The following is a 113,173-nucleotide window of genomic DNA, read 5'->3' as shown; positions in this document are numbered from 1 at the left end:
TGCCAGCCATGGATGGTGGCGTAGCTGACCGGCCACTGCGACAGGCGCTTGATCACCGCCGCAGCCGTGGCCGGGATGTCGAAGAACTTCAGGTCGACGAACACGCGCTTGTCGCGGCGGGCCAGCTCATCGAGCACCTGGAAGTACTCGCCGGAGGCGAGCAGTTCCATGCCGATCTTGTAGAACGCCACGCTGTCGCCCAGGCGGTCGACCCACGCCAGCGCCTGCGCGCGGTCAGGCACGTCCAGCGCGAAGATCAGGCGCTCGTCATCGCGCAGCGGCAGCGGTGCGCGGCTCATGGTGCGTAGTCCAGCGCGGCGCGCTTGGCGTCGTGGCGGGCCTGGCGCGACTGGCTGTAATCGTTGTTGAACTGCGCCGGCTCGAAGCCGCCGTAGGTCGGGTTCGGCAGCATCCACCAGCGCTCGCCGAACCAGTCGTGGTACTGCTGCAGCAGGGCGTCACGGCCTTCGTTGGTGTTGGCGGTCACTTCCACGAAGTCACCCAGCTGGTCGCCGAACTGCATCAGCACGCGGTACTTCTGCCCGGCCAGGCGGCGGCGGCAGTTCTTCTCGCTGCCAGCCTGCTCGCAGCCTTCGACCACGGTGCCCAGGCCCAGGAACACGCTGTCATCGGCCACCGGCAGGCCCTGCTCGCGCAGGTTGGCCAGGGTCGCGTCCTTCAGGTGCACGGCACGGTTGGAGATGTACAGCAGGGTCACGCCCTTGGCGTTGGCCGCCTTGGCGAAATCAACCACGCCCGGGATCGCCTTGGCCTTCTTTTCGGCCACCCACTGGTCCCAGCTCAGCTCGTCGTATTCCTTGCCGTCGCGCACCAGGCGCGCCTGGTAGGGCGAGTTGTCCAGCACGGTCTCGTCCACGTCCAGCACCACGGCCGGCTTCAGGCCCTTGGCCTCGTTGCCGCGTTCTTCCGGCACCAGAGCATCCCAATGGGCTTCCTTCAGCGCCACGTCCAGGTGGTCGGCGGCGGCGCGGTAGGTCTGCTCGGTGATCGCCCTGTACTCCTGCGCACGCTGCATCCACAGCACGGCGTTGAGGTTGTCGTTGGCGGTGGCATCACGCGCGCCATCGGCCTTGGCGGCGGACGCCGGGGCCTGCGGCGCCGCGGCTTCAGCGGCAGGCGCGTCCACGCGCTTGCAGGCGGACAGGCCCAGCGCCGCGGTGGCGAGCAGGGTCAGGGACAGGGAAACAGGACGACGCATGGATTCACCGGCAATCAGATATACCGGTGCATTTTACCGGCAAAGCCGGCCCTGGGACGGCTATGCTTGGCGGTTGACCCGTTGCTCTTCCGGAGGCCGCCATGACCGATTCCACCCAGACCCCCGACGTCCCCCTGCTCGATGCGGTGCAGGCCCGCCTGCTGGGCTGCCTGGTGGAGAAGGAGGCGACCACCCCGGACACCTACCCGTTGACCGTCAATGCCGCCCAATCGGCGGCCAACCAGAAGACCGCCCGCGAGCCGGTGATGAACGTGGACGCCGGCAGCGTGCAGCACGCGCTGCGCCAGCTGGAAGCACTGGGCCTGGCCCGCCAGCACTTCTCCTCGCGCGCCGACCGCTACGAGCACCGCCTGCAGGCCGCGCTGGACCTGACCCGGCAACAGACCGTGCTGCTGGCGCTGCTGCTGCTGCGCGGCCCACAGACCCTGGGCGAGCTGGTGTCGCGCAGCGAGCGTCTGTACCGGTTTGCGGATATCGACGAAGCCCGCCACGCCGTCGAGCGCCTGCAGCAGCGCGCGCTGCTGGTGGTGCTGCCGCGCGCCAGCGGCCAGCGCGAAGACCGCTACATGCACCTGCTGTGCGGTGAAGTGGATGGTGCCGCGCTGGCGGCCAAGTACGCCAGCAGTGGCGGGGGCAGCAGCGATGCGGCCGATCCGGGCCTGGCCGAGCGCGTGGCCCAGCTGGAAGCGGCCGTGGCCGAGCTGCAGGCGCAGCTGGCAGAACTGCGCGGCTGACGCAGCCTGCCGGGGTCGGATCCCGCAGCGCGGGCTCCGACCCCGTCCGCATCAGGTAGTGCCGACCCCTGGCCGGTCACCCCGCACCGATCGGCGCAGGATCGATCCGTGGATCAGCACCCTCCGACCCTGAGAATTCCGTCGCAGTTGGACAGGGCGCGTACCCCCCATTCCTCCATCGTGTACTGATTCACCAGTTTGCTGCCGTTGTTGCGCACGCAGCTGACATTGATGAAGCACTGCGTGCCGGGCCGCCCTTCAATGCGGTTGACATGGCAACTGCGGCTGGCAGACGACGCATTCCATGCGTTCTGACACGCCTGTGTACTGGAACGTGGCGAAAGAGCGCCCATCTGGGGAAGCGTGAATGCAGATGCGGATGCAGACGCCATGCTCAACAACATCGTCACGGCCAAGGTCATGGGCTTCATGAGAACTCCTGGAGTTTCCGGGTTTGGGTAATGACCACAGCGCTGTCCAATGCGGCGCGTCGGTCACCCTCATCAAAGCCGGAAGCATCGGCGGTGAACCGGACGACATGCCGGTTTATCGCCAAATACAAGAGTTCTCATTCGATTCGTGCAGATTGCGTCATGAGCGCGGGGCTGAGACCGCCACCGCCCCCGGTGTCGCGTACAACCGGCTGGGTGAATCCACTCCTGGCAACTGGATCACTCCGCGCTCCTGCATGCCCAGGCCCAGCAGGATCTTCCCGGACACCACGTTGTCCAGATCGGTAATGCCATACAGATCCCGCAAGCCCAGCGCTCCGCGTGCATGCGCGAACACCGCACGCGCCGCCTCACCGGCGTAGCCCTGCCCGGCAAATTCCGAGAGCACCGCATAGCCGATGTCCGGCCCCGGCAGGCCATCACGCCGCACCAGCCCGGCATTGCCCAGCCACGCGCCATCGGACAAGCGCTCGATGGCATACATGCCGAACCCGTTCAACGCATAGCTGTGCAGCACCCGCAGCGCGATGTACTCCCGCGCCTGCTCCTCGCTGCGTACGTTGCGGTCACCAATGAATCGCACGAAGCCCGAATCGTTCAACAGTGCCAACATCGGCACCGCATCGCGGTCGGGCTCGATCGCACGCAGACGCAGGCGTTCGCTTTCAATCGGATGCACGCGCAGACCTCCAGCCGAAACCCCGATTCTGCCTCAACCCCCAGCTGTTGAATCTGATTTTCTTTGCATTGCCGTGGAAGGACACGCCCGGCGGTCACTTCAGGGACGGGTTCACGGCGTCCCCCGCGAACCCACCCCGACCGGCCAGCCACCGAACCAACGCGTGCTCCACCACGGAGGGGCGGCGCCGTTGGAGCGCCTTAGTCGAACAACGCCTCGATCGCCGCCAACCCCGCGCTCGCCCGTTCCTTCTTCCGCGCCGCATCCGCCACCGGGTCCGCGCCATCGCGCTGGATCTCCTCGGCCGGGATCTCATCGAAGAACCGGCTCGGCTTCAGCCGCACATGCTCGCCGAACTTGCGCGTGAGCTTGCTGTAGCTCATCCACAGCTGGATCTTGGCGCGGGTGATGCCCACGTACAGCAGGCGACGTTCTTCCTGCAGGTTGCCCTCATCCAGGCTGACCTGGTGCGGCAACACGCCGTCCTCGCAGCCGACGATGAACACGTACGGGAACTCCAGGCCCTTGGAAGCGTGCAGGGTCATCATGCGCACCTGGTTGCCGCCCTCGTCCTTGTCGCTGCGCGAGAGCAGCGCCAGCTGGCCGGCCAGGTCGGCGGCGGTGGCACCGCGCGGGCCGCCCTCGAACCACTGCGCCAGTTCCTCGATGTTGTTCGCCCGGCGCTGGTAGCTGGCCTCTTCCTTGGCCTGCTGGCGCAGCTCGCTCAGCAACCCCGATTCCTTGGCCACCTTGCGGATCATGTCGCCGGACGTCACCTGGCGCATCTGCGCCCGCAGGTCGCGCAGGATGTCGGTGAAGCGCGCCAGGCTGTTGGCCGCGCGCGGTGGCAACTGCTGCAGGGCGCCGATGGTCTCGGCCACATGCGCCATCGGCATGTCCTTTTCCTGCGCCAGCTCGGCCAGCCTGGCCAGCGTACCGGCACCCACGTCGCGCTTGGGCGACTGCACCGCGCGCATGAACGCGGTGTCATCGTCCGGGTTCACCAGCAGCCGCAGCCAGGCCAGCGTGTCCTTCACTTCCTGGCGTTCCAGGAACATCGTGCCGCCGGTCAGGTGGTAGGGGATGCGCAGCAGCTGCATCGCCTTTTCCAGCGGCCGCGACTGGAAGTTGCCGCGGAACAGGATGCAGAAGTCACTCCACGGCACGTTGCGCGACTGCGCCACGAAGGCGATCTCGGCGGCCACCTTTTCCGCCTCGTGTTCGCTGTTGCGGCATTCCCACACCCGGATGCGCTCACCGTCGGCCTGGTCGCTCCACAGCTTCTTCAGGTGCTCGTGCGGGTTGTTGGCGATCAGCGCATTGGCTGCGCGCAGCACGCGGTTGGAGCAGCGGTAGTTCTGCTCCAGCTTGATGATTTCCAGCGTGGGGTAGTCACGCCCCATCTGCTGCAGGTTCTCCGGGTTGGCGCCACGCCAGGCGTAGATCGACTGGTCATCGTCGCCCACGCAGGTGAAATTGCCCTTCTCACCAGCCAGCTGCTTGAGCAGGCGGTATTGCGCGTCGTTGGTGTCCTGGCATTCGTCCACCAGCAGGTAGCCGATGCGCTCGCGCCAGGCCAGGGCGATCTCGGGGTTCTCTTCCAGGATCTGCACCGGCAGGCGGATCAGGTCATCGAAATCGACTGCATTGAACGCGGTCAGCCGCAGCTGGTAGCGCTCGTAGACGCTGGCCGCTTCCTTCTCGCGGTTGCTGCGTGCGGCGGCCATCGCCTGCTCGGGCGACAGCCCGGCGTTCTTCGCGCGCGACACCAGGTTCTTCATGTCCTCGATGTCATCGGGCTTGGCGCCGTGCATCAGGTCCTTGATCTGCGCGGCGGCATCATCGGCATCGAAGATGGAGAAGCCGCGCTTCAGGCCCACGGCGGCATGTTCGATCTGCAGGAACTTCAGGCCCAGCGCATGGAAGGTGCAGATGGTCACCTCGTCGGCGTCCTGCTCGCGCAGGCGCTTGGCCACGCGCTCGCGCATTTCCTTGGCCGATTTGTTGGTGAAGGTGATCGCCGCGATGCGGCGCGCCGGATAGCGGCCACTGCCGATCAGGTGGGCGATCTTCTCCACGATCACCCGCGTCTTGCCGCTGCCGGCGCCGGCGAGCACCAGCAAGGGGCCTTCGATGTGCAGGACGGCGGCGGCTTGGGGGGGATTGAGACCGTGCATGGGGACAGGATTGTAGCGGGGTGCCGGCGGGCCGACCTGACTTGCATGACGCCTGGCCCTAAGGTATTGAGTCGACTCCGGAACACAGGAGCGTGGTCCATGTCCTTGAACATCATCGCCCGCCCGCTGGTGGCTACCCTGCTGGGCCTGCTGGCCGTGCCTGCGGCCGGGTCCAGCCCGGCACCGCCTGCCGACGCCTATGAAACCATCGTGCTGCAGTCGCACGAGTTCCTCGTCTACCATCCGGACCTGCGCTTCCGTGGGCTCGGCATGCAGGCCCGCGAGCGGGGCCGCCACGAAGAAGCCCGCAACGACTTCCGCAATGCCGCGCGCTACGGCGACAAGCTCTCACAGGCAGCGCTGGCCGACATGCTCTGGAACGGGCAAGGCGGTCCGGCCGACCGCGCCCTGGGCTATGCATGGATGGACCTGGCGGCCGAGCGCGGCACCGAGTGGCTGGTGGTACAGCGCGAACGCTTCTGGGAGGCGCTGTCCGCCGACGAGCGCGAGCGCGCGGTGCGCGAGGGCCGCGCGCTGTATGCCGAGTTCGGCGACCCGGCCGCGACGCCGCGGCTGCAACGTGAACTGCGGGCCGGCAGCATGCAGCAGACCGGCAGCCGCGCCGGCTGGAACGGCGCCATGCGCAGCCAGGGCCGTGGCGATGCGGGGGCCCGTGTGCTGCAACCGGAAAAGCACCAGTTGGCGCGCTACTGGGACCCGGTGGCCTACCGGCAATGGCAGGACGAGGAGTTGGCCAGATCAGGGCGATGAGCCACGCCTGCCAGGCCATCGTTGCCTCGGCGCTGCTGGCACCGGGGTACGCGACAGCCGGCACGTGATCGCCCGGCCACGGCCGATCCGCGACGGCGGGCCGGGTGGCGACTAGAATTGGCCGATGGCCAAGCTCTACTTCTACTACTCGGCGATGAACGCCGGCAAGACAACCACCCTGCTGCAGAGCGCGCACAACTACCGCGAACGCGGCATGCGGGTGGCGATCCTGACCCCACGCCTGGACGATCGTGCCGGCGCCGGCGTGGTGGCCTCGCGGATCGGCCTGCGCGCTGACGGCATGGCCTTCGACCGCGATACCGACCTGCAGCGCTGGGTGGAGCAGGATCTGGCAGCCAACGGCCCGATGGGCTGCGTGCTGGTGGACGAGGCGCAGTTCCTGACCCGCGCCCAGGTCTGGCAGCTCAGTGAGGTGGTCGACCAGCTGCGCATTCCGGTGCTGTGCTACGGCCTTCGTACCGACTTCCGCGGCGAGCTGTTCGAAGGCAGCCAGTACCTGCTGGCCTGGGCCGACGAGATGCAGGAGATCAAGACCATCTGCCACAGCGGCAAGAAGGCGACGATGACCGTGCGCGTGGACGAGCATGGCCACGCCGTGCAGGACGGCCCGCAGGTGGAGATCGGTGGCAACGAGCGCTACGTGTCGGTCAGCCGTGCCGAGTTCAAGAAGATCACCCGCGGCGAAGGCCGGATCGATCCGGCGCAGGCGCCCCTGCCGCTGTAAGGGGTGTTCTTTTGCAGGGCTTGCAGCCCTGCACCTGCTTCAAGCCGAAACAACGGCAACAGCGGGCATTCCGTGGAATGGCGGGGCGGTGTCGGAGTGCGGGGACGCTGCAAGTACGTCCCTGTAAGCTTGGCAGCCGCATCCATGCGGCTGACACCCCGCACTCCGACACCGCCCCACCTCTGACACAATCCCGCAGCTGTTGGTGGGTGTCGACCTTGGTCGACACATCTGTCAGATATCGAATGAAATTCCGGGGTCAGATCCGTTTTCCTTCGGAAAACGGATCTGACCCCCAAGAGCGATTCCAACAGATCGCGCAAATCTGTCGAAGGCGGGGTGGGTCCGGTTGAGGGGCGTGAGCCGCATGGATGCGGCGACCGAGCTTACATGGGTGAGGGCGCTTTGCTTGCGAAGCACTGCTTCGCAAGCGCCCGAACGCACAGCCGCCAGCGGCTGGGCCGGGCCCCGGAGGGGTACTTGCAGCGTCCCCCTCAACCGGGCCCACCCCGCCTCCCCGCAGGAAACCAGCTTCTGCCGTTGCTTCGGCTCTGGCCTCTGCAGGTGCAGGGCTGCAAGCCCTGCAAACCCAACCCCCTCTTAGTACAGCGTGCGCTCCGGCGCACCGGCCGGCGGCGGGGTGTACTGGTACAGCCAGGTCTCGGTGAGGGTCTTGCCACCACTGCGCAGGAACAGGCGGATGTCGATCTGCTCGGTACTGCCTTCCGGCGGCACCAGGTCGAACATCGCGCGATAGCCGTTGATCTCGCGCAGCGGGCGCGCCGACACGATCTCGACCCGGCCACGGCTGGCTTCCACCACCGCTTCGACCTCGGCCTTGTCGATCAGCCTGGCCAGTTCGCCACCTTCGAAGTCCACCGCGAAGCGCCAGCTGAAGTACTCACGCTTCTTGCCGACCACACCGCCCAGGCCGGTGCGGCTGGCCACGCAGTGCGCCAGCGGCGGGCGCGCCGGCGGTTCGGCGCCCCAGTACAAGCGGTAGCCGACCAGCAGCTCCTGGCCCGGCTGCGGCTTTTCCTTCGGGTTCCAGAACGCCACGATGTTGTCGAACGTCTCGTCCACGGTGGGAATCTCCACCAGCTGCACCGAGCCTTCGCCCCATTCGCCCTTCGGCTCCACCCACAGGCACGGGCGCTTCTCGTAGAACACGCCGTCGTCCTGGTAATGGTCGAAATTGCGGTCGCGCTGCAGCAGGCCGAAGCCGCGCGGGTTGCGGTCCACGAACATGTTGAAACGCAGGTTGCGCGGGTTCAGCAGCGGCCGCCAGATCCACTCGCCGGCACCGGTCCACAGCGACAGGCCATCGGTATCGTGGATCTCCGGGCGCCAGTCCCAGCCCATCCGGCGGTCGTTCTCGCCCACCTGGTACATGCTGGTGCACGGGGCGATGCCCAACCGCTCGATCGCCTTGCGCGGGTACAGCGCGCTGTCGATGTCCATCAGCAGCACGTCACCGTTGGTGATCGCGAAGCGATAGGCTCCGGCCACGCTGGGCGAATCCAGCAGGCCGTAGACCACGATCGTGTCCGAATCAGCCGACGGCTGTTCCAGGTAGTAGGCGATGAAATCCGGGAATTCCTCCGGCTTGCCCATGCCGGTGTCGATCGCCAGGCCACGCGCGGACTGCCCGTACTGGCCCTCCTTGCCGACTGCGCGGAAGTAGCTGGCGCCAAGGAAGGCGGCGAAGTCGCGGTCGGTGTCCTTGCGGGTGTTCAGGCGGAACCCGGCGAAGCCCAGATCGGCCGGCAGCTCGCCATCCTTGATGCCGCTCTTGCCGTAGTTGAACGCCGCGCCGTCATACGCCAGTTCCTGCGCCTTGCCGTCGACCACGTCGAACATGCGCACCGGCGAATGGAAGTACAGGCCCAGGTGGAAGAACTTGGCCTGGAACTTGCCGGGCTGGTCGGCCCACAGCGCATGGTCCTGGCGGTAGCCGATCGACTGGTACTGGTCCCAGTCCAGGCCTTCCAGGCGGCCCGGCAGCACCCGCTTGTGGCTCTTGTAGGGTGCCTGTGCAAGCGCGCGCGCCTGGCCCTTCAGGGTGGCGAAGTCGAACGGCTGCGGTTGGCCGAGGCGGCGCAGGCCCATCTGGCCGCTCCTGCTGGCCGCGCACGCGGGCAGGGACGGCAGGCCGAATGCAGCCAGGGCGAGGGAGGCATTGCGGATGAAGTCGCGTCGTTGCATGCAGGCGCGTCAGGCACAGGGAGGAAGGTCGGCCATCATAGGCAGACAAACGTTAACGGGCAGCGGAGACGCGCCCTGCCCGTTCAGCTGCCGCTGGTCGCCGGCTCAGCGCTGGCAGTGGCTGCACCAGACGCTGGTGCGCTGGCCGATGGTGGCGTGCTTCAGCGCGCGCCCGCAGTTCGGGCACGGCAGCCCGTCGCGGCCGTACACCAGCAGCTCCTGCTCGAAGTAGCCCGGCGCACCGTCGGGGCTGATGAAATCGCGCAGGGTGGTGCCGCCGCGGGTGATGGCGTAGCCCAGGATCTCCTTCACCGCGTCGGCCAGCCGCTGGTAGCGTGCTCGCGAGATCTTTCCTGCCTCGCGCAACGGACTGATGCCGGCCTTGAACAGGCTCTCGGCGGCGTAGATGTTGCCCACGCCCACCACCACCGCCTGGTCCATCAGGAAGGTCTTCACCGGCGCGCTGCGGCCCCGGCTGCGGGCGAACAGGTAGTCGCCGTCGAACGCCTCGTCCAGTGGCTCCGGGCCCAGCCCCTGCAGCAGCGGGTGGATCTCGCCAGCCGGCTGCCAGAGCAGGCTGCCGAAGCGACGCGGGTCGTTGAAGCGCAGCAGGCGGCCATTGTCCAGGCTGATGTCGACGTGGTCATGCGCCCGCAGCGGGGTATCACCGGGCAGCACGCGCAGGCTGCCGGACATGCCCAGGTGCAGCACGGCGCTGCCGATGGCGGTATCCAGCAGCAGGTACTTGGCTCGCCGGCGGATGTCCTCGATGCGCTGACCCGGCAGCAGCTCGGCCACTTCCGGTGGAATCGGCCAGCGCAGGTCGGCACGGCGCAGGATCACGCCATGCACGCGGCGGCCCTGCAGGTGCGGCGCCAGGCCGCGGCGGGTGGTTTCGACTTCGGGCAGTTCAGGCATGGGGCGATTCTACGCCCGCTCAACGCGGCGGCGCGGACAGCTCGCGGGCATCCAGGAAGCCATCACCGTTGGCATCCTGCTTGTGGAAGCGCTGCACGATCACCTGCCGCTGCTGCTCGCGGCTGATTGCCCTGCCCTTGCCGCCGGGCAGCTCGTCGGCGCTCAGCACGCCATCACCGTTGCGGTCCATGCGATCGAAGGCATACAGCATCCACTGTACGTACTCGGCCTCGCTGACCCTGCCGTCGCCATCGCTGTCCATCCGCTGCAGATAGCTGGCGGTGTCGGTGACCTGGGCCAGCGCCGCACCCGGCAGCAGCGCCGCCAGCAGAAGCCCGTACCCTGCCCTCACGCGCCCACCAGGCTGTAGCCCTTCAGCCGTGCGGCGTAGGCCTGCAACGCCGCGATGCCGCTTTCCTCGGCCTCGCGGCACCACGCCTGCAGCTGATGCAGGCGCTCAGCGGCGTCGTGGCCACGGGCTTCCAGCAGCGCAGCCAATCGCCCGCGGTACTCGACCAGGGTGCGGATGCGCGGCCGCTGCGCCACCCATGCGCTGAGCTGGGCGCGGCTGTCCGGCTTCAGCCAGCGGCCATCGTTGACCAGGCCACGGCGCAACCGGCGTGGCAGCAGGCGGCGCAGCTTGGCCCCGGCCTGCGCGGCCTCCTCGCGCAGGGCCGGCATGAACACGTTGCGCTGGTAATCGGTCATTGCCTGGAAGCGATGCGACAGCAGCGCCTTCAGGGTTTCGGCATCGGGCACGGCGATGTTCGGGCGCACGTCCATGGCCGGCGCCACCCGCAGCACCCTGGCCAGTCGCAGCGCCTGCAGCAGGCGGATCGCACTCCAGCCGATGTCGAACTCCCAGCGCCGCATCGCGAAGCGCGCCGAACTGGGGAAGGCATGGTGGTTGTTGTGCAGCTCCTCGCCACCGATCCAGAACCCCCACGGCGTGAGATTGGTGGAGGTATCGGCCGACTCGTAGTTGCGGTACCCCCACCAGTGGCCCAGGCCATTGACCACGCCCGCCGCCCAGAATGGGATCCATGCCATCTGGATCGCCCACAGCGCCACACCGGGCAGGCCGAACAGCACGCCGTTGATCGCCAGCAGCAATACCGGCCCCAGCGTGGCGTGCGGGGTATACAGGTGGCGCTCGATCGCGTCGTCCGGCGTGCCGCGCCCGTACTGCTCGATGTCCGCGCGCATGCCGCGCGCTTCGCGGTACAGCTCCACGCCATGCCAGAACACCTTGCCGATGCCGCGGGTGACCGGGCTGTGCGGATCGTCCTCGGTCTCCACCTTGGCGTGGTGCTTGCGATGGATGGCCACCCACTCGCGGGTGATCATCGACGTGGTCAGCCACAGCCAGAAACGGAACACGTGGGCCAGCGCCGGGTGGAAATCGACCCCGCGATGGGCCTGGCTGCGGTGCAGGTACAGGGTCACCGAGAAGATGGTGATCTGGGTGAAGACCAGCAGCACGCCCAACATGGCCCACCCGCCGAGGCCGAGCACACCACCGGTCAGCAGGGACATCAGGGCATCGGGCATGACAGCTCTCCGTATCGACGCGGGGATGGCAGACATGATGGGCGCTTGCGTTGCAAACTGCATCCCTGCGGCGGTGATTGCCACCGTCATCCGTGGCACCGTTCACAGTTGGGGACCTGAGTTGTCGAGCCTTGATCCACGCGCCAGCACCATGACTGCCGCCCCGCCCGTTGCGGAGCTGCCCCCCTTGATCGAACTGGACCGCGCCACCGTGGTGCGCGGTCAGGTGAAGGTGCTGCACGGGCTCAGCCTGCGCATCGCGCAGGGCCAGCACACCGCCCTGCTCGGCCCCAACGGCTGCGGCAAGTCGACCTTCATCAAGCTGATCACCCGCGAGCTGTACCCGCTGGCGCAGGTCGACGGCTCCGTGGCGGTAAGGGTGCTGGGGCAGAACCGCTGGCAGGTGGACCGGCTGCGATCGCAGCTAGGCATCGTCACCGGCGATCTCAGCAGCAATCTGGCCGACATGCCGGGCCTGACCGTGGAACAGGCAGTGCTGTCCGGCTTCTTCGCCAGCTACGTCGTGCCGGCCTTCCGCGAAGTGACCGCCGATATGCGCGCACGTGTGGGCGAGACACTGGCGATGACCGGCGCCCTGTCCCTGCGCGACCGCGCCTACGCCGAGTTGTCCGCTGGCGAGACCCGCCGCGTGCTGATCGCCCGCGCGCTGGTCAACCGGCCGCAGGCACTGCTGCTGGACGAACCCTCCACCGGGCTGGACCTGGTCGCCCGCGAGCAGCTGGTGGCGACCATGCGGGTGCTGGCGCAGCAGGGCATCACCCTGGTGCTGGTGACCCACCACATCGAAGAGATCATTCCCGAGATCGAGCGGGTGGTGCTGCTGCGCGATGGCCGCGTGCTGGCCGACGGCACCCGCGCCGAGCTGCTGCGCAACGAACCGCTGTCGGCGGTGTTCGGCGGCGCGATCACCGTCTGCGAGCAGGAAGGCCGGCTGACCGCATACGCGGGGTAGTCGGCATGCCTTTGTAGAGCCGAGCCCACGCTCGGCTGCTCCTGATCACGGCAAACGGCAGCCGAGCATGGGCTCGGCTCTACACAAGAAGGTGCAGCGGGCCGGACCCCGGCCCGCTGCACGCAACCTCAGAACCGCAACGCCAGCGCGCGCGACTCGATCGGTGCCATCCGGCTCTGGTCCTGCAGCTGCAGGTCGCGCAGCTCATACGGCGCACCGAAGCCGGCCGGCAACGCAGCCTCGCCGAACGGCAGCACCAGCTGGCCAGCGCCTGGGCCATCGAACCACGCGGCTGCATGTGCCTGCGCGACCGGCTTCATCCGGCCATCGCGGGCCGTGGCATACAGCGTGCCACGTGCCTCGTAGCGGCCTGCCGCAGCCACCTGCAGCGGCAGCGCCACCTGGCGGCTGGAAGGGTCCGGTGCTGCCTGGCCACTGAAACGCGCGGTCGGCCGTGCCACCGCGAAGGCCACCTTGCCATCGCGCAGCACGCCATCGGCCTGGGCGAACACCTGCAGCTCCCACAGCCCCTGCACGGTGCCGATGTCGGTCGGGATCCGCACCTGCGCGCGCAGGCTGCCATCGGTGGTGCGCAGCAGGCGCTGCGGCCAGCTGCGGCCATCCGGTGCGACCAGCAGGGCTTCCCCCCCCAGGCCGCCACGACGCGATGCCAGCTGCGCGGTGGTGGCACCGTCTTCCAGCAGGCGTGCCTGCAGCTGCACGTTGCCACCGGCCAGCACCTGCGCCTGGTTGGCCTGCACTTCCAACCGCAGCGGGCTGTTGGGCTCCAGCACCTGCACCACATAGCGGCCCTGCGCCTGCGTGCTCTGCAGGGTGTACGCACCGGCGGCACTGGTCGCGCCGGTGCGCAGCATGCTGCTGCCATCACTCACCGGCATGCCGGCATCCTGCAGCGCGCGCGCATCGACACTGCGGGCCACGCTGCTGCGGCCAGCCGGGTCGCGCACCTGCAGGGTGTTGGCCGGCAGCGCGCGGGCTCCTGCGGCCGGACTCAGCTGGATCACCGCATCGGGCGCCGTCAGCGGCAGGTCCAGGCCGCGCTGCAGCTGCGTGCCATCGACCTGCTGCCAGTAACTGCGGCTGACCGAGGCATATGGCGTGGCCGCCTGCAGCGGCTGTGCCGGGTCCAGCGCCCAGGCAAACGACAACGGCGCGTGTTCGCTTTCATCGGCAGGCAGCGGCGCGGCCACCAATGCGGCAGGCACCTGATCGCCCGCGCGGGCCGCCTGCAGAGGGTGCGCGGCCTGCGCGGCGGAAAGGGACAGTACTGCCAGCACCGCACTGGCCAGCAGGGTGGAATGGGTCGTCATGGTCATCTCCCTCACTGGGTCAGGTCGTTGCGCAGCAGGGTGCCGAGGCCGAAGCACTCGCGCCGGCTCTGGTTGTGGCTGAGCGGTTCTGCGCCCTGGGTGCGCGCTTTGTCGGTGAACCAGGTGGTGCCGGCCGCCTTCTGGCTGCTGCACTCCAGGAAGCCATCGGAGCAGGACGACAACCAGTTCTGGGTGAACTCCAGGCCAACGTTGGCGGCATAGCCACCGCAGTAGCTGTTGCTGTCCCACACCGCCGATTCCACGTCACTGCCGACCACCGCGCGGAACGGCCTGGGCAACGCCGGGCGACCGGCCGTGCCGTACAGGTTCTGCGCGTTGTAGGTGGCCATGCTGGCCACCTGCTGCTGGCGTACCGCGTCGTTCTTGTAGCCCAGCAGCCAGCCCAGTGACGTTTCGAAGGTATTGCCGTTGAGCACCGCATCGGCCAGTGGCGTGCCCGCCGAAGACGGTGCCAGTGCGTTGACCTTGCGCACCGTGCGGATGATCTTCGGATAGCGGCTGTCGTACGTCGGATTGGACAGGATCCAGCGCATCACGTTGCCGCCGTTGGAATGGGTGATCACCACCAGCTGGGTGATGCCACGGCTGTCGATGAAACGGGTCAGCTGGTTGGCCAGGCAGCCGGCGGCCTCCGGTTTCCACATGTACTGGGTGAAGTCACAGTTGATGACCACATAGTTGCTGCTGTTCGGCAGGCCCTGGCGCACGGTGTCGATGATCGCCGGCTGCCAGTAGTCCTGGGTGGCATTGGTCTGCGCGCCGGTGCCATGCACGAAGGCCACGCCGACCACGTCGGCGGCCTGCGCCGGTGCTGCTGCCAGCCCCAGAAGCAGGGCCAGGACGGTACTTCCTGTTGCGGTGCTGCGCATCGCTTCTCTCCCTCTGTCTTCGGATCCCCCCGACCCGGCTGGAACTGGACGGCCCCTGGTGACTGCCGATGTGCCGATGCTCACGGTGCGGCCGCGTGAAAGTCCGTGCGCTGCGCCCGGATTCAGCAGACTGGCACGCTTCGATGACGTTCTTCATCTCCTGTGATGACCATGCCGGGTCTGGCCGTATGACCGATGGCCACTGCGGTGCCGCATACGGGCTGCGATCATGATGCGGTGTTTTTCCTCCGGAGCCCGTCCATGTCGCTGATTTCCCACCCCGCCCGCCCGCTGCTCGGCCTCGCCGTTGCCGTGGCCCTGGCCGGCTGTGCTGCCACGGCCACCAAACCGACCGCCGTCGAAGCCAACATCACCACCAAGGCCGTGGGCTATCTGGACAAGAGCGCTGTTCCGGCCAGCCTCGATCTGGTGCCGGCACCGCCGGTGGCCGGTTCGGCCGCCCTCGCCCTGGACGAACAGGTCAGCCGTGAAGCCCGCGCGCTGCGTGGCAGCCCGCGCTTCGCCCAGGCCGGCATCGATGCGGAACTCGGCTTCCCCGAAGGTGCAAACCACTTCTCCTGCGCCGCCGACATCGACGTCGATGCGGTGAAGACTCCGGCGCTGTATCGACTGCTGGAGCGCAGCCGGATCGACGCCAGCGCCGCTACCAAGGCAGCCAAGAACCACTACCAGCGCCCGCGCCCGTTCATGGTCAACGGTGAGCCGACCTGCTCGCCGAAGGACGAGGATGGCCTGCGCAAGAATGGTTCCTATCCATCCGGCCACACCTCGATCGGCTGGGCCTGGGCACTGATCCTGTCGGAGATCGTGCCGGACCGCGCCGATGCCATCCAGGCCCGCGGCCGCAACTACGGCGAGAGCCGCCTGGTGTGCAACGTGCACTGGCAGAGCGACATCCTCGAAGGCCGCTTCATGGGTGCCGCCGCCGTGGCCCGCCTGCACGACAACGCCGCGTTCAACAAGGACCTGCTGGCCGCACGCAAGGAGATCGCTGCCGCGCGCAAGGCCGGCCTGCACTCCAGCCGCGACTGCACCACCGAGAACGCGGTACTGAAGGTGCGCCCGCAGAGCGCGCTGTAAGCCATGCCTCTGTAGAGCCGAGCCATGCTCGGCTCATGGCAGTCGAGCATGGCTCGACTCTACAGAAAGCAGGAAACAGAAGGGCCGGCATTGCGCCGGCCCTTCTTCATTGCACTACCGCAGCGACCGCATCAGAACTTCGCGGTGAACTCCACGCCCCAGGTGCGCGGCTCGTTGAGGAAGCCGGTCAGGTTGTTGAAGTCGATCGCACCGACCACGCGGGTCTGGTTGGTCAGGTTGCGGCCGAACACCGCCACGTCGTACTGGCCATACTCCCAGTTGTAGCCCAGGCGCAGGCCGCCTTCCAGCGAACTACGGCCGCGGAACTCCGGCGACTCGTAGATGAAGAAGTTCACCGCGCTGCGGTAGGCCCAGTCGGTGTAGGCGTACAGCTCGCTGCCATCGCTGAGCGGGAAGCCCACGCGCAGGGTCGCGTTGTGGATCCACTTCGGCGCCTGCGGCAGCGGGTTGCCGTTCACCAGCGCGTAGGTCTGGCCGTTGATCACCGTGGTCGGGTCGGTGATGGTGCAGCCGCCGCCGCAGATCGCCACCGCCAGGTTCTTGTCCTTGATCTCGGTGTCGTTGTAGCTGCTGCCAAAGGTCAGCAGGACGTTGTCGGCCAGGTAGGCCTCCAGGTCCAGCTCGACGCCCTGGCCGATGGTCTTGTCGGCGTTGAGCAGGGTGGCGGTGTTGTTGGAGCCGCCCACGGCGATCAGCTGCTGGCCATCGACGTCGTAGCGGAACACGCTCAGGCCCAGGCGCGCGCGGCGCTCGAACAGGTCGGCCTTGATGCCGGCCTCGTACGAGATGACCTTCTCCGAATCGGCCTGCGACAGACCCGGCGCAAAGGCCAGGCGGCCCTGGATCGACGGCGCGCGGAAGCCCTTGGCCACGCGGGCGTAGGCGTTGATGTCGTCGGTGAGCTTGTAGACGCCGCTCAGGTCCCAGCTGACGTCGTTGACGTCGGTGTTGGCCAGGTACGGGCCACTGACCGGGGTGCCGAACGGAACCGCCTGCAGCACGCTGGCGCTGAAGTCCTTCTTGTCCTGGGTGTAGCGCACGCCGGCACGCAGCTTGAAGCGGTCGGTGACGTCGAAGTCACCCGAGGCGAACACTGCCCAGGCCTTGTTGCGCTGGTTCTGCACCACGTGGCCGGTCTGCGGATTGCCCGGGGCCAGCGAGTCGTAGTTGAAGTTGTTGATGGTCACGTCTTCATCGAAGTAGAAGACGCCGGCCTGCCAGTCGAAGCGGCCCCACTCGTTGGACTCGACGCGGAATTCCTGCGTCCACTGGCGATGGTGCGGCAGGCCATCAGCCGACTCCGAGGAGAACGGAATCAGGCCCGGGCCGTAGTTGCCGGCACCGAGGAAGGCCGCACCGTAGCCACCGTCGATGTCACCGCGGTTGAGCGATTCGGCGGTCTCGTAGCCGGTGATCGAGTGCAGGGTCACCGAGCCGAGGTTCCACTGCAGGCGCGCGCTGCCACCCCAGGTCTCCAGGTCGGAGAAGTTGACGCCGTCGTTGGCCACCTTGTCGCGGTCGAAGTTCTCGACCAGCGAATTGCCACCCTTCTGGATGATGTTGGCGCGGAACAGGCGGGCGGTGCCGTTGAGCTTGCGCTTGTGCAGGTTGAACAGCGCTTCGAAGTCATCGCCTTCGTACAGGAACTGCACGCGGCCTGCCGCTTCGTCATACCCTTCGAAGCCGCTGTTGGGCGCGCCCACACGGGTGTTGTCGACCCAGTCGTCACGACGCTGGTAGATCGCCGAGACGCGCGCCGACCAGCGGTCGGTCAGCGGGCCGCCGTAGGCGCCCTGCACGTTCCAGCTGTTGTAGCTGCCGTAGCCGACGCGGATATAGCCGTCGGCATCCTGCGACGGGCGGGCCGAATCGAACTTGACCACGCCGGCCGGCGTGTTGCGGCCGAACAGGGTGCCCTGCGGGCCACGCAGCACTTCCACGTTGGCCAGGTCGAACAGCGGGAAGCCCTTCAGCAGCGGGCTTTCCTGCACGACGTCGTCGTATACCAGCGACACCGGCTGCGAGGCATTGAGATCGAAATCGGTGTTGCCCAGGCCGCGGATGTAGAAGCGCGGGAAGGCACGACCGTAGGACGACTCGATGTTGAGGCTGGGCACGCGTGCGGCCAGGAAGCGGATGTCATCGCCGGCCGAACCGAGCACATCCAGCTTCTCGCCCTGGATCGCGCTGACTGCGACCGGTACGTCCTTGGCGTTCTCGACACGGCGCTGCGCGGTTACCTGCAGGGTGTCGAGGGCAACCGGATCCTTGGCGGCAGGGGTTTCCTGGGCGGCTGCTACCAGCGGCAGCAGGGCGGAAAGAGCGGCAACGAGAGGGCGCGCGACCGGAAGGCGGCCACGGGAAGTGCGGGTCGGGGACATGGCGGTAGGCTGTGTTTGGAGGGGTGGTAAAACGGCGCTACCAGATAATTGTTGCAATACAGCACCTGCCCCGCAAATGCCGGCCGTTCATGGCCCCGTCGCCCTGCCCCCGGGGCGCTCGCTAGACTCGGGGTTTTCCAGCGCCGCGGAGCCGCCGCAATGACCCAGTGGTACTTCCATGCCTCGGCCCAGGCCGACCGAATCGGACCGCTCGATGACCCGGCCGCGCGCCGTTACGCGCAGGCCAACCCGCGCGCGCTGGCCTGGTGCCAGGGCATGAGCGGATGGACCTCGATTGCCGAAGTGCCCGAACTGCAATCCGCGGCCCCCCACACCCCACCCCCGGTCCCCGCCGCCGCCAGCGGCCGCGCCGACGACATCGAATTCCGCATCGTCGGCCATGAAATGCAGTTCGTGGAAATCGAGCTTGATCCCGGCGAGAGCGCCATTGCCGAGGCCGGCGCGCTGATGTTCAAGGACGCCACGGTGCAGATGGATACCGTGTTCGGCGCCGCCAATGGCGACCAGGGCGGCGGCTTCATGGGCAAGGTGATGGCTGCCGGCAAGCGCGTACTGACCGGCGAAAGCCTGTTCGCCACCGTCTACACCCAGAGCGGCCATGGCAAGGGCAAGGTCGCCTTCGCTGCGCCCTACCCTGGGACGGTGCTGGCGATGAAACTGGACCAGCACGGCGGCCGCCTGATCTGCCAGAAGGACAGTTTCCTGGCCGGCGCGCGCGGCGTGCAGATCGGCGTGCAGTTCCAGCGCAAGATCATGACCGGCCTGTTCGGGGGCGAGGGTTTCATCATGCAGAAACTGGAGGGCGACGGCTGGGTGTTCATCCACGCCGGCGGCTGCGTGGTGGAGCGCGAGCTGGCCGCCGGCGAACGCCTGGACGTGGATACCGGCTGCGTGGTGGCCTACCACCCGACGGTGGACATGGACGTGCGTCGGGTGGCCGGCATCAAGAGCATGCTGTTCGGCGGCGAAGGGGTGTTCCTGGCCACGTTGACCGGCCCCGGCAAGGTCTGGCTGCAGTCACTGCCGTTCTCACGCCTGGCCGGCCGCATGTGGATGGCCGCACCGCAGGGCGGCGGCCAGAGCCGCGGCGAAGGCTCGGTGCTGGGCGGGCTGGGCCGGATGCTGGACGGTGACAACCGGTTCTGACCCACGCGCGGTAGTGCCGGCCGCTGGCCGGCAACCTCATGGACCTTGGCACTACCTTTATGAATGGGCGATATTTCCCACCCTGCCCGCCCCGCCGCGGCTTCGGTATGCTGGCGCCCTTTCCTGAATCCGGCGCCGCGCGCGCACTGCCGATGAGCCTGTTCCGCCCCCGCATGCTGCTGTCCGTCGCCCTGATCGGCCTGCTGGCCGGCTGCGGTGGCGATCCGGTCCGCCCCACGCCACCGCCTGCGCCGACCGTGGTCCCGCAGGCCAAGCCGGTGAAGATCGGCATCGCCCTGGGCGGCGGCGCGGCCAAAGGCTTTGCCCATATCGGCGTGATCAAGATGCTGGAGGCCAACGGCTTCGAGCCGGCCGTGGTCGCCGGCACCAGCGCCGGCAGCGTGGTCGGCGCCCTGTATGCCAGCGGCATGGATGCCTTCCAGATGCAGAGCAAGGCCGTCGCGCTGGACGAAGCCAGCATCCGCGATGTGCGCCTGTTCTCCGGTGGCCTGGTGCAGGGCCAGAAGCTGCAGGACTACGTCAACGAGCAGGTCGCCAACCGTCCCGCCGAGCGCCTGAAGAAGCCGTTCGCCGCTGTCGCCACCCAGCTCGAAACCGGCGAGCGCGCAATCTTCGTGCGCGGCAACGTCGGCCAGGCAGTGCGCGCGTCGAGCAGCATTCCCGGTGTGTTCGAGCCGGTGAAGATCGGCGGCCGCAACTACATCGATGGTGGCGTGGTCAGCCCGGTGCCGGTGGATGCCGCACGCCAGCTCGGCGCCGACTTCGTGATCGCCGTGGACATCTCCAGCAAGGCCAGCGGCAAGGCGCCGACCGACATGCTGGGCATCGTCAACCAGTCCATCTCGATCATGGGCCAGCGCCTGGGCGAGCAGGAACTGGCGCGCGCCGACATCGTCATCCGCCCGAAGGTACTGGACATCGGTGCCGCCGATTTCAGCCAGCGTGGCACCGCGATCCTGGAAGGCGAAAAGGCTGCGATGGCAGCGATGCCGCAGATCCGCGCCAGGATCCAGCAGCTGCAGCGCGCGCGCGCCGCAGCAGCCGCACCGGCACCGGTGGCCGCGCCGAAGTGCGAGGAAGCCTCGCGCCTGGGCAAGCTGATGGGCCGCAAGGACAAGTGCTGATCCATTGAAGCCAGGCCACCGGGCCCGCCCGGTGGTTGCTCAGGACTCCAGCTGCGACAGCGGCAACGCCTGGAAGCCCTTCACCGTGCGCAGCACGAAGCTGGAATTGGCATCGGCCACGCCACCGGCATTGAGCAGCCGGTCCAGCAGGAAGCGCGAGAAGTGCTCCAGGTCGCGCACGTAGACGTGCAGCAGGTAGTCCATGTCACCCGTCAGCGCGTGGCAGGCCACCACCTCGTCCCACGCCTGCACGCTGTCCACGAAGTGGCCGATGGCGGCCTGGTCGTGCTTTTCCAGCTGCACGCGCACGAAGGCCTGCAGGCCCAGCCGCAGCTGCCGTGGCTCCAGCCGCGCGCCATAGCCGACGATCACGCCCTCGCTTTCCAGCCGCTGCAACCGCCGCAGGCAGGCCGAAGGAGAGAGATTCACCCGCGCCGCCAGCTCGGCGTTGGTGGCGCGCCCATCCCGCTGGATTTCGGCCAGCAGGCGTATATCCGTGCGATCGAACTGGACTTCTCCGGCCATTGTTGCCCCGCAACATGGTGAGTACGCAAGGATATTGCGCCAACAAGGCCAATCGGCGCAACTTTTGCAACCCTGTTGCGCGTCCCCTGCCCTAGCATCTTGGGTATCCCATCCAGGAGTGCCGCATGGACCTCGCCCAGCCCCGCCGCGTCGAACACCAGCAGACCGACAAGGGCTACGTGCCGGTGTATACCACCGCGCTCGTCGAGCAGCCATGGGACACTTACAGCGCCGACGACCACGCGACCTGGAGCACGCTTTACCAGCGCCAGCGCGAGCTGCTGGTCGGCCGTGCCTGCCAGGAGTTCCTGGATGCGCAGGACGAGATGGGCATGAGCGCACACATGATTCCGCGCTTCGACCAGCTCAACGAAGTGCTCGGCGCCGCCACCGGCTGGACCCTGGTCGGCGTTGAAGGCTTGTTGCCGGAACTGGATTTCTTCGACCATCTGGCCAACCGCCGTTTCCCGGTGACCTGGTGGATCCGTCGCCCGGACCAGATCGACTACATCGCCGAGCCGGACCTGTTCCACGATCTGTTCGGCCACGTACCGCTGCTGATGAACCCGGTGTTCGCCGACTACATGGAGGCATACGGCCGTGGCGGCGTCAAAGCCCACGCGATCGGCCCGGATGCGCTGCAGAACCTGACCCGCCTGTACTGGTACACGGTGGAGTTCGGCCTGATCGATACGCCCGAGGGCCTGCGCATCTACGGTGCCGGCATCGTGTCGTCGAAGGGCGAGTCGCTGTACTCGCTGGAATCGGCCGCGCCCAACCGCATCGGCTTCGACCTGCAGCGGATCATGCGCACGAAGTACCGCATCGATACCTTCCAGAAGACCTACTTCGTCATCGACAGCTTCGAACAGCTCATGCAGGCGACCTCGCCGGACTTCACCCCGATCTACGCGGCACTGGCCAACCAGGCGCATCTGCCGGCCGGTGAAGTGCAGGGCGACGACCGCGTGTTCCAGAAGGGCACCGGCGAAGGCTGGGCCGACGGCGGCGACGTGTAAGCACACAACGCGCACGGCTTTGCACTGAAAACGGCGCACATGGGTGCGCCGTTTTCGTTGTTGCCTGCCTGCGCCACTGCAGCGACGCAGGCGAGGGCAGGGCACTCAGGCGTCCACGGCCCGGCAGGACCCGCGCACCATCAACTGCGGATGCACGCTGGCCGCGGTCGGCGCGTCGGGAACGTCGGCCTGGACAAGCATGGCGGCGGCGGTGCGGCCGATATCGGAGACGTGGCGACGCACCGACGTCAGCGGCGGCCACAGCCGCGATGCCAACGGGCTGTCGTCGTAGCTGACGATCGACAGCTGCTGCGGCACCGCGATGCCTGCACGCAATGCCACCTGGTACACGCCTGCGGCGATTTCGTCGTTGCCGGCGAAAATCGCACTGGGGCGTTGCTCGCCCATCAGCAGCCGTTCGGCGGCATGCACGCCGGACTCGAAGGTGTCGCCCGCTTCCAGCACGCGCTCGCCGGGCAGGGTCAGGCCGACCTGCGCCAGCCGATCAAGGAAACCATGCGTCCGTTCGCGCGCGGCACGCCGGTCACCCGGTCCGGTGATCACCGCGATGTCGCGGTGGCCAAGCGAAAGCAGGTAGCCCGCCGCAGCGGCAGCACCATCGCGGTCATGGGTGACCACGGCATGGTTCTCATCCTCCGAGGCATGCGCGTTGATGCGCACGTAGCGGCAGTCGATGTCATCGAGCATCTGCGCCAGCGCAGCCGATTCGGACGCACGCGGCCCCAGGATCACGCCGTGCAGCTTCTGCTGCTGCACGAAACGGCGCACGCCCTGCGGGCATTCCGGATCCTGGCTGTCGCAGGGGTGCACCACCAGCTCATAGCCAGTGCCGCGCAGCGCGTCCAGCGCGCCGTGCTGCAGGTCGACGATGCATTGGGCACCCGGATCGTCATACACCAGGCCGATCAGGAAGGAGCGGCGGAATGCCAGCCCGCGCGCGAGAGGATCGGGCACGTAACCGACCTCGCGCATCAACGCCTCGACCTTGTCGCGGGTGTCCTTGCGCACCAGCGGCGAGTTGTTGATGATTCTTGAAACCGTTTTCTTGGAAACTCCCGACAGTCGTGCGATGTCGTTGATCGTGGCAGCCTTGCCCTTCGATGCCGGCAACGCGGCATCGCTAATAGTTCGCACTGACATGTATAGAACCAGGTAAGTCGGAGAATTCTAGCCTTGCGCCCGTCGGGCGCGAAGTTGCGGAATGTCGCAGCGGATCTGAATCGTGTCGTGTTCGACAGGCTCTGCTGCGCAAGGTTCCATTGTGATCGCTCTACTGCTTCTGCATCTGAACCGTTCTTCCGCGCGTATTCACCCTGGATGTGGACGCGACGCGCGCGAACGCCAACATTCCCTTAACCATGCTCCGCTACATTCGAGGCATGGACCTGCAGACTTCTCCGTTTCCGCCGTTCCGCGGCCGCGACCGGTTGATCGCCGCAGTCGACGCGGCGATGAGCTCCGGTGATCCCGAGCGCATCACGGCCGACCTGCAGCTGGCGCTGCAGGAAGCCATAACCGACAGCCGCATCGAGTTGCCCGAATGCGTGCATCGGCCGGTCAGTGATCATTACGCGCGACGTCCGCTGTACCACAGCCGCGAACACGGCTACAGCGTGATTGCCATGAGCTGGGGCCCAGGGCAGGGCACGCCGCTGCACGACCACGATGCCATGTGGTGTGTGGAGGGCGTGTGGTTGGGCGAGCTGGAGATCACCCGTTACGAGCTGCTGGAGTGCGCCGGCGAGCGCTGGCGCTTCCGCCGCCACGCCGCGCTGCGCGGGGGCTGCGGCAGTGCCGGCAGCCTGATCCCCCCGCATGAGTACCACACCCTGCGCAATGCCAGCGATGAGGCCCTGGCGATCTCGGTACACGTGTACGAGGCGCAGATGGAGCGCTCGGCGGTGTTCGATCCGCTCGGTGGCGATTGGTACCAGCGCCGCATCCAGGCGCTGCAGGCCGACCCGGCCTGAATCCGGCGCGGTGCGGAGCAGGGCACCATCGCGGTCCGCATGGCATCATGCGCCGCTGCGCTGCCGGTACCGGCAGCATCCGCGATGCCCTGGCGGGCAAGGAGCAAGACGATGTCCAGCGCTGATCCGCGCCTGCGCGCGCTGTTGAAGCTGGCACCGGTGATCCCGGTGTACACCCCCGAAGATGTGAATGAAGCGGTCGAAGTAGCCCAGGCACTGTTCCGTGGTGGGCTGCCGGTGATCGAGGTGACCCTGCGCACGCCGCAGGCGCTGGATGCGATCAAGGCCATGGTCGAGGCCGTGCCGGACGCGGTGATCGGTGCCGGCACCGTACTCAACGCCGCGCAGATGCAGGCGGCGAAGCAGGCCGGTGCGCGTTTTGCCGTTTCCCCCGGTGCCACGCCGGCACTGTATTCGGCCGCGCGTGATGCCGATCTGCCGTACCTGCCCGGTGCTGCCACCGCTTCGGACCTGATCCAGGGCCTGGAGCACGGCGCGGACACCTTCAAGTTCTTCCCGGCCGTGCAGGCCGGCGGCGCCGCGCTGCTGGCCGCCTGGCACGGCCCGTTCGCCGATGTGCGCTTCTGCCCGACCGGCGGCATCAGCGCGCAGACCGCGCCGCAGTTCCTGCACCTGCCCAACGTGCTGTGCGTGGGCGGTTCGTGGCTGACCACCCCGGCGCTGCTGCAGACCCGCGACTGGGACGCCATCGAGCGCTTGGCCCGCGAGGCCTCGGTGCTGGCCAGCTGAACCTGCTTCGCGGATCTTCAAAGGTTTGATCGTGATCAAAGCGCCGGCCTCGCGCCGGCGTCATTCTGTGGGCAAGCGCACTACGGAGATCCGAACATGAATTCCACCATGAAGGCCGCTGTCGTGCGTGAGTTCGGCAAGCCACTGGTGATCGAGGAAGTCTCGGTACCGCGCCCGGGGGCGGGCGAGGTACTGGTCAAGATCGAGGCTTGTGGCGTCTGCCACACCGACCTGCACGCCGCCGAGGGCGACTGGCCGGTGAAACCGAACCCGCCGTTCATCCCCGGCCACGAGGGCGTGGGGCACGTCGTGGCCGTGGGAGGCGGGGTAGGGCACGTCAAGGAAGGCGACAGGGTCGGCATCCCCTGGTTGTACTCGGCGTGTGGTCATTGCGAACACTGCCTGGGTGGCTGGGAAACGCTGTGCGAGACGCAGCGCAATACCGGCTACTCGGTCAACGGCGGCTTCGCCGAGTACGCACTGGCCGATGCCAACTATGTCGGCCTGCTTCCGAAGGAGGTGGGCTTCGTCGAGATCGCGCCGGTGCTGTGCGCCGGCGTGACCGTCTACAAGGGACTGAAGGTCACCGACACCAAGCCCGGTGACTGGGTGGCGATTTCCGGCATCGGTGGCCTGGGCCACATGGCCGTGCAGTACGCCCGTGCGATGGGCCTGAACGTGGCCGCAGTGGACGTGGACGACACCAAGCTGGCACTGGCCCGCCAGCTGGGCGCGCAGGTCACCGTCAACGCGCGCACCACCGACCCGGCCGCGTTCCTCAGGCAGGAAATCGGCGGCGCCCACGGTGCGCTGGTCACCGCGGTATCGCCGAAGGCGTTCGAGCAGGCACTGGGCATGGTGCGCCGTGGCGGCACTGTCTCGCTCAATGGCCTGCCGCCCGGCAACTTCCCGCTGGACATCTTCGGCATGGTGCTCAACGGCATCACCGTGCGCGGCTCGATCGTCGGTACCCGCCTGGACCTGCAGGAATCGCTGCAGTTCGCCGCCGAGGGCAAGGTCGCGGCCACGGTCAGCACCGACCGCCTGGAAAACATCAACGACGTGTTCGCGCGCATGCATGCGGGCACCATCGAAGGCCGCGTGGTGCTCGACTTCGCCGCCTGACCCCCTGTGCATGGCCGCCGTCGCCCGTCCCCCTCTCCCACGGACGCGGCGGCCATGCCGATTCATCGGATCGGTTCCCCCCACATTTCGGTAGTGCCGGTCGCTGGCCGGCATGCCGGGTTCTCCGCCGCAGCCGTACAATGCGCGCATGCCTGGCGTGCTCAAGACCCTGTTGCTGTCCCTCGTTGCCCTGATCGGCGGTGTGCTGTCGCTTGCGCTGGTCAGCAGCGTCGCCAGCTGGCTGCCACCGTTGCTGGGCCTGTCGCCGGACAACAACAGCGTGCAGCTGGGCTGGGATCTCACCTTCAGCGTGCTCGGTGGCATCGCCGGGGTTTCCTTTGCCACCTATTACGCGCCCTGCTGGCCGCGATCGCACGGCTTCTCGATCTGGTCGCTGGTCGCGCTGGGCTGTGGCTACGCCATGTGGACGGCGGGTGCGGATTTCCCGTTCTGGTTCGTCATTTCACTGCTGGCGTCGCTGCCGTTGCAACTGCTGGCCGGCTGGTGGTTCGGCCGTCGTCCCTCGCGCGATCCGCGCTGAGCGTATACAGGTAGTGCCGGCCGCTGGCCGGCAACCTCCGCCATCCTTCAGGTGCCGGCCAGCGGCCGGCACTACCGCTCCAGCGACGGCAACGTCTGCTTCAGCCGCGCGATGTCGTGCCACGGGTCCGCCTTCAGCCGCTTCGCGCGCGCCAGCGCCTTGCCCATGGGAAATGCGTCGGCGGCACTGATACGAGCCAGTTCATCCCAGCGCAGCGGTACTGCCACACCGGCGGAATCGCGCGCACGCAACGACCACGAGCACACACTGGTGGCACCCCGCGTATTGCGCAGCCAGTCGATGAAAATGACGCCGCCACGCTTGGCCTTGCTCATTGTCGCCACGTAGCGGTCGGGCGCCCGCTCCGCCATCGCCCGGGCGAACGCCTCACAGAACGCCTTGGCCTGTTCCCAGTCGGCCTTGGGCCGCAGCGGTACCACCACGTGCACGCCCTTGCCACCGGACAGCCGCACGAAACTCTTCAGGCCGACTTCCTGCAGGCGGTCACGGACATCACGCGCAGCAGCTTTCACCTCTGCCCAACCCACCCCTTCACCGGGATCGAGATCGAACACCAAGCGATCCGGGTGCTCGGGATCGGCCACGGTCGCGCCCCACGGATGCAGCTCCAGGGTGTTCATCTGCACCAGTTGCAGCAGGCCCCGCACATCGTCGATGTAGACGTAGTCCTCGCGGCCGCTCTTCTGCTGAAGGGGCACCGCGTGCACGGCATCGCCCAGGCCGGGGCCATGGTGCTTCTGGAAGAAGCAGGCCTTGCCCACGCCATCCGGGCAGCGCAGCAGTGACAAGGGCCGCCCGGCAATTTCGGGCAGGATCCAGCGCGCCACGCGCTGGTAGTAGTCCGCCACGTCGCCCTTGCTGAGCTTCTGCCTTGGGAACACCACCCGCTCTGGATGGGTGATCTGGACCTCGCCCCCGGCTTCAGCACTCGAGACGGCCACTCCCAGGTCCTCCTTCTGCTTGTCGCTGCGCAGCCGCTTGAAACTGGCCTGGCGCAGCAGGCCTTCCTTGCCCCAGCCACGAAATGCCACCTCCGCCACCGTCACCGGCTTCACCCAGCGCACGCTGGCGGCGCGGAACGGCACGTGCGCCGGCAGCTGCAGCACAGGCGTCTTCACCGCCAACGGCTGCAGCGCCTTGTGCAGCGCGCGCAGGCTTTCGTCGTCGAAGCCGGTGCCAACGCGGCCCACATAGCGCAAGCCGCCCTTGTCCGGCGTCGCCAGCAGCAGCGAGCCGAACCCCACCCGGGAGCCCTTCGGTGCCGTGTAGCCGACAATCGCGAACTCGTCGGTGTCTTCGTGCTTCACCTTCACCCAGCTGCGTGCACGGGTGTTCACGTAGGGCGCATCCACCTGCTTGCTGACGATGCCTTCGAATCCCGCCTTGCCGCTGGCATCGAATACCTGCGGGCCATGGTCGATCACGTGCTCGCTGAAGGCCAGGGTTCCGGGCGTGGGACCGATGAGATCCTTCAGCAGCGCCTTGCGCTCCAGCAGCGGTGAACGACTGATGTCCACGCCGGCCACACCCGGCAGATCGAAAACGATGTAGCGCAACGGTTGCTTCGAACTCCCGTCGATCACGCGCTGCAGCGCGGCGAAGTCGCTGCGTCCATCCCGGTCCAGCACCACCAGCTCACCGTCCAGGCGCGCATCCCGCACCGGCAGTGCCTGCACGGCCTGTACCACCTCGGGGAAATCACCGGTCCAATCCAGGCCGTTGCGGGAGCGCAGCGTCACCTTGCCTTCGTGCAGATCGGCCAGCAGGCGATAGCCATCCCACTTGATCTCATGCAACCAGCGCTCGCCGTCCGGTGCACTGTCGCGATGATCGGTCAACTGTGGCTTGAAAGCACGCGGGTAGGGCGTGTCACGCGCGCCGTCCAGGCTCAGCGCTCGCGCATGCCAACGCGCATCGGCCTTGCGGGTCGCCGATCGTGCAGCCGGTGCGGCGCGCGTTGACTTGCCCACCGTGCGCTTGCTCACTGCGGATGTGCGTTTCGGCATGGGGGATTGGAGCAGATCATCTGCTTCGGCATCACGCGCTTCCTCGTCGTCGCGTTTGATCAACAACCACTGTACCTGGCGTCCCTTCATCGCTGTGCGCACCAGCTTCCAGGCGCCAGCCAGGCGTTGCCCATGCAGCACGAAGTCGATCTTTCCCGCTGCCAGTGCCTGCAGTGGATCGCCTTCGCAGGCCCATGTGCCGTGATCGAAGACCTCCACGTGGCCAGCGCCGTAGTGGCCTTCGGGAATATCTCCTTCGAAACCGGCGTAGGACAGCGGATGGTCTTCCACTTCCACGGCCAGCCGCTTGTCACCAACGCGAAGCGAAGGACCCTTCGGCACCGCCCAGCTTTTCAGCACACCGTCCATCTCAAGGCGGAAGTCATAGTGCCGCGAAGTGGCATGGTGCAGCTGTATGACAAAGATCGGCCGCCGCTTCGGGTTGCCGTGTGCGGGCGTGTCGTCAGGTTCCGGTGTCTGCCCGAAGCCACCGCCAAGTCGGCGCTTTCGCCGGTACTGGTGCAACGACATGGCTCAACCTGCCTTGCGCCGTGCAGCGGTTTTCTTTGCGGCCTTCTTCGTTGCCTTCTTTGCGGCCTTCTTTACCGTCGGCTTGGTGGCTGCTTTCCGCGTTGCCATCTTCTTCGCCGGCGTACGCTTGTTCGCGTCGAGGCTCTTCTGCAGCAGCGCCATGAAATCGACCACGTTGGTGGTGGAATCCTCGCGCGGTACAGGCTCATCCTCCACCCGGGTGGTACCGCCCTTGGACTTGATGCGCTTGTTCAGCACCTGCTGCAGGCGCTCGCGGAATTCGTCGTGGTACTGCGACGGATCCCAATCACCGGACATCGACTCGATCAACTGCTCGGCCATCGCCGTTTCCTTGCTGCTGATGCGGTAATCGGCGAGCTTTCCGGTGGGCAGCTTGTAATCTTCGGGATCCACCAGTTCCTGCGGATAGCGCAGGATCATCAGCACCAGCGCGTCCGCATGCGGCATCACCGCGCACAGGTATTCGCGGGTACGCACCACCACCCGGGCGATGCCCACCTTGCCGGTACTGCGCAATGTCTCGCGCAGCAGCACGTAGCCCTTTTCGGCCTTCTTGCCGGGCACCAGCAGGTAGGGTTTCTCGTAGTAGCGCGGGTCGATCTGCGCGGCATCCACGAACGATTCCACCTCCACCGCTTCGTGGCTTTCCGGTGCCGCAGACCGGATATCGCCTTCCACCAGCACGACATAGCTGCCCTTGTCGTACTCATAGGCTTTGACGATGTCCTTCCATGGCACTTCCTCGCCGGTATCGGCGTTGACCCGCTCGAAGCGGATCGGCTTGCGGTCGCGGGAGTCGAGCATGCGGAACTGCAGATCGACCTTGCGTTCGCCTGACATCAGCGACACCGGCACGTTGAGCAGGCCAAACGACAGCGTGCCGGTCCAGATCGGGCGGGCCATGGGCGTACCTTTGGCGGGGCAGGGCATCCAGCATCGGATGGGCGGTGTAAACCACCCGTGTCGATACCGTGCACGTCAGGTGGCGCGACCACTTGGCTGTAGAGCCGAGCCCACGCTCGGCTGCTTCAAGTGCCCGGCACTACTGCAGCAGCGGCCTCACCGCCGCCGCAGGAATATGATCCAGCGCGCGCCAGGCGTCTTCCACCACCGGCCGTGCCTGCGACCAGCTCAACCGCGACTGCCCGCGCATCTGTTCCCAGTGTTCGGCCAGTTCCTCACAGGTATCGGCGGCGTCACCGCGCGGCCAGTCCGCAGCGTGGGTGGTCAATGCGAAGGCATAGACCGGGCATAGATCGCGCCAGTTGCGGTGGTTCTGCCCGCGACGCTCTTCATAGTCGCTGAGCATGTACTGCAGGTAATCCTGCGCCACCGCCTGCGGATCTTCATGGCGGCGCGTGCGGCGTTGTGCGGTGCGCTGGCCGAGCGGATCGAGCAGGGCGTTGAACACGGACGGTGCGGGTCGTTCAAGACGGGGCATGGCCGGCTCCTGCAGCGGGGGCGGGTGGGCAGGAATACGCGCGGTGCCGTTACCGGGGGGTGAGCGAGATGTTCATGACGCCGGGTTCGCGGCGGCTTTACCTGTGGCGCGGTGTAGTGGGAGCCCCGAGCGCAGGTAGCCAGACCATGAGCCGAGAGAATTCCCGAGACCCGTTGCGGGAAAACCACCCGCCCATTCCCGGTGAACAGCGCGGCAAGCGCGATGCCGACAATGCCGACTACCGCGGCACCGGCGCACCTTTCTACGACGCCGAGCACGGTGGCGACCATCTGCCGGTGAAGCACGAGGCTGAACAGGCCGCTCAGGACCGCAAGGATGGCGGCGACCGCCATCGCGGCGGCCAGGAAAGCCCGCTCAAACGTCGCGAACGCAAGCAGCGCGCCAGCGACAACCAGGACGAGGCGCTGGAGGAGACCTTCCCGGCCAGCGACCCGACCTCGCCGTTCGTACCGGCCAAGGCGCCCGACTGACGGGTAGTGCCGGCCCCTGGCCGGCAAGGTCTGGGTTGCCCTGCACAGAGCGATGCCGGCCAGCGGCCGGCACTACCCAGTCAACGCCAGGACCATTGCAGGCCCACGCTGGCCCGGCGCCCGGGCCCCGGTTCGTAGAAGCGCCCGTTGCCGTCGTTGACGATCACCGAGCCGATGTAGGCCTGGTCCAGCACGTTCTCCAGCCGGGCGAAGGCGCGCAGCTCGCCACCTGGCAGTGTCCAGAAACGACCGGCCTCCAGGTTCAGCAACGCGTAGCCCGGCGCCCGCTCCGTGGCCACGTCGTTGACCAGGGTATCGGTGCTGGCGGCGGCCTCCAGCGCCCACTGCCAGTCGGCCGGGGTCCACTGCAGCCGGGCAAACGCCTGCTGGCGCGGTACGCCGGGCAAGCGGCTGCCGGCGGAAACCCAGGTGTTCGAGGTCAGGTACGGCGCACGCACCTGCGCCTGCAGCCAGGTCCAGGCCACCTGCAGTTCCAACTGTTCTGCCAACGGCTGCCGGTAGCGCAGTTCCACGCCCTGTCGGCGGGTGCGGCCGATGTTGCGATAGGTGCTGCGTCCGCCGATGTTGCTGGCAACTGCCAACTCATCGTCAGTATCTGCGCGGAACAGGCTGATATCGAGCTGGGTTCCGTCCTGTGCATGCCATTTGCTGCCCAGCTCCAGGCTGCGGCTGCGCGCCGCCGCCAGATCCAGCGCCAGTCCCGCCTGCCCGTCGGCGCGATACCCCAGCTCGTTGAAGGTGGGCGTCTCGAAGCCACGGCCCACCGCCGCGTGCAGTCGCCACTGCGGGCTGGCCGCGAAGCTGATTCCGGCCACCGGCGTGGTGGCCCGGTAGCGGCGGTGGCCGCTGTCGTCCGGGTTGCGGGCGGTGATGTAGTGATCGTCGGATTCGAAGCGCACGGCGCTGTGACGCACGCCAGCCAGCAATGACCAGCGTGGACTCCACTGCCACCACGCCTGGGCGAACTGATCGACGTTCTGCACGGTGTCGATCTGGTCTCTGCGCAGCCGCCCACGCACGCCGAGAGCGCTGCCGATGAAGTTCTCGTAGCCGGTGCGATGCTGGCGCTGGCGGTCGGCGCTGAGCCCGGCCACCAGATCCAGCGGTCGGCCGGCGAGGTCGCCGTGCCAGCCCCAGCGCGCGTCCAGCCCGCCATAGCCGCCCTCCAGGTCGATCACCCCGCCGGCATGCAACGGGCTGTTGGTCTGAGCTGCCGGCGGGATCGGCAGGTACTGGCGTACCGCGCGCTGGCCGACATAGCCCATCAGAAGCCAACGCTGCGCCCCGGTTTCACGGGTCCAGCGCAGGCCAGCCTGCTGCTGGCGCACCGATTTACGAGTGTTGTACTGGTGCGCCACGGCGGTGGCCTGGCGCGGATCGGCCGCCACCTGGGTACGGCTCAGGCCCAGCGGGTCCTGCGCATCGGGGGCATCGAAGGCATTGAGCAGCAGCTCCAGCCGCCCCCCGCCGAGATCGCCACCGATACGCGCAGCGAGCGATTCGCGGCGGGCACGGCTGTGGTCGCGCCAGCCATCGGTGCGGAAGTGATTGGCGGCGATGTTGTAATCCAGAACACGGCCGGCACCCTTCAGTTGCGCGCCGACGCTGAGCGTGTTGTCGGCACCCGCGTTGACGCGCAGCCGCCACGGGTCGCCGGCCTGGCCCTGTGCGCTCCAGACCTGCAGCACGCCGCCGGAGGAATTGCCGTACAGCGCCGAGAACGGCCCGCGCAGCACGTCGATCCGTTCGGCACCGAGCAGGCTGGCATGCGACAGCTGGCCCTGTCCGTCGGGCATGGTCGCCGGCACCCCGTCGATCAACACCCGCACCCCACGCACACCGAAGGTCGAGCGCGCACCAAAGCCACGGATCGACAGCTGGGTGTCCTGCGCGAAGTTCTGGCGGTCACGGGCGACCAGGCCCGGGACCCCGGCCAGCGCCTCGGACAGCTGTGCGCCGGCGCCGGCGCGGCCGGCGTCGATCCAGACCGTGTCCAGGCTGGCCGGCAACGCGAACGGGTCGATGCCCGGCACCCGCGCTGCCTGCACCTGCACGCTGGGCAGGGCGGTCGGTGCGGGCCCGGCCACGGCCGCCCAGGGCGACAGCAGCAGGATGGACAACGGCAGGCAATGGCGACGTGCGGCGGGATTCATGATTCAGGTTGATGGATCAGGCGGCAACGCACGCCATGGTACGGGGCTACGGATGACGACGGCGGCGGCCAGCCCCGGCAGGCTTTGTTACGATGGGCTGTTTCCGGCTGCAAGGCCGCAGACCGCGTAGCGCACTTCCTCCCCCTTTCCGTCTACCGAACGAGTACCGCCGTGTCCTTCTTTGCAAACGTGGAACTGGTCCCAGGCGACCCGATCCTGGGCCTGACCGAGGCGTACAACGCCGACAGCCGCCCGACCAAGGTCAACCTGGGTGTGGGCATCTACTACGACGAGAGCGGCCGCATCCCGCTGCTGCGCGCCGTCAAGCAGATCGAGCAGCAGCTTGCCGCTGACGCCAAACCGCGCGGCTACCTGCCGATCGATGGCCTGCCGGCATACACGCAGGCCACGCGAGAGCTGGTGTTCGGCAAGGACTCGCCGCTGCTGGCCGCCGGCCGCGTCACCACCGCACAGACCGTCGGTGGCAGCGGTGCGCTGCGCGTCGGCGCCGACGTGCTGAAGAAGCTGCTGCCGCACGCCACCGTGGCGCTGAGCAACCCGAGCTGGGAGAACCACCGTGCGGTGTTCAGCGCGGCCGGTTTCGAGGTGCTGGATTACACCTATTTCGACCCGGCCAGCCATGGCGTCGACTTCAACGGCATGCTGGCCGACCTCGGCAAGCTGGAAGCCGGCACCGTAGTGCTGCTGCACGCCTGCTGCCACAACCCCACCGGTGCCGACCTCACGGTCAGCCAGTGGAAGCAGGTCGCGCAGCTGCTGAAGGACAAGCAGCTGTTCCCCTTCATCGACATGGCCTACCAGGGCTTCGACAAGGGCATCGAGCAGGATGGCGCCGCCGTGCGCATCATCGCCGAAGCCGGCATCGACAGCTTCATCGTCGCCAACTCGTACTCCAAGTCGTTCTCGCTGTATGGCGAGCGCGTGGGTGCGTTGTCGATGGTGGCGCCGACCGCTGCTGACGCCAAGGCCGTGCAGTCGCAGGTCAAGCGCGTGATCCGCACCATCTACTCCAGCCCGTCCACCCACGGTGCCGCGTTGGTGGCCGGCGTGCTGACCAACCCGGAACTGCGCGCGATGTGGGAGCAGGAGCTGACCGAGATGCGCGAGCGCATCCACGCCCTGCGCCAGGGCCTGGTCGAAAAGCTGGCCGCTGCCGGTGCGCCGCAGTTCGGCTTCATCAACGAACAGGCCGGCATGTTCTCCTACTCGGGCCTGAGCCGTGAGCAGGTCGAACGCCTGCGCGACGAGTTCGGCATTTACGCCGTCGGCACCGGCCGCATCTGCGTGGCCGCGCTGAACCAGAACAACCTGGAATACGTCGCCAAGGCCGTGGCCACCGTCGCCAAGGGCTGAAGCAACGCACCAGTGGTTTGACAACAAAGGCGCCGAAAGGCGCCTTTGTTTTTGCTTCTGCTTTGCCTCTGCCTTTGCCACACCCTCCGCGCTCGCGGCGAACCCTGAAGCGCAGGGCGAGGTACACCGTGGCCAGGACCGTGAGGCGCATGGATGCGCCGACCGAGCCCCCATGGATGGGTTTACGGCGTGTCCTGGCCACGGTGTACCTCGCCCTGTGCCTCCATGAAGGAAGGCGCCACGAGCGCAACGCATCTGGAAACGATTACGCCTTCCCGCGCTCACGCACGCCCCCGCCAGACGGGCGACAATAAGCGTTTTCCCGCTGCCGAGACCTGCCCGACCATGTCCCGTACTTCGTTGACCCGCTTCCTGATCCAGGAACAGCACGCCGGCCGCATCAATGCCGACCTGCGCCAGCTGATCGCCGTGGTCGCCCGCGCCTGCACCAGTATCTCCATCGCCGTCAGCAAGGGCGCCCTCGGTGGCGTGCTCGGCGACGCCGGTACCGGCAACGTGCAGGGTGAAGCACAGAAGAAGCTGGACGTGATCAGCAACGAGATCCTGCTCGAAGCCAATGCCTGGGGTGGCCACCTTGCCGCCTGCGCCTCGGAGGAAATGGACCACAGCCAGCCGGTGCCGGACATCTACCCGCGCGGTGATTTCCTGCTGCTGTTCGATCCCCTCGACGGCAGCTCCAACATCGATGTCAACGTCTCCGTCGGCACCATCTTCTCCGTGCTGCGTTGCCCGACCAACGTCGAGCTGCCGGGCGATGACGCCTTCCTGCAGCCGGGCAGCAAGCAGATCGCCGCTGGCTACTGCATCTACGGGCCCAGCACCCAGCTGGTGCTGACCGTCGGCCATGGCACCCACGCCTTCACCCTGGACCGCGAGAAGGGCGAGTTCGTGCTGACCACCGAGAACATGCAGATTCCGGCGGCCACCCAGGAATTCGCCATCAACATGTCCAACCAGCGTCACTGGGAAGCGCCGATGCAGGCCTACGTCAGTGATCTGCTGGCTGGCAAGGAAGGCGCGCGCGGCAAGAACTTCAACATGCGCTGGATCGCCAGCATGGTGGCCGACGTGCATCGCATCCTGACCCGCGGCGGCATCTTCATCTACCCGTGGGACAAGAAGGATCCGTCCAAGGCCGGCAAGCTGCGCCTGATGTACGAAGCCAATCCGATGGGCCTGCTGGTCGAACAGGCCGGCGGCGCCGCCTGGACCGGCCGCGAGCGCATCCTCGACATCCAGCCCGACCAGCTGCACCAGCGCGTGCCGGTGTTCCTGGGTTCGCGCGAGGAAGTGGCCGAAGCGGTGCGTTACCACCACGCGCACGACGAAGCGCAGGGCTGACGGCTCGACGCCTGACGGCGGTCATGGCAGTTCGATGACATGACCGCAGGGTGACACCGCGGGCGGCAAACGGCACCATCAAGCCGTTGCCGCCGAAGGAATGCACGCATGCACGAGCAGGGCCCGGTCGATTTCATCGAAGTCATCCACAACGCCGTCCCCAGTGAGGTCTGCGCGGCCATCGTCGAGCGCATGCGTGCCACGCGTGGCCTGCTGCCCGGTGCGGTGGGCAGTGGCGTGTTCCCCGAACTCAAGCACAGCAAGGATCTGCGCATCAGTGGCCTGGACGGCTGGCAGGACATCGACCAGCAGCTGCAGATCGCGGTGTTCAACGGCCTGCTGACTTATCTACGCCGTTATCCACAGGCATTGATCGCGCCGCTGATGTTGCAGATCCAGGACAGCAATGGCCAACCGCGACGCCTGTCTGCCGAGGACTTTCCCGACATGCCGCAACAGCAGCTGGCCGACCTGGCCCGCACCTGCCTTCGTCCGGGTGCGATCAACCTGCAGTGGTACGCCGCGGGCGAGGGTGGCTACCCGTACTGGCACTGCGAGCTGTACCCGAAGGATGCGCAGGCCGAGACCCTGCACCGGCATGTTCTGTGGACGCTGTACCTCAATGACGACTTCGACGAGGGCGAAACCGAGTTCCTGTTCCAGGGGCGGAAGATCGCGCCGCGCACCGGCAGTTTGCTGATTGCGCCGACGGCGTTCACCCACACCCATCGCGGCAATCGGCCACAGGGTGGCGACAAGTTCATCGCCACCAGCTGGATCCTGTTCCAGAGTGCGCAGAAGTTGTTTGGGGGGTGACGCCGAACTGCTCGTCGGCCTTGATGTACAGTCGAGCCATGCTCGACTGATGGCCTCAGAACAACGACCCTTGCGGCGAATCCTTCTTCGGCGGCAACGGCTTCTGGAACCGGCTGCAATCCAGCTTCGGCCAATGGCTGTTCTGCGCATTGAATCCCAACCGCTTGCGCGCCAGCTTGAAGCGGTTGTTCAACAGATCGGCATACACGCCCTGGCCGCGCATGCGGGTGCCGAACTGGCTGTCGTAGTCCTTGCCACCACGCAGCTGCTGGATGGTACTCATCACGTGCGCGGCGCGATCGGGATGATGGGTATCGAGCCAGTCGCGGAACAGTGGCGCCACTTCCAGCGGCAGGCGCAGCAGCACGTAGCCTGCGGTACTGGCGCCTGCATCGTGCGCAGCCTCCAGCACCGCTTCAAGTTCGCTGTCGTTGATCCACGGAATCACCGGTGCCACCATCACGCCCACCGGGATACCCGCGTCATGCAGGCGCTTCATCGCGCGCAATCGTGCATGGGGTGCTGATGCGCGCGGTTCCAGCTTCGCGGAGAGATGCGGGTCCAGCGAGGTCACCGAGAAATGCACACTGACCAGGTTCTCCGCCGCCAGCGGCGCGAGCAGATCAATGTCGCGCTCGACCAGTGCGTTCTTGGTGATCAGCGAAAACGGATGCCTGGTTTCCAGCATCACTTCGATCAGCTGGCGGGTCAGCTTGAACTTGCGCTCGATCGGCTGATACGCATCGGTGTTGATGCCCAGCGCGATCGGCTGCGGCACGTAACCGGGTTTCGACAGTTCCTTGCGCAGCAGCTGAGGCGCATTGGTCTTGGCGAACAGCTTGGTCTCGAAGTCCAGGCCAGGTGACAGGTTCAGATAGGCATGGGAAGGGCGCGCGAAGCAGTAGGAACACCCATGCTCACAACCGCGATACGGATTCACCGACTGGCTGAAGCCGACGTCCGGCGAATTGTTGCGGGTGATGATGCTGCGCGCGGTCTCGGCGCGCACCTCGGTGCGCAGGCGCGGCGCGAGGAACTCCTCACTCTCATCGACCGCCCAGCCGTCGTCCACCGCCTCGCTGACGGTGCTTTCGAAGCGTCCGGCGAGGTGGGACGTGGAACCTCGGCCCTTGATCGCAATACCCATTGCGGCAGCGTACGCCGGAGCTGTCTCAATGGCTGCGACGGCCGCCTGAAGGGTTCAGGGCAAGTCTGAGCCGAGCGTGGGCTCGGCTCTACAGTGGAGACGGATACCTTGGAGAGCCGAGCCCATGCTCGGCTGCATCCATCGGTCACAGCAGGGCCAGATAGCCCCGCACAGTGGCATCCAGCCCGTCATACAGTGCCTCGCCGATCAGCGCGTGGCCAATCGACACCTCCAGCACGTCCGGCACGTGGCCCAGGAAATCGCGCAGGTTGTCCTGCGACAGGTCATGGCCGGCGTTGACGCCCAGGCCCACCGCCTGCGCCCGCCGCGCCGCAGTGGCGAACAGTTCGAGCATTGCCGCAGCGTCGCCCGCCGCATGCGCCTCTGCGTAGGGACCGGTGTACAGCTCGATGCGGTCGGCACCGACCTCGGCGGCCTGCTCCAGCGACGGGTTGCCCGCATCCACGAACAGGCTGACCCGGCAGCCCATCGCCTTCAGTTGGGCAATCAACGGGCGCAAGCGCTCGGCGTCGCGTTCGAAGTCGAAACCGTGGTCGGAGGTGATCTGGCCATCGCCGTCGGGCACCAGGGTGGCCTGCGCCGGACGGGTCTGTTCGCACAGCGGCAGCAGCCCCGGGTACCCCTCGCGCGGGGGCGCAAATGGATTGCCCTCGATGTTGAATTCAACGCCACGGGCGCGGGTCAACGTGGACAGGGCCAGCACGTCCTCGGCGGTGATGTGGCGGCGGTCCGGCCGCGGATGCACGGTGATGCCATGCGCGCCGGCATCCAGGCAGGCCTGGGCGGCGCGCACCACGTCCGGTTCGGCACCGCCGCGCGAATTGCGCAGGACGGCGATCTTGTTGACGTTGACGCTGAGCTGGGTCATGGAACGGAACTACTTGGAAAGAGGGGACGGATCGTTGTCGTTGGCGTCATCGTTGCGGCGCGCCTGGGCCTGCTCACGCAGGCGGCGCAGTTCCTCGGCATCGATCAGGGTGGCCGGGTCGCGCTGCAGGTCGCCGAAACGGGCCACGTAACGACCGCGTACCCAGGCCAGCAGGAAGCCGAGCGCAGCCAGCAGGCACAGGGTCATCAACCCCGCGCTTGGGGTCTTCAGCGCGAAGGCAAAGCAGCCCAGCGCCAGCAGCAGGTACAACCAGTACATAGTCGGGCTCCCCGGATGATCGCCGCAGTGTAGCGCTGCATCACAGCAGCGGCGAGGCCAGCCGGGCGAAGGCCTCGGGCAGGCGGTGCAGCCACAGCGAGCGCCCGGCCTGGTCATGCACCCGGGTGGCGCGATCGAATTCACCCTGCAGCAGCTCGGCCAGGGCCGCCACGCGGTCCCGGTCGCTGATCATCATCGACAGCTCGAAGTTCAGGCGGAAGCTGCGGTGGTCGAAGTTGGCACTGCCGACAATGCAGACGTCGTCGTCGGCGATGAACGCCTTGGTGTGCAGCATGCGCGGGCCGTACTCGTAGATCTTCACGCCGGCATGCAACAGTTCGTCGAAGTACGAGCGCGCGGCCTGGGTGACGAACCAGGAATCGCTCATTTTCGGTACCAGCAGGCGCACGTCCAGGCCGCCCAGCGCGGCCGAAGTCAGCGCCATCCGCGCCGCTTCACCCGGCACGAAATAGGGCGTCACCAGCCACACCCGCTCGTGCGCTTCCTGGATGGCGGCGACGTGCAGCCGGTGGATCGTCTCCCAGCCCGAATCCGGGCCGGACACCAATACCTGCGCGTTGATCGCGCCATCCCCGCGCAGCGGCATATCGGCCGGCCACAAGCGGGCGATATCCATCCGCGAGGGTTCCTGGCCACTGGCGTAGAGCCAGTCCTCGGCGAACACCAGCTGCAGACTGCGCACCACATGACCGCGGATGCGCATGTGCAGGTCGCGATAGGCGTCGGGCCTGCGGCTTTCGTCTTCCTCGTCGGTGATGTTGATGCCGCCAGTGAAGGCCAGGCGGCCATCGACAATCACCAGCTTGCGGTGCGTGCGCAGGTTCAGCCACGGGCGCTTGAACGGTTTCAGCAGCTGCCGTGGGTGGAACCAGATCGCTTCACCGCCGGCGTCGAGCAGGGGCTGCAGGAAACGGCGGGGCAGGGCGGATGAGCCCACCGCATCCAGCAGCAGGCGCACCTGCACACCGGCACGTGCGCGCTCGACCAGGGCATCGCGCAGGGCGGTGCCTGCGTGATCCGGATTGAAGATGTAGTACTCCAGATGGATGTGATCGTGCGCCTGTGCAACGGCTTCCAGCAAGGCCGCGTAGGTCGCCGCACCGTCCACCAGCCAGGTCACTTCGGTGGCACTGCTTGGGGCCAGTCCGGTCGTTGCCTGGGCAACCTTGGCCAGTTCGGTGCAGTCCGAATCGGGCGGGCAGACATCGCTGTAGTGCTCCATGCCCGAGCGTGCACGGCCACGACGCAGCCGTTGCCGCTTCACCTTCTGCGGGCCCAGCAGGTAGTAGATGAAGAGCCCCAGATAGGGGAGCAGTGCCAACGAAAGGATCCAGCTCAGCGTGGCCACCGGCTCGCGCTTCTGCAGCATGATCCAGCCCGCCAGCGCGAACAGGTACAGCAGGTAAGCCACCGCCAGGATCGTGCCGAGGTGGGCGATACCGTCGAGCCAATGGCGCAGGGAATCGAAGAGGGCAAGCATGCGCCGATCATAGCGGCGCATGCTGCCGGATGGGGTCAGATCCCTTTTCCGAAGGAAAGGCGTTCTGACCCCATCCCATGTGCCAGGACGAGATCCCATGTGCCAGGACGAGATCCCATGTGCCAGGACGAGATCCCATGTGCCAGGACGAGGACAAAAAAAACGCCCCTGTCTCCAGGGGCGTCTGCAGTCGCGTCATGACTGTTGTGTTGCGGTGTCGCGTTTACTGCTGCACAAAACCGATCTTCTTCATCTGAGCATTCTTCGCGGCGGCCAGAACCTTGGCCATCACGTCGTACTCGGAATCCGGGCTGGCGTCGATGCGCAGTTCCGGCTGGTTGGTCGGGTCACGCTGGACCTCCTGCTCCATCCGCTGCTGCAGCTCGCTGGTATTGATCGGGCTGTTGTTCCACGAGACCTGGTTGCTGGCGTCGATCTTCAGTTCGATCGGCGGCGGCGGTTCGACCAGCTGCGGCGGTGGGTTGAGCACGCGCTGCGGCAGGTCCACGGCGATCGGGTACGTCATGATCGGCGCGGTCACGATGAAGATGATCAGCAGAACCAGCATCACGTCCACGAGGGGCGTGACGTTGATGTCTGCCATGGGGCCCTTGCCACCACCACTACTGAATGCCATGGCTTATTGCCCCTTTTCTTTGGTCGCAACGAAGCCGACGTCCAGCATGCCCTGTTCCTGCGCGACCTTGGTCAGGTCGTTGATGACGCGCATCTTGGTGGTGCGGTCACCACGCAGGTTCAGCGGCGGCTGCGGGGTCTGCTGTGCGGCGGTCGCCAAGCGGGACTCGAGAGTCTGCTTGTTGATTTCTTCGTCGTTCCAGTAGATCGAGCCGTCTTCCTTGACTGCCAGCGTGATCGGGTTCGGACGCTTTTCAGCATCTTCCGGCTTCTGGATCAGGTTGGCTTCCGGCAGATCCACCTTGACCTTGTGGGACATCAGGGGCGCCGTGATGATGAAGATGATCAGCAGCACCAGCATCACGTCCACGAGGGGCGTAACGTTGATGTCGGCCATGGGGCCGCCGCTGTTACCACTACTGAAAGCCATAACGGGCTCCGTCTAGATCTTGGTGACTACTTACTTCGTCGCTGGGTGACGCGCGCCGCAATTAGCGGACGCGCGAACCGGTGGCGAAGAAGTCGTGCAGGTCGTGCGCGAAGGTATCGAACTTGCTGATGGTCGCGCTGTTGATCTTGCTGAAGAAGTTGAAGGCGAACACGGCCGGGATTGCGACGAACAGACCGATCGCGGTCATGATCAGCGCTTCACCCACCGGGCCGGCAACGGCGTCGATCGAAGCGGAGCCGGTGGCACCGATCTTGATCAGCGCGCCGTAGATGCCCCACACGGTACCCAGCAGACCGACGAACGGAGCGGTCGCGCCGACGGTGGCCAGCAGGGTCATGCCCGACTGCAGCTTGTTGCTTTCGCGGGTGACGGCCTGACGCAGAGCGCGGTCGACGAACTCCGAACGGCTCAGGTTCTCACCGACGCCGCCGGTAGCACCGCCTTCAGCGCGCTGGTGGTGGGCGGCTGCCTGGGCAGCGTCCAGGGCGATCTTCGAGAACGGCTCCGAAGCCGGCTGCTCTTCCATCGCACGGATGGCGTCCTGCGCGTTCGGGGTGTCCCAGAACAGGCTGACGACGCGATCAGCGGCGCTCTTCAGGCGGGTGGCACGGAAGATGTTGATGACGGTCCAGTACCAGGACATGGCCGACATGGCGATCAGGGTCAGCAGCACGACCCAGGAAACCGCGAAATCACCCGGCTTGGTGGTCATTTCGTGGATCAGGTGCTCGAAGCCCATCTGCGACAGGGCGTTGGACGGATTGCCCCCGGCAGCAGCGGCGATGAAAATTTCCTGCAGCATGACGCTTACCTTTGTTGTGTGTGGTGATAAAGGGTGTAGCTAAGCTAAACAATCGAACCGGGAGCGGGGGTGGCCAGGTGGCCACCCGGGCGCATCAGTTCAGCGCAAAGTTGACCGGGACGCGAACGCGACCTGCCGTCTTCTTACCGCCTGCTTCAGCGGCGTTGAAGCGCCACTTGCGAGCCGCTTCCATCGCAGCACGGTCCAGGTCGCGGTTACGGCTGGACTTTTCCACCGTGACATTGGTGACGTTGCCGCTGGCATCGACATCAATGATCAGGATCACTTCGCCCTGGATACCTGCGCGGAAGGCTGCCGGCGGGTAGCGCGGCGGATTCATGGCCTTCGACGAGATGTCCACGCTGGCCTCGATCGAGGTCGGCGGTGCCGGCGGCGCCGGAGGCGACGGCGGGGTGACGATATCGTTCGGGCGCGGCTCCGGCACGTCGACAACCGGCGCCTGCGGCGGCGGCGGTACGGGCGACGGCTTCGGCGGCGACAGATTCTTCACCGGCGGTGGCGGAGTATCCTGCGGCGGCGGCGGCGGCGGCGGTGGGGGCGGCGGCGGCGCGTCGACGATGGTCACCATGACGTTGCGCTCCTTCTCCGCGACGGCCTTGGGAGCCACGGCGGGAATCAGGAGCATCATGAAGGCGGCCAGATGCAGGGCAATTACAAACGCGATGCCGACGATGCGAGGCCAGCTCAGCCCCTTGTCATCGGGTTGTTCGTACCGGTGAACGACTAGTTGTTCCGTCATGCGCCAAGAGCTCAATAGTGGGGCCGGAATCCCGGGGGCGGGATCCCTGATCAGCGGTGCATGACACCGCAGGAACCTCCAAGCTTATACCAATCCTGAGCGCCTGCGCATCAACTGAGCAGGCATTCAGGCGTTATTCCTACTTACTTCAGGTTGATGATTTTTTTGGCATCAGCCTGGTTCTTCACGCCCTTCGCCAGCGCCTGCTGGGCGGCCTGCTTGGCCTCGGGGACGCGACCTTCGGCATGCAGGACGCGTGCCAGGTTCAGGTAGGTCTCACCGTCCTTGGAGAGCGGGGCGGCCTTCTGCCACGCATCGATCGCCTGCGGCACCTGGTCGGAGTAATAGTAGGACTGGGCCAGCGCCAGGTAGACCTGGTAATCCGGCTTCAGGATGCCCTTCTGCAACCCTTCGTTGATGACCGCGATGACGTCCTTTTCCTTGTTCTCGGTGTTGGCATAGATCGAGTACAGCTGCTTGTACTCGCGCTCTTCGGTGAGCTGGCCGCTGCTGCGCAGCTTGTCCATCACCGCGGCGGCCTTCGGCATCTGGTCAGCCTGCATGTACATGTTGGCCAGATTCAGCTGGGCCTTCTTGTCCGACGGGTTCTTGGCCGCCAGCGCTTCTGCGGCCTGCACGGCCTCACCGGTCTGGCCGGCTTCGGAAAGGGCCGCCATCAGCAGCTGGTTCCAGTTGTCCTTCGGCTCGGCAGCGCCCGCGATGGCCTGCTTCAGCACCGGGATCGCTTCCTGGTAGCGCTCCAGCTGGTACAGCGCCTGGCCCTTGGCAATCAGCTCTTCCGGCTTGGTCGACTTGCTCTCGGCGAAGTACTTGTCCAGGGTGGCCAGGCCTTCGGCAGTCTGGTCTTCCTGCAGCTGCAGCTGGCCCAGCATCAGCATCGACTGGAAGTGGCCGTTGTTGTCCAGGCCGTTGAACTGGATGACCTGCTTCAGGTAGGCGATGGCGGCCGGGGTGTCGTCGGTCTGGTAGGCGGCCTGCGAGGCCAGCTGCGCGGCCAGCGACTTGTCGTACTCGTTGGAGGCGCTGTCAGCCAGGATCGCGTCAGCCTGCGTGCGCGTCTCCGGGAACTTTTCCTTGTTGTAGCTGTCGATCATTTTCTGCAGCTTGCTGCCCATCTTGGCCGAGGCCTTGGCGGTCGGCTCCTGGCGGGTCGCATTCGGGTACAGCGGTTCGGCCTTGGCCTGCTTGCTGCTGCCGCCGCGGCTGCCACGGTCGGAGGAACGCGAGGACTGCGCGAAGGCATCGGTGACCACGGCGCCGGTCAGGGCGGTCGCGACGAGGACGGAAAGCACAGCTTTGTGGTTACGGAAAATCATCGTTCACCTCGATCGAACCGCCGGATAGCGGCAAAGTCGGACTGTCAGAAAAATCTGAGCCGCCAAACGTATCAGAAACAGATGGCGTGAGAAATCGTTTTATGTGCTGCAATACAGCATAGAACTGCGCACTCATCCGCACTTTGGCCGCAGCCCGGCCGCCTGGGCCTGCTGATAGACCGGCGCCAGGCCCGGCGCGTCGCGTCGCAGCTCCTGGATCCGGTTGGCCGGATCGGGGTGGGTGGACAGCCATTGCGGGCTTCGACCGCCGCTGGCGGCCATCATGTTCTGCCACAGATCCACGGCCTGGGCCGGGTTGAATCCGGCCTGCGCCATCACCCGCTGTCCGATCACGTCCGCCTCGCTTTCCTGGGTCCGCGAGCCGGGCAACAGGAAGGCCGCCTGCGCGCCCATGCCGCCCAGCTGATTGACCGTATTGGCGGCACCATCGCCATAGGCGGCACCGGCCAGCGCGCCCAGCACGGCCAGGCCGGTCTGCGCGCCCATCTGCCGGGTAATGCGTTCTTCGTGGTGACGCGCGATCACGTGGCCGATCTCATGACCGATCACGGCAGCCAACTGGTCCTGGTTCCTGGCGACGGTGAAGATGCCGGTGTTCACGCCCACTTTGCCGCCGGGCAGGGCAAAGGCGTTGGGTTCCTTGTCGACGAATACGGCAGTCTCCCACCGTACCCCACGGTACTGAGGCGGCAGCTGTGCGACCAGCGCATTGACCACGCACTGCACGTAGCCGTTCTGGCGGCCATCGGTGCTGATCTTCTCTTTCTGCTTGGTCTCGGCAAACGCCTGCGCACCGAGCTGGTCAAGCTGTGCCTGCGACACACCGCCCACCATCTGCCGTCGTCCGGTTGGCGAGGTGGTGGTTGCACAGGCACTGACCAAGGTGGTGATGACTAGAGCCAGCAGCAGTTGTTTCATGGGTCCGCCCCCGTGTTCATGTGCGCAGTGTGTAGCGTACCTGCTTAATCTTTCGTCAAGCGGGCACGGCGTTACGTTGATCCCAGGAACACCATCGCGGCGAGCGCAACCGCATTGTTCAGCGCATGCGCGGCAATCGCCGCCCACAGGGTGCCGGTGCGGCGGTACAGCCAGCAGAAGGCGGCGCCCATGCCACCGTACACCAGCCACAGCTGCGCCATGCCCAGCAGCGAGTTCTTGCTGACACCGGGCACTTCATGGACCAGGGCGAACGCCAGGCTGCTGAGGATCAGGCCCAGCCAGGGGCGGCCGGCTTGCCACAGGCGCCCGAACAGGACGCGGCGGAACAGCAGTTCTTCGTAGGCGGGGGCAAGGACGACCGCAAACAGCACCAGGAACAGCGGGAAGCGAGCGATCGCGCTCTGCATCAGTTCCACGTTGGTGGGCACCGGCTCGATGCCGAACTGCTTGGAAAGGAAGGCGATGCCGTTGCTGCCGAGCACGATCAGCGTGGCCACCAGCAGGGTCCAGCCCCAGGTGGACGGCCGCAGCAACGCCTGTCGCGACGCCATGCGTTCGCCGGCGCTTGCCGGGCGTCGCCAGAAGTACAGCAGCAGCGCGGCGCCACCGGTGGCGATCAGGGCCATCAGGATCTGCGCCAGGGCACCGGGCTGGCCCACTGCCGCGCCGACAGCGTCAGGTGTCAGTCCGCCATTGGCCTCGGCGTTGGCGCGGCTGACCACGATTGCACGGTAGAAGCCCCAGAACAGGCCGGAGACCATGCTCAGGCCGACCAGGGTAACGGCGGCGATGCCCAGGTCGATGAAGAAGCCTGCCAACGGTGCCACGGCGCGCGGTGGGGTAGACACCGGCGGAACCGGGGGCGGGGCGGCGGAGACCGGGGTGGATGCGGACATCAGGTACCTGTGTTCAAGGGACGAAGGCCGGTGCAGCTCCCCGCGCACCGGCCAGGTCCCGATTGTGTCAGATATCCAGGTTGGCGACTTTCAGCGCATTGTCTTCGATGAAGTCGCGACGCGGCTCGACGACATCGCCCATCAGGGTGCTGAAGATCTGGTCGGCAGCGACCGCATCCTCGATGCGCACCTGCAGCAGGCGACGGGTCTCCGGGTTCACCGTGGTATCCCACAACTGCTCCGGATTCATTTCACCCAGACCCTTGAATCGCTGGATCTGGCGGCCGCGCTTGGCCTCCTCGAGCAGCCAGTTCTGCGCCTTCGCGAAGCTGTCGACTTCGATCGACTTGGCGCCGCGGGAAATCGTTGCACCTTCGCGCACCAGGCCGTGCAGCAGCTTGGAAGCCTGGTGGATCGCACGCAGTTCGCCACTCTCGAACGCCGACATCGGCAGCACCTGGATGTGCTCCTCGCCCATGTGGCGACGGGTCACCAGCACAGCGGCGGGGCGTTCCTCGTTGGCGTCCTGCAGTTCCAGGCTGAAACGCGGGCTGCCCAGGCTGCCCTGGTTGAGGCGCTTGGCCAGCGCATCCAGGCCTTCGCCTTCGCCCGCATTGCGCAGGCTGTCCATGTCCATCGGCACGAAATCGACCAGCGCTTCGAGCAGGTTGCGGTCATAGCGGTGCGCGTTGCGTTCGATGGAATCGAGCGCGGCGGCGTACGCCAGCAGCAGCTTCTCCAGTGCCAGGCCTTCGATGCCCGGTTCGCCGGTGGCCGGCACCAGCGCGGCGTTTTCCACCGCACTGCTGGCCAGGTAGCTGTCCAGCGCCGGATCATCCTTCAGGTACAGCTCCTGCTTGCCCTGCTTGATCTTGTACAGCGGCGGCAAGCCGATGTAGACGTAACCGCGCTCGATCAGCTCCGGCATCTGACGGTAGAAGAACGTCAGCAGCAGGGTGCGGATGTGGGCGCCGTCGACGTCGGCGTCGGTCATGATGATGATCTTGTGGTAACGCAGCTTGTCCGGGTTGTACTCGTCACGGCCAATGCCGGTGCCCAGCGCGGTGATCAGCGTACCGACCTGGTCGGAGGACAGCATGCGGTCGAAGCGCGCGCGTTCCACGTTGAGGATCTTGCCGCGCAGCGGCAGCACCGCCTGGTTCTTTCGGTTGCGGCCCTGCTTGGCCGAGCCACCTGCCGAGTCACCCTCGACGATGAACAGTTCGGACAGCGCCGGATCCTTTTCCTGGCAGTCGGCCAGCTTGCCCGGCAGGCCGGCGATGTCCAGCGCGCCCTTGCGGCGGGTCAGGTCGCGGGCCTTGCGGGCGGCTTCACGTGCACGCGCGGCGTCGACGATCTTGCCGGCAATCGCCTTGGCTTCGTTCGGGTTTTCCTGCAGGAACTCTTCCAGGCGCGCACCGAAGGCGTTTTCCACCGCCGGACGCACGTCGGAGCTGACCAGCTTCTCCTTGGTCTGGCTGGAGAAGCTGGGATCCGGCACCTTCACCGACAGCACCGCGATCATGCCTTCGCGCATGTCGTCGCCGGTCAGGTTGATCTTGGCCTGCTTGGCGATGCCGTTCTGCTCGATGTAGTTGTTGAGCACGCGGGTCAACGCACCGCGGAAACCGGCGAGGTGGGTACCGCCGTCCTTCTGCGGGATGTTGTTGGTGAAGCAGTACATCGTCTCCTGGTAGGAGTCGGTCCACTGCAGCGCCACCTCCACGACGATGCCGTTGTGCTCGCCGGTGACGGAGATGACATTCGGGTGCAGCGGGGTCTTCAGCTGGGCCAGATGCTCCACGAAGCTGCGGATGCCGCCTTCGTAGTGGAAGTCATCGCGACGGCCGTCGCCACGCTCGTCGGCAAGGACGATCTTGACGCCGGAGTTCAGGAACGACAACTCGCGCAGACGGCGGGCCAGGATGTCGTAGTGGAATTCCACGTTGTCGTGGAAGGCGACGGTGGACGGCCAGAAGCGCACGGTGGTGCCACGCTTGGTGGTGGCTTCCAGCTTGGCGAGCGGGGTCACGGCTGCGCCGTTGCTGAATTCCTGCTGGTAGTGGGAGCCGTTCTGGAACACGTCCACCAGCAGCTTCTGCGACAGCGCGTTGACCACGCTGACGCCGACGCCGTGCAGGCCGCCGGAAACCTTGTAGCTGTTGTCGTCGAACTTGCCGCCTGCATGCAGGACGGTCATCACCACCTCGGCGGCGGAGACCTCGCGACCGAGCTTGGCGCTCATCTGCTCGTGCTTGCCGGTCGGAATGCCGCGGCCGTTGTCGGACACCGAGACCGAGCCGTCAGCGTGGATCGTCACCGCGACATGGTCGGCGTGGCCGGCCAGCGCTTCGTCAATCGAGTTGTCGACAACCTCGAACACCATGTGGTGCAGACCGGTGCCGTCATGCACGTCACCGATGTACATGCCGGGTCGCTTGCGGACAGCCTCCAGGCCTTCCAGGGCGGTAATGCTGTTGGCGTCGTAATTGCCGTTGTTTGCCGGGGTGTTCTGTTCGTCGCTCATTGCGCTTGCCGTAGGCTCCGCAGGTCGGGCACCGCTTGGGGCGATGTGCCGAGAATGAAAGGATTCCAACCCGAATTATACCAGCCGGGGTCGAGTGGCCCTGATGTGCCCACTATGGCACAGCCACGATCTGTGCATGTTCCACGTGGAACCGGGCGATCTGGGTCAATTCCTGCAGAGCCGCCGGAGATTCAGTAGCGGTGACGAAGATCTGCGCCGGGCCGGTGAGCAGGCGCTCCAATACCCGCGCCTGGTGGGTACGATCCAGTTCGGAGGCCAGATCGTCCAGTGCGATCACCGGCCATTCGCCGCGCTGTTCTGCATAGTCCTCGGCCTGCGCCAGCAGGCACGCCAATGCGGTCAGCTTGGCCTGACCGCGTGACAATGCATCGCGACCAGGAATGCTGTGGAAATCCACGCTCCAGTCCGCCCGGTGCGGCCCAACCGAGGTGTACCCGGCCTGGCGGTCACGATCCCGGGCCAGAAGCAGCGCATCTGCCAGGGGAAGCTCATGCCGACGCCAGCCCGGACTGAGTTCCAGGGCCTGGATGCCGAGTTGCGGCGCCAAACTGGCAGCCAGCGCCACGGCACGCTGCTGCAGCCGCTCGAGGTAGTGCTGACGCCGGCTGGTAAGGGGCTCTCCGGCCTCAGCCAACTCGTGATCCCAGGTGTCCAGCATCCGCGACGGGCCGCCCTGCTTGAGCAGGGCATTGCGCTGCTTCAGCGCCCTTGAATAGCGGCGCCACAAGGACAGGAAATCAGGTTCCACGTGGAACAAACCCCAATCCAGGAAGCGACGGCGGGGCTCGCCACCGCCGCTGACCAGCGCATGGCTGCCGGGCTCAAACGTCACTACCGCCAGCGCTGCGCAGAGGTTGCCGAGCTGAGCCACATCTTCACCGTCCAATCGTCCCTTCCATTCCTGCCCACTGTGGCGCAGGCCGGCCTTTCGGCGATGCGGCGCGTGGTCGGCACGCTGTTCGTCCCATTCCACGAAGATCTCCAGCGCCTCCTGGCCCTGGCGCACCAGTCCATCGCGAACCCTGCCGCGGAAGCTCCGGCCATAGGCCATCAGATGCAGGGCCTCCAGCACGCTGGTCTTGCCGGCACCGTTGTCGCCAGTGAGCAGGTTCAGCCCCGGCTGGGGCAAGAGATCCACCGCACTGAAGCGACGCAGTTGGTGCAAGGCGAGGCGGCGGATAAGCATGGGGCGCGAACGACCATCCGCTCGAGGCGGTAGAGGGGAAGGGAATCCATCAGCTTACTGCATCGGTCAAGCCGGACGCGCTGCACCCGCATCGATGCGGAGCAGAAGCTCCCGCGCACCAACTGATCGCGGGTTCCACGTGGCGCCGGTTCACCGGCATGCCCGTTTCCAGCTCCGGACGCAGCTGAAATTCCTTCAATTCTGCACAGGGTTGCGGGGCGTGGCCCGCCAGATTTCAACGATTTCAAGACCACTTGCCGCAGGTGTTTGATGAGCGCTTGCCCGGCCGGGTGAGCGGGCGGGCGCCCGGTTTCCTCCAAATCTGAGATCCGATGCCCTGCGAGGTTCCACAGATTTCAAAGAATCCGGACCATTCGTTTCACGCTGTCCACAGCGGGGCTGTATGACTTATACACAAGGTATGGGCAATCTGTGGATAAAAAAGCCCTTTTGCCTGGGTCTGGAAACTATCCACAGGTTCCCCCCCAGCCTGAGACGCGTCTATACAGGGGGTTTCGCCCTCATAAATTCCTTTTAAATCATGCAGCTAACACATTTTTCCACGAAATCTGGCTCTACCATCACCACCATGCTTTAGATTTATACCCAGATTTAGAAGCTAGGCTTGGCCCGATCTGTCCCGAATGGGTCCTGTGGACAGAGAGGATTTCAGGAACAGCGAGCACGGTCGCCGTAGCGTGGATTCGCTTCGGCATCCGACCAGCCAGGTCCATAGCAACTGCGTTGAGACCCCAGGTACCGGCCCCGATCAAACATGATTCGGAGGCAGTCCCTGGCATCGACTCAAAGTCCCGTCGCCAGTTCGGCCTGGGAAGCAAAGCGCACGCAACCGGGTCCATCAAGGAAGATGCTGTCCGTTCGAAATCCGTGCTGGAAAGTGTTCAGCCCGATGATCCACGTGGAACGTAAAAAAAACGCCCGGGAGCTTCCCGGGCGTCGTTATGTTCCACGTGGAACCGGGCTGATGTCAGAGACGCAGCGGCATGACCACGTGGCGCGACTTCTCGCTGCTGGACTCACGCACCAGCGCAGAGGAGTTGGAGTCTCGCAGCTGGATGATGACTTCCTCATCGCGCAGGGCGGAGAGGGCATCCAGCAGGTAGTTCACGTTGAAGCCGATGGCCAGATCGCTGACCGTGGTATCGGCTTCGATCTCTTCCTGGGCTTCCTCCTGCTCCGGGTTGTGCGCGCTGATCTTCAGGTTGCCCGGCGACACTTCCACGCGGATGCCGCGGTACTTCTCGTTGGACAGGATCGCAGCGCGCTGCAGCGAGGCGCGCAGCGCTTCACGATCAACCTTCACTTCACGGTCGGCACCGATCGGAATCACCGCTTCGTAATCCGGGAAGCGGCCGTCGATCAGCTTGGAGGTGAAGGTGACATCGTCGCGCTTGACGCGGACGTGGCTGCGGCCGACTTCCAGCTCGATCTCGCGATCACCACTTTCCAGCAGGCGCTGCAGCTCGGTCACGCCCTTGCGCGGCACGATGATCTGGCGCTTGGAACCGCTCGGCTTGGCCAGGTCGGTTTCACACAGCGCCAGACGGTGGCCGTCGGTGGCAACGGTACGCAGGGCGTCACCGCGCAGATCGAACAGCAGGCCATTGAGGTAATAGCGCACGTCCTGCTGCGCCATCGCGAACGCGGTGCGCTCGATGAGCTCCTTCAGGGTCGCTTCGCCGATGGCCACGCGCTCAGTGGCTTCCACTTCGTCAACCGACGGGAAGTCATTGGAGGGCAGGGTTGCCAGGGTGAAGCGGCTACGACCGGCCTGCACGGTGATCTTGTCTCCGGTCTGCGAGACGGTGATCCGGCTGCCATCGGGCAGGGCGCGGATGATCTCGAACAGCTTGCGGGCGGGAATGGTGGTTTCGCCGTCCTGGGCGTCTTCAACCGCGATCCGCGACACCATCTCCACTTCCAGGTCGGTACCGGTCAGCGACAGCTGGCCGTTCTGCACCTGGACCAGGAAATTGGCCAGAACCGGAAGGGTCTGGCGGCGTTCGACCACGTTGACGACCTGTGCCAACGGCTTGAGAAAGGCTTCGCGCTGCAGTGTGAAACGCATGTGGTTCCGTGCCCCTATGCTTTAAAAAATGTGGAATAAATCAAAAGCTTGGTGGTGCTGGTAGAGACAGAATCGCTGGAAAACAATGCTAAGTCTTTGTAAATAAAGGAGTTTCAGGCGTCGAAACCCTCTGTATTACCGACCCCCAAGGGGTGGGGAAAGCTGTGGATAAATTCGACGGGATTTCAGACGCCATTTTTATCCACAACGTGTCCCGCGCTTGCTACCGGATTCTGCACCGTTTTGTGCGATGACGCCTCATCGGCATCCGTGCATCATTCGCTCAGCTTCCGGATCAGCTTGTCCCAGTCCTCGCGGAGCTTGCCGTCGGTTTCCATCAGGGTCCGGATCTGGCGGCAGGCATGCAGCACCGTGGTGTGATCGCGACCGGCAAAGGCGTCGCCGATCTCGGGCAGGCTGTGCTCGGTCAGTTCCTTGGTCAGGGCCATGGCAACCTGGCGGGGGCGAGCGAGCGAGCGGGTCCGACGCTTCGACAGCAGATCCTTGATCTGCAGGCCGTAGTAGTCGGCAACGGTTTTCTGGATGTTGGGAATGCTGATCGCCTGCTGCTGGGCGCGCAGCAGGTCGCGCAGGGTTTCCTGGGCAAATTCGGTGGTGATCGCGCGGCCGGTGAAGTTGGCGCGGGCGGTCAGGGTATTGAGCGCGCCCTCGAGGTCGCGCACGTTGGAGCGCATCTTCTTGGCGATCAGGAACGCAACATCATCGGGAATCTCAGCACCGCGTTCGCGCGCCTTGGCCAGCACGATCGCGGCGCGGGTCTCGAAGTCCGGCGGTTCGATCGCGACCGACAGGCCCCAGGCAAGCCGTGACTTCAGGCGCGCTTCCAGGCCTTCGACCTCGCGCGGATAGCGGTCGCAGGTCAGGATGATCTGCTGCTTGCCATCGAACAACGCGTTGAAGGTGTGGAAGAACTCTTCCTGCGTGCGGTCCTTGCCGGCGAAGAACTGGATGTCATCGATCAACAGCGCGTCCACCTGCTGGAACTGGCGCTTGAACTGATCCATGGTCTTTTCCTGCAGGGCCCGGATCATGGCGCTGAAGAACTGTTCCGAACGCAGGTACAGCACCTTCGCGCCTGGATTGGCCTGGCGCATCGCGTTGCCGGCGGCGAACATCAGGTGGGTCTTGCCCAGGCCGGTGCCTCCGTACAGCAGCAGCGGGTTGTGGGCCCGGTCGCCCGGCTTCTGCGCTGCCTGGAAGGCAGCGGCCAGGCCCAGCTGGTTGCTGCGGCCTTCGACGAAGTTGGCGAAGGTGTAGTGATTGTCCAGGTTGCCGGCGAACGGCACCTGCGGTTCGCTGGACACAGGCGCCGACGACGTGGAAACCGGCGCGTTCTGCGCCTCCACGGGGCGCGGGCGCGAGCCGATTTCAAGAAAAACGTCGCTGAAACCGGCGAAGTGAGCCAGCAGTTCACGGATCCGGGCCAGGTACAGCTCGCGGACCTGGTCGACGATGAAGGCATTCGGTGCATACAGCACCAGGCTGTCCACGCGCAGATCGGCCTGCAGCGGCTTCAACCAGGTATGAACGTCTTCCGGCGGGAACTCCGCTTCGAGGCGCTCGAGACTACGGGACCAGGCATCCATCAGCAATAATCGTCCGGTGGCCGGGGCATGGACGCGACAAGGCGCCCAAACACAGGCCGGAAAGGGGGGAAATGGATGGCTCAGACTACCACCGAGCGCCCGCCTTCGGAATGCTTGTCCCCTACTTATTCACAAAAACATCCACAGCTATTGCACAGCCCGGTGAATTCGCGTAGTCCCCAGGGGTTGACGTGAGGGGGGAGACCTCTCTAGAATTTCCGGTTCTTTCCGTCCCATTCATACGAGAGGCCCCCAATGGCCACGAAGCGCACCTACCAGCCCAGCAACCTCAAGCGTAAGCGCGACCACGGCTTCCGTGCCCGTATGAAGACCGCTGACGGCCGCAAGATCCTGTCGCGTCGCCGCGCCAAGGGCCGCAAAGTCCTGAGCGCCTGATTGCCATGCCGCACCCTGCGGCAGACGCAATCCCTTCGACAGTGAATACTGCAGACCCGCGCAAGCGATTCCCTCGCTCTGCGCGGGTTCGCACGCGTGCCGAATACTCAACGGTCTTCAACGGCGCCCGCCGTGTGTCCGATCCGCTGATGACCCTGCACTGGCTGCCGGCTGACCGGCCGGCCAGGCTGGGTCTGGCGGTTTCCCGCAAGGTCGATCCGAACGCCGTTGGGCGTAACCGGATCAAGCGCGTCCTGCGCGACATCCTGCGTCAGACACGTACCGATATCCAGCCAGGCGACTTCGTCGTCGTGGCCCGTAGTGCTGCGCGTTCCGCCAGCAACGACGAGATCCGCCAGGCCTTCCTGCGCCTGCTGCGTCGCCTGCGTGCATTGCCCGCGCCGGGCGTGGACGGCACAATGCCGCCGCCTGATGGCATCGCAACTCCTTCTTTGACCGAGCCGGCATCGCGTCCCGGCCCCGCCGAGCCTGTCCGCTGATGAACCAGACCCGCGTATTCCTCATTTTTGCCTGGCTGATGGTGGCCGTGCTGCTGTGGATGGAGTGGAGCCGTGAAAAGGCTGCTCCGACCCCGCCACCGACGACCACGTCGGCCCCGGCTGCCGTACAGAGTGTTCCGGGCGCTGCCTCGGGCAGCATTCCCAGTGCACAGGTCCCGCGCGCCCCGGGCCAGGCCGCTGTGCAGGCGCAGGCCAGTGCCACCCCGGCCAGCCAGCGCGTGACCGTCACCACCGACGTGCTGCGCCTGGTGCTTGATGGTGGCCGCGTGCTCGACGCCGAGCTGCTGCAGTTCCCGCAGACCAAGGACGAAGGCAGCCCGCCGGTTCGCCTGCTGACCGAAGACCCCGCGCATCCGTACAGCGCGATCAGTGGCTGGGCCAGCGAAGACAAGAACACCCCGGTTCCCGGCGCCGACGGCTTCAAGCTGGTCGGTGACACCAAGGACTTCGTGCTGGCCAAGGGCCAGAACGAGCTGCAGATCCCGTTCGTGTGGACTGCCGACAACGGCGTGACCATCAAGCGCACCCTGACTGTCTCGCGCAACGAGTACGCCGTGCGCTTCAAGGACGAAGTCAGCAATGCCGGCGCCGCGCCGTGGAACGGCTACGTCTACCGCACCCTGGACCGCACCCCGACCATCCTGTCGCGGAGCATGACCAACCCGGACTCCTTCAGCTTCAACGGTGCCACCTGGTACGACAACGACAAGAAGTACCAGCGTCGTGCGTTCAAGGACTACCTGGAAGACGGCACGCTCAACCAGAACATCACCGGCGGCTGGCTGGCGATGCTGCAGCACCACTTCTTCACCGCCTGGATCCCGCAGAAGGACCAGACCGCACACTACGTACTGTCGCAGGTGGCCGGTCGTGACCTGATCGAAGCGCGTGGCCCGGCCTTCACCGTGGCCCCGGGCCAGTCCACCAGCACCGAAGCCCGCCTGTGGGTCGGCCCGAAGCTGGTCAACCTGATTGCCAAGGAAGACGTGCCGGGCCTGGACCGCGTGGTCGACTACAGCCGCTTCTCGATGATGGCGGTGATCGGCCAGGGCCTGTTCTGGGTGCTGAACCAGGTGCACAAGCTGGTCGGCAACTGGGGCTGGGCGATCGTCGGCCTGGTGGTGCTGCTGAAGCTGGTGCTGTACCCGCTGTCGGCGACCCAGTACAAGAGCGGTGCCAAGATGCGTCGCTTCCAGCCGCGCATCGCGCAGCTGAAGGAACGCTATGGCGATGACCGCCAGAAGTTCCAGACCGCGATGATGGAGCTGTACAAGAAGGAAAAGATCAATCCGATGGGCGGCTGCCTGCCGATCCTCATCCAGATGCCGATCTTCTTCGCCCTGTACTGGGTGCTGGTGGAATCGGTCGAACTGCGCCAGGCGCCCTGGTTCGGCTGGATCCAGGACCTCACTGCACGCGACCCGTACTTCATCCTGCCGGTGATCAACGTGGCGGTGATGTGGTTCACCCAGAAGCTGACACCGGCACCGGGCATGGACCCGATGCAGCAGAAGATGATGCAGTTCATGCCGCTGGTGTTCGGCGTCATGATGGCCTTCATGCCGTCCGGCCTGGTCCTGTACTGGGTGGTCAACGGCGGCCTGGGCCTGCTGCAGCAGTGGTGGATGACCAAGCGCCATGGCGGCGAGCCGGTCCCGGCCACCACCGCTCCGGCCCCGGTCAAAAAGAAGTAATCGGTAGAGCCGGCCGCTGGCCGGCTGATCGCAGCAAAAGCCCGCCGCAAGGCGGGCTTTTCGCATGCGGCGTTAGAATCGCCTGCACACCGTTCCTCCCATCTTCGAGTCCGCCATGCGTGCGTCGTCGTTCCGACTGTTCCTGCCTTCGCTGTTGTTGACCCTGGTTGTTGCCGGCTGCGGCGACAAGGACGCGAAGGTGCCGGCGACCACCGTCACCCAGGCGAGCGCGCAGGCTGCGGCCGCCGCCGATCCTGCCGCTGCGCCGTTGCTGGCGGCGCTGCAGAAGCAGCTCGATGGCTACCGCCGGATCATCGTGCTGCTGGCCGACGAGGAGCAGCAGTCGACCGCCGACCGCGGCACCTCCACGCGTGTGGGACAGCAGCTGTTCCACGATGGCCTGGAACAGCGCACGACCATCGCCGCGCAGTTCGACACCCTGCTGCGCGGTTCCAGCCCGCAGCGCTTTGCCACTCTCGGCACGGTGCTGGACTACATCGAGTCTGCGCCGGAACTGTTCGACGCCGATCGCCTGGCCTTCCGTGAAGTGCTGCGTGACCTGCATGAGCGGGTCGGCACCGATTCCTCGCTGCCGGCGGTGAAGCTGCACCAGCGCATCGGTGAGGATCTGGAAGCGCTCGATGAGATCGAGCGCAACTACAACCAGGAACTGACCCGCATCTTCAGCCGCTTCGAGCGCACCCGCGCCATCGAACTGAAGCGCGAGAAGTGGGACGACTACATCGCCCACCTGCACAAGGACTACAGCCGTGAAGCGATCCTGCGCGACTACGGGGTGATCGAGCCGTATCCGATGTCGATGAAGGACAGTGACCGCGAGATCTTCGGCCGAGACCTGCCGGCCAAGACCGTGGTGCTGACCTTCGACGACGGTCCGCACAAGGCCTACACCGATGAAGTGGTGGCCATCCTCAAGCGTTACGACGTGCCGGGCGTGTTCTTCGAAGTGGGCCGCAACCTGGGCAAGGTCGAGGCCGATGGCAAGGTCAGCCTCGGCCCGATGGCGAAGATCAGCCGCAACCTGATGGAACAGGGCTATGCGGTCGGCAACCACAGCCTGACCCACGCCCAGCTGTCGCGCACCACCGGCGACGCCCTGCGCCAGCAGGTGCTGGACACCGACACGCTGCTGAAGGATGTCGACAGCAAGCGCGCGCCGCTGTTCCGCTTCCCGTACGGCGCGCGCAATGCCGAAGGCCTGCAGCTGCTCAACGAAGCCGGGCTGAAGTCGATCATGTGGAACATCGACTCGATGGACTGGGCCGACCCGGTGCCGGAATCGATCGTGCAGCGCGTACTCGACCAGGTGAACAAGGAGCAGCGCGGCATCATCCTGTTCCATGACATCCACGATCGCGCAGTGAAGGCGCTGCCGCAGATCCTCGACCGGCTGATCGCCGAGGGTTACCAGTTTGCCGGCTGGAACGGCCGCGACTTCACCGTGGCCCGTGCGCGCAAGGGTGATGCCGCTGCCGCCACCGTCACCACCGGCTACGAGAAGTCGTGGGCGATCGTGGTCGGCATCGACAACTACGCCAAGTGGCCGAAGCTGGAATACGCCAGCCATGATGCGCAGGCGGTGGCCGATACCCTGACCGGGCAGTTCGGCTTCCCGTCCTCGCAGGTGATCGTGCTGAAGAACGAGCAGGCCACGCGCAACAACATCCTCGCGGCCTTCCACGACCGCCTGGCTGACGATCGCACCGGGAAGAACGACCGCGTGTTCGTATTCTTCGCTGGCCATGGCGCGACCCGCCAGCTCGCCTCCGGGCGCGACCTCGGCTACATCATCCCGGTCGATTCGGATCCGAAGGAATTCGCCACCGACGCGATTGCGATGACCGACATCCAGAACATCGCCGAAAGCATGCAGGCCAAGCATGTGATGTTCGTGATGGATGCCTGCTACAGCGGCCTGGGCCTGACCCGTGGCGGCCCGTCGTCGTCGTCGTTCCTGCGCGAGAACGCGCGTCGCAGCGCGCGGCAGATGCTGACCGCCGGTGGTGCCGACCAGCAGGTGGCCGATGCCGGCCCCAACGGCCACTCGGTGTTCACCTGGGTGCTGCTGCAGGCGCTGGCCGGCAAGGGTGACCTCAACGGCGACGGCCTGATCACCGGTACCGAGCTGGCCGCCTACGTGGCGCCGGCCGTATCGGCGGTCTCGCACCAGACCCCGGCCTTCGGCAGCCTGCCCGGTTCGCAGGGCGGCGAGTTCGTGTTCCAGGTGCCGGACAGCCAGGAATTCCTCAATGCCGATACGCGCCAGCTGACCGCCGATGCGATCGCGCTGAACAACAAGGTGGAGGCCGCCAGCGAGGCCAAGGGCAGCCAGGCACCGGTGACGGTGGCTGACCTGCAGGGCGGCAAGGCCAAGCTGGTAGTGCCCTCCGCCGGACCGGCGTCCGACCGCCAGCGCGCGCAGCAGGCCAACGACCGTGGCCTGCAGCTGTACCGCGAGAAGCAGTACGACGAGGCAGCCGCGCAGTTCACCGAAGCGCTGAAGCTGCGTCCGGACTTTGCCCAGGCCGCCAACAACCTCGGCTTCGTCTACTACCGTCAGCAGCGCTACGCTGAAGCCGCACGCTGGCTGGAGAACACGCTGAAGATCGATCCGTCGCGTGCGGTGGCCTATCTCAACCTGGGCGATGCCTACTTCAACGCCGGCGACAAGGCCAAGGCGAAGCAGGCCTACACGACCTACCTGGCGCTGCAGCCGCAGGGCAGTGGTGCCGCGCAGGCACGCGCGCAGCTGGAGAAACTCTGAACCATGAACGACGCGATCCGTACCGACACCATCGTGGCCATCGCCAGCGCTCCGGGCGCTGGCGGTGTCGGCCTTCTGCGCCTGTCCGGTTCGCGCGCTGCGGCGATCGCCCGCGCGCTGGGTGCGCCTGCACTGCGCCCGCGCCATGCACACTATGCGCGCCTGCGCGACGCCGATGGCGACGTCATCGACGATGGCATCGTGCTGTGGTTCCCGGCGCCGAACAGCTTCACAGGCGAAGAGGTGGTGGAACTGCAGGGGCACGGCAGCCCGGTACTGCTGCAGCAACTGGTCGCGCGCTGCATTGCGCTCGGTGCGCGCCAGGCGCGGCCGGGTGAGTTCAGCGAACGCGCGTTCCTCAACGGCAAGCTGGACCTGGCCCAGGCCGAGGCCATCGCCGACCTGATCGCGGCCGGCGACAACCGCGCCGCACGCGCCGCGCGACGTTCACTGGATGGTGTGTTCTCGCGGCGCATCGACGCCGTGGTCGAGCAGTTGGTGCTGTTGCGCATCCACGTGGAAGCAGCCATCGACTTCGCCGACGAACCGCTGGAGACCCTCGGCGGTGCGCAGGTGCGGCGTGGGCTGGAGCAGGCGCGCAGTGATCTGGCCCTGCTGCGCCGCGACGCCGAACGCGGCCGTCGCCTGCGCGATGGCCTGCACGCGGTGCTGATCGGTCCGCCGAACGCCGGCAAGAGTTCACTGCTCAATGCGCTGGCCGGCAGCGAGCGCGCCATCGTTACCGACATCGCCGGCACCACCCGCGACACGCTGCGCGAGACCATCCGCCTGGATGGCCTGGAGCTGACCCTGGTCGACACCGCCGGCCTGCGCGACGGTGGCGATGCCATCGAACGCGAAGGCATGCGCCGCGCGCACGTGGAAATCGAGCGCACCGACCTGGCGTTGATCGTGCTGGATGCGCGCGATCCGGCGGCCGGGCAGGCGGCGTTGGGTGACGCCGTGGCAGCGGTGCCGCACAAGATCTACATCCACAACAAGTCGGACCTGCTCGGTGTGCTGCCGGCGCTGGACGACCCGGACCGCGTATTCGTTTCGGCAGCCACCGGCGCCGGGCTGGACGACCTGCATGCGCGCCTGCGTTCGATTGCCTCGGCCGGGGCAGGGGAGCAGGTGGATGGCGAGTTCTCCGCGCGCACCCGCCATGTGGACGCGATCGAGCGAGCGCAGGAACACGCGCAGCGCGCCGATGGCGAACTGGCGCATGAGCACCTGGAACTGGCCGCCGAGGAATTGCGGCTGGCCCATGACGCACTGGGCGAGATCACCGGGCAGATGAGTGCCGATGATCTGCTGGGGAGGATCTTCTCCAGTTTCTGCATCGGCAAGTAACACGGGGTCACATCCCCGAAGACGCTCTGATCGTCTAGCTTACCCATGACTGGCGGCAATGGGTTTCAAACCTGTGCGCGACACCTCCTTGATATCATCCCGCCATGAACCCGATTACCGACAGTGACGTGCGATCAGCTCTGCTGGGCAAGGTCATTGCTGAGCATGTCGCAAATCCAAACACGCTTGTGGTGGAGGAAATGGGGCTTGCGCGCGGCGCCTGCCGTGTCGATGTATGTGTCATCAATGGCCACCTGCACGGCTACGAGATCAAGAGTGATGTCGACACGCTGCGGAGACTCCCGTTGCAGCAGCAGTTCTACTCCGATGTCCTCGACAAGGCGACGATCGTGGTGGGTCAGCGCCACCTGGACCATGCATTGGAGACGTTGCCTGCTTGGTGGGGGGTCAGGCTGGCATCACGTGGAGCGCGCAACGCAGTGAGGCTAGAACTAGTGCGGCCTGCAAAACTCAATCCATCAGTGAGCGCGACGGCCGTCGCAGCACTCCTATGGCGCGATGAACTTTCTGCTCTGATCGGTGGGCGGACGCCGGAAAGATCAGCGCTGCGCGGCAACCGCGCAACGCTATGCGAACGACTGTCGGAGCTCTACAGTCTTGCGGAAATCCGTGCGCTGGTCAGGGAACAGTTGAAGCGCCGGTCAGACTGGCGAGGTCGCGAACAACCTTAGTCATATGGTGGTTGGTCGCCACCGTTGGCCAGGTCGAGCTTCCCCCGGTACTGGTGACACTGTTTGCGCAGTCTTCGATGTACGCATCGCCCCAGCTGTAGCCGCGCCCCATGAAGACCACCGGCAGATCGGAGACCAGGTGCCTGCACAGATCACGGTACTGGTCGCGGCCATTGCGCTTGATCTGGGTACCCACAACAATCCGCCACTGATCATCGATCGTGTACTTGATCTTGGCGTTGGGGTCGAACAGGCGCGGATCCATCAGTTCCGTCTGCGGGGAAGCGCAGCCATAGTCACCAAACCACGGCATCCGTCCAGAATGCATGCCGGCTAGCCGCGTGTACGCGCGCCATTCCCGGCGATTCACATCGCCATGTGGGCGATAGCTCGAAGAGGGGCTCAGACTGGCAGGAAAACTGCCTCCTACGATGGTGATTGATCTCCAGTCGGCCAGATCCGGAACCGCCGCAATCCATGCCTGCCAAGTCGATGCCTGCAGCGTGGGTGAGTCGGCGACGTCGGCCGAGCTGTCGAGGATCAGATCCACCTGACCAGATACCACTCCCAACAGTCTCAGCAGCCCGGAGATCCGAGCAAGGCGTCCTCCTTCAAGATCATCCGGTACGAGCCGCAATCCGCAGCCACGATCATCGCGTGCGACAATGCGTGCCACCGCCTGTTGGTAGTCGACGTGCCGGTCAATGCCGGTAACGGGAATGGCCTCGCATCCCGCGGTGCGAATGAGGTCGAAGATCCGCTCCAGATGATGCTGGCCGTCCGCCATGGTGTCGTCCCCAGCAAGATAGGGCGAATCAAACAGGCAGCGGCGCGACTTCCAGTTACTGCTCAGACGTCTGCCCACATTCTTCAGGTGGTCATCGAGTGACTTGGCCGGCGCATCGTTCTCGAAGTCCCACTGCTCGATAGGGATCTCGAACAGAGGATAGATCCCATCCTTGATTCCTTCGTTGGTACGACCCACCGCGAGATACTCACCCTGTCGCCATTTGAGGATCGGCATGTACATCGGTTGTTCCATGATCTGCCTCTGACAACCCGCTTTTGGTCATTCGAGGCTAGTCGCGGGCCTTACAGCGCTTCAATCAGAATTGTTTGAAGAGTGGCGGCGGTCAGATCGGAGCCCCTGCCGGCATCCGCTCCCCCCCTTCCCCCACCTGTCACATTGCCGCCGCATACTGACAGCCATCACATACCGCTTGAGGAAGTCGCAGTGAAGTCGTGGGGTTGTGCGTTGCTGTTGTCGCTGGCCGTGGCACCATCGGTAGCCATGAGTGCTGAATCCTCCACCCCGGCCGCACCCAAGGTGTCGGTCTACGGCCATCGCGGGGCAAGCGCACTGCTGCCCGAGCACACCCTGGCCTCGTATGCACAGGCCATCGCCGATGGCGCCGACTACATCGAACCGGACCTGGTGATGACCAAGGACGGGGTGATGGTGGCCCGCCACGAGAACGAGATCGGCGGCACCACCGACGTCGCTTCGCATCCAGAGTTCGCCAGCCGCCGCACCAGCAAGGTGATCGATGGTCAGAAGGTCGACGGCTGGTTCACCGAAGACTTCACACTGGCCGAGCTGAAGACCCTCTATGCGCGCGAGCGCCTGCCGGAACTGCGCAGCACCGCCTACGACGGGCAGTTCCGCATCGCCAGCCTGGACGAGATCCTGGCCTTCCTGGTGCAGCAGGCCGGGCGTGCCAACCGCGGCATCGGCCTGGTGCCGGAGATCAAGCACCCGACCTACTTCCAGTCCATCGGCCTGCCGATGGAAGACAAGCTGCTGGCCGCACTGCGTGGCAACGCGTACACCAATGTCGGGCCGGTCACCATCCAGTCGTTCGAGACCGCCAACCTGCGCTACCTGCGCGGCAGGATCGGCCGGGGCAGCAACATCCGGCTGCTGCAGCTGCTGTGGAAGGGCGATACCCAGCCGGCTGACATCGCCAAGGCCGGCGGCGCGCTGACCTATGCGCAGATGATGGCCCCGGCCGGCCTGAAGGACATTGCCGGCTACGCCGATGGCATCGGCCCCGAGCTGCGTTCGATCATTCCACTGGATGCCAAGGGCGCGCTGGGCACGCCGACCTCGCTGGTACGTGATGCGCATGCCGCTGGCCTGATGGTGGTTCCGTACACCTTCCGCCCGGAAAACCACTTCCAGCCCAGCAACCTGCGCAAGGGTGCCGACAGCGCGCGCAATGCCGAGGGATCGATCGCCGAGATGCGGGCTTACCTGGCGACGGGCATCGATGCGTTCTTCACCGATGACCCGGCGCTCGGCCGGCAAGCGGTGGATGGGATGGGCGCGGCGGGGAACTGAGCGATCCACGCGCCGGGCATGGCCCGGCGCTACCCGGGGGCCGGTGTGCTCTGGTAGGTGCCAACCTTGGTTGGCACACAACAACCGCGCCGACCAAGGTCGGCCACTACCGATTCATGAGGTTGCCGGCCAGCGGCCGGCACTACCGTCACCTAGCTGCGCGGTTCGTCCGGGCGGCGGAACGGGATCACCACGTAGTCCTGGCCCTCGCGCGGCTGCCACAGTACCGGCACGCGCTGCGGTGACGGCGGCTCCAGCTCGTCGTCGGACAGCGGCTCGGCCTCGTCTTCTTCGTCTTCCCAGCTGTAGCGCTGGCGCGGTGGCAGTGGGTCGGCGTTGCGGAACAGCAGCGCGGCGATGATGCCGGCGAAGGCGCCGCCCATGTGCGACTGCCAGGACACACCATCGGCGTGCGGCAGGATGGTCATCAGCATGCCGCCGTAGAACAGCATGCCGATCAGACCGGTGGCGATCGCCGCACGGTCGCGGCGCAGCAGGCCGAGGCTGGCCAGCAGGAACATCAGGCCGTGGGTCACGCCACTGGCGCCCAGGTGCACGCTGCCCGGATTGCCCAGCATCCACGCGCCGAGGCCCGAACCCAGCCACAGCAGGGGCAGCGCGCGTACGGTGGCCTTCGGATACACGCTGCCGGCGAGCGTGCCGAGGATCAGGATGGCGATGCTGTTGGCGGCGATATGCTCGACCGAGGCATGCAGCATCGGGCCGCCGATCAGGCCGAGCAGGCCCTTGGCTTCCAGCGGTGCGACCGCCCACGGTCGCCAGTCGAACGTGCCCTGCAGGGCGAACACGGCCACCAGCACCAGCACGGCGGCCAGGCTGACATTGAACGCCCGCAGGATGCGCGAGCGATCATTGCGGGGGGCCGGCACGTCGCCGGCGGGCAGGGGCGCGTTGTTGTCCATACCTCAGCAATGGCGGTGACTGGCGCGAAACCAAGGCCACCGTAACGGGAGAGTGGAGGCGGCCGGCGGGACAATCCCACCGGCCGCGCCGTTCAATGGATCAGGCTCAGGCCTGGCCTTCGCCTTCCTTCGGCGGGTACTTCAGGCTCAGCACCACGGTGGCGGCGATGATCACCGCGACCACGCCCAGCGAGACCGGGGTCGGGATCTTGAACAGGTCGATGATCATCATCTTGATGCCGATGAAGCCCAACACCAGTGCCAGGCCGTACGGCAGCAGGTGGAAGCGGTCGGCCATGCCGGCCAGCAGGAAGAACATCGCGCGCAGGCCCAGCACCGCGAACACGTTGGAGGTGAGCACGATGAACGGGTCAGTGGTGATCGCGAAGATCGCCGGGATGCTGTCCACGGCGAAGATCACGTCGGTGACCGCAATCAGGATCAGCACGGCGAACAGCGGGGTGAACCAGCGCACGCCATCACGCTTCACGCTCAGCGCGTTGCCGGCGTAGTCCGGCAGCAGGCGCAGGTGCTTGCGCATCCAGCGCAGGGCCGGGTTGGTCTCCAGGTCCGGCTCCTGGCCGGCGGCGAACCACATCTTCCAACCGGTGAACAGCAGGAAGGCGCCGAACACGTAGAGCAGCCAATGGAACTGGCTGATCAGCACGCTACCGGCGAAGATCATGATCGTACGCAGCACGATCGCACCCAGGATGCCGATGATCAGCACCTTCTGGCGCTGCTCTTCCGGCACCGCGAAGTAGCTCATGATCATCAGGAAGACAAAGATGTTGTCGACCGCCAGCGCCTTTTCGACCAGATAACCGGTCAGGAACTCGAGGCCGACCTTGTTGGCCACGACCTGGCCGGCGGTCTCATTCAGGTAGTACCAGAGGCCGGCGTTGAACAGCAGGGCCAGCGCGACCCAGCCGATGGACCACCACAGGGCCTCCTTGAAGGTGACCTTGTGCGGTCCACCATGGCGCATCAACACGAGGTCGACCAGCAGGGCGATGACCACCACCGCTGCGAAGCCGCCCCACAACCACACGTTACCGATCGTCTGCATTGGGAATGTCCGTTGGAAAGATGAATGCCAGGCCGGACGGCGAGGATCTGCAACGGAGGATCGGGAGGGGATCCAGGGACAGAGCTTCGCCAGTACGGCGAAGGTCTCGCTCGCAGTTCCAGTCGGCTGGAACTGCCGTTGCACCGGAGCCTGCGGGCTCGAAATGACGGCGACAACGTCTGGGAGCTACTCCCCTTCTGGGGCCGATTCTGCCGCCTGGCCGGGCCGCCGTCAAATGCCCCTGCACTGGGGTCGGAGCCCCTGCGGGGATCTGACCCCGGCGCCCGGTTTACAATGGGTGGATGAATACCCCCCTTCCCGTTGTCCGCCTCAAGAATGCGTGGCGCTCCAGCCACCCGTGGATCTTCCAGAAACTGGTCGAGAAGCCGACCGTCCGGCCCAAGCCCGGTTCCATCGTCGACGTGGTCGGCATCGATGGCGAGTTCATTGGCCGCGGGTTCTACAACGGGCACTCGCGCATTGCCGTGCGCATCCTTGAAACCGACCAGAACGTACCGGTGGATGCCGGCTGGTTCTCGCGCAAGATCGCCCAGGCAGTGTCGCTGCGCCGTGAGGTGCTCAAGCTCGACGCGGTGTCCGACGCCTGGCGTGTCGTGCACAGCGAAGGTGACGGCCTGTCCGGCCTGGTGGTGGACCGCTACGGCGACCTGGTGGTGGTCGAATTCTTCGCCGCCGGCATGTTCCGCCACCGCGAATGGATCTACGATGCGCTGCGCGAGCAGTTCCCCGGCTGCCGCTTCCACAGCTTCGCCGACGAGCACGTGCAGAAGCAGGAAAGCTTCGACTTCCACGGCAACACCACCACCGAAGCGTCGGTGATCACCGAGTACGGCATCAAGTTCCGCGCCGACCCGGCCGGTGCGCACAAGACCGGTTTCTTCGCCGACCAGCGCGAGAACCGTGAGTGGCTGAGCCAGCAGGTGGAAGGCAAGAGCGTGCTCGACCTGTGCTGCAACACCGGCGGTTTTGCCGTGTACGCGGCGGCGCGTGGTGCTTCGGAAGTGATCGGCATCGACATCGACGAGGACGTGATCCAGATGGCCAAGGGCAATTCGCGCCTGAACAACGTGCGTCCGAAATTCATCCAGTCCGACATCTTCCCGTGGCTGCGCGACGCCGCCAACCGTGGCGAGCAGTACGACGTGGTGATCCTGGACCCGGCGAAGATGACCCGCGACCGCGACCAGGTCATCACCGCGCTGAAGAAGTACCTGGACATGAACAAGCTGGCGCTGGGCGTGGTGAAGCCGGGCGGCTTGTTCGCCACGTTCTCCTGCACCGGCCTGGTGGCCGAGGACCAGTTCCTCGACATGCTGCGCCGCGCGGCCTATTTCTCCGGCCGCACGATCCAGATCCTGAAGGTGGCCGGCGCCGGTCCGGACCATCCGTTCATGGCCCACGTGCAGGAATCGCGTTACCTCAAGGCCGTGTTCTGCCGCGTGGTGGACTGACCGCGGGACGCTGTAGAGCCGAGCCCATGCTCGGCTGATCTGCCTGACAGCCTCAAGATCCGCCGGGCGTGGCCCGGCGCTACCCAATGCGCGGCCGCAGCGCTATGGTCGGGCTCTTCCCCATGCCGGTGAGAGCCCATGCCATCGTTGCGTCGTCTGTCCGTTGTGCTTGCCCTGGCGCTGAGTGCGCCGCTGTCGGCCCATGCCATCGAGTTCAGTGCGCAGGAACTGGCCCGCGCCAAATCCCTGCAGCAACGCCTGGTCACGCTCGACAGCCACCTGGATACGCCGGCCAACTTTGGTCGCAGCGGTTTCGACATCGAGCAACGCCACGACCGCAACGCCCTTTCGCAGGTCGACTACCCGCGCATGGTCGAAGGCGCGCTGGACGGCGGTTTCTGGGCGATCTACACCGACCAGGGCGACCGCACCGCTACCGCCCATCTGGCCGAGCGTGACCACGGCCTGCAGCGACTGATGGAAATCCGCGAGATGCTGGCGGCCAATCCCGAGCGCTTCGCGCTGGCACTGACCGCCGATGACGCAGCGCGGATCAAGGCTGCCGGCAAGCGCGTGGTCTACATCAGCATGGAAAATGCCAGCCCGTTGGTGGCTGACCCCAGCCTGCTGTCGTTCTACCACCGCGCCGGCCTGCGCCTGCTCAGCACGGTGCACTTCGCCAACAATGAGTTCGCCGATTCGGCCACCGATCCCAAGGGGGCCGAGTGGAAGGGCCTGAGCCCGGCCGGCAAGGAACTGGTACGGGAGGCGGTGAAGCTGGGCATCGTGATCGACCAGTCGCACGCCTCGGACGCGGTGTTCGACGACCTGCTGGCGATGATGCCGGTGCCGTTCGTGCTGTCGCACAGCTCGGCCAAGGCGGTCTATGACCATCCGCGCAATCTCGACGATGCGCGCCTGCGCAAACTGGCCAAGGCCGGTGGCGTGATCCAGGTGAACGCCTATGGCGGCTACCTGATCGATACGGCGAAGACGCCCGAGCGCAAGCAGGCCGAGGAAGCGCTGAGCAAGCAGCTGGGCGGCTGGGAAGGCATGGGCATCGAACAGGGCGTTGCCCTGCTGAAGGCCGAACAGGCGCTGGACCATGAGCATCCGGTGCGCCACGCCAGCCTGGACGACTTCTTCGCCCACTTCGAGCACATCCTCACGGTGGTCGGCCCCGAGCACGTGGGCATCGGCCTGGATTGGGATGGTGGTGGCGGACTGAGTGACCTGCCCGATGTCAGCCAGCTGCCGAAGATCACCGCGTGGCTGCTGCGCAAGGGCTATACCGAGAAGCAGATTGCCGGCATCTGGGGCGGCAACCTGCTGCGGGTGATGCGCCAGGCGCAGGATTACGCCGCAAAGCCGGGCGGTTGAAGCGCCCTGCGGTAGTGCCGGCCGCTGGCCGGCATTGCCCCTGTCAAGAGGATGCGGGTTGCCGGCCAGCGGCCGGCACTACCGGTGATCGGTTTACTTCGCGATCAGTGCGTGGCGGCGGCTGTACAGGAAGTACAACACCAGGCCGGCCACGTTCCACAGCAGGAAGTACAGCTGGGTGGTGTGCGGCAGGCTGATGAACAGGTAGATGCAGCCCAGTGCCGCCAGCGGGCCGACCACGAAAGCCAGGGGCGTGCGGAAGGTACGCTCGCGGTTCGGCTCGCGCAGGCGCAGCACCACCAGACAGATGCCCACCGCAGTGAACGCGGCCAGGGTACCGGCGTTGGCCAGTGCGGCGATCTCGTCCAGGCGCGCCACGCCGGCCAGGGCCGACACCACCACCGCAGTGAACAACGTGGTCGCCACCGGCGTTCCGGTACGTGCGTTGACCTTGGACAGGCCACGCGGCAGCAGGCCATCGCGGCTCATCACAAAGAAGATGCGGCTCTGGCCGTACAGGAAGGCCAGCAGCACGGTCGGCAGGGCGATGATCGCGATCACGCCGATCACCATTGCCGCGGTCGGATGGCCCAGCTGGCGCATGATCAGCGCCAGCGGCTCGGCGCTGTGGCCGAACACCGCGTAGCTCATCGCACCGACGGCCGCCAGCGCCACCAGCACGTAGACGATGGTGCAGCCGATCATCGAACCGATGATGCCGATCGACAGGTCGCGGCCCGGGTTCTTGGTCTCCTCGGCGGCGGTGGAGATCGCATCGAAGCCGTAGAAGGCGAAGAAGATGATGGCTGCCGCCGCCATCACGCCGTGCTCGACGCCATCGGGGCCCATCGACTTGGCAAAGCCGTACGGCATGAACGGCTGCAGGTTGGCGCTGTCGAAGGCGGGCAGGGCCACGGCGACGAAGATCGCCAGCGCGATCAGCTTGAACACCACCAGGATCGCATTGAGCGTGGCGCTTTCCTTGGTGCCGGCCATCAGCATGCCGGCCACCAGCCAGGTGATGATGATCGCCGGCAGGTTGATCATTCCGCCTTCCACGTGCGGGCCGGCTGCCAGCCAGGCCGGCAGGTGTACGTTCCAGCCGAACTGGGTGTGGACCCATTCGAGGAAGCCGACGAAGTAGCCGGACCAGCCCACCGCCACCGTACTCACCACCAGCGAGTACTCCAGGATCAGGCTCCAGCCCACCACCCAGGCAAACACCTCGCCCAGCGCGCTGTAACTGTAGGTGTAGGCACTGCCGGCGGCCGGCATCATCGTCGACAGCTCGGCGTAGGACAGCGCCGCACAGGCGCAGACCGCACCGGCGATGGCGAAGGAGATCAGCACGGCCGGGCCGGCCAGGTTGGCACCCACGCCGATCAGCGTGTAGATGCCGGTACCGACGATGGCACCGATGCCCAGCGCGATCAGGTGCGGCCAGCTGAGCGTCGGGATCAGACGCCTGCCGGCTTCGTGGACGGTGACGGAATCTAGGGACTTGCGCCGGAACAGGGACATGCAGGCCTCGGAAGGGGTGACTAAGAACGACAAGTTCCCGAGTGTGACCGAACGCAGCGCAGCATTACCACTGACGCGGGTCATACCCGACGCGCCGCGCGCTGCACCGCGATCAGGCTGCCGGAATCGGCATAAAGCAGGCCGGACCCCCGCGCCGGGCGACGTCAGGGCATGGCGGGCCAGTGGCAGCCGTCTTCCTGCCAGGCCTCGACGTCGTCGTGAAAAGAGCTCCTGCGCCCGTCACGGGCACGCTCATAACGCAGGTCCAGCACCAGCGCGCCCTGGGTACTTAACAGGTAGCGGCCGTTGAGGCGGCCAGGGCGATCTTCGGCCAGCACCGTGCTTTGCATCGAGATCCTGCGCAGGGGCAGGCGCTTGCGCTGGCCGGCGTAGCGCACGTCGGACTGTCCGTCCTCCAGCCAGCGCCATTCCAGGTGGATGCTGCCGTTGCGACCGCCGGTCAGGCAGCGATGGTCCTGCACGGTGGCGCCAGAGGCGGTGCCGGCGAACAGCAGGGCCAGGCCGAGCAGCGGCAGCCGCCCGTTCATCCGTTCAGCCCCAACCGGATGCCAAACCCCACCAGGAACAGGCCGGCCACGCGGCGCAGCGCGTCGCTGATCCGCGGGTGCTGGATCAGCCGGCGACGGGCCAGGTTGCCCGCGCCGATCAGCATCGAGCAGTAGGCCATGCTGACCACCAGGATGATGCCGGCCAGCGCCGCGAAGGTGGCGATGCCCTGGTGTGCCTTCGGGTCGATGAACAACGGCAGGAAGGCCATGTAGAACAGGATCGCCTTCGGATTGAGCAGGCTGACCAGGATCGCCTGCTGGAAGTAGCGGCCCGGCTGCATGCGGATCGGGCCGGCGTCACCGCCCTCGTGCTTCGGCGTGCGCAGCAGGCTGATGCCGACCCACACCAGGTAGCCCGCACCCAGGTACTGCACGGCGTGGAACACCAGCGGGTTGGCCTTGAGCAACGCGGCCACGCCGGCCAGCGCCAGCCACATCAGGATCTGGTCGCCGACCAGCAGGCCGGCCAGTGCGGTGTAGCCGCCGCGCACACCGCCACGGCCGGTGGCGGTCAGCAGGGTGAAGGTACCGGGACCGGGCAGGGCGAGAAACACCAGCACGGCGACCAGAAACGTCCACAGGTCCTGGATGCCCATCCACGGCATGGCGGTGTTCTCTCTTACGGGGGGCCGCCATTGTCGGCCAGCGCCGGGACTGGCGACAGGGGGCCGGCAGGATCTTCGGGCATGCCAGACAGCAGAGGTTGCAGGTGCTGGCGCAGCTGCGCGTGCAGCTGCCGCACCGCCGGCGAGAACTGCTTGCGGTGCGGGCAGACCAGCTGCAACGGTATGTGGCTGCCGATGCCATCGAGCAGCAGCTGCAGGCGCCCTGCAAGCACATCCTCGCGCAGGTCCAGCCAGGATTTGTAGGTGATGCCTTCGCCGGCCACCGCCCAGCGCCGCACCACATCGGCGTCATCGCAGACCAACGGGCCGCGCACCGGAATCACGCTGCGGCGCCCGTCGACCTCGAACGACCAGCGATCATAGGCGCGGCCACTGAGCTGGTAGACCAGGCAATCATGCTCGCGCAGATCGTCCAGGCGCGTGGGCATGCCGCGCCGCTGCAGATAGTCGGGCGACGCCGCGAGTATGCGCCGATTGCCTTCCAGCAGGGGCAGGGCGACGTAGTTGGCGTCGTCGAAGTGGCCGATGCGGATGGCCACGTCGACCGGGTCGCGGAACACGTCGGCCACTTCGTCGGACAGGCGCAGGTGCAGGCGCAGCCGCGGGTGCGCGGCGCGAAAGGCGCTCAGCCAGGGCAGCAGCAGATTTCGACCGAAGTCCGACGGCGCCGACAGCTGCAGGGTGCCGTGCAGTTCGGCGTCTTCGCCCTGCACGCGCGCCTGGCCCTCGCGCAGGGTGGCCAGTACCTCCTGCGCATACGGCAGGTACAGCGCCCCCTCGCCGGTCAGGCGCAGGCTGCGCGTGGTGCGCACGAACAGTCGCAGGTCCAGCTCGCGTTCCAGCCGCGCCACCGCCGCAGCGACCTGCCCCGGCAGCAGGTCGGCTTCGCGGGCTGCCTGCGAGAAGCTGCCCAGTGCGGCAGTGCGGACGAACAGCTGCAGATCGTCGAAGCGGATCATCTTCATCGCCAGAGTGAAAGTGCTGCCCGATTCTGCGCCTTTCCGAGGGACCGCGCGCGGCGCAACCTGTCGCCTCCTTCCCCACTGGACCGCTGCCATGCGCGCCATTGCCTACACCCAAGCCGGCCTGCCGATCGATGATGCCCAGGCCCTGATCGACATTGAACTGGAACTGCCGCAGCCCAGCCCGCGTGACCTGCGCGTGGCGGTACGCGCGGTGGCGGTGAACCCGGTCGACACCAAGGTCCGCCGCGGCGTGGCCACCGATGGCCCGCGCGTGCTGGGCTGGGATGCGGTCGGCATCGTCGACGCGGTGGGCAGCGAGGTGACCCTGTTCCAGCCCGGCGACGCGGTCTACTACGCCGGCGTCATCGACCGCCCGGGCAGCAATGCGCAGTACCAGCTGGTGGATGAGCGCAGCGTCGGCCGCAAGCCGGCCAGTCTCGACGATGCCGCCGCCGCGGCGCTGCCACTGACTGCAATCACCGCCTGGGAGCTGCTGTTCGACCGCCTGCGCATCCCGGAGGGTGGTGGCGAAGGCCAGACCCTGCTGGTGATCGGTGCTGCCGGTGGTGTCGGTTCGATTCTGGTGCAGCTGGCACGGAAGCTGACCAAGCTGACCGTGATCGGCACCGCCTCGCGCCCGGATACCCAGGACTGGGCGTACGCAATGGGGGCACACCACGTGATCGACCACAGCCTGCCGCTGGCCGAGGGACTGGCGCGGCTCGGCATCAGCGAGGTGCAGCATGTCGCCAGCCTGACCCACACCGACCAGTACTACGCGCAGATCGTGGAACTGCTGGCACCGCAGGGCCAGCTGGGGCTGATCGATGATCCTGGCCAGGTGGACGTGATGGCGCTCAAGCGCAAGGCGTTGTCACTGCACTGGGAGTCGATGTTCACCCGGCCGCTGTACCGCACTGCGGACATGCAGCGCCAGCATGACCTGTTGAACCGTGTGGCCGAGCTGATCGACACGGGCGTGCTGCACACCACCCTGGGCGAGCACTTCGGGCGCATCGACGCGGCCAACCTGCGGCGCGCCCACGCGCTGCTGGAAAGCCAGCGCGCCAAGGGCAAGATCGTGCTGGAAGGCTGGTAACACCGGCGGTCCCCGCGCGCCCTTGGGGTCAGATCCCTTTCCCCCCAGGGAAAGGGATCTGACCCCTGCCTCAGGCCACGCCGTTGTCGACGTGGGTGGCGAAACCGGGCTGCTCGCGCAGCCGTTCGAACCACGCCGAGAGGTGTGGCAGCACGGGCTTGTTGCCAGGTGTGCTGCGCCAGCGCTGGGCCGACAGCCCGAGCACGATGTCGGCCAGAGTGAAGGCGTTGCCCGTCACGTGGCAGTGGCCACCGGCCAACTGTGTGTCGAGTACGCCCATCAAGTGGTTCCACTGCGCCAGGCTGGCCTCGGCGCGGGCATCGTCCGGGTAGTCCGGATGCCGGCGCACGCGCGCCATGAACACGTGCCGCCAGGCGCTGTTGAGGTCGCTGGCCTGCCAGTCCATCCACTGCTCGACCCGGGCGCGGCCCTGCGCCGTACCGGGCAGCAGGTCATCACGGCCAGCACGTACGGCCAGGTAGCGGCAGATGCTGTTGGATTCCCACAGCACGAAGTCGCCCTCGCGCAGGACCGGCACCTGCCGGTTGGGATTCAACGTGGCCAGCAGGTCCGCCGGTGGTTCTGGCTCGTGTTGGAGTGGCAGGTCGAGGCCGGCGCACAGCCACAGCACCTTGCGCACGTTGATGGAGGTGGGCTTTCCGTACAGAGCGAGCATGGTCCTGACGCAGCAGCTGAGACTCGGCCAGCCTACACTTGCCCCATGCAAACCGAATATCTGCTCATTGCCGGCCTTCTATTGGCCGTGCTCATCCTGCAGCTGGTCGCCCTGCTGCGCCGCCCGCCGCATGACCGCCTGGAACAGGCCGTGCGCGAGGAGGCGCGCGCCGGGCGCAGCGAACTGCGCGAACAGCTCGATGGCTTCGCCCGCGCGCTGACCGATCTGTCCACCCGCACCGATCAGCGCCTGGACCTGCTGCGCGAAGCGCTGGGCGAAGATGCCCGCAAAGCGCGCGCTGAAGTGGCCGACAGCCAGCAGCGCGGCGCAGCATTGATGGGGCAGCGGCTGCAGGAACTGCGCGGCCAGCTGGAGACCTTCGGCCAGCAGCAGGAGGCACGCATCCATGCGTTTGGCCAGCAGCTGCAGGAGCTCACTGCGCGCACCGATACCCAGCTCGGGGCGCTGCGCCAGACCCTGGTGGACGATGCACGCAAGGGCCGCGAGGAGGGCGCGCTGTCGCAGCAGCGCCTGACCGACAGTCTGGGCCTGCGCCTGCAGGAACTGACACAGCGCAACGAGCAGCGCATCGCTGAGATGCGTGCCACGCTGGAGGAACAGCTGCGCGCGCTGCAGAACGACAACGCGCAGAAGCTGGAGCAGATGCGCCACACCGTGGACGAGAAGCTGCAGTCGACGCTGGAAACGCGGCTGGGCAATTCCTTCAAGCTCGTCTCCGAGCGCCTGGAACAGGTGCAGCGTGGCCTCGGCGAGATGCAGCAGCTGGCCACCGGCGTGGGCGACCTCAAGCGCGTGCTGACGAACGTCAAGAACCGCGGCAGCTGGGGCGAAGTGCAGCTGGAGAACATCCTCGAGCAGACACTCACCCAGGAGCAGTACGCGCGCGCGGTGAGGGTGCGCCCGGATAGTGGCGAGATGGTCGATATCGCCGTGCGCCTGCCGGGCCGCAGCAGCGACGACACGCCGGTGTGGCTGCCGATCGACTCCAAGTTCCCGCGCGAGGACTACGAGCGCCTGCTGGACGCACAGGAACAGGGCGATGCCGAAGGCGTGCGCCTGCAGGGCATCCAGCTGGAGCGCGCGGTGCGCGTGCAGGCCAAGTCGATCTGCGACAAGTACATCGTGCCACCGCACACCACGGACTTCGCGGTGATGTTCCTGCCCACCGAAGGCCTGTATGCCGAGGTGATCCGGCGCCCGGGCCTGGTTGACCTGCTGCAGCGCGAGCACCGTGTGGTGGTCGCCGGACCGACCACGTTCACTGCGTTGCTCAACAGCCTGCAGATGGGCTTTCGCACGCTGGCCATTGAAAAGCGATCCAGCGAAGTGTGGAGCCTGCTGGGTGCGGTCAAGAGCGAGTTCGGTAAGTTCGCCGGCATCCTGGAAAAGGCCGAGAAGCAGATCACTACCGTTGGCCGCAGCATCGGCGAGGCCAGCCGCAAGACCCGCACCATCGAACGCCGCCTGCGTGGCGTGGAGTCGCTGGCGTCCGAACAGGCGCAGTCGCTGCTCGGCGACCTGGCCGAGGGTGATGCGGTGGCCGAGGAGGAAGGCAGTGATGGCGAGGGCGACGAGGCCTGAGCCACGCTGACACGCCGCCTGCATCGCCGATGGGTATGCTGGCGGCCTGTCCGCTTCGACCAGGTACCGCCATGCGCCTGCCCCGCTTCACCAGCCTTGTCCTGACCGCGCTGCTCGCCGCCTGCGGCAGCGCGCCAACGACCGTGGGCACGACCACGCAGGCCGCCTCCAGCACCCCCGAAGCGGTCGAAGCCTACCGCGAAGCACGTGACGTCGACTGCCAGGCCGCCGGTGGCACCCTGCAGCGGCTCGGCCGGCTGCAGCGCGAGCAATGCGTGATTCCCTATGCCGACGCCGGCAAGGCCTGCAGCCGCAAAAGCGACTGCACGGGCCAGTGCCTGGCCGCAGGCGAGGCAATGGCCGGTGATGTGGCGTCCGGTACCTGCCAGCGTGATGCCAGCCAGAACTTCGGTTGCCGCCAGCGTATCGATGACGGCAAGGCGCAGGGCATGATCTGCGTGGATTGAGGATGCCTGTAGAGCCGAGCCCATGCTCGGCTGCCATGGCATCAGCCGAGCATGGGCTCGGCTCTACAACAGCGCGCGCGGCGCTATGCTGGTGGGCCATTCCCGCCGTAGCCGGAGCCCCGCGTGAGCACCCCGATCCAGGACATTCCCCTCACCACCATCGACGGCCAGCCGTCCTCGCTTGCCGACTACCAGGGCAAGGTGCTGCTGCTGGTCAACGTCGCCTCCAAGTGCGGCCTGACCCCGCAGTACGAAGGCCTGCAGGCGCTGTATGCGGAAAAGCACGCGCAGGGCCTGGAAGTGCTGGGCTTCCCCGCCAACAACTTCCTCGGCCAGGAGCCGGGCAGCGAGGCCGAGATCCAGCAGTTCTGCCAGCTCACCTACGATGTCAGTTTCCCGATGTTCTCCAAGATCAGCGTGGCTGGCGAGGACACCCACCCGCTGTACCGGCAGCTGACCGCCGCGCAGCCGCAGTCGATCGGCGAGGGCCCGCTGCGCGAGCGCCTGGCCAGCAAGGAGATCCCGATCCATCCGGCACCGGCGGTGCTGTGGAACTTCGAGAAGTTCCTGGTCGGCCGTGATGGCAAGGTGGTTGCACGCTTTGCCCCGGACGTGGCGGCCGATGACGTGCGCCTGCGTGACGCCATCGAGGCCGCGCTGGTGGCCTGAGCAAAGCGTGCCAACCGAGGTTGGCACCTACCGGAAAAGAAAAACCCCGCCGAGGCGGGGTTTTCTCATGCATCGCAGAGCGATCTCAGTGGGTCCATTGCGGCATCGGCATCGCATCCACGGGGATCGGCGAATTGGCATCATCATGGCCGCGGTCGCGCTTGCTGCGCAGGTCGTTCTCGATCTGGTAGTTGCGGCGCTGCATCCACGCATCGCGCACCAGCGAGTACTCGTCCACGGCGGTATCGCGCAGATCATCGATCGCCAGCAGCTGTGCGCGGGTGTCGACCAGCTGCAGGCCCTGCAGGCCGATGCGGACCTTGTCTTCCTCGATGCGGCGGATCGGCGACAACGGGATGTCACCGGCCAGGCCGAACACATCGCGCACGGTACGCGGGCCGAAGAACGGCAGTTCCACGTAGCGCGAACGACGCCAGCCCCAGGCTCCCAGGGTCTGGCCGAAATCTTCATTGCGACGCGGCACCATCGCCTTGCTGGCCGGATCGAACAGGCCACCGATGCCCAGCGTGCTGTTCATCAGGAAGCGGCCGAGGCTGTCCCACGCATCGGCACCGCGGCCCTGCAGCAGCTGGTTGGTGATGGTCACCGGCGCACGCAGGTTGCTGAAGAAGTTGCTGACGCCGGTCCGCGCGAAACGCGGCACCACGTGGGTATAGGCGGTGGCCAGCGGGCGGGCCACACCGCGGTCGACCGCATTGTTGAACTTGTGGACCTTGCGGTTGAACGGTTCCCACGGATCGTAGGCCGCGGCACTGCCGGTGTTGCCGGTGCCACCATACAGGGCGTCGAAATCATCGTCGCTGGCGGCGGTGGATGCTGCGGTCTTCGGTGGGCTGGCCTCTGCGCCCTGCGGCGCAGTTGTCGGCACCGCAGCGGCAGGCGTTGCCGGGTTGGCCACGGGAGCGACCGGAGCAGTACCGACCACCCCGGTATCGGCCGTTGCGGCCGTCGCTTCGGCAGCAGGGCCGGGCGCCACCACGGTGCTGGCGACCGGTGCGTCGCTGCGCGCGGGCTTGCCGGCACAGGCGGTCAGGGCGGTGGCCAGGAGGATCAGGGGGAAAGTGCGTACGACGTTCATGTCAGCTCGCAGCAGAAGTAGCGTTGAAGTCCAGGTCGGGCGACAGCCGGTAGGCTGCGCTCAGCTCGTTGAAGCCGGCCGGCGCGCCGGAAATGGCCAGCGCATGGCCCGCCTTGCGTGCCCGGGCGGCCAGTTCGGCCAGCAGGGCCAGGCCGGCGCTGTCCACGCGCTCGACCTCGCCCAGCTCCAGCCGCGCCAGCTGGGCTGGCAGGGCCTGCAGTTGCGGCCACAGTGCAATCACCGCGGCACGGTCGAGCACCCCGCGCAGGCGCAGGGTGTCGCCTTCCAGCAGGGCCAGTGCGTTACTTGCCATTGCCCGCCGGCCCGGCCTGCAGGCTGCCGCTGTGCAGCTCGCTGGCCACCTGCTTGATGCCCTTCTGGCGCAAGGGCGTATCGAACTGGTTGCGGAAGGTCTGCACGTAGGAAATGCCTTCGATGTTGACGTCGAAGATCTTCCACTGGCCGTTCACGTTGCGCATCCAGTACTCGACCGGGGTCGGTTCGTTGCCGGCGCGCACCAGTTCGGTGCTGACGCGCACGCCACGGTTGCCCGGCAGCGGGCTTTCACCCTTCAGGCGGAAGCTCGGTTTGCCCTGGATGTTGAGCAGGGTCGAACCGTAGCGCTGCATCAGGCTGTCGGCCATCGCATCGGCGAACAGCTTGATGTCGCCGTCGGAGGCGCCGCGGGCGTGCGGGCCCAGCACCAGGCGTGCCGCATAGTCGCGGTCAAAGGTGCGGTTCAGTTCGCTGTCGATGTAGCTGCGCAGGCTGGCCGGGTTGCTGCTGAACTCGCTGCGGCGCTGCTGCAGCGTGGTGAGAATGCGCGTGCTGGCATCGATCACCACCTTGCCGGCCTGGCCCTGCGCTGCGGCAGCGGCGGGGGCGGCCGCCTGGGCCTGGGCAAGGAACGGGGTGGCCATCAGCAGCGCCGAGGCGAGCAGGGCGGGAATCAGTTTCATTTTCATGGTTGCGGTTCCGTTGCAGGCGCCTGCGCGCCATCGTTGGGCTTCTGGGCAGCGCCGCCACCGGCGCCGCCACTGAACATGTACTTGCCGACCAGCTGGATCAGATCCACCGCCGGCTGGGTGAAGACGATCTCGTCACCGGCCTTCAGCACGTCCGGGTCACCGCCCGGCTGCAGACCGATATAGCTCTCGCCGAGCAAACCACTGGTGAAGATGCCCGCCGAGGTGTCCGCCGGCAGGTCCTTGACCTTGCTGTCCATGCGCAGGGTCACGATGGATTCGAACTTCACCGGATCCAGGTCGATGGAGGCGACCTGGCCGACGGTGACGCCGCCGATCTTCACCGGCGCCTGCTTGCGCAGCTGGCCGACCTGGGAGAAGCGCGCCTTCAGCTCGTAGCCCTGGCTGCCCCAGCTCCAGCGCTGGTTGGTCGAGGCCACGGCCAGCACCATCAGCGAGGCCAGGGCCAGCAGCAGGAATGCGCCGACAGAGAATTCGAGTCTGGGACCGCGGATGGCCATGTGGATTACCTGATCGAGTCGTGGTGGCCGCGCGCGCCTGCGCACCGCCGGTGGAGGGGTTAGGTGAACAACATTGCCGACAGCACGAAGTTGAACATCAGCACCAGCAGCGAGGCGTTGACCACCGCACGGGTGGTCGCCACCGAGGTGCCCTCGATGGTCGGCTCGGCGTGGAAACCAACATAGGCGGCGACAAGCGCTGCGGTGCCGCCGAAGATCGCCGACTTCAGCATCGCCACGCCGAAGTCGTCCCAGAAATCGACGCTGTTGCGCAGTGCCGACCAGAACACGCCATTGTCCAGGCCCAGCACATGCACCGCTTCGAAGTAGCTGGCGCTGATCGCCAGCGAGCAGAAGATGCCGGTCAGCAGCGGCACGGTCAGCACCGCCGCCCAGAAGCGCGGCGCGACGGCCTTGGCCACCGGGTCGATCGCCATCAGCTCCAGTGCCTTGATCTGGTCGGTGGCGCGCATCAGGCCCAGTTCGGCGGCGATCGAGCTGCCGGCGCGGCCGATGAACAACAGCGCGGTCAGCACCGGCGCCAGTTCCCGGTACAGCGACAGGCCGAGCAGGGTCGACAGCGCGTCGGCCGCACCGAAGGTGGTCAGCGTGCGGTAGCCCTGCAGGGTCAGCACCAGGCCGACGAAGGCACCACCGACGGCGATGATCGGCAGCGAGCGTGCGCCGATCTTGTAGATCTCGCGGGTCAGCTCGGCCAGGAAATCACGGGTCGGCAGCGAACCACGCAGCACGGTCAGCGAGAACAGGCCGGCGCGACCCAGCGAGCGGGTGGCTTGGACGAACGGCATCAGGCGACCCTCGCGCGCGGCGCGGCATCGAACGGAATGGGGCCATCGGGCTGGCCGTGCAGGAACTGCCGAAGCAGCGGGTCCTGACTGGACTGCAGCGCCTCGGGCGTGCCCTGGAACACGATGCCGCCATTGGCGATGGCGATCACCTGGTCGCAGATCGGCAGGGTCTCGTGCACGTGGTGGCTGACAATGATGCTGGTCAGGCCCAGGCTGTGGTTGAGGCGCTGGATCAGGCTCATGATCACGCCGGAGGCGATCGGGTCCAACCCGGTCAGCGGCTCGTCGTAGATCATCAGTGGCGGATCCAGTGCCAGCGCGCGGGCCAGCGCGACCCGGCGCGCCATGCCACCTGACAGTTCGCGCGGCCAGGCATCGGCAGCGGCCAGCAGACCCACGGCATGCAGCTTCATTTCCACCAGGCGGCGCAGCACGGCGGTCGGCAGGCGGGTATGCGTGCGCAGTGGCAGCGCGACGTTTTCGGCGACGGTCAGATCGGTCAGCAGGCCGTTGCCCTGCAGCAGCACACCCACGCTCTTGCGCATCTCCAGCAGCGCGCCGCTGTCATGCGGAATCGGCCTGCCGAACAGGGTGACCTCGCCGGCGACCGGACGCAGTTCGCCGGTCAGTGCCGCCAGCAGGGTCGACTTGCCACTGCCGGACGGGCCCAGCACGGCCGTGATGCTGCCCTTGGGCACCTGCAGCGACACGTCACGCAGGATCGTGCGCCCGCTCCGGTCGATGCGGACGTTGGATAACTGCACCAGACTGGAGGCGGAAGCCGACATGGGCACCATTAACGTTTTTTAGACATCGAAGGATCGGGCCCATCGGCTGAACATAAGCAGACTGGACGGTCCAGTATTGTGGCACGGCATGACCCTTGCCAGGCCGGGACAATCGGCCGGCAGCGCGGAACAATCCGTACCGGCGATGGGCTGGCCATTGAATACTGCCTGCCGTGCTGCACACTGTGCATGATGAGTGACCCGGGCAGCGATTTCCGCCTCTACCATTCCAACTCCCTGGACGTGCTGGCTGCGCTGCTGGCGCGCAACGTACGTGTGCCGGTTCCGGGCCAGCCGTTGCTCGCGCCGGAGGTGGTGCTGATCCCGCAGGTGGCGATGCGGCGTTGGCTGCAAGCGACACTCGCTGCCGAATATGGCGTGGCCGCCAACCTCGAGTTCCTGACCCCGGGCGAATTCGTTGCCCGTGCACTCAATGCCAATGTGCCGGGCGAACGCGACGACCTGGACGCCGCGGGCCTGCACTGGAAGCTCTACCAGGCATTGCGCGACCCGGCGCTGCTGGCGCAGCCACCGATGCGCGCGCTGCAGTCCTATCTTGCCGGCGGCGACGCCCTGAAGCCGTGGGCACTGGCCGGTGAACTGGCGTCGGTGTTCGAGAAGTACCAGGCCTGGCGCCGCGACTGGTTGCTGCGCTGGGAGGCCGGCACCGACCCGGCCGACCCGCAGGCGATCCTCTGGCGCACCATCGCCCATGGCCGGGACTACCGCGCGCGCCGCATCCAGGCGTACCTGGATCGCTTCGAGGGTGCCGGCCAGCCGCTGCCGCAGGGCCTGCCACCGCGGATGTCCGCGTTCGCGACGCTCAACATCTCGCCCGACGTGCTGCGGGTGATGGCCACCCAGGCGCGGGTGGGCGAGCTGCACTTCTATATGCCCACTCCGGTGCAGTCGTACTGGGGTGACCTGCAGACGCTGGCCGAGCGCCTGCGCAGCGGCGCGCCCGATCCCTTCGGTGAAGCGGCCGGTGAGAACCGCCTGCTGGAGGCCTGGGGTGCGGCCGGCCGCGACTTCATGGCGGTGCTGGGCAGCTACGAGGTGGTGCACCCGGCCGGCGAGATTGCCGCGTATTCGGATCCGGAAGAAGACACCCGGCCGACCCTTGACGAAGGCGGCCTGTCCGACAGCCTGCTGCATCGCCTGCAGCGCGATCTTTTCCATCGCCGCGCGTTGCCCTCGGGCGAGCTGCGCGATGGGCTGCGCAGCGACGACCCCAGCCTGCAGGTGCATGCCTGCCACACCCGGCTGCGCGAGCTTCAGGTGCTGCACGACCAGCTGCGCAGCCTGCTGCAGGACCCGCGCTTCGACCCACCGCTGCAGGCGCGCGAGATTGCGGTGCTGGCGCCGGACATCGATCCCTATGTGCCGTACCTGGAGGCGGTGTTCGGCGGCCGCGGGGGGGAGGACGAGCACATTCCCTACGCGCTGGCCGACAGCAGTCCGCTCGCGGGCGAGCCGCTGGCCGATGTGTTCGTGCACCTGCTGGGCCTGCCGGTATCGCGCTTTGGCCTGAATGAAGTGCTTGACCTGCTGGCCAGCGCGCCGCTGGCCGAAGCGGCCGGACTGGAGGCGGTGGACTTCGATCGGCTGCATGGCTGGCTGCAGCAGGCCGGCGCACGCTGGGGCCTGGATGCGAAGCACCGCAACCAGCACCAGGCGCCGGCCGACGACGCTTACACCTGGCAGTTTGCACTGGACCGCCTGGTGCTCGGTCACGCCACCGGCAGCGAGGCGGACCTGGCCGGCGTGGCGCCGTGGATCGAACTGGAAGGCGGCGCGCTGGAAGCACTGGACCGGCTGCTGCGGCTGCTGCGCGTGCTGGCGGTCTACCAGCGTCGCCTCGGCGAGCTGCTGACCCCGGCGCAGTGGCGGCAACGGCTGCTGTCGCTGCTGGACGCGCTGCTGCCGACTGCGCCCAGTTCACCCAACAGCCAGCGCGCCCTGGAGCGGCTGCGCAAGCTGCTGAACCAGTTCGCCGACGATGCCGCCAAGGCCGGTTTCGAAGACGGCGTGCCGCCTGAGGTGGTGCGTTCGCACTTCGCCGGCGTACTGGGCGAGGCCGATACGCGCGCGCCGCTGCTGACCGGTGGCATCAGTTTCGGCCGCATGGTGCCGATGCGCCTGCTGCCGTTCCGGGTGATCTGCGTGCTCGGTCTCAATGACGGCGATTTCCCGCGCCGTGACCCGGCCGCGGGCCTCAACCAGCTCACCGCCGAGCTGGACACGCCGCGCCGCCGCCCGGGCGATCGCTCCACTCGCGAAGACGACCGCTTCCTGTTCCTGCAGCTGTTCGCCGCCGCGCAGGAGGTGTTCTACCTCAGCTACCTCGGCGCCGATCCACGCGATGGCAGCGTGCGTGAGCCGTCGGTGCTGGTCAGTGAACTGATCGATGCCGCCGCCGCGTATCACCTCGATCCGCCTGCGGCGGTCCGCGACTTTACCGTGCGCCATGCACTGCAGCCGTTCTCACCGGCGGCGTTCGGAGAGGGTGATCCACGCCGCTTCAGCTATCGGCGGCAATGGCATCCCGCTGCCGGCCGCCTCACCGGCCAGCGTGGTGGCCTGCAGCCGTGGTTCGATGCCCCGCTGCCGCCGCCGCCCGACGATGCCGTGGAAGACGAGCTCGCGCTCGACACCCTGCGCCGCTTCCTGTGCGACCCGGCCGGGCAGTTCCTCGCACAGTCGCTGGGCCTGCGCCTGGCCGACGATGCCGGGGAAGTTGATGACCTGGAACCGCTGGTGCTGTCATCGCGCGGCCCGGAAAAGCGCAGCGTGCAGGCGGCGGTGGTGCGCGCAACGCTCAGCGGTGATACCGAGCCGTTGTACCCGCGGCTGCGCGCGCGTGGCCTGTTGCCGTCCGGTCCATTGGGCCAGCGCCAGTTCGAGGTGGAGCAGCTGAAGACGCGTCCGTATGCCAGTGCGCTGCTGGGCTGGATGCAGGGCGAACCATTGGAAAGCCGTCGCTACGAAGTGGACATCGATGGCGTGCGCCTGCACGGCCGCGTGGCCGATCGGCATCCCGAAGGCCTGGTGCGGCTGCGCGCCGGCACGCTCAATGGCAATGCAGTGATCCGCCAGGGCCTGGACTGGCTGCTGGCCAACGCCGCCGGCGACGCACTGCCTCTTGTGCAGTTCCACGATGGCGGCGACGCCGGTCCCGGCCCGCATGTACTGCCGGCACTGAGCGCGCCTGCTGCACGCGCGGCGCTGCGCGCGCTGCTGCAGTTGCGCCAGCGCGGCCTGCGTGAGCCGCTGCGCTTTGCCCCGTATACCGGCTGGGTGCTGTACAACGCGCCGGCAGAGAAACAGCGCAGCGAGGGCTGGAAGCAGTGGCATGGCAGCGACCGCAGCTGGGGTGAATCCAGCAGCGACGCCTGGCAGCTGCTGCTGCGGGGTGCCGACCCGTTCGCCTCCGATGCCAGCTATGCCGACCTGCTGCGCAACAGCCAGGTGGTCTTCAGCGCGGTGCGCGAAGGCCGCACCCTCGGCGCCGAAACGCGCCAGGAGGGCAGCGCATGAGCCCCGCCTTCATCGATGAGCGAGCCCAGTGCATGGCGGTCGATCCCTATCTGGCCCTGCCGCTGGATGGCATCCGCCTGATCGAAGCCAGTGCCGGTACCGGCAAGACCTTCACCCTGGCTACGCTGTTTACCCGCCTGGTGGTGGAACAGGGCCTGCGCATCGGACAGATCCTGGCGGTGACCTTCACCGATGCGGCTACCCAGGAACTGCGCAAGCGCATCCGCGAGCGCCTGGCGCTGGCGGCGCGACTGGTCGATCTGGAACCGGTCGAAGGCGAAGCGCCGGACGTGCGGCTGACCCGCGAGGTGCTGCTGCGGCATCTGCAGAGAGGTACCGAGCGCGCCGCCGCACTGAAGCGCCGCCTGCAGGTCGCCGCCGATGAGATCGACCTCGCGTCCATCTTCACCATCCACGGTTTCTGCACCCGCGTGCTGCGCGAGCACGCGCTGGAAAGCGGCCACACGTTCGATCCACCGGAGCTGCTGGCCAGCGACCGTGAGTTGCTGGAAGCGCTCGCGGCCGACCTTTGGCGGGTACATGCCAATGACCCGGCCACGCTGGAACCGCTGACCTGGCTGTGGTCCACCCCGGACGCACTGGCCGCCGATCTGCGCGCGCTGCTGGCCGCGCCGCCGCTGCACCCGTTGCCACAGGCGGTGGCGCTGCCCGATCCGCAGGCCGCCCTGCAGAGTGTTGCCGAAGAGCTGTCCGCAAGCGTGCGCGAGCATGGCGAGCAGTTCTTCATCGACCTCTGCGATGCGGTCGACAACAAATGGATCAACGGCGTGTCCTACAAGCTGGGCTGGCTGCACCCGCTGGGCCGGCAACTGCTGGGCTGGGCCGAGCGCGCCGACCCGCGCGAGCTGCTGACCAGCGAGCGCCTGCCGGCACTGCTGCCGGAGGCGCTGGCAGCCAAGACCAACAAGAAATTCGCCGAGCGCACGCCATCGTCGCCATTGCAGGCGCCGTTGGCCCGCTATGTCGCGCTTCTGGCCGAACGCGATGCCTGGCTGCGTGCCACCGCGTTGAACTTCCTGCACGTGCTTCGCGACGAAGCCAGACAGCGCCTGCAGGCGCTGAAGCGCACCCGCCGGGTGCAGACCTACGACGATCTGATCGATGGCGTGGCACTGGCCCTGGAAGGCCCGCAGCGGCTGGCACTGATCAAGCAGCTGCGCGCGCAGTACCGCATCGCGCTGGTCGATGAGTTCCAGGATACCGACGACCGTCAGTGGGGCATTTTCCACACCGTGTTCGGCGATTCACCGGAGGTGCGCGAGCTCGGCCTGGCACCGGCGCTGTTCCTGATCGGCGATCCCAAGCAGGCGATCTACGGTTTCCGCGGCGGTGATATCCACACTTACCTGAAGGCCAAGCGGGTAGCGCAACAGGCGCCGGTGCTTGACCAGAACTTCCGCTCGCGACCGGCCGTGCTGCGCGCGCTGCAGGCGTTGTACGACAACGGTGGCGAAGACGCCTTCCTCGAGCGTGGCATCCAGTTCGAGCCGGTGCGGCCCGGTGGCGTGCGCAGCGATGCGGACTACCAGCGCGATGGCCATGCCGCCCCGGCACTCACCCTGCGCGTGCTGCGCAGTGGCGGTGACAAGGCGATGAGTGCCGATGCCTCGCGCGAAGCAGCGACCCGGGCCTGTGTGGCGGCGATCCACCAGATCCTGGTCGCGGCACGTGCAGGCAGTGCTGTTCTGCGTGGGCGCCCGGTACAGCCGGGTGACATCGCGGTGCTGGTGCGCTCGCATCGCGAGGCCACGCTGGTGCAGCGCGCGCTGGCCGCGGTCGGCATTCCTGCCGTGGCAGCGGGCAAGCAGAGCCTGTTCGCCACCAGCGAAGCGCGTGATCTCCGTGCACTGCTGCTGGCGCTGCTGCAGCCGGCGGACGAAGGTCGCCTGCGCGCAGCGCTGGCCACGGTACTGCTCGGCCAGCGCGCCAGTGCGATCGCGGCGATGGAGCGCGAGGGCGACCTGCAACGCGGGTTCCAGGCGCAGCTGCTGCATTGGCGCGAGCGCTGGCAGCGCGGCGGCCCGTTCGCGGTGATCGCCGACGTCTGCGCCGCACAGGGCGAACGCCTGCTGGCGCTGATCGATGGCGAGCGCCGCCTGACCAACTACCTGCAGCTGGGCGAACTGCTGCAGGAAGCCTCGGCGCAGGCGCTGGGCATGCACGGCCTGCTGGACTGGCTGCAGGGCCAGATGGCCAGCGCCGACCAGGATGACGAGCAGCAGTTGCTGCGCCTGGAATCGGATGCGCGCCGCGTGCAGATCATCACCCTGCACAAGAGCAAGGGCCTGGAGTACCCGCTGGTGTTCCTGCCCTTCGTGGGCATCGACGGTGGTGCGCCCAACACCGCCTCGCACTGCACGGTGCATGTGGGCGGCCAGCGCCAGCTGCACTGGAAGCTGGGCAAGGACGAGGCCTGGGAAGCGGCCACTGCGCAGTGCGAGCGCGAGCAGCGTGCCGAGGATGCGCGCCTGCTGTATGTCGGCCTGACCCGCGCCGAGCACGCGCTGTGGATCGCCGTGGGTGATCTGGCCGGGCTCGGCAGGACGCGGCTGGCACCGCTGCTGGGTGACCTGCAGGCGCTGCGCGCGCATGCCGATGTGCGCATCGATGACAGTGAGGTACCGGCTGCGCTGCCGCAGCTGGCGGCCGAAGTGGAAGGGGATCTTCCGGCGGTGCGTGCACTGACCCGGCGCGTTCCGCACGACTGGTGGGTGTACAGCTTCACCCAGCTGGCCCACGCCGATGCCGGCGCGGGCAGTGACATCGAAGCCGCTGCCACCGCGCTGCCGGCGCCGGCAGCCGACGAACCCACCGGCCCGGAGCTGCCGCTGGAACCGGCACTGCCGGAAGCCGCCGCGGCGGCCGAGGACAGCGCGCCGCTCGACCCGCGTTTCATGGGCAGCCGCTTCGGCAACGTGCTGCACGAGGCAATGGAAAACGTCGACTTCGCCGCATGGGCTGACTGGCAACCAGGCCGGGAAGCTCCCGAGGGCCAGGCCGAGGTGCTGCGCAAGGCGCTGCACGATGAGGGCTATGCCGACGTCGATCTGGACGATGGCGTGGCGGTGCTGGTGCCGCTGGTGGGCCACACGCTGACCGTACCGCTGCCCGAAGGCGGTGCGCTGCACAGCCTCGGTGAAGGCGAGCGCCGCGCCGAAATCGACTTCCATTTCGCCATCGAGGCGACCACCGTGCCGGCGCTGTTGCAGGTGCTGCATGCGCATGGTGTTTCCAGTGGCCGCCGCGGCTTCGGCCAGCGCCGCCGCCTGGAGGGGCTGATGACCGGCATGATCGACCTGACCTACGTGCGTGATGGCCGGTGGTACGTGCTCGACTACAAGTCCAACCGCCTGCCCGGCTACAGCCCGGACCTGCTGGCCATTGCCATGCGCCACAGCGAATACGATCTGCAGGCGCTGATCTACACCGTGGCCCTGCATCGCTGGCTGCGCTTCCGCTTGGGCGCCGCCTACGACTACGAGCGCGACATGGGCGGTATCCGTTACCTGTTCTGCCGCGGCCTGGATGGCACGGGCAACGGCGTGCACGTGGATCGTTTCCCGTTCGCGCTGGTGGATGCACTCGACGCACTGTTCGCCGGCGGCGAGCAGGCCCAGGCCCAGCTCGCCGCGCGTGCCCGTGGAGCCAGCGCATGAGCCTGCTGAAGGAACTGCATCAGAAGGGCCTGCTGCGTACCCTCGACCACGCATTGGCGACCAGCCTGCAGCGGCTGCGCGACGACACGCCCGACAGTGTGGCACTGGCGGCGGCGCTGGCTTCGCTGGCGGTGTCCCAGGGCCACGCCGCGTTCGATCCGGCACAACCGCAGCGGTTGCTGGAAGGCGTGCCCGAGTGGCCCGCCGCGCAGGCCTGGCTGGCGCAGCTGCGCGCATCGCCATGGGTGGCCACACCGGAGCAGGCTGACGCCATCGCCGGGGATGCCCCCTTGGTGCTGGAGAACGGGCTGCTGTACCTGCGCCGCTACCGCGAGTACGAGCGCCAGTTGGCCACCGGTCTGCAGCGCATCGGCCGGCATCCGCTGCCGGCGCCGGACATGGCAGCGTTGGCGCCATTGTTCGCGCAGCTGTTCCCGCACGCATCGCACGGCGAAGATCACCAGGCACGCGCAGCCGGCGTGACGCTGCGCCATCCGCTGGCGCTGGTCACCGGCGGCCCCGGCACCGGCAAGACCACCACCATCGCACGCCTCTTGCTGCTGCTGGCCGCGCAGGCCCGGCACGCCGGCCAGCCGCTGCCCGAGGTGGCGCTGGCCGCGCCCACCGGTCGCGCCGCCGAGCGGATGGCCGAGAGCCTGCGCATGGCCGTGCAACGCCTGCAGGAACAGGGACTGGATCCGACGCTGTGCGCGGCACTGCCCAGCAGCGGCACCACCCTGCATCGACTGCTCGGCGTGATTCCCGACTCACCACGCTTCCGCCACCACGCCGACAACCCGCTGCCGGTGGACGTGGTGGTGGTCGACGAAGCGTCGATGATCGATCTGCCGATGATGGCCAAGCTGGTCGATGCAATTGCCAGCGGCACCCGCCTGATCCTGCTCGGCGATCCCGATCAGTTGCCCTCGGTCGAAGCCGGTGACGTGCTCAGCGCGATCCTGCGCGCCAGCGGCGATGGCATCGGCACCCGCGCCGACGATGCGCTGGCGCTGCATGGCCTGCTGGCACCGGCCACCTTGCAGCCGCAGGCCGCACCACGCGCCTTCGCCGGCCGTCGCGTGCAGCTGCAACGCGGCTACCGGCAGAGTGATGCGCTGGACCTGGCACCGCTGGCGCATGCCGTGCGTGAAGGTGACAGCCACACTGCATTGCAGCTGCTGCGCGGTGGTGGATTGGCTGGCGTGCAGTTCCACGAAGGTGAGGCGGACCCGCTGCGTGGCCAGCGTGAGCACCTGCTGGGCCACTGGCGTGCACTGGCCGAGGCCGCGGATCCGGTACGTGCCCTGCAGCAGGCCGGTCGCCTGCGCGTGCTGACCGCGCTGCGTGAAGGCCCGCAAGGTGCGCGCGGGCTGAACAGCCGTATCGAGCAGCTGCTGGCCGGCAATACCCCGGGCTACTTCCAGGGCCGCCTTCTGCTGGTCACCGAGAACAGCTACCGGCACCGCCTGTTCAACGGCGACATCGGTATCTGCCTGCGCGACGACAGCGGCGCGATGGTGGCCTGGTTCCCGGGCGACACCGTCGAGCAGCCACGCGCCTTCCACCCGGCCGCACTGCCCGCGCACGAAAGCGCCTTTGCGATGACCGTGCACAAGGCACAGGGCTCGGAGTTCGATGAAGTGTGGCTGCAGCTGCCACGCCAGGACAGCCGCGTGCTGTCGCGCGAGCTGGTCTACACCGGCCTGACCCGCGCCCGCCAGGTACTGCATGTGGCCAGCAGCGCCGACGTGCTGCAGGCCGCACTGAAACGCCACGCCAGCCGGTTGGGCGGCCTGGCCTGGCGGTTGGGTGCCGAAGATGTGGCCGAACAACCGGCGCGCATCGAACAGCCTACGGTGCAGGGCACGTTGTTCTGAATCGGGGTCGGATCCCGTTCCCATTGGGAACGGGATCTGACCCCTTCACCTGATCGCCAGGCAGAAGCAGTCGAGCGTGGCTCGACTCTACAAAAGCGCGCTTCGATCGTTCTGGTGGTCATCCACGCATGGCGTGGATCTACGCGATGAATACCAACCCATCAGGAAACACGATCGCCGCTTCATCCGCACTCACGTCGAAGAAGCCCACGCCGTGCTTCTCGGCCAGATCCTGCACCCGCCCGTGCGCGCGCTCGGCCACCGAGTAGGCGAACGCGCCGTAGATCACCTGCCGGCCGATGCTGTACTCGGTCACCTCGGCGCGGTCGTCATCGTCGTTGCTCAGTGGTCCGTTCAACGGCGGGAATTCCTGCGCCATCTCCGCAAACCACGCTTGCAGCGCCGGGCTGCTGACGGCTGGGTCGTCGTACTCGTGGCGCTCGTTCCACTGCGTCTGCTTTTCGAACCAGGCGATGAAAGCCGCCACCTCGCGTGGCGCGGCGCTGGCCTCGAACACCATCATGTCGTAACTCATTGAACCGTCCTGTGGGGATCGCGAGTGGCCGCCGGGCATGGCCCGGCGCTACCGAACCACGATGGTAGCGCCGGGCCGCGCCCGGCGGATCGCATTACACGGACGGCGATTCGGCGCCTACCCATCCCGGCGCCAACGCCTTGGCCTCCGGGAACAGCGCGAAGCGCAGGCCGATCAGGCCCATCAGCGCCTCGTCGCGGGCCTTGCACGCCGCCACGCTGCCAACCCGGCCCAGCGAGGTATCCAGCCGCTCGCGCAGCGCCTGGTCTGCAGCAATCGGCTTGCGCGCCGCGATCTGCCGCCGGTAGTGCCCAGCGATCTCTTCCAGGATGTGCTCGACGGCTTCGCGGCTGCGCTCGGGCAGTTCCAGCCGTGCACGGCGCAGCTGCAGGATGTTCAGGCCGATGCGCGCCTCGTTGAGCATGTCCACCGAGGCGATGTCGCTGCCCTCCGGCGTCGCTGCCAGGCGCGGTGCGAGCAGGCCCAGCAGGTCGAGCATGCGTGCGGCGAAGCGTTGCCGATCCTGCTGGCCACGTCCTTCGGCGGCTTCGGCCAGCGTGGTCCAGCCCTGCCGCACCAGCCGGCGCGCGGTCCACTCGGCACCCACCGAACGGAACAGGCGGGTCATCACCACTGCAAAGCCAATGCCGATGAACATCGCGATCGACGAATTGAGGAAAGTCTGGATGTTGGCGCTGTAGGTGTTCTGCAGGCTCAGCAACGCAGCCAGATTGACTGTCAGCGGCAGCGCGAACAGCGCACTCTTGGGATGATGCAGCAGCAGTCCCAGCGGCAGGAAGGCCACCGCCAGCACAAGCGCCAGCAGGCCGAAGTCGTGCACGGCTGGGAACACGCCGAACAGGTACACGCCCGCCACTACCGAGGCGACCATCGCCCACACCAGGAACTGCACCATGCTGGGGGCCGGATCGTCCTGTGCGGCGAAAAATGCGGCCGTCACCGCCGCCATCATCGCGCCGTTGCCGCCGCCTTCCCAGCCCAGCGCGATCCACAGCACGCAGTAGCTCATCAGCGCTACGCCGGCACTGAGCGCGGAGAACAGCGCCATGCCGTAGTCGACGTGCTTGTCGGCGGCCACGCGTTCGGTGCGGATGCGGTAGTGCGCGCGATCCAACGGCGCCGTGCCCTGGTCGATCGCGTGCTGCAGGGTGCGGCAGTCCTGCCACAGGTCCACCAGTTCTTCCAGGCGCAGCAGCAGGCTGGCCAGCTGCAGGTGCTGCAGGTCGCGGTCCACCTGCGGCTTCAGCGCGCTGATGCGCGCGCGCAGCCGCGCGTACTCGCTGGCGTTGGTCGGGCCATCCAGCCACTCGCGGATGTCGTCGACCAGCGCCGGCAGCCCATCCGGCAGGGCCTGCCCATCGCTGCGCAGCGCGCTCAGGCGATCGGCGATCGACGACAACACCGGCAACAGCAACAGCATGCGCTCGCGCAGCCGCTCCATCGACACCGCAGACCCGGCATGGCGTGGATCGTCGCGGCGCAGGAACTCGATCAGTGCCTCGAACTGCACCAGGTCGGCAGCCAGCCGGTTGCGCGGCGCATGCGCGCGGCCACGCTCAAGGATCTGCCGGCACCACTGCGCAGCGTCCTCCATCCAGTTGCCGATCCGGGCGCGCAGCATCGGCCGCACCGACGCCGGGAACAGCAGCGAGGCGAACAGCACGGCCACCACCGTGCCGAGGATGATCTCCTCGCTGCGCGCCACCACGGTGTCGAAGATGGTCTCCGGCGAAGTTACCGCCGGGAAGCCGATGAAGGCGGTGGTGTAGCCGGCCAGCAGGAACGCGTAGCCGCGAGGGCCGCGATTGAGCAGGGCCATGAACAGGCAACCGGCCAGCCAGATCGACATCGCCGCACTCAGCACCAGCGGGGTTTCCACCAGCGCCGGCAGTACCAGCAGCGTGGCCAGCCCGGCCACCAGGGTGCCGACAATGCGATACACGCCCTTGGCGCGGGTCGGGCCCAGCAGCGGCTGGCTGACGATGTACACCGTGCCCATCGCCCAGTATGGGCGCGACAGGTTGCCGGCCATGGCGATGTACAGAGCGGCCACCGCGGCAAGGTAGGTCTTGATCGAGAACAGCCAGGCCTGGCGATCGGTCAGCGCGTTCATGGCTTACTTCGCCGTGGCCTGTGCGGTGGACGGTGCAGCCGGGGCAACCGATGCCTGCCAGCCGCCACCCAGCACCAGGAACAGGTGGATCTGGTCGCGCGAGACCTGCGCTTCGGCGGCGGCCAGGGTGGCGTCGCTGGTGGCCAGGCTGCGGTCGGCATCCAGGCTGGACAGGTAGGGTGTGCGGCCGCCCTGGTAAAGCCGGCGGTTCTGGTCGGCGGCCAGCGCGGCCTGCTCCTGCGCCACGCGCAGCGATTGCAGGCGGCGCAGGTCCTGCGCATAGCGGTCCAGCGCGGTCTGGGTCTCGCGCAGTGCCTGCAGCACGGTGTGGTCGAACTCGGCCAGGGCCGCGTCGGCACCGGCTTCGGCGGCGTGGATGCGGGCATGCGTGCCCGAAGAGGGCAGTGTCCACGAGATCAGCGGGCCGATCGACCACTGCTGGGTCATCGGCGTGCCAAAGTCTTCCAGCAGGCCGGCGGCGCCCACCGAGGCACCCAGGCGGATGTCCGGATACAGCTCGGCGGTGGCCACGCCAATCCGCGCGGTGGCCGAGGCCAGCTTGCGTTCGGCCTGGCGCACGTCCGGGCGGCGCTGCAGCAGCGCACGGCCATCACCGACCGGCAGCGGCTGCGCCAGGCTGGGCGCGTGCGCGCAGTCGATCACGCCGGCCGGCAGCTGGCCCGGGGTCTGGCCCAGCAGTGCGGCCAGCGAATAGGCCGCGGCCGAACGCTGCGCGCGCAGCGGCGGCAGTGCCGCCTCCAGCAGCGCCACCTGCGCATTGGCCCGGGCCAGTTCCGGCGGCGTGCCGCGGCCGGCGGCGATCAGGCGCTCGGTAACGGTGCGGCTGCGCTGCTGCAGCTGCAGCGAATGCTCGGCCACGTGCAGCTCGTGGTTGGCGTGGCAGATCTCCAGGTAGCTGTCGGCCACCTGCGCGACCACGCTCACCTGGGCCAGGTCACGTGCTGCGGCAACCGACTGTTCGTCGGCTCGCGCCGCTTCGGCGCCGCGCTTGAGCTTGCCGAACAGGTCGAACTGGTAGCTGACCGCGAACTTGCCATCGGCCAGGTTGATCACCGGCAGCTCGTGCTCCTGCAGGAACGATTCGGCCGACAACTGCGCGCGGCTGACGCCGGCCTCGGCCTCGTACTCGAAGCCGCCGGCGTCCAGCGCCTGTTCGTACACGGCGGCGGCGCGGCGCAGGTGCGCATCGGCGGCCTTCAGTTCCACGTTGTCACGCAGTGCCTGGGTGATCAGCCCGTCCAGCACCGGGTCGTTGTACAGCGACCACCAGCGGTCGGGCAGCGCCTGGTTGGCGGCAATCTGCGGGTTCTGCGTATCGATGAAGGCCGCATTGGCCTGCGTGCGCTTGAACGCCGAGCCTTCCGGCAGTGCATAGTCCGGGCCGACGGTTTTGCACGCGGCCAGGCTGGCCAGTGCGACGATCAGGCCGAGACGGGGCAGGGCGGCGTTCACAGGCCCGCCTGTGTCGGCGAAGTGCCGGCCTTGTCGTTGTGCGGATGGCGGCCGGTGTCCACGGTTACCGTGGCGGTGCGCCCGGCGATCAGTTCCACGCCCTTGGGCACTTCGTCGATGGCGATGCGCACCGGGATGCGCTGCGCCAGCCGCACCCAGTCGAAGGCCGGGGTCACGTTCGGCAGCAGGGTGCTGCCGTTGCTGCGGTAGCGGTCCTCGATACCGGCGGCGATGCTCTCGACATGGCCGTGCAGCGGTGCCGATTCGCCCATCAGGCGGATGTCCACGCGCTGCCCCGGCGCCACGCCGCGCAGCCGGGTCTCCTCGAAATAGCCATCGATGCGGAACGAGCCGGTATCCAGCAGCGCCAGCACCGGCTTGCCGGCCACCACGTAATCGCCCACGCGCATCGTGCGGTCACTGACCCGGCCATCGGCCGGGGCGCGCACCTCGGTGCGGCCGAGGTTGAGCTCGGCCAGGTCGACCGCAGCCTGTGCGGTGGCCAGCGCCGCCTGTGCGGCCTGCAGCTTGGCGCGGCGCACCTCGGCGTCCTCGGCGGCGACCAGGTCCTGCAGGCTGCGGTCGCGGCTGATCTCGCGGCGCAGCTGTGCCACCGAGGCCTGGCGCTCGGCCAGGCTGGCCTTGGCCTGCTCCAGCGCGATGCGGTAGCGGGCGCGATCGACGACGAAGAGCAGGTCGCCCTTCTTCACCGACTGGTTGTCGGCCACGTTCACCGTTTCCACCAGCCCGGACACGTCCGGCGCCACCTGCACCACGTCGGCGCCGACGTGGGCGTCGCGGGTCCAGGGTTCATCCATGTAGTAGACCCACAGCTGGCGCAGCACCAGCAGGGCGACGATCACGGCTGCGCTGGTGAGCAGCACCGGCAGGGTCTTCTTCACGATCTTGTTCACGATTGCATCCAACGCAGGAGGTGGAACAGCAGGCCAAGCACGATCCCGTACAGCGCCAGGTTGAACAGCGCCGGGTGCCATACATGGCGGTAGGCGCCGGCCCGCTGCAGCAGCGCGTGCAGGCCGCTGTTGACCAGATAGGCCAACACCATCAACCCAAGCAGGGTCGGGACGAACACTCCGTGGAGACTGAATTCACCGGGCATCGGTAGGGGGCGGGGACGAGGTGGGGGAGGGGAGGGACAACGAAACAACAGCAACGGGCAAAAGCCGCTGGCGTGTGCACGGCAGCGGCGGTGTTCGGGGGCAGCGCTCTTACGTGATGCGGTCGGCGGCCTCGGCCAGCAGGCGCCATGCCTTCAGCACGGCGTGCAGTTCATCCATGGAAAGCTCGCCGAACACGTCCTGGCGCAGGCCGATCAACTGATCTTCCAGTTCGCTGACCAGCGCATGGCCCTCGTCGGTCAGCCACAACAGATTGGCGCGGCGGTCGCTGGCGTCGCTCTCGCGGCGGACCAGGCCACTGGCACACAGCTTGTCCAGCAGGCGTACCAGGGAAGGACCCTCCATGCCCAGCTGCTGGGCCAGCGCCACCTGGCGGATGCCACCGCCGGAGCGGCCGATCATCAGCAACGGCATGGTGCAGGCGGTGGAGATGCCATAGCTGCCGAGCCGGCTGTCGGCCAGGCGCTGCCACTGCCGCCCTGCATAAAGCAGGCCGGAGCTGAGCTGCATCTGCAGCACGGTGCGCTCGTCGAGGGGTCGGTCCATAAGAGATAGATAGGATACTACTAATTTCATTCCTATCAATAGGTTTTTCTGAATGGGTGGGTGTGTTGAGGAAAGCGTTGCGCCTGCCTGGTGTCGGGTGGGCAGCGGGGGCCGGACGGGGCAGGACACGCCGTAAACCCCCCTCCGGGGTCCGGCCCAGCCGCTGGCGGCTCTGCGTTCGGGCGCTTGCGAGGCATGCCTCGCAAGCAAAGCGCCCTCACCCTTGGGGGCTCGGCCGCGGCATCCATGCCGCGGACGGTCCTGCCCCGCCCGGCCCCCGCTTCCCTCCCATCACCCCGCGGGCGCGGTGGGTTGGCTCTTATGAAGCAAGAGCAGAAGCAGTGCGGACCAACGGTCCGCACCCACCAAAGCAGAAGACGCCACAGCAGCGGCGCGCTGCTTCCGAAGTCATGAACCCCCGCTTTTGCCCCCGCTTTCGGGCGGTCCGGCCGCGCCTGCAGGAAACTGTCAGGGATGGGGAAGGGCGGCAGGGCAGGACCGTGAGGCGCATGGATGCGCCGACCGAGCCCCCATGGATGGGTTTACGGCGTGTCCTGCCCTGCCGCCCTTCCCCATCCAGACCCGTAACAGGCAGGCGCCGCCAGACCCTCGATGAACCCGACCAACAGGACGACCCACCCCCCGGTCGGGTACGATGCTCGCCCCCCGTTCGGGACGCTGTACGCAATGAGCAAGAACAACGAAAAGGCCGCCCCGCAGGGCGACGTGACCCAGGACCAGGCCGAGGATGCCGTGCGCACCCTGCTGCGCTGGGCCGGTGAGGACCCGTCCCGCGAAGGCCTGCTGGATACCCCCCGCCGTGTCGCCGAAGCCTATGGCGACTGGTTCAGCGGTTACCGCGATGACCCGCGCGCCTACATGGAGCGCACCTTCGAGGAAGTGGCAGGCTATGACGAACTCATCGTCCTGCGCGACATCGAGTACGAAAGCCACTGCGAACACCACATGGCGCCGATCATCGGCCGCGTGCATGTCGGCTACCTGCCGGCCGGCAAGGTGGTGGGCATCAGCAAGCTGGCCCGCGTCGTCGAAGCCTACGCCCGCCGTTTCCAGGTGCAGGAGAAGATGACCGCGCAGATCGCCCAGTGCATCCAGGATGTGCTGCAGCCGATCGGCGTCGGCGTGGTCGTCGAAGGCGCCCACGAATGCATGACCACGCGTGGCATCCACAAGCGCGGCGTCAGCATGGTCACCTCCAAGATGCTGGGCAGCTTCCGCGACGACGCGCGTACCCGCGCCGAGTTCCTGCGCTTCATCGAAGTGGGCGGCAAGCGCTGAGCCGCCTGCGCGCACCCCGCCGGCCCCTGCGGGCCGGCATGCCCACGGATGCCGGCGCGGCCGCCGTGCGTGGCTGCCCCTCCCCGCCAGCCCTCATGACTCCTTTCGCTGCATGAAGCATCGCGAACGCATCTCCCGTTACCGCCATCTGCGCGAACAGCCCCAGTGGAAGCTGCTCGCCGCCGACCACGCTCCGGAAATCATCGGCCTGCTGCAGGGGCTGTTGATGGACGGCGAGCGCACCCTGCCTTCGTCGGTGCTCAACGAGCGCCTGCAGCGTGCGCTGGATCAGCTCAATAGCGACGAACTGTCGCGCGAGCTGCCGCGTACCGCGCAGGCCTACATCGCGCACTGGCTGGCCCAGGGCTGGCTGGAACGCCGCCTGCCCGAGGGCGCCGACCAGGAGCAGTACGAGCTGTCGACCGCGGCGCTTCAGGCGATCCGCTTTGCCGACGGCCTCGAGCAGGCCCGTGTGGCCGCCACCGAGAGCCGGCTGGCGCTGGTCATCGAACAGCTCTCGCAGCTGGCCGCGCAGACCGAATCCGATCCGGACGCCCGCCTGTCGGCGCTGCGCGACGAGCGCGACCGGATCGACGCCGAGATCGCCCGTGTCGGCGCCGGCCGTGTGATCGCGCTGGACGGCAAGCGCGCGCTGGAACGTGCGCGCCAGATCATCGGCCTGGCCGACGAGCTGACCGAGGACTTCCGCCGCGTGCGCGACGACTTCGAGCAGCTCAACCGCGAGTTCCGCGAACGCATCATCGACGACGAGGGCGAGCGCGGCGATGTGCTGTCGCAGCTGTTCGAAGGCGTGGACGTGATTGGCGAAAGTGATGCCGGGCGTAGCTTCCAGGCCTTCTGGCGCCTGCTCAACGACGCCGAGCAGAGCGCCCAGCTCGATGCCGCGCTGGAAGCGGTGCTGGCGCGTGGCTTCGCCCGCCGCCTGGACCGCAACGAACGCAACTTCCTGCGCGGCTTCACCAGCACCATGCTCGAGCGCGGTGGCCAGGTGCACGATGTGCTGCAGAACTTCGCGCGCAGCCTGCGCGGCTTCGTGCAGAGCCGTGGCTATCTGGAACAGCGTCGCCTCAACCAGCTGCTCAAGCAGGCGCAGTCCGAAGCGCTCGCTCTGCGCGACGAGTTCCCCGCACAACGCGGCATCGGCCGCGACCTGCAGCTGACCACCAGCCGCCTGCGCTCGTGGTCGCAATGGAAACTGCACGATCCGCGCAGCGCCCAGGTCGATGGCAACGTCGAATACAACGACGCAGCCGCGATCAGCCTGGAAAGCGTTGGCGATCTGGTCGCTTCGTCCGAAATCGACTTCCGTACCCTGCGCCGCGACCTGCACGACCTGCTCGATGCGCAGCCGCGGCTCAGCATCGCCCAGGCCCTTTCGCAGCGCGAAGCGCCGCAGGGTCTTGGCAGCGTCATCGGCTACCTGTCGCTGGGCACGCGCTTCGGCAACGTGATCGCCGGCGAGCAGGAGCTTGCGCAATGGCGTGGTGGCGACGGCCATATCCGTCGCGCCCGCATCCCGCTGGTTTGGTTCACCCAGGAGAGACGCCATGAGCTGGCATGAAGATCCCATCGACGCACCGCAGGCCGACGTGGCGGAAGACGCCTACGAGGCCGAGCCGGTGGCGGCCGTGGCGCAGCCCCGCCGTGGCAACGACGTGTACTACCTCGGCGATACCGGGCGCCTGCCGCTGGATGCGCGCCGTGCGCTGTGCCAGCTGCTGATCGGCCCCAGCATCGACCAGCTGCGCCACGCCAAGCTGTGGCCGGCGCTGATCCGCAGCGAGGCGGCCATCCGCTCGTCGCTGGCCGACCTGTTCCTGGAACTGGTGCTCGACCGCGACAGTGGCGTGGCGTTCACCCGCCAGGCCGATACCGAAGACGTCGATGCGCCGGTGCTGCTGCGCACCTCGCCGCTGACCTTCATCGACTCGGTGCTGCTGCTGTACCTGCGCCAGCAGCTGGCCGAGGCCGATGCGCGCGGCAACCGCGCGGTGGTCGCCGACGCCGAGATGGCCGAAGCGCTGGCCATCTACGAAAAGAACCTGTCCACCGACCGCGCCGGCTTCAACCGTCGCGTCGCATCGGCGGTGCAGAAGATGAAGGACAACCACATCCTGACCCGCCTCAGCGGCCAGGAAGACCGCCACGAAGTCTCGCCGGCGCTGAAGCTGCTGTTCTCCGCCGAAGACGTGTCCCAGCTTTCGGCGGTCTACCGCCAGCTGCGTGAAACCCCGGCCGCCGAGGCCTGAGAGACCCGACCATCGCATGGCTATCTCCAAGCACACTCCCGCCCTGTTCAACGAAGGCCTGCCGGACCCGCGCCTGCAGCAGTTCCGCATGCGCCGCCTGCAGGTGCACAACTGGGGCACCTTCAACGGCCTGACCGAAGTACCGATCGCCGAGCGCGGCTTCCTGTTCGTCGGCCGCTCCGGCTCGGGCAAGTCGACCCTGCTCGATGCCATGTCCGCGCTGCTGACGCCACCGGCCATCGTCGACTTCAACGCCGCTGCACGTGAAGCCGAGCGCAGTGGCCGCGACCGCAACCTGGTGTCCTACGTGCGCGGCGCGTGGGCCGACCAGCAGGACAGCGGCACCGGCGAAATCGCCACCCAGTACCTGCGCAAGGGCGCGACCTGGACCGCGCTGGTGCTGGAATACCGCGCCGGCGATGGCCGCGTGGTCAGCCTGGTGCGCCTGCTGTGGATCTCCGGCAACGGCACCTCGGCCGGCGATGTGCGCAAGCACTACATGATCGCCGAGCGCCCGTTCGACATCGCCAAGGACCTCGGCGGCTTCGACCTGGACCTGCGCAAGCTGAAGCAGAAGCTGCCCGACCTGCACCACTTCGACACGTTCTCCGGCTACGCCGAGCGTTTCCGCGACCTGCTCGGCATCGACAACGAGATGGCGCTGCGCCTGCTGCACAAGACGCAGTCGGCGAAGAACCTGGGCGACCTCAACGTCTTCCTGCGCGACTTCATGCTCGACACGCCGAAGACCTTCGACGCCGCCGAGCGCCTGGTCAGCGACTTCGCCGAGCTTGATGGCGCGCACCAGGCGGTGGTCACTGCCCGCCGTCAGGTGGAAACCCTGTTGCCGGCGCGCGCCTACTACAACGATCTGAAGGAAATGCACCGCCGTCGTGGCGACGACGAAGCGCTGAAGCTCGGTGTGGACAGCTTCCGCGAAAGCCGGCGCCAAGCGCTGATCGAGGCGCGCCTGCGCGAGATGGACGTGCGAGACCGCGGCCTGCTTGGCGAAGAAGCGCAGCGCCGTGCCGCACTGGACAATCACACCGAGCGCCTGGCCGAACTGGAGCTGCAGCGCCGCCAGCAGGGCGGTGAGCGCATCGAGGAACTGGAACGCGAGCAGGGTCGTGCCGAAGCCGAGCGCGACCGCCGTCAGGCCAAGCGCGAGCAGGCACGCCAGGCGGCGCAGCAGCTGGGGGCCGAACTGCCGGACGACGCCCATGGCTTCGCCGAACTGGTCGAGCGCGCACAGAACGAGCTGCAGGACCGCCAGCGTGCCTCCTCGGCACTGGACGACGCGATCAGTGACCGCCTGGGCGGCAAGCGCGATGACGAGCGCCGCTTCGGCGAGGTCCGTGCCGAACTTGAAGCGATGCAGCGCACGCCCTCCAACATCCCGGCGCCGATGCAGAAGCTGCGCGCGCGCCTGGCCGAGGAAACCGGCATCGCCGAGGCGGCACTGCCCTTCGTCGGCGAGCTGATCCAGGTCCGCTCGGAAGAGCAGGGCTGGCAGGGTGCCATCGAGCGCGTGCTGGGTGGCTTCGCGCTGTCGCTGCTGGTCGACGACAAGCATTACAACGACGTCGCCGAATGGGTGAACCGTACCCACCTTGGCATGCGCTTCACCTACTACCGCGTGCGCCGCAACGATGATGCATTCGCCCGTGAGCCGTCGGCGAAGTCGCTGCTGCACAAGCTTGAACTGCGCGAGCATGTATTCGAAAGCTGGCTGCGCCGCGAGCTGGGCAAGCGCTTCGACTACGAATGCGTGGATGCCAAGCAGCTGCGCAACGTCGACCGCGGCATCACCCGCGAAGGCCAGGTCAAGCATCCCGGCGACCGTTTCGAGAAAGACGACCGCAGTGCGGTGGGCGACCGCCGTCGCTGGATCCTCGGCTTCAACAACCACGACAAGGTGGGCGCCTTCGAGCGCGAAGCACAGGAACTGGCCAAGCGCATCGCCAGCTGCGAGACCGACATCGCGCGCCTGCGCGGGCAGCGTGATCGCGACAACGAACGCCGCCTGGCATGCCACGAGCTGGTCAGCATCAGCTGGAACGAGATCGACATCGCCGCTCCGCAGCAGCGCCTGAGCGATATCGAAGCCACCCTGCGCGACCTGCGCGAAGGCAACGCCGATCTCGCCAAGCTGGCCAAGCAGATCGACGCCGTGCGCGCCGACATCGAGCAGTCCCGCCGCACCTATGAAGACGTCCGCGTCGAGCGCGGCCAGCTGGTCAAGGAACGTGATCGCCTTGACCGCGCGCGCCAGCAGAGCCGCGCACTGGTGCTGCCGAGCCTGGCCCAGGAGCAGGAAGCCGGCCTCGCCGAGCGCCTGCAGGAACAGGGGCCGCTCAGCCTGGAAACGCTCGAAGCGCACATGCGCCAGGTCAGCAACGCGCTGAACGAGCAGTTGTCGTCCTCGCAGCAGGACCTCAACCGCATCGAGAACCAGCTGATCGGCTGCTTCCGTCGCTTCATCCAGCAGTGGCCGGAGGAGTCGGGCGACTTCACCGTGTCGGTGGCCTCGGCCGAGGACTTCCTCGCACGCCTCGAACGGCTGGAACGCGACGGCCTGCCACAGCACGAAGAGCGCTTCTTCGACCTGCTGCAGAACCAGAGCAAGAACAACCTGCTGGCCCTGCAGCGCCACAGTGCCGAAGCCCGCAAGTCGATCGGCCAGCGCCTGGACGAAGTGAACGCCAGCCTGGAGCAGGTGCCGTTCAACCGTGGCACGCTGCTGACCATCGAACTGAGCGACCGCCGCCTGCCGGAGGTCGCTGAGTTCCACCTGCAGCTGCGCGAGGTGCTGTCGCAGCAGCAGACCGAGCAGCGCGAGCTGGCCGAGTCGCAGTTCACCGTGCTGCGCCAGCTGGTCAACCGCCTGGGCTCGCAGGAAGGCGAGGACAAGCGCTGGCGCGAGCTGGTGCTGGACGTGCGCATGCACGTGGAGTTCATCGGCGTCGAGCTGGATGCGGAAACGCGCCAGCAGGTCGAGATCTACCGCAGCGGCGCCGGCAAGTCCGGTGGCCAGCGCCAGAAGCTGGCCACGACCTGCCTGGCGGCTGCGCTGCGCTACCAGCTCGGCGGCGCCGACAGCCAGCTGCCCAGCTACGCCGCGGTCGTGCTCGACGAGGCCTTCGACAAGGCCGACAACGAGTTCACCGCACTGGCAATGAACATCTTCGACAACTTCGGCTTCCAGATGGTGGTTGCCACCCCGCTGAAGTCGGTGATGACGCTGGAACCGTTCATCGGCGGCGCCTGCTTCGTCGAAATCAGCGGCCGTCACGACTCCGGCGTGCTGCTGATCGAGTACGACGAAGAGGGCAAGCGCCTGAAGCTGCCCGAGCGCAGCCGCCAGCAGGCCAACGAACCGGAAGAAGCCGAGGCCTGACCCGGCCGATTGAAGGGGAATGCCGGCCAGCGGCCGGCACTACCCATGGGCGGGGTTCGGTAGTGCCGGCCGCTGGCCGGCAACCGCATTCACGCAGCGCGGAACGTATCCCACGCCATCCGCGCGATCAGCACCACCACCAGCCCCACGAACAGCTTGCGGATGAACGGCGTGCCGCCCTTCAGCGCCAGGCGCGTGCCCACCACCGAGCCGATGATGTTGGCTGTGGCCATCGGCAGCGCAAACAACCACAGGATGTTTCCGGTCGGCACGAAGAACGAGATCGCCGCCACGTTGGTCGCCAGGTTCACCACCTTCGACGCCGCCGAGGCTCGCAGGAAATCCAGGCCGAAGAAGCGCACGAACAGGAAGATCAGGAAGCTGCCGGTGCCCGGCCCGAAGAAGCCGTCGTAGAAGCCGATCGCCGCACCGATCGCCAGCGCGATCACCAGTTCACGGCGGCCGATCTCCTGGGGCCGGTGCAACGCGCCGAAGTCCTTCTTCCACAGCGTGTAGGCCAGCATCGCGATCAGCAGCACCAGCACCAGTGGGCGCACCGCGTCCTTGGGCAGCAGGCTTACCGCAGTGGCCCCGGCGAAGGAGAAGATGAAGGCCGTGCCGGCCGCGAACAGTACCGGTTTCCACGGGAAGCGCACATTGCGCGCATAGCGCCATGCAGCCGCACCGGTACCGAACATCGAACTGAACTTGTTGGTACCAAACAGCATCGCCGGCGTCTGCTGCGGCAGCACCGTGAACAGGCCGGGCAGCTGCACCAGGCCACCGCCACCCACGGCGGCATCCACAAGACCGGCGATGAAGGCGATCACCACCAGCCACCACAACTCAGGGGGAACCAGATCCAGCACGGCGATCAATCAAGGTGGGGGCGCGACAGCATACGCCTGTCCTGCTCCAGGTGACTCCCGCCGCGCGTGGATCAATCCCCGCAACCCGGCGACAATGGCGGCATGAGCCGAAAACCCGCTGAGCCCTGCCCCTGTGGCCTTCCCGCCGACTATGCCGCCTGCTGTGGTCGTTTTCATGCCGGCGAAGCCGCGCCCGATGCCGAGCGCCTGATGCGTTCGCGTTACAGCGCCTATGTGCGGGGCCTGGCCGACTACCTGCGCCACACCTGGCATCCGGATACGCGTCCGGCCGAGTTGTCGCTGGACGATGCGCCAGGCCAGCGCACCCATTGGCTGGGCCTGACCGTGCACGACCACGCGGTCACCGGCGCAGACAGTGCTGAAGTGCGCTTCACCGCGCGCTACCGCATCGGCGGCGGCAGCGCGGTGAAAATGACCGAGCACAGCCGATTCCGGCGCATCGACGGCCGCTGGTATTACCTCGACGCGGTCTGAGCCCTACGCACTGGATGCAGCCAGCAGGCGCTGGCCGCCGTGCGCGCGGACCTGGTTGCGACCGCCGTCCTTGGCCATGTACAGCGCCTGGTCGGCGGCCTTGAGCACTGCCGTCGGTCGCGGATCCACGCGGCTGTCGGCCAGCCCGATACTGACCGTCACCTGCACCACCTGGCCGGTGCCGCCGCGTCCGCGCTGCTGACGGCCAGCTTCGTCGTCACGGCTGCGGGTGCTGCGGTCGCGCAGCTGCATGCGGGTGTCCTCGATGCTCTGCCGCAGTGCTTCGACGGCCTCGATGCAGGCCGCCGCTGGGCGGTCCAGGAACACCACCGCGAATTCCTCGCCGCCATAGCGGAACGCTCGGCCACCGTCGCCGACACGCGCCAGCCGCGACCCCACCAGGCGCAGCACGTCGTCGCCAGTATCGTGGCCGTGGGTGTCGTTGAACGACTTGAAGTGGTCCACGTCCACCATCGCGATGCTGTAGGTGCCGCGCGCCCGCTGCAGGGTCTCGTTGAACGCCCGCCGCCCGGGCAGGCCGGTCAGCTCATCGCGGAAGGCCATGTGGAAGGATTCCTGCAGCATCGCGCCCAGCATCAGCAGCAGGGCGGCGCTGCTCAGCGCCGGCAGCAGTACCGGCTGCAGGAAGATCCGCGGCAACATCCACCACAGGCACAGCAGGGCCAGCAGCATCGCCGTGTGCAGTGGCCGCGGATGCCGCCACGCCTGCCAGCCCAGCGCTGCGCTCGCCAGCAGGAACAGCAGCGCCGGCAGCTGCGCCAGCGCATTCCAGTCGGCGGGAATCCAGGCCCAGTGACGGCTCGACAGCAGATCGTGCATGCCCTGCGGCTGTTGTGCCGCAAGCAGCAGGAAGATCACCAGGGCCGCGCCGCAGACCACGCTGCGCAGCAGCAGGTCCTGGCGTCGGCGTCCGCGTTCCGGCCACACTGCCAGCCCGGCAAACAGCAGCGGCACCCAGGCCGAGATTGCGTGGAAGCGCAACGGAGTCAAGGCGTCGACATGGCCGCTGCGCAGGTAGCCCCCGACGTCCCGGTGCAGCAGGGCGAACACCACCGCCACGACCAGCAGCAGGCACAACGTGCGTATCTGGTGGTAGAGCAGGGCCAGGCCCGCGCCGAGGCAGGCCAGCAGCCAGGGCAGGATGCGTTGGGCCGGGCTGGCCACATCCTCGGTGCCCAGTGCCATCCACAGCACCAGGACGACCAGCACGGCGGGCAGCACGAACAGGTAATGCGCAGGCTGGCGGAGTGGATGCAGGGGCACGCAGGAAGTCCAGTGCGGTGACGATGCGGCCGCAACACTGCCGTTAGCGGCGTCCTCACCCGCTTCTTGAACACGCGCTTCTTGAAAAGGTACGCCCGCAACCATGTGAATGGGGCAGTGTGCCGCCATGACGTCGCACTCACCGCACTGCGCCGATGCTGTAGGCATGGACAGCGTACCCACCGCCGTCGCTGCCCCGCAGCACGACCTCGCCCACCACTTCGCACGTGTTCGTGCCCGCAGCCTGCAGTTGGCCGCACCGCTCAGTGCAGAGGACGCCATGCTGCAGAGCATGGCCGACGCCAGTCCCAGCAAGTGGCACCTGGCCCACACCACCTGGTTCTTCGAACGCTTCGTGCTGGCAGGATTCGCCAGTGCGCCGGCGCGTGATCCAGCCTGGGATTATCTTTTCAACAGTTACTACAAAAGCATCGGTCCGGCGCACGCGCGGCCGCAACGCGGCCTGTTGTCGCGGCCCTCGCTGCAGCAGGTGCGCGACTACCGCCAGCAGGTCGATGCACAGGTGCAATCGCGACTGGCGGCAGGCGACCTTGATGAGCAGGCGCTGCAGCACCTGCAGTTGGGCCTGCAGCACGAACAGCAGCACCAGGAACTGCTGTTGACCGACATCAAGCATGCGTTCTGGTGCAATCCGTTGCAGCCAGCCTACCGTGATGACCTGCAGCCTGCCACCAGCGCTGCCAGTGCGCAGGGCTGGATCGAATTACCCGAACGCATCATTACCATTGGCGCCGCAGCCTGGCCGCAGCACACCGCCTTCGCCTACGACAACGAATCGCCGCCGCACCGCGTGCTGCTGGCTGCACACGCACTGGCAGAGCGTCCCGTCAGCAATGGCGAGTACCTCGCCTTCATCGAGGCTGGCGGCTACCGCGAGCCGCGCTGGTGGCTGAGCGAAGGCTGGGCGTTGCGCGAAGCCGAGGGCTGGCAGCACCCGCTGTACTGGGACGATGCCCTGCAGCGCGAGTACACCCTCGGCGGTTGGCGAGAACTGGACCCGCATGCGCCGGTCTGCCATCTCAGCTATTACGAGGCCGATGCCTGCGCCCGCTGGGCTGGTGCGCGCCTGCCCAGCGAGTTCGAGTGGGAAGCCGCCGCTGCGTCGCAGCCCCTGCGTGGCCATTTTGCCGACGACGATCAGCTGCACCCTCGGGCGGGGCAGGGCAGTGGGCTGCGGCAGCTGTTCGGCGATGTATGGGAATGGACCCACAGCGCGTATGGCGCCTATCCGGGCTTTCGCCCTTTCGCCGGCAACCTCGGTGAATACAACGGCAAGTTCATGTGCGGGCAATGGGTGCTGCGCGGTGGCAGCTGCGCCACGCCACGTGGCCACGTGCGTGCCAGCTACCGCAACTTCTTCATGCCCCCGGCGCGTTGGCAGTTCTCCGGGCTGCGCCTGGCCAGGGATCTCGCATGAGTACGGTGCAGGACGCGCTGCAGGCGCTGACCGATCTCACTCCCGGCCGCCAGCAGATCCTTGCCGACGTGGTGGCCGGGTTGTTGCGCACGCCCCGCCAGCTGCCGTCCAAGTACTTCTACGATGCACGCGGCTCGCGCCTGTTCGAGCAGATCACGCATACTCCCGAGTACTACCCCACGCGTACCGAGCTGGCCCTGCTTTCACGGGTACTGCCGGACATCGCCCGAAGCGTCGGGCCGCACCTGCACGTGGTGGAGCTGGGCAGCGGCAGTGGCCGCAAGACCGCGTTGCTGCTGGCCGCCCTGCACGACCCGGTGGCCTACACGCCGATTGAAATCTCGCGTGCCGCGCTGCTGTCCAGCATCGACCATCTGGCCCCGGCGCTGCCCGAGGTGGAGATGCTGCCGGTCTGTGCCGACTTTACCCGTCCCGTCGCCGTACCCATGCCCGAACGCGAACCCGCGCGACGGCTGCTGTTCTTCCCGGGTTCCACGCTGGGCAACTTTGAAGGCGAGGACGCGGTCGCGCTGCTGCGCGCGATGCGCCAGACCATGGGGCGTGATGGCCTGGCCCTGGTCGGCATCGACCTGCACAAGGACCCGGCGTTGATCGAGGCGGCCTACAACGATGCGCAGGGCGTCACCGCCGCATTCACCCTCAACCTGCTGGCCCGCCTGAACCGCGAGATCGGCAGCGACTTCGATCTCGATGGCTTCCGTCATCGTGCACGCTACAGCTCTGCGCGGTTGCGCATCGAGACCGATCTGGTCAGCCAGCGGGCACAGGACGTCCACCTGGATGGCCACATTTTCCACTTCGCCGCCGGTGAACCCATCCGCGTCGAGTACAGCCACAAGTACACCGATGACAGCTTCGACGCGCTGTTGCGGCAGGCGGGCCTGCAGGTGGCGCAGCGATGGGATGCCGAAAGCCCCGCCTATGGCCTGCGCTTGCTGCGCCGCGCCTGAGGTGGTGGCCAGCCGGTGCCCCTTCAGGTTCGGCGGCACCGCTACCCCTAAGATGGCCGTGCAACGGCAACACGGAGGACGCCATGCCTGTTCTGACCACGCTCGGCCTGGCGGCCGCCCTTGCGTCGACCCTGACGCTGCCTGCGGCTTCGGCCGCCAGCACCGATCCGGCGTTCAGCCGCTGCTTGGCGGGCCTGCAGGCCACCGCCGCGACCCAGGGCATCGGCGCCGACCGCTTCAACGAGATCACCGCCGGGCTCACCCCGGACCCCAGCGTGCTCGGCCTGCTCGATGCACAGCCCGAATTCACCACGCCGATCTGGGACTATCTGGCCGCGCTGGTTGATCGCCAGCGCGTCGCTGATGGTCGCGCCCTGCTGCAGCAGCACCGCGACCTGCTCGATCGTGTGTCGGCCCAGTATGGCGTCGATCCGGCCACCATCGTCGCGGTCTGGGGCGTGGAGAGCGACTACGGCCGCGTGTTCGGCAAGCGCCCGCTGCTGCAGTCATTGGCCACGCTGTCGTGCGCCGGCCGCCGCCAACCTTTCTTCCGCGGTGAGCTGCTGGCGCTGCTCACGCTGATCGACCGCGGCGACCTGCAGGCACAGGGGCTCACCGGCTCCTGGGCCGGTGCCTTCGGGCACACCCAGTTCATGCCCAGCACCTATGCACGCATCGCCGTGGATGGTGATGGCGATGGCCGCCGCGATCTGGTCGGCAGCATTCCCGATGCGCTGGCCTCCACCGCCAACTATCTCAAGCGTGCCGGTTGGCGCGGTGGCGAACCATGGGGCATGGAGGTGCGTGTGCCCGCCGGCTTCAACGCCAGCCAGGCCGGCCGCACCCAGCGTCGCGCCCTGGCCGACTGGCGCGCGCAGGGCGTGACCGCGCTGGATGGCAGCGCGTTGGCTCCGGCCAACCTGCCGGCGGATGCGCGCGCCGCCCTGCTGCTGCCGGCCGGCAACAAGGGCCCGGCGCTGCTGGTGTTCCGCAACTACGACGCGATCTACAGCTACAACGCTGCCGAAAGCTATGCGCTGGCGATCGCGACGCTTGCTGACCAGCTGCGCGGCGGCACCGGGTTGGCTACCGCCTGGCCGACCGACGATCCAGGCCTGGGCCGCGATGAGCGCCGCCAGCTGCAGACCCTGCTGCTGGCCCGCGGCCACGACATCGGTGCCGCCGACGGCATGATCGGTACCGCCACGCGTCGCGCGATCCAGGCCGAGCAGCAGCGCCTGGGCTGGAGCGAGGTGGACGGCCGCGCAGGCCAGCGCATCCTGCGCACGCTGCAGGAAGAGGCGGCCGCCATCGCACCCGCTGGGCAGAATGCCTTGCCGGCGGCACGTTGACCGCGACATCATCGCCGCGGTCTTCAAGGAGCGTCATCGCATGCAGTCGAATCCGGACATCAGCACCGGCCTGTATCACGGCCTGGAGGCCTGGCAGGTGCGAACCGCCAATGCCACAGCGGTCGTGAGTGTGTTTGGTGGCCAGCTGCTGTCGTTCATTCCCGATGGGCAGCCCGATCTGCTGTGGCTTTCGCCCACGCGCGCCGAGCTGCCCACGCCCATCCGCGGCGGCGTCCCGGTGTGCTGGCCGTGGTTCGGTCGCCAGGGCAAGAGCGCCGATGCACCGGCGCATGGCCTGGTACGTACCGCACGCTGGGAGCTTCTGCAGGCCACCCGGAGCGATGACGGCGAGGTAGAGCTGCAGTTGGCACCTGCGCCCTGCGCCGATCCCGGCCTGCGCCTGCAGATGCAGCTGCGCGTCGGCCGCCAGCTGCGCCAGCAGCTCGTCACCGAAAACACCGGAACCTCGCCGGTGACCTTCACCCAGGCCCTGCACAGCTACTTCCGGGTCGGCGATGCCACTCGTGTCGAGGTCGATGGCCTCGACGGCCTGCACTACCTGGACAAGTACGAGGACGGCGCGCAGCTGCGCCAGCAGCAGGGGCCCTGGTCGCTGCGTGACCCGCGCGATCCGGGGCGCAGCGACCGCATCTATACCGGTGTCGGCGGCCACTACGTGCTGCGCGATCCCGTCCTGCAGCGGCGGATCGAGATCCGCAGCGAAGGCAGCCAGACCCTGGTGGCCTGGAACCCGGGCATGGAGGCAGCGGCGAAGATGGCCGATGTCGGCGACGGTTGGCACGATTACGTGTGCCTGGAAGTGGCCAACGCCGGGCCAGAGCAGATTACCCTTGCACCCGGCACGCGCCACCAGCTTGTGCAGGTGCTGGCCAGTGAACCGCTGCAGGCCGTGGCGGGAGTTTCAGAGTAGCGATGGGATCGACAGGAATGGATGGCATGCAGGAAGCACAGTGGTGGTACGCCAACAGCAAGCAGAGCGAAGGGCCGGTGGACCTGGCCGGGTTGCGCCGGTTGCAGCAGGACGGCACCGTAACCGCACGCACGCTGCTGTGGCGCGTAGGGATGGCATCGTGGCGGCCACTGGCCGAACTGGATCCTTCGCTGGCGCAGATGGCTCCGAACCCCTCGCCGGTTGAACCGGTGCCGGCGGTCACCGTCAGCGATACCCGGACCGCTGATCCGTCCGACCCCTACCGTGCACCCGCCGCTTCGCCCGTGGCCGCGACCGTGCCGGAGCTGGAAGGCGACATCGCCTTGTACGCCGCCGTGGTCGGCGGCAACTTCCCGATCTATCGACAACGCTGGCGGCTGGACCAGGGCATCGCCGAGGGCAACGGCACCTGGCACTGGCCGGCCTTCCTGATCGGCGTGATCTGGATGGTGTACCGGCGGATGTACCGGCTGGCGGCGATCTGGGCTGGCATGCTGGTGTTCTTCAGTATCGCCGAGGCGTTGCTGGGCGTACCGGAAGGCGTGTCGATGGTCATCACCCTTGCGATCAACGTCACCGCTGCGGTGTATGCCAATCGCTGGTACCTGGCGCATTGCCAGCGTGAGATCGCCCGCGCGCGCGCCTTGGCGGGCGATGACGAGGCACGCCTGCGCAGCGAGCTGTCCAAGCGGGGTGATACCAATGCAGCGGCCGCAGCCATGGTTGCCATCATTGTCGTTGCGGCGATGTTCGTCGGCCAGGCAATGGCAGGCTGAGACCGGAGCAGGTTCAGATTCACCGATGCCTGCCGCTACTGCGGGTTCATCCCGGGCATGGAATCGCCGACATGAATCATCTGGATACCCCGCCGGTTTCTCCGACGGATGACAATCCCTATCTCGCGCCTGCTGCAGAGGTGGACGGTGCGACCGCTCCATCCGACGCGGACGATCTGAACCTCCTCGTGGGGCCCAACGCAGCGCTCTACCGCCAGCGCTGGCACCTGGACAGCCCAGTGCCGAAGCCGCCGCGGCCGTGGCACTGGCCCGCCTTCCTGGTGCCGACCTACTGGCTGCTGCACCGGAAAATGTACCTGGCGGCCATCCTCTTCGAGCTGGTCCTGTTCGGCATCGCGCTGCTGGCGGCCCGTGCCAATCCGCTGCTCATGGTGGTGTTGCTGGCGGTGCCACGGTTTGCCATCGCGATGACCGCCAATACCCTGTACCTGCGCTATTGCACGCGGCTGCTGGGCAAAGTGAAGGCTGCTCACGCCGGGCAGCACCACCGCATCCGTACCGAACTGCAGCGTCGTGGCGGGACCAGCGTCTGGGCGGTGGTGATCGGCTTGGCGGCTGTCGGGGTGATCAACACCGTCGCCCGCATGGCGGCCTGACACGTTTGCTCAGGCTGGTGCCCGTGCCCGCAATACCAGCAGGCACAGCCCACCGGCCACCAGCCCCCAGAACGCCGAGCCGATGCCGGCCAGTGAGACGCCCGAGGCGGTGACCAGGAAGGTGACCAGTGCCGCCTCGCGGTCCCGCTCTACCGCCAGCGCACTGGCCAGGCTGTTGCCGATGGTGCCGAACAGGGCGATACCGGCCACGCAGGCCACCAGCTCCTTGGGGAAGGCCGCGAACAGTGCGGCCACCGTGGCGCCGAACAGCCCGACGACAATGTAGAAGGCACCGGCCGCCATCGCCGCGGTATAGCGGCGTGCCGGATCCTCATGTGCATCACGGCCCATGCAGATCGCGGCGGTGATCGCGGCCAGGTTCAGCGCGTACGCACCGAACGGCGCCAGTAGTGTATTGACCACACCGATCCAGCCGATCAGCGGTGACACCGGGGCGTCGTAGCCGGATGCGCGCATCACCGCCACGCCGGGAATGTTCTGCGAGGCCATGGTGACCACGAACAGGGGCAGGGCGATGCCGGCCACGGCGGTCCATGACAGGGAGGGCGTCACCCACTGCGGGATCGCCAGCTGCAGATGCACCTGCTGGGCGTGCAGCAGGCCGTGGCTCGCGGCGACGGCGATACCGACCAGCAACGTGGCGATCACCGCATAGCGCGGGAACAGCCTGCGCCCGGCCAGCCAGGTGGTGAACATCGCCAGTGCCAGCACCAGCTGGGTATTCATGGCCACGAACACATCCAGCCCGAAGCGCAGCAGGACACCGGCCAGCATGCCGGCGGCCAGCGCCATCGGCACCCGTTGCATCAGTCGGGCGAAGATGCCCGAGAAGCCCGCCAGCAAGCTGAGTACGGCGGCCAGCAGGAATGCGCCCGTGGCCTCGGCGAGCGACGCGCCGCCGGCACCCACCACCAGCATCGCCGCGCCCGGGGTCGACCACGCCGTCACCACCGGCACGCGATAGCGCAGTGACAGGCCAATGCAGGTCACGCCCATGCCCAGCCCCAGCGCCCACATCCAGGAGGCGATCTGCGCCTGGTTGGCGCCGACGGCCTGTGCGGCCTGGAACACGATCACGGCTGAGCTGGCGAAGCCGACCAGCACCGTAATGAAGCCAGCGACGATGGCTGGCATCGAAAGATCGCGCCACCATGCGCGCCGCACCTGCATGCTCATTGCTCTGTCTCCACTGTGCATCCCTGCATTGTGCATCCCTGCATTGATAGGGGTTGCGGCGTTGACCGCGCAACGCGCGGGCAACGCCGCAGTGATCTTCGAGCGTACGTCATGCGTGATGTCGCGATGCTTCTGTCATCACCGTGCAAAAAAAGCCTTGACGAAATCTGCAGGATCTCTAGAATTCGCCCCCTTGCTGCAGCGCATCGCTTCTCCGGAAACGACACGCGAACAGCGACGCCACCACCGACGAACGAGTTGATCGAACGAAGGTGTTGACGGACTCGAAAAGTCCGGCATAATAGGCGGCTCGCAACGACGAAAGGCCTTCGGGCCCAACGACGAAGCAGCATCGGCAACAACGTCCACTCCGGTGAGACGGCCTTGAAAAAAGGTGTTGACGGAGCAGAAAAGCCGGCTATAATGGGCGGCTCGCTTCGAAGGAAACTTCGCAGCACACGGGAACGGCGCTGAGGCCACTTCCCCGGATCTTTGAAAGTATGCGCAGGTATCTTGTGAAGGCGCCTGCAGGAAGGATGATTGTCCATCTTGCAGACGTTTGATCAAGCAACTATTAAT

General features: G+C 67.0%; 99 protein-coding genes (1 of these 99 cut by a window edge). 43 read left to right on the top strand and 56 right to left on the bottom strand.

The window, feature by feature from the left end; all coding sequences use genetic code 11:
- Together pyrF and AC5P7X_RS16115 are read right to left on the bottom strand one after the other, a co-directional pair.
- A protein-coding gene (pyrF, locus tag AC5P7X_RS16120) for an orotidine-5'-phosphate decarboxylase (RefSeq protein WP_005421084.1) crosses the window boundary here: on the bottom strand, nt 1-299 show its beginning. Its footprint begins 427 nt before the window's first position; the window shows 299 of its 726 coding nt (coding positions 1-299); its start codon is at nt 297-299; its stop codon lies beyond the left edge, outside the window.
- Nucleotides 296-1,219, bottom strand: coding sequence for a 5'-nucleotidase, lipoprotein e(P4) family (locus tag AC5P7X_RS16115; RefSeq protein WP_005421086.1), 924 nt, complete (start codon nt 1,217-1,219; stop codon nt 296-298). The genes pyrF and AC5P7X_RS16115 overlap by 4 nt, the downstream gene beginning before the upstream one ends.
- 101 nt (nt 1,220-1,320) lie before the next feature.
- On the opposite strand from AC5P7X_RS16115, the gene AC5P7X_RS16110 reads away from it, so the two are divergent.
- Nucleotides 1,321-1,974 carry a YceH family protein gene (locus tag AC5P7X_RS16110; RefSeq protein ID WP_164093077.1) on the top strand — a complete coding sequence of 218 codons (654 nt, stop codon included), beginning with the start codon at nt 1,321-1,323 and terminating at the stop codon, nt 1,972-1,974.
- Nucleotides 1,975-2,087: 113 nt separating this feature from the next.
- Here AC5P7X_RS16110 and AC5P7X_RS16105 read toward each other — a convergent pair whose 3' ends face one another.
- The 3 genes from AC5P7X_RS16105 to AC5P7X_RS16095 form a co-directional block, all read right to left on the bottom strand.
- Nucleotides 2,088-2,405: a hypothetical protein gene (locus AC5P7X_RS16105; RefSeq protein ID WP_138953373.1), complete on the bottom strand. Its 318-nt coding sequence runs from the start codon at nt 2,403-2,405 to the stop codon at nt 2,088-2,090.
- Between the two features lie 160 nt (nt 2,406-2,565).
- The gene (locus AC5P7X_RS16100) at nt 2,566-3,105 is read right to left on the bottom strand and encodes a GNAT family N-acetyltransferase (protein ID WP_053498019.1); all 540 of its coding nucleotides are present in this window, start codon (nt 3,103-3,105) and stop codon (nt 2,566-2,568) included.
- 200 nt (nt 3,106-3,305) lie between these two features.
- Nucleotides 3,306-5,282, bottom strand: coding sequence for a UvrD-helicase domain-containing protein (locus AC5P7X_RS16095; RefSeq protein WP_053498020.1), 1,977 nt, complete (start codon nt 5,280-5,282; stop codon nt 3,306-3,308).
- A 99-nt stretch (nt 5,283-5,381) separates the two neighbouring features.
- Between AC5P7X_RS16095 and AC5P7X_RS16090 the strand changes: the two genes are divergently transcribed.
- Both AC5P7X_RS16090 and AC5P7X_RS16085 read left to right on the top strand, forming a co-directional pair.
- On the top strand, nt 5,382-6,053 hold the full coding sequence (locus AC5P7X_RS16090; protein WP_495215142.1) for an SEL1-like repeat protein: 672 nt from the start codon (nt 5,382-5,384) through the stop codon (nt 6,051-6,053).
- 124 nt (nt 6,054-6,177) lie between these two features.
- A complete protein-coding gene (locus tag AC5P7X_RS16085) occupies nt 6,178-6,798 on the top strand; it encodes a thymidine kinase (RefSeq protein WP_005421101.1) in 621 nt (206 codons plus the stop codon).
- Nucleotides 6,799-7,398: 600 nt separating this feature from the next.
- Here AC5P7X_RS16085 and AC5P7X_RS16080 read toward each other — a convergent pair.
- From AC5P7X_RS16080 to AC5P7X_RS16065, 4 genes are all read right to left on the bottom strand, one after another.
- Nucleotides 7,399-9,003, bottom strand: coding sequence for an OpgD/OpgG family glucan biosynthesis protein (locus AC5P7X_RS16080; protein WP_069138171.1), 1,605 nt, complete (start codon nt 9,001-9,003; stop codon nt 7,399-7,401).
- A 105-nt stretch (nt 9,004-9,108) separates the two neighbouring features.
- The gene (mutM, locus tag AC5P7X_RS16075; protein WP_346608207.1) at nt 9,109-9,921 is read right to left on the bottom strand and encodes a bifunctional DNA-formamidopyrimidine glycosylase/DNA-(apurinic or apyrimidinic site) lyase; all 813 of its coding nucleotides are present in this window, start codon (nt 9,919-9,921) and stop codon (nt 9,109-9,111) included.
- Between the two features lie 19 nt (nt 9,922-9,940).
- A complete protein-coding gene (locus AC5P7X_RS16070) occupies nt 9,941-10,273 on the bottom strand; it encodes an EF-hand domain-containing protein (protein ID WP_053496705.1) in 333 nt (110 codons plus the stop codon).
- Nucleotides 10,270-11,472: a DesA family fatty acid desaturase gene (locus tag AC5P7X_RS16065; protein WP_206619812.1), complete on the bottom strand. Its 1,203-nt coding sequence runs from the start codon at nt 11,470-11,472 to the stop codon at nt 10,270-10,272. Before AC5P7X_RS16065 ends, AC5P7X_RS16070 begins: the two co-directional genes overlap by 4 nt.
- A gap of 151 nt (nt 11,473-11,623) precedes the next feature.
- Between AC5P7X_RS16065 and AC5P7X_RS16060 the strand changes: the two genes are divergently transcribed.
- A complete protein-coding gene (locus AC5P7X_RS16060; protein ID WP_053496707.1) occupies nt 11,624-12,445 on the top strand; it encodes an ABC transporter ATP-binding protein in 822 nt (273 codons plus the stop codon).
- A 128-nt stretch (nt 12,446-12,573) separates the two neighbouring features.
- On the opposite strand, the gene AC5P7X_RS16055 is transcribed toward AC5P7X_RS16060, so the two are convergent.
- Together AC5P7X_RS16055 and AC5P7X_RS16050 are read right to left on the bottom strand one after the other, a co-directional pair.
- The gene (locus tag AC5P7X_RS16055; RefSeq protein ID WP_495215140.1) at nt 12,574-13,776 is read right to left on the bottom strand and encodes a DUF4785 domain-containing protein; all 1,203 of its coding nucleotides are present in this window, start codon (nt 13,774-13,776) and stop codon (nt 12,574-12,576) included.
- A gap of 11 nt (nt 13,777-13,787) precedes the next feature.
- Nucleotides 13,788-14,666, bottom strand: coding sequence for a hypothetical protein (locus tag AC5P7X_RS16050; protein ID WP_053496708.1), 879 nt, complete (start codon nt 14,664-14,666; stop codon nt 13,788-13,790).
- A 261-nt stretch (nt 14,667-14,927) separates the two neighbouring features.
- On the opposite strand from AC5P7X_RS16050, the gene AC5P7X_RS16045 reads away from it, so the two are divergent.
- Complete coding sequence (locus AC5P7X_RS16045; RefSeq protein WP_005421113.1) at nt 14,928-15,767, top strand: acid phosphatase; 840 nt, start codon at nt 14,928-14,930, stop codon at nt 15,765-15,767.
- 131 nt (nt 15,768-15,898) lie between these two features.
- Here the strand turns inward: AC5P7X_RS16045 and AC5P7X_RS16040 are convergent, their stop codons facing one another.
- Nucleotides 15,899-18,169: a TonB-dependent receptor gene (locus AC5P7X_RS16040; RefSeq protein WP_053496709.1), complete on the bottom strand. Its 2,271-nt coding sequence runs from the start codon at nt 18,167-18,169 to the stop codon at nt 15,899-15,901.
- Nucleotides 18,170-18,328: 159 nt separating this feature from the next.
- Here AC5P7X_RS16040 and AC5P7X_RS16035 point away from each other — a divergent pair, with 159 nt between their 5' ends.
- Both AC5P7X_RS16035 and AC5P7X_RS16030 read left to right on the top strand, forming a co-directional pair.
- Nucleotides 18,329-19,336 carry a TIGR00266 family protein gene (locus AC5P7X_RS16035; protein ID WP_070488842.1) on the top strand — a complete coding sequence of 336 codons (1,008 nt, stop codon included), beginning with the start codon at nt 18,329-18,331 and terminating at the stop codon, nt 19,334-19,336.
- A 152-nt stretch (nt 19,337-19,488) separates the two neighbouring features.
- Nucleotides 19,489-20,481 carry a patatin-like phospholipase family protein gene (locus AC5P7X_RS16030; protein ID WP_053496711.1) on the top strand — a complete coding sequence of 331 codons (993 nt, stop codon included), beginning with the start codon at nt 19,489-19,491 and terminating at the stop codon, nt 20,479-20,481.
- 39 nt (nt 20,482-20,520) lie between these two features.
- Here the strand turns inward: AC5P7X_RS16030 and AC5P7X_RS16025 are convergent, their stop codons facing one another.
- Nucleotides 20,521-21,006, bottom strand: coding sequence for an Lrp/AsnC family transcriptional regulator (locus AC5P7X_RS16025; protein WP_005411782.1), 486 nt, complete (start codon nt 21,004-21,006; stop codon nt 20,521-20,523).
- Nucleotides 21,007-21,131: 125 nt separating this feature from the next.
- Between AC5P7X_RS16025 and phhA the strand changes: the two genes are divergently transcribed.
- Nucleotides 21,132-22,025 carry a phenylalanine 4-monooxygenase gene (gene phhA / locus AC5P7X_RS16020; protein ID WP_053496712.1) on the top strand — a complete coding sequence of 298 codons (894 nt, stop codon included), beginning with the start codon at nt 21,132-21,134 and terminating at the stop codon, nt 22,023-22,025.
- 105 nt (nt 22,026-22,130) lie between these two features.
- Here the strand turns inward: phhA and AC5P7X_RS16015 are convergent, their stop codons facing one another.
- Complete coding sequence (locus tag AC5P7X_RS16015; RefSeq protein WP_065179060.1) at nt 22,131-23,186, bottom strand: LacI family DNA-binding transcriptional regulator; 1,056 nt, start codon at nt 23,184-23,186, stop codon at nt 22,131-22,133.
- 239 nt (nt 23,187-23,425) lie between these two features.
- Here AC5P7X_RS16015 and AC5P7X_RS16010 point away from each other — a divergent pair, with 239 nt between their 5' ends.
- From AC5P7X_RS16010 to AC5P7X_RS15995, 4 genes are all read left to right on the top strand, one after another.
- Nucleotides 23,426-24,016, top strand: a complete 591-nt coding sequence (locus AC5P7X_RS16010) for a cysteine dioxygenase family protein (protein WP_053496714.1) — start codon at nt 23,426-23,428, stop codon at nt 24,014-24,016.
- A 111-nt stretch (nt 24,017-24,127) separates the two neighbouring features.
- Entirely contained in the window at nt 24,128-24,766 is a 639-nt protein-coding gene (eda, locus tag AC5P7X_RS16005; RefSeq protein WP_053496715.1) for a bifunctional 4-hydroxy-2-oxoglutarate aldolase/2-dehydro-3-deoxy-phosphogluconate aldolase, read from the top strand.
- A gap of 96 nt (nt 24,767-24,862) precedes the next feature.
- Nucleotides 24,863-25,891 carry an alcohol dehydrogenase AdhP gene (gene adhP / locus AC5P7X_RS16000; protein ID WP_495215138.1) on the top strand — a complete coding sequence of 343 codons (1,029 nt, stop codon included), beginning with the start codon at nt 24,863-24,865 and terminating at the stop codon, nt 25,889-25,891.
- Nucleotides 25,892-26,039: 148 nt separating this feature from the next.
- Complete coding sequence (locus tag AC5P7X_RS15995; RefSeq protein WP_053496760.1) at nt 26,040-26,432, top strand: hypothetical protein; 393 nt, start codon at nt 26,040-26,042, stop codon at nt 26,430-26,432.
- A 71-nt stretch (nt 26,433-26,503) separates the two neighbouring features.
- Here AC5P7X_RS15995 and ligD read toward each other — a convergent pair whose 3' ends face one another.
- The 3 genes from ligD to AC5P7X_RS15980 form a co-directional block, all read right to left on the bottom strand.
- Nucleotides 26,504-28,990 carry a DNA ligase D gene (ligD, locus tag AC5P7X_RS15990; protein WP_495215137.1) on the bottom strand — a complete coding sequence of 829 codons (2,487 nt, stop codon included), beginning with the start codon at nt 28,988-28,990 and terminating at the stop codon, nt 26,504-26,506.
- A 3-nt stretch (nt 28,991-28,993) separates the two neighbouring features.
- The gene (gene ku / locus AC5P7X_RS15985) at nt 28,994-29,914 is read right to left on the bottom strand and encodes a non-homologous end joining protein Ku (RefSeq protein ID WP_495215136.1); all 921 of its coding nucleotides are present in this window, start codon (nt 29,912-29,914) and stop codon (nt 28,994-28,996) included.
- Between the two features lie 139 nt (nt 29,915-30,053).
- Nucleotides 30,054-30,452, bottom strand: a complete 399-nt coding sequence (locus AC5P7X_RS15980; RefSeq protein WP_032954739.1) for a hypothetical protein — start codon at nt 30,450-30,452, stop codon at nt 30,054-30,056.
- A gap of 146 nt (nt 30,453-30,598) precedes the next feature.
- Between AC5P7X_RS15980 and AC5P7X_RS15975 the strand changes: the two genes are divergently transcribed.
- Nucleotides 30,599-30,943 carry a hypothetical protein gene (locus AC5P7X_RS15975; protein WP_053496719.1) on the top strand — a complete coding sequence of 115 codons (345 nt, stop codon included), beginning with the start codon at nt 30,599-30,601 and terminating at the stop codon, nt 30,941-30,943.
- A gap of 80 nt (nt 30,944-31,023) precedes the next feature.
- Here the strand turns inward: AC5P7X_RS15975 and AC5P7X_RS15970 are convergent, their stop codons facing one another.
- Complete coding sequence (locus AC5P7X_RS15970) at nt 31,024-33,117, bottom strand: TonB-dependent receptor family protein (protein WP_495215135.1); 2,094 nt, start codon at nt 33,115-33,117, stop codon at nt 31,024-31,026.
- A gap of 171 nt (nt 33,118-33,288) precedes the next feature.
- Here AC5P7X_RS15970 and AC5P7X_RS15965 point away from each other — a divergent pair, with 171 nt between their 5' ends.
- The 3 genes from AC5P7X_RS15965 (at nt 33,289) to AC5P7X_RS15955 (ending at nt 36,669) form a co-directional block, all read left to right on the top strand.
- Nucleotides 33,289-34,491 carry an amino acid aminotransferase gene (locus AC5P7X_RS15965; protein ID WP_053496721.1) on the top strand — a complete coding sequence of 401 codons (1,203 nt, stop codon included), beginning with the start codon at nt 33,289-33,291 and terminating at the stop codon, nt 34,489-34,491.
- A 345-nt stretch (nt 34,492-34,836) separates the two neighbouring features.
- Nucleotides 34,837-35,853 carry a class 1 fructose-bisphosphatase gene (locus tag AC5P7X_RS15960; protein ID WP_005421178.1) on the top strand — a complete coding sequence of 339 codons (1,017 nt, stop codon included), beginning with the start codon at nt 34,837-34,839 and terminating at the stop codon, nt 35,851-35,853.
- Between the two features lie 108 nt (nt 35,854-35,961).
- A complete protein-coding gene (locus AC5P7X_RS15955) occupies nt 35,962-36,669 on the top strand; it encodes a 2OG-Fe(II) oxygenase (protein WP_053496722.1) in 708 nt (235 codons plus the stop codon).
- 55 nt (nt 36,670-36,724) lie between these two features.
- Here the strand turns inward: AC5P7X_RS15955 and AC5P7X_RS15950 are convergent, their stop codons facing one another.
- The 15 genes from AC5P7X_RS15950 to dnaA all read right to left on the bottom strand — a co-directional run bounded on the left by AC5P7X_RS15950 (nt 36,725) and on the right by dnaA (nt 53,757).
- Nucleotides 36,725-37,816 (bottom strand): PA0069 family radical SAM protein, encoded by a 1,092-nt coding sequence (locus AC5P7X_RS15950; protein ID WP_053496723.1) that lies wholly within the window; start codon nt 37,814-37,816, stop codon nt 36,725-36,727.
- A gap of 145 nt (nt 37,817-37,961) precedes the next feature.
- Entirely contained in the window at nt 37,962-38,705 is a 744-nt protein-coding gene (locus AC5P7X_RS15945; RefSeq protein ID WP_005421190.1) for a pyridoxine 5'-phosphate synthase, read from the bottom strand.
- 9 nt (nt 38,706-38,714) lie between these two features.
- On the bottom strand, nt 38,715-38,984 hold the full coding sequence (locus AC5P7X_RS15940; RefSeq protein ID WP_005421192.1) for a hypothetical protein: 270 nt from the start codon (nt 38,982-38,984) through the stop codon (nt 38,715-38,717).
- A gap of 40 nt (nt 38,985-39,024) precedes the next feature.
- Nucleotides 39,025-40,485, bottom strand: a complete 1,461-nt coding sequence (cls, locus tag AC5P7X_RS15935; RefSeq protein WP_005421195.1) for a cardiolipin synthase — start codon at nt 40,483-40,485, stop codon at nt 39,025-39,027.
- A 223-nt stretch (nt 40,486-40,708) separates the two neighbouring features.
- On the bottom strand, nt 40,709-41,122 hold the full coding sequence (locus AC5P7X_RS15930) for an ExbD/TolR family protein (RefSeq protein WP_005411740.1): 414 nt from the start codon (nt 41,120-41,122) through the stop codon (nt 40,709-40,711).
- Nucleotides 41,123-41,125: 3 nt separating this feature from the next.
- Complete coding sequence (locus AC5P7X_RS15925; RefSeq protein WP_005421196.1) at nt 41,126-41,551, bottom strand: ExbD/TolR family protein; 426 nt, start codon at nt 41,549-41,551, stop codon at nt 41,126-41,128.
- Between the two features lie 61 nt (nt 41,552-41,612).
- Complete coding sequence (gene exbB, locus AC5P7X_RS15920; RefSeq protein ID WP_005411738.1) at nt 41,613-42,374, bottom strand: TonB-system energizer ExbB; 762 nt, start codon at nt 42,372-42,374, stop codon at nt 41,613-41,615.
- 94 nt (nt 42,375-42,468) lie between these two features.
- Nucleotides 42,469-43,134, bottom strand: a complete 666-nt coding sequence (locus AC5P7X_RS15915) for an energy transducer TonB (protein WP_414609407.1) — start codon at nt 43,132-43,134, stop codon at nt 42,469-42,471.
- A gap of 143 nt (nt 43,135-43,277) precedes the next feature.
- Entirely contained in the window at nt 43,278-44,471 is a 1,194-nt protein-coding gene (locus AC5P7X_RS15910; protein ID WP_005421200.1) for a tetratricopeptide repeat protein, read from the bottom strand.
- Nucleotides 44,472-44,603: 132 nt separating this feature from the next.
- Nucleotides 44,604-45,410, bottom strand: a complete 807-nt coding sequence (locus AC5P7X_RS15905) for a M48 family metallopeptidase (RefSeq protein WP_329842744.1) — start codon at nt 45,408-45,410, stop codon at nt 44,604-44,606.
- 71 nt (nt 45,411-45,481) lie between these two features.
- Nucleotides 45,482-46,327, bottom strand: a complete 846-nt coding sequence (locus tag AC5P7X_RS15900; protein WP_032954741.1) for a CPBP family intramembrane glutamic endopeptidase — start codon at nt 46,325-46,327, stop codon at nt 45,482-45,484.
- A 67-nt stretch (nt 46,328-46,394) separates the two neighbouring features.
- Nucleotides 46,395-48,854 carry a DNA topoisomerase (ATP-hydrolyzing) subunit B gene (gene gyrB, locus AC5P7X_RS15895; protein ID WP_005421206.1) on the bottom strand — a complete coding sequence of 820 codons (2,460 nt, stop codon included), beginning with the start codon at nt 48,852-48,854 and terminating at the stop codon, nt 46,395-46,397.
- Between the two features lie 112 nt (nt 48,855-48,966).
- Nucleotides 48,967-50,061, bottom strand: a complete 1,095-nt coding sequence (gene recF, locus AC5P7X_RS15890) for a DNA replication/repair protein RecF (protein WP_329842745.1) — start codon at nt 50,059-50,061, stop codon at nt 48,967-48,969.
- Between the two features lie 988 nt (nt 50,062-51,049).
- Nucleotides 51,050-52,150 carry a DNA polymerase III subunit beta gene (dnaN, locus tag AC5P7X_RS15885; protein ID WP_005411731.1) on the bottom strand — a complete coding sequence of 367 codons (1,101 nt, stop codon included), beginning with the start codon at nt 52,148-52,150 and terminating at the stop codon, nt 51,050-51,052.
- Between the two features lie 275 nt (nt 52,151-52,425).
- Nucleotides 52,426-53,757 (bottom strand): chromosomal replication initiator protein DnaA, encoded by a 1,332-nt coding sequence (gene dnaA / locus AC5P7X_RS15880; protein ID WP_049417185.1) that lies wholly within the window; start codon nt 53,755-53,757, stop codon nt 52,426-52,428.
- A 255-nt stretch (nt 53,758-54,012) separates the two neighbouring features.
- Between dnaA and rpmH the strand changes: the two genes are divergently transcribed.
- From rpmH to AC5P7X_RS15850, 6 genes are all read left to right on the top strand, one after another.
- The gene (rpmH, locus tag AC5P7X_RS15875) at nt 54,013-54,153 is read left to right on the top strand and encodes a 50S ribosomal protein L34 (RefSeq protein ID WP_005411729.1); all 141 of its coding nucleotides are present in this window, start codon (nt 54,013-54,015) and stop codon (nt 54,151-54,153) included.
- A 5-nt stretch (nt 54,154-54,158) separates the two neighbouring features.
- Nucleotides 54,159-54,653 (top strand): ribonuclease P protein component, encoded by a 495-nt coding sequence (gene rnpA, locus AC5P7X_RS15870; protein WP_072168770.1) that lies wholly within the window; start codon nt 54,159-54,161, stop codon nt 54,651-54,653.
- Entirely contained in the window at nt 54,653-56,368 is a 1,716-nt protein-coding gene (gene yidC / locus AC5P7X_RS15865; protein ID WP_495215133.1) for a membrane protein insertase YidC, read from the top strand. The genes rnpA and yidC overlap by 1 nt, the downstream gene beginning before the upstream one ends.
- A 115-nt stretch (nt 56,369-56,483) precedes the next feature.
- Entirely contained in the window at nt 56,484-59,153 is a 2,670-nt protein-coding gene (locus AC5P7X_RS15860; RefSeq protein ID WP_005421216.1) for a polysaccharide deacetylase family protein, read from the top strand.
- A 3-nt stretch (nt 59,154-59,156) separates the two neighbouring features.
- The gene (mnmE, locus tag AC5P7X_RS15855) at nt 59,157-60,506 is read left to right on the top strand and encodes a tRNA uridine-5-carboxymethylaminomethyl(34) synthesis GTPase MnmE (protein WP_171958336.1); all 1,350 of its coding nucleotides are present in this window, start codon (nt 59,157-59,159) and stop codon (nt 60,504-60,506) included.
- A gap of 104 nt (nt 60,507-60,610) precedes the next feature.
- The gene (locus tag AC5P7X_RS15850; protein ID WP_080104375.1) at nt 60,611-61,198 is read left to right on the top strand and encodes a sce7726 family protein; all 588 of its coding nucleotides are present in this window, start codon (nt 60,611-60,613) and stop codon (nt 61,196-61,198) included.
- On the opposite strand, the gene AC5P7X_RS15845 is transcribed toward AC5P7X_RS15850, so the two are convergent.
- Nucleotides 61,146-62,228, bottom strand: coding sequence for a beta family protein (locus tag AC5P7X_RS15845; RefSeq protein WP_005421222.1), 1,083 nt, complete (start codon nt 62,226-62,228; stop codon nt 61,146-61,148). The two genes, AC5P7X_RS15850 and AC5P7X_RS15845, sit on opposite strands and share 53 nt — an antisense overlap.
- A gap of 204 nt (nt 62,229-62,432) precedes the next feature.
- Here AC5P7X_RS15845 and AC5P7X_RS15840 point away from each other — a divergent pair, with 204 nt between their 5' ends.
- Nucleotides 62,433-63,539 (top strand): glycerophosphodiester phosphodiesterase, encoded by a 1,107-nt coding sequence (locus tag AC5P7X_RS15840; RefSeq protein WP_053496730.1) that lies wholly within the window; start codon nt 62,433-62,435, stop codon nt 63,537-63,539.
- 152 nt (nt 63,540-63,691) lie between these two features.
- Here the strand turns inward: AC5P7X_RS15840 and AC5P7X_RS15835 are convergent, their stop codons facing one another.
- Together AC5P7X_RS15835 and AC5P7X_RS15830 are read right to left on the bottom strand one after the other, a co-directional pair.
- Entirely contained in the window at nt 63,692-64,462 is a 771-nt protein-coding gene (locus AC5P7X_RS15835) for a rhomboid family intramembrane serine protease (protein ID WP_053496731.1), read from the bottom strand.
- Between the two features lie 106 nt (nt 64,463-64,568).
- Nucleotides 64,569-65,531, bottom strand: coding sequence for a TerC family protein (locus tag AC5P7X_RS15830; protein WP_010487446.1), 963 nt, complete (start codon nt 65,529-65,531; stop codon nt 64,569-64,571).
- 302 nt (nt 65,532-65,833) lie between these two features.
- Here AC5P7X_RS15830 and AC5P7X_RS15825 point away from each other — a divergent pair, with 302 nt between their 5' ends.
- A complete protein-coding gene (locus AC5P7X_RS15825) occupies nt 65,834-67,003 on the top strand; it encodes a class I SAM-dependent rRNA methyltransferase (protein ID WP_495215132.1) in 1,170 nt (389 codons plus the stop codon).
- A gap of 138 nt (nt 67,004-67,141) precedes the next feature.
- Nucleotides 67,142-68,383: a dipeptidase gene (locus AC5P7X_RS15820; protein ID WP_053496732.1), complete on the top strand. Its 1,242-nt coding sequence runs from the start codon at nt 67,142-67,144 to the stop codon at nt 68,381-68,383.
- A 93-nt stretch (nt 68,384-68,476) separates the two neighbouring features.
- Here the strand turns inward: AC5P7X_RS15820 and AC5P7X_RS15815 are convergent, their stop codons facing one another.
- The 4 genes from AC5P7X_RS15815 to AC5P7X_RS15800 form a co-directional block, all read right to left on the bottom strand.
- Nucleotides 68,477-69,904 (bottom strand): amino acid permease, encoded by a 1,428-nt coding sequence (locus AC5P7X_RS15815; RefSeq protein ID WP_049417155.1) that lies wholly within the window; start codon nt 69,902-69,904, stop codon nt 68,477-68,479.
- Between the two features lie 164 nt (nt 69,905-70,068).
- Nucleotides 70,069-70,452, bottom strand: a complete 384-nt coding sequence (locus AC5P7X_RS15810; protein ID WP_171958332.1) for a hypothetical protein — start codon at nt 70,450-70,452, stop codon at nt 70,069-70,071.
- Entirely contained in the window at nt 70,449-71,078 is a 630-nt protein-coding gene (leuE, locus tag AC5P7X_RS15805; RefSeq protein WP_495215129.1) for a leucine efflux protein LeuE, read from the bottom strand. The genes AC5P7X_RS15810 and leuE overlap by 4 nt, the downstream gene beginning before the upstream one ends.
- 14 nt (nt 71,079-71,092) lie before the next feature.
- Nucleotides 71,093-72,064: a LysR family transcriptional regulator gene (locus AC5P7X_RS15800; RefSeq protein ID WP_053496735.1), complete on the bottom strand. Its 972-nt coding sequence runs from the start codon at nt 72,062-72,064 to the stop codon at nt 71,093-71,095.
- A gap of 91 nt (nt 72,065-72,155) precedes the next feature.
- Between AC5P7X_RS15800 and AC5P7X_RS15795 the strand changes: the two genes are divergently transcribed.
- Nucleotides 72,156-73,163: a zinc-binding alcohol dehydrogenase family protein gene (locus tag AC5P7X_RS15795; protein WP_495215128.1), complete on the top strand. Its 1,008-nt coding sequence runs from the start codon at nt 72,156-72,158 to the stop codon at nt 73,161-73,163.
- A 70-nt stretch (nt 73,164-73,233) separates the two neighbouring features.
- Here AC5P7X_RS15795 and AC5P7X_RS15790 read toward each other — a convergent pair whose 3' ends face one another.
- Nucleotides 73,234-73,839, bottom strand: coding sequence for a glutathione S-transferase family protein (locus AC5P7X_RS15790; protein WP_329842750.1), 606 nt, complete (start codon nt 73,837-73,839; stop codon nt 73,234-73,236).
- A gap of 45 nt (nt 73,840-73,884) precedes the next feature.
- Between AC5P7X_RS15790 and AC5P7X_RS15785 the strand changes: the two genes are divergently transcribed.
- The 3 genes from AC5P7X_RS15785 to AC5P7X_RS15775 all read left to right on the top strand — a co-directional run bounded on the left by AC5P7X_RS15785 (nt 73,885) and on the right by AC5P7X_RS15775 (nt 76,577).
- The gene (locus AC5P7X_RS15785; RefSeq protein WP_188248604.1) at nt 73,885-75,441 is read left to right on the top strand and encodes a DNA recombination protein RmuC; all 1,557 of its coding nucleotides are present in this window, start codon (nt 73,885-73,887) and stop codon (nt 75,439-75,441) included.
- A gap of 71 nt (nt 75,442-75,512) precedes the next feature.
- Nucleotides 75,513-75,908: a hypothetical protein gene (locus AC5P7X_RS15780; RefSeq protein ID WP_329842751.1), complete on the top strand. Its 396-nt coding sequence runs from the start codon at nt 75,513-75,515 to the stop codon at nt 75,906-75,908.
- Nucleotides 75,909-76,031: 123 nt separating this feature from the next.
- Nucleotides 76,032-76,577 carry a redoxin domain-containing protein gene (locus AC5P7X_RS15775; protein ID WP_171958327.1) on the top strand — a complete coding sequence of 182 codons (546 nt, stop codon included), beginning with the start codon at nt 76,032-76,034 and terminating at the stop codon, nt 76,575-76,577.
- Between the two features lie 85 nt (nt 76,578-76,662).
- On the opposite strand, the gene AC5P7X_RS15770 is transcribed toward AC5P7X_RS15775, so the two are convergent.
- From AC5P7X_RS15770 to AC5P7X_RS15745, 6 genes are read right to left on the bottom strand one after another with little or no spacing between them, the layout of a single operon-like run.
- Nucleotides 76,663-77,676 carry an MlaA family lipoprotein gene (locus AC5P7X_RS15770; RefSeq protein WP_070488825.1) on the bottom strand — a complete coding sequence of 338 codons (1,014 nt, stop codon included), beginning with the start codon at nt 77,674-77,676 and terminating at the stop codon, nt 76,663-76,665.
- Between the two features lies 1 nt (nt 77,677).
- Nucleotides 77,678-77,989: an STAS domain-containing protein gene (locus tag AC5P7X_RS15765; RefSeq protein ID WP_005421254.1), complete on the bottom strand. Its 312-nt coding sequence runs from the start codon at nt 77,987-77,989 to the stop codon at nt 77,678-77,680.
- The gene (locus AC5P7X_RS15760; RefSeq protein ID WP_053496740.1) at nt 77,979-78,641 is read right to left on the bottom strand and encodes an MlaC/ttg2D family ABC transporter substrate-binding protein; all 663 of its coding nucleotides are present in this window, start codon (nt 78,639-78,641) and stop codon (nt 77,979-77,981) included. Before AC5P7X_RS15760 ends, AC5P7X_RS15765 begins: the two co-directional genes overlap by 11 nt.
- The gene (gene mlaD, locus AC5P7X_RS15755; RefSeq protein WP_005411706.1) at nt 78,638-79,162 is read right to left on the bottom strand and encodes an outer membrane lipid asymmetry maintenance protein MlaD; all 525 of its coding nucleotides are present in this window, start codon (nt 79,160-79,162) and stop codon (nt 78,638-78,640) included. Before mlaD ends, AC5P7X_RS15760 begins: the two co-directional genes overlap by 4 nt.
- A gap of 59 nt (nt 79,163-79,221) precedes the next feature.
- The gene (locus tag AC5P7X_RS15750) at nt 79,222-79,971 is read right to left on the bottom strand and encodes an MlaE family lipid ABC transporter permease subunit (RefSeq protein WP_005414955.1); all 750 of its coding nucleotides are present in this window, start codon (nt 79,969-79,971) and stop codon (nt 79,222-79,224) included.
- Nucleotides 79,971-80,759: an ABC transporter ATP-binding protein gene (locus AC5P7X_RS15745; protein ID WP_049402893.1), complete on the bottom strand. Its 789-nt coding sequence runs from the start codon at nt 80,757-80,759 to the stop codon at nt 79,971-79,973. Before AC5P7X_RS15745 ends, AC5P7X_RS15750 begins: the two co-directional genes overlap by 1 nt.
- Nucleotides 80,760-80,948: 189 nt before the next feature.
- On the opposite strand from AC5P7X_RS15745, the gene recC reads away from it, so the two are divergent.
- Genes recC through recD form a run of 3 tightly spaced genes read left to right on the top strand, consistent with a single transcriptional unit; the run spans nt 80,949 to nt 89,850 of the window.
- Nucleotides 80,949-84,296: an exodeoxyribonuclease V subunit gamma gene (recC, locus tag AC5P7X_RS15740; protein ID WP_053496742.1), complete on the top strand. Its 3,348-nt coding sequence runs from the start codon at nt 80,949-80,951 to the stop codon at nt 84,294-84,296.
- Entirely contained in the window at nt 84,293-87,973 is a 3,681-nt protein-coding gene (gene recB / locus AC5P7X_RS15735; protein WP_495215125.1) for an exodeoxyribonuclease V subunit beta, read from the top strand. Before recC ends, recB begins: the two co-directional genes overlap by 4 nt.
- Nucleotides 87,970-89,850, top strand: coding sequence for an exodeoxyribonuclease V subunit alpha (recD, locus tag AC5P7X_RS15730; RefSeq protein ID WP_206620861.1), 1,881 nt, complete (start codon nt 87,970-87,972; stop codon nt 89,848-89,850). The genes recB and recD overlap by 4 nt, the downstream gene beginning before the upstream one ends.
- 139 nt (nt 89,851-89,989) lie before the next feature.
- Here the strand turns inward: recD and AC5P7X_RS15725 are convergent, their stop codons facing one another.
- From AC5P7X_RS15725 to AC5P7X_RS15700, 6 genes are all read right to left on the bottom strand, one after another.
- The gene (locus AC5P7X_RS15725; protein WP_053496745.1) at nt 89,990-90,385 is read right to left on the bottom strand and encodes a hypothetical protein; all 396 of its coding nucleotides are present in this window, start codon (nt 90,383-90,385) and stop codon (nt 89,990-89,992) included.
- Between the two features lie 94 nt (nt 90,386-90,479).
- On the bottom strand, nt 90,480-92,519 hold the full coding sequence (locus tag AC5P7X_RS15720) for an FUSC family protein (RefSeq protein WP_053496746.1): 2,040 nt from the start codon (nt 92,517-92,519) through the stop codon (nt 90,480-90,482).
- A gap of 3 nt (nt 92,520-92,522) precedes the next feature.
- Nucleotides 92,523-93,992 carry an efflux transporter outer membrane subunit gene (locus AC5P7X_RS15715; RefSeq protein WP_495215123.1) on the bottom strand — a complete coding sequence of 490 codons (1,470 nt, stop codon included), beginning with the start codon at nt 93,990-93,992 and terminating at the stop codon, nt 92,523-92,525.
- Nucleotides 93,989-94,906, bottom strand: coding sequence for an efflux RND transporter periplasmic adaptor subunit (locus AC5P7X_RS15710; protein ID WP_495215122.1), 918 nt, complete (start codon nt 94,904-94,906; stop codon nt 93,989-93,991). Before AC5P7X_RS15710 ends, AC5P7X_RS15715 begins: the two co-directional genes overlap by 4 nt.
- Nucleotides 94,903-95,112, bottom strand: a complete 210-nt coding sequence (locus AC5P7X_RS15705) for a DUF1656 domain-containing protein (RefSeq protein WP_025875651.1) — start codon at nt 95,110-95,112, stop codon at nt 94,903-94,905. The genes AC5P7X_RS15710 and AC5P7X_RS15705 overlap by 4 nt, the downstream gene beginning before the upstream one ends.
- A 109-nt stretch (nt 95,113-95,221) precedes the next feature.
- Nucleotides 95,222-95,677 carry a MarR family winged helix-turn-helix transcriptional regulator gene (locus AC5P7X_RS15700; RefSeq protein ID WP_005421298.1) on the bottom strand — a complete coding sequence of 152 codons (456 nt, stop codon included), beginning with the start codon at nt 95,675-95,677 and terminating at the stop codon, nt 95,222-95,224.
- 687 nt (nt 95,678-96,364) lie between these two features.
- Between AC5P7X_RS15700 and folE the strand changes: the two genes are divergently transcribed.
- The 4 genes from folE (at nt 96,365) to AC5P7X_RS15680 (ending at nt 102,643) form a co-directional block, all read left to right on the top strand.
- Nucleotides 96,365-96,976, top strand: coding sequence for a GTP cyclohydrolase I FolE (folE, locus tag AC5P7X_RS15695; protein WP_004141296.1), 612 nt, complete (start codon nt 96,365-96,367; stop codon nt 96,974-96,976).
- Nucleotides 96,977-97,088: 112 nt separating this feature from the next.
- Nucleotides 97,089-98,558 (top strand): DUF3375 domain-containing protein, encoded by a 1,470-nt coding sequence (locus AC5P7X_RS15690; RefSeq protein ID WP_188248595.1) that lies wholly within the window; start codon nt 97,089-97,091, stop codon nt 98,556-98,558.
- Nucleotides 98,545-99,246 (top strand): DUF4194 domain-containing protein, encoded by a 702-nt coding sequence (locus AC5P7X_RS15685; RefSeq protein WP_005421303.1) that lies wholly within the window; start codon nt 98,545-98,547, stop codon nt 99,244-99,246. The genes AC5P7X_RS15690 and AC5P7X_RS15685 overlap by 14 nt, the downstream gene beginning before the upstream one ends.
- A 16-nt stretch (nt 99,247-99,262) precedes the next feature.
- On the top strand, nt 99,263-102,643 hold the full coding sequence (locus AC5P7X_RS15680) for an ATP-binding protein (protein ID WP_053496750.1): 3,381 nt from the start codon (nt 99,263-99,265) through the stop codon (nt 102,641-102,643).
- An 89-nt stretch (nt 102,644-102,732) separates the two neighbouring features.
- On the opposite strand, the gene AC5P7X_RS15675 is transcribed toward AC5P7X_RS15680, so the two are convergent.
- Nucleotides 102,733-103,512 carry a sulfite exporter TauE/SafE family protein gene (locus AC5P7X_RS15675; RefSeq protein WP_206621051.1) on the bottom strand — a complete coding sequence of 260 codons (780 nt, stop codon included), beginning with the start codon at nt 103,510-103,512 and terminating at the stop codon, nt 102,733-102,735.
- A gap of 102 nt (nt 103,513-103,614) precedes the next feature.
- Here AC5P7X_RS15675 and AC5P7X_RS15670 point away from each other — a divergent pair, with 102 nt between their 5' ends.
- Nucleotides 103,615-104,007, top strand: a complete 393-nt coding sequence (locus AC5P7X_RS15670; RefSeq protein WP_495215120.1) for a YchJ family protein — start codon at nt 103,615-103,617, stop codon at nt 104,005-104,007.
- 3 nt (nt 104,008-104,010) lie between these two features.
- On the opposite strand, the gene AC5P7X_RS15665 is transcribed toward AC5P7X_RS15670, so the two are convergent.
- Complete coding sequence (locus tag AC5P7X_RS15665; RefSeq protein ID WP_053496752.1) at nt 104,011-105,291, bottom strand: GGDEF domain-containing protein; 1,281 nt, start codon at nt 105,289-105,291, stop codon at nt 104,011-104,013.
- A 166-nt stretch (nt 105,292-105,457) separates the two neighbouring features.
- Between AC5P7X_RS15665 and egtB the strand changes: the two genes are divergently transcribed.
- The 6 genes from egtB to AC5P7X_RS15635 all read left to right on the top strand — a co-directional run bounded on the left by egtB (nt 105,458) and on the right by AC5P7X_RS15635 (nt 111,397).
- Nucleotides 105,458-106,729 (top strand): ergothioneine biosynthesis protein EgtB, encoded by a 1,272-nt coding sequence (gene egtB, locus AC5P7X_RS15660; protein ID WP_053496753.1) that lies wholly within the window; start codon nt 105,458-105,460, stop codon nt 106,727-106,729.
- Nucleotides 106,726-107,700, top strand: coding sequence for an L-histidine N(alpha)-methyltransferase (gene egtD, locus AC5P7X_RS15655; protein WP_206621052.1), 975 nt, complete (start codon nt 106,726-106,728; stop codon nt 107,698-107,700). Before egtB ends, egtD begins: the two co-directional genes overlap by 4 nt.
- Before the next feature lie 83 nt (nt 107,701-107,783).
- Entirely contained in the window at nt 107,784-109,052 is a 1,269-nt protein-coding gene (locus AC5P7X_RS15650; RefSeq protein ID WP_053496755.1) for a lytic murein transglycosylase, read from the top strand.
- Nucleotides 109,053-109,092: 40 nt separating this feature from the next.
- Nucleotides 109,093-109,983 (top strand): D-hexose-6-phosphate mutarotase, encoded by an 891-nt coding sequence (locus tag AC5P7X_RS15645; protein ID WP_053496762.1) that lies wholly within the window; start codon nt 109,093-109,095, stop codon nt 109,981-109,983.
- Between the two features lie 26 nt (nt 109,984-110,009).
- On the top strand, nt 110,010-110,780 hold the full coding sequence (locus AC5P7X_RS15640) for a DUF2628 domain-containing protein (RefSeq protein WP_053496756.1): 771 nt from the start codon (nt 110,010-110,012) through the stop codon (nt 110,778-110,780).
- Between the two features lie 71 nt (nt 110,781-110,851).
- The gene (locus tag AC5P7X_RS15635) at nt 110,852-111,397 is read left to right on the top strand and encodes a DUF2628 domain-containing protein (RefSeq protein WP_053496757.1); all 546 of its coding nucleotides are present in this window, start codon (nt 110,852-110,854) and stop codon (nt 111,395-111,397) included.
- A gap of 9 nt (nt 111,398-111,406) precedes the next feature.
- Here the strand turns inward: AC5P7X_RS15635 and AC5P7X_RS15630 are convergent, their stop codons facing one another.
- Entirely contained in the window at nt 111,407-112,594 is a 1,188-nt protein-coding gene (locus AC5P7X_RS15630) for a benzoate/H(+) symporter BenE family transporter (protein WP_053496758.1), read from the bottom strand.
- Nucleotides 112,595-113,173 lie beyond the last annotated feature (579 nt).

This window comes from Stenotrophomonas sp. YJH_SMC_53 (genome assembly GCF_059369995.1).
The sequence above is the reverse complement of the archived record's forward strand: the minus strand, read 5'-3'. Positions and strand labels throughout refer to the sequence as shown.

Bases quoted from the DNA above. Each gene is read 5' to 3' on its own strand.
- mnmE (WP_171958336.1), top strand. From the start codon at position 59,157: ATGAACGACGCGATCCGTACCGACACCATCGTGGCCATCGCCAGCGCT.
- yidC (WP_495215133.1), top strand. From the start codon at position 54,653: ATGAACCAGACCCGCGTATTCCTCATTTTTGCCTGGCTGATGGTGGCC.
- AC5P7X_RS16025 (WP_005411782.1), bottom strand. From the start codon at position 21,006: ATGGCCGGAGAAGTCCAGTTCGATCGCACGGATATACGCCTGCTGGCC.
- AC5P7X_RS15930 (WP_005411740.1), bottom strand. From the start codon at position 41,122: ATGGCATTCAGTAGTGGTGGTGGCAAGGGCCCCATGGCAGACATCAAC.
- dnaN (WP_005411731.1), bottom strand. From the start codon at position 52,150: ATGCGTTTCACACTGCAGCGCGAAGCCTTTCTCAAGCCGTTGGCACAG.
- folE (WP_004141296.1), top strand. From the start codon at position 96,365: ATGAGCAAGAACAACGAAAAGGCCGCCCCGCAGGGCGACGTGACCCAG.
- AC5P7X_RS15900 (WP_032954741.1), bottom strand. From the start codon at position 46,327: ATGTCCGCATCCACCCCGGTCTCCGCCGCCCCGCCCCCGGTTCCGCCG.
- AC5P7X_RS16090 (WP_495215142.1), top strand. From the start codon at position 5,382: ATGTCCTTGAACATCATCGCCCGCCCGCTGGTGGCTACCCTGCTGGGC.
- AC5P7X_RS16035 (WP_070488842.1), top strand. From the start codon at position 18,329: ATGACCCAGTGGTACTTCCATGCCTCGGCCCAGGCCGACCGAATCGGA.
- AC5P7X_RS16095 (WP_053498020.1), bottom strand. From the start codon at position 5,282: ATGCACGGTCTCAATCCCCCCCAAGCCGCCGCCGTCCTGCACATCGAA.
- AC5P7X_RS15745 (WP_049402893.1), bottom strand. From the start codon at position 80,759: ATGTCGGCTTCCGCCTCCAGTCTGGTGCAGTTATCCAACGTCCGCATC.
- AC5P7X_RS15700 (WP_005421298.1), bottom strand. From the start codon at position 95,677: ATGGACCGACCCCTCGACGAGCGCACCGTGCTGCAGATGCAGCTCAGC.
- AC5P7X_RS16045 (WP_005421113.1), top strand. From the start codon at position 14,928: ATGTCGCTGATTTCCCACCCCGCCCGCCCGCTGCTCGGCCTCGCCGTT.
- cls (WP_005421195.1), bottom strand. From the start codon at position 40,485: ATGCTTGCCCTCTTCGATTCCCTGCGCCATTGGCTCGACGGTATCGCC.
- AC5P7X_RS15790 (WP_329842750.1), bottom strand. From the start codon at position 73,839: ATGCTCGCTCTGTACGGAAAGCCCACCTCCATCAACGTGCGCAAGGTG.
- AC5P7X_RS15770 (WP_070488825.1), bottom strand. From the start codon at position 77,676: ATGAACGTCGTACGCACTTTCCCCCTGATCCTCCTGGCCACCGCCCTG.
- leuE (WP_495215129.1), bottom strand. From the start codon at position 71,078: ATGCCGTGGATGGGCATCCAGGACCTGTGGACGTTTCTGGTCGCCGTG.
- ku (WP_495215136.1), bottom strand. From the start codon at position 29,914: ATGGCCCGCCCGATCTGGACCGGCACGCTGTCGTTTGGCCTGCTCAAC.
- AC5P7X_RS15765 (WP_005421254.1), bottom strand. From the start codon at position 77,989: ATGGCAAGTAACGCACTGGCCCTGCTGGAAGGCGACACCCTGCGCCTG.
- AC5P7X_RS15995 (WP_053496760.1), top strand. From the start codon at position 26,040: ATGCCTGGCGTGCTCAAGACCCTGTTGCTGTCCCTCGTTGCCCTGATC.
- AC5P7X_RS15940 (WP_005421192.1), bottom strand. From the start codon at position 38,984: ATGTACTGGTTGTACCTGCTGCTGGCGCTGGGCTGCTTTGCCTTCGCG.
- exbB (WP_005411738.1), bottom strand. From the start codon at position 42,374: ATGCTGCAGGAAATTTTCATCGCCGCTGCTGCCGGGGGCAATCCGTCC.
- recB (WP_495215125.1), top strand. From the start codon at position 84,293: ATGAGCCCCGCCTTCATCGATGAGCGAGCCCAGTGCATGGCGGTCGAT.
- AC5P7X_RS15910 (WP_005421200.1), bottom strand. From the start codon at position 44,471: ATGATTTTCCGTAACCACAAAGCTGTGCTTTCCGTCCTCGTCGCGACC.
- AC5P7X_RS15780 (WP_329842751.1), top strand. From the start codon at position 75,513: ATGCGCCTGCCCCGCTTCACCAGCCTTGTCCTGACCGCGCTGCTCGCC.
- AC5P7X_RS15645 (WP_053496762.1), top strand. From the start codon at position 109,093: ATGCAGTCGAATCCGGACATCAGCACCGGCCTGTATCACGGCCTGGAG.
- egtD (WP_206621052.1), top strand. From the start codon at position 106,726: ATGAGTACGGTGCAGGACGCGCTGCAGGCGCTGACCGATCTCACTCCC.
- egtB (WP_053496753.1), top strand. From the start codon at position 105,458: ATGGACAGCGTACCCACCGCCGTCGCTGCCCCGCAGCACGACCTCGCC.
- AC5P7X_RS15825 (WP_495215132.1), top strand. From the start codon at position 65,834: ATGAATACCCCCCTTCCCGTTGTCCGCCTCAAGAATGCGTGGCGCTCC.
- AC5P7X_RS16050 (WP_053496708.1), bottom strand. From the start codon at position 14,666: ATGCGCAGCACCGCAACAGGAAGTACCGTCCTGGCCCTGCTTCTGGGG.
- AC5P7X_RS16110 (WP_164093077.1), top strand. From the start codon at position 1,321: ATGACCGATTCCACCCAGACCCCCGACGTCCCCCTGCTCGATGCGGTG.
- AC5P7X_RS16015 (WP_065179060.1), bottom strand. From the start codon at position 23,186: ATGTCAGTGCGAACTATTAGCGATGCCGCGTTGCCGGCATCGAAGGGC.
- AC5P7X_RS16030 (WP_053496711.1), top strand. From the start codon at position 19,489: ATGAGCCTGTTCCGCCCCCGCATGCTGCTGTCCGTCGCCCTGATCGGC.
- AC5P7X_RS16055 (WP_495215140.1), bottom strand. From the start codon at position 13,776: ATGACGACCCATTCCACCCTGCTGGCCAGTGCGGTGCTGGCAGTACTG.
- AC5P7X_RS15630 (WP_053496758.1), bottom strand. From the start codon at position 112,594: ATGAGCATGCAGGTGCGGCGCGCATGGTGGCGCGATCTTTCGATGCCA.
- AC5P7X_RS15850 (WP_080104375.1), top strand. From the start codon at position 60,611: ATGAACCCGATTACCGACAGTGACGTGCGATCAGCTCTGCTGGGCAAG.
- AC5P7X_RS15815 (WP_049417155.1), bottom strand. From the start codon at position 69,904: ATGTCCCTGTTCCGGCGCAAGTCCCTAGATTCCGTCACCGTCCACGAA.
- AC5P7X_RS16080 (WP_069138171.1), bottom strand. From the start codon at position 9,003: ATGCAACGACGCGACTTCATCCGCAATGCCTCCCTCGCCCTGGCTGCA.
- AC5P7X_RS15820 (WP_053496732.1), top strand. From the start codon at position 67,142: ATGCCATCGTTGCGTCGTCTGTCCGTTGTGCTTGCCCTGGCGCTGAGT.
- AC5P7X_RS16060 (WP_053496707.1), top strand. From the start codon at position 11,624: ATGACTGCCGCCCCGCCCGTTGCGGAGCTGCCCCCCTTGATCGAACTG.
- AC5P7X_RS15685 (WP_005421303.1), top strand. From the start codon at position 98,545: ATGAGCTGGCATGAAGATCCCATCGACGCACCGCAGGCCGACGTGGCG.
- recF (WP_329842745.1), bottom strand. From the start codon at position 50,061: ATGCTTATCCGCCGCCTCGCCTTGCACCAACTGCGTCGCTTCAGTGCG.
- AC5P7X_RS16010 (WP_053496714.1), top strand. From the start codon at position 23,426: ATGGACCTGCAGACTTCTCCGTTTCCGCCGTTCCGCGGCCGCGACCGG.
- AC5P7X_RS15945 (WP_005421190.1), bottom strand. From the start codon at position 38,705: ATGACCCAGCTCAGCGTCAACGTCAACAAGATCGCCGTCCTGCGCAAT.
- ligD (WP_495215137.1), bottom strand. From the start codon at position 28,990: ATGTCGTTGCACCAGTACCGGCGAAAGCGCCGACTTGGCGGTGGCTTC.
- gyrB (WP_005421206.1), bottom strand. From the start codon at position 48,854: ATGAGCGACGAACAGAACACCCCGGCAAACAACGGCAATTACGACGCC.
- recC (WP_053496742.1), top strand. From the start codon at position 80,949: ATGATGAGTGACCCGGGCAGCGATTTCCGCCTCTACCATTCCAACTCC.
- recD (WP_206620861.1), top strand. From the start codon at position 87,970: ATGAGCCTGCTGAAGGAACTGCATCAGAAGGGCCTGCTGCGTACCCTC.
- AC5P7X_RS15925 (WP_005421196.1), bottom strand. From the start codon at position 41,551: ATGGCTTTCAGTAGTGGTAACAGCGGCGGCCCCATGGCCGACATCAAC.
- AC5P7X_RS15835 (WP_053496731.1), bottom strand. From the start codon at position 64,462: ATGGACAACAACGCGCCCCTGCCCGCCGGCGACGTGCCGGCCCCCCGC.
- AC5P7X_RS15690 (WP_188248595.1), top strand. From the start codon at position 97,089: ATGAAGCATCGCGAACGCATCTCCCGTTACCGCCATCTGCGCGAACAG.
- AC5P7X_RS15635 (WP_053496757.1), top strand. From the start codon at position 110,852: ATGAATCATCTGGATACCCCGCCGGTTTCTCCGACGGATGACAATCCC.
- AC5P7X_RS15725 (WP_053496745.1), bottom strand. From the start codon at position 90,385: ATGAGTTACGACATGATGGTGTTCGAGGCCAGCGCCGCGCCACGCGAG.
- AC5P7X_RS15785 (WP_188248604.1), top strand. From the start codon at position 73,885: ATGCAAACCGAATATCTGCTCATTGCCGGCCTTCTATTGGCCGTGCTC.
- AC5P7X_RS15975 (WP_053496719.1), top strand. From the start codon at position 30,599: ATGAGCCGAGAGAATTCCCGAGACCCGTTGCGGGAAAACCACCCGCCC.
- adhP (WP_495215138.1), top strand. From the start codon at position 24,863: ATGAATTCCACCATGAAGGCCGCTGTCGTGCGTGAGTTCGGCAAGCCA.
- AC5P7X_RS15955 (WP_053496722.1), top strand. From the start codon at position 35,962: ATGCACGAGCAGGGCCCGGTCGATTTCATCGAAGTCATCCACAACGCC.
- AC5P7X_RS15750 (WP_005414955.1), bottom strand. From the start codon at position 79,971: ATGCCGTTCGTCCAAGCCACCCGCTCGCTGGGTCGCGCCGGCCTGTTC.
- AC5P7X_RS16105 (WP_138953373.1), bottom strand. From the start codon at position 2,405: ATGAAGCCCATGACCTTGGCCGTGACGATGTTGTTGAGCATGGCGTCT.
- AC5P7X_RS16040 (WP_053496709.1), bottom strand. From the start codon at position 18,169: ATGTCCCCGACCCGCACTTCCCGTGGCCGCCTTCCGGTCGCGCGCCCT.
- AC5P7X_RS15680 (WP_053496750.1), top strand. From the start codon at position 99,263: ATGGCTATCTCCAAGCACACTCCCGCCCTGTTCAACGAAGGCCTGCCG.
- AC5P7X_RS15950 (WP_053496723.1), bottom strand. From the start codon at position 37,816: ATGGGTATTGCGATCAAGGGCCGAGGTTCCACGTCCCACCTCGCCGGA.
- AC5P7X_RS15970 (WP_495215135.1), bottom strand. From the start codon at position 33,117: ATGAATCCCGCCGCACGTCGCCATTGCCTGCCGTTGTCCATCCTGCTG.
- AC5P7X_RS15810 (WP_171958332.1), bottom strand. From the start codon at position 70,452: ATGAACGGGCGGCTGCCGCTGCTCGGCCTGGCCCTGCTGTTCGCCGGC.
- rpmH (WP_005411729.1), top strand. From the start codon at position 54,013: ATGGCCACGAAGCGCACCTACCAGCCCAGCAACCTCAAGCGTAAGCGC.
- AC5P7X_RS15960 (WP_005421178.1), top strand. From the start codon at position 34,837: ATGTCCCGTACTTCGTTGACCCGCTTCCTGATCCAGGAACAGCACGCC.
- AC5P7X_RS15760 (WP_053496740.1), bottom strand. From the start codon at position 78,641: ATGAAAATGAAACTGATTCCCGCCCTGCTCGCCTCGGCGCTGCTGATG.
- AC5P7X_RS16115 (WP_005421086.1), bottom strand. From the start codon at position 1,219: ATGCGTCGTCCTGTTTCCCTGTCCCTGACCCTGCTCGCCACCGCGGCG.
- mutM (WP_346608207.1), bottom strand. From the start codon at position 9,921: ATGCCTGAACTGCCCGAAGTCGAAACCACCCGCCGCGGCCTGGCGCCG.
- AC5P7X_RS15845 (WP_005421222.1), bottom strand. From the start codon at position 62,228: ATGTACATGCCGATCCTCAAATGGCGACAGGGTGAGTATCTCGCGGTG.
- AC5P7X_RS15905 (WP_329842744.1), bottom strand. From the start codon at position 45,410: ATGAAACAACTGCTGCTGGCTCTAGTCATCACCACCTTGGTCAGTGCC.
- eda (WP_053496715.1), top strand. From the start codon at position 24,128: ATGTCCAGCGCTGATCCGCGCCTGCGCGCGCTGTTGAAGCTGGCACCG.
- mlaD (WP_005411706.1), bottom strand. From the start codon at position 79,162: ATGGCCATCCGCGGTCCCAGACTCGAATTCTCTGTCGGCGCATTCCTG.
- AC5P7X_RS15800 (WP_053496735.1), bottom strand. From the start codon at position 72,064: ATGAAGATGATCCGCTTCGACGATCTGCAGCTGTTCGTCCGCACTGCC.
- AC5P7X_RS15705 (WP_025875651.1), bottom strand. From the start codon at position 95,112: ATGCCCGGTGAATTCAGTCTCCACGGAGTGTTCGTCCCGACCCTGCTT.
- AC5P7X_RS15640 (WP_053496756.1), top strand. From the start codon at position 110,010: ATGCAGGAAGCACAGTGGTGGTACGCCAACAGCAAGCAGAGCGAAGGG.
- AC5P7X_RS15650 (WP_053496755.1), top strand. From the start codon at position 107,784: ATGCCTGTTCTGACCACGCTCGGCCTGGCGGCCGCCCTTGCGTCGACC.
- phhA (WP_053496712.1), top strand. From the start codon at position 21,132: ATGGACCTCGCCCAGCCCCGCCGCGTCGAACACCAGCAGACCGACAAG.
- AC5P7X_RS16065 (WP_206619812.1), bottom strand. From the start codon at position 11,472: ATGCCCGATGCCCTGATGTCCCTGCTGACCGGTGGTGTGCTCGGCCTC.
- AC5P7X_RS15670 (WP_495215120.1), top strand. From the start codon at position 103,615: ATGAGCCGAAAACCCGCTGAGCCCTGCCCCTGTGGCCTTCCCGCCGAC.
- AC5P7X_RS15915 (WP_414609407.1), bottom strand. From the start codon at position 43,134: ATGACGGAACAACTAGTCGTTCACCGGTACGAACAACCCGATGACAAG.
- AC5P7X_RS15720 (WP_053496746.1), bottom strand. From the start codon at position 92,519: ATGAACGCGCTGACCGATCGCCAGGCCTGGCTGTTCTCGATCAAGACC.
- rnpA (WP_072168770.1), top strand. From the start codon at position 54,159: ATGCCGCACCCTGCGGCAGACGCAATCCCTTCGACAGTGAATACTGCA.
- AC5P7X_RS15860 (WP_005421216.1), top strand. From the start codon at position 56,484: ATGCGTGCGTCGTCGTTCCGACTGTTCCTGCCTTCGCTGTTGTTGACC.
- AC5P7X_RS15980 (WP_032954739.1), bottom strand. From the start codon at position 30,452: ATGCCCCGTCTTGAACGACCCGCACCGTCCGTGTTCAACGCCCTGCTC.
- AC5P7X_RS16085 (WP_005421101.1), top strand. From the start codon at position 6,178: ATGGCCAAGCTCTACTTCTACTACTCGGCGATGAACGCCGGCAAGACA.
- dnaA (WP_049417185.1), bottom strand. From the start codon at position 53,757: ATGGATGCCTGGTCCCGTAGTCTCGAGCGCCTCGAAGCGGAGTTCCCG.
- AC5P7X_RS15795 (WP_495215128.1), top strand. From the start codon at position 72,156: ATGCGCGCCATTGCCTACACCCAAGCCGGCCTGCCGATCGATGATGCC.
- AC5P7X_RS15830 (WP_010487446.1), bottom strand. From the start codon at position 65,531: ATGCAGACGATCGGTAACGTGTGGTTGTGGGGCGGCTTCGCAGCGGTG.